The organism is Pseudomonas sp. S2_A10, assembly GCF_054668465.1.
Window position 1 is genome coordinate 5419712 of record NZ_CP162773.1, and the last position, 111814, is coordinate 5531525.

The following is a 111814-nucleotide window of genomic DNA, read 5'->3' on the forward strand; positions in this document are numbered from 1 at the left end:
ACGCGGGCGCTGATCTATTTCGGCGGCAATGCCGAGGACGTCTCGCGAAATCTGCCGGAATTCGCCGAGGCGTTTCCCGACTACGCGCTGTATTTCCTGCATTACCGGGGCTTTGGTGGCAGCACCGGCTCGCCATCGGAAGCCGCGATTGCCGAAGATGCGCTGGCGCTGTTCGATCAGGTGTATGCCAGCCACCCGCAGATTGCAGTCATCGGACGCAGCCTCGGTTCGGGGGTGGCGGTGCGCCTGGCCAGTCAGCGGCCGGTGCAGAATCTGATCCTGGTGACGCCGTTCAACAGCCTTGAGGAAATCGCCGAACGGCAATACCCGTGGGTGCCGGTGAAGTGGTTGCTCAAGGATCGTTTCGAATCAGGCAGATACGCGGCGCATATTCGCGCACCGACGTTGCTCTTGGCGGCCAGTGATGACGAAGTGATTGGGCGCAGCAGCACGCAGCGCTTGTTCGAGAGTTTTCCCGCGGGCGTGGCGACGCTGAAGGTGGTGCCGGACTCGGGGCATAACTCGATTTCCGAGCGCGAGCAATATTTGCAGTGGATTGTGGATGTGTTGAATCGCTGAAGGATGTAGCGATCAGACGGACGCCATCGCGAGCAGGCTCACTCCTACAGGGGGAACGCATTTTAAATGTAGGAGTGAGCCTGCTCGCGATGACGCCGGTACAGACAACACCATTTCCAGCTACTGTCCAAAGCTAAGGCTGACTGCCGCTCCGGGCATTTTCATCGCCAGAGGTGGCCGAGCGCGGCGTGACGTGCTGATGCCCGGTCGGGTCGTTGAGCTGCACGGCGTTGCCCTTCTGCCACGCATCAGCCCCCGTTGCGACAGGCGCCGGTTTGATCCCGGCACGAGCCTTTTTCTTTTCGGCACTGTCGATGCCCAGGCGCTGATCGCGCTGGCGGACCATTTGTGCATCGGCCTGACCGTCAGCGGTAAAGCCCATCATCAACTGCGGCACGCCCAGCGGCAGTTGCTTGTCCTGATCGGTGTGCCAAGTGTGCCAAGTCTTGCCATAAGTATTGGCGAGTTTTTCCATCAGTCGCTTTTCCGCCACTTGCGGGATGCCCGGCGCGACCAACTGGCCGGAAGTCACTTCGTGGGCATGGCTGTGCCACAAGGCTTTTTCTTTTGCCGGCAATTGCGTAAACAGACGCTGACTGATGATGTATTCCACGCCCATCAACTTCGCTTCAGCCGTGTTGCCGTCGTAGATCACGCACTGGAACACTTCCTCATTGAGCGCCGAGCAGTAATGGTGCGCTTCCATCTGCGCGCCGGGATGACCGTTGTAAAAATGAAAGCCATCAAGGTACATGTTCAACGCGCGGATCGGCGGTTTGTCCTGCAACCACTGCGCGCCGACTTCGAGCATTTCAGTATCGGAGGCCTTGGCCTGACCCGGTGTCTGCACCGGTGACTCGGTGTTGCTCATCGCGCAGCCAGTCAGCGCGGCGACCATCAAACCAATGGGAACCCAACGTCCCTGCGAGGTTGTCGTACGCATGTTTCACTCCTCGAACTGTCAGTGACGGGCGCGTGCTGGCCCTGTTCTGCAACTGAAAGCAGGAGATCGGCAGAGTTCGAAAAAGCTGCGTGCGGATCAGACTGGGGAGATCGTCGCCAGCACGCCGATCAGAATGGTCAAGGTCAGAAAACCGCCGAGAAAAATTGCCATCTTGTACATGTCGCGCTCCTTGATGCGGGTGTGCGGTGCACCGGACGCTTCGGAATGAGGTCGGAGGGTGATTGGCCGCACTGCTGGGGCATTCTGAGCCTGTGGCTGTACTGAATACAGAGGCAGATGAAACAGAAAAATACGGATCAGATGCGCATCTGATCCGCTTCGGGCATGAAGCGGTATTCAGGCTGAGACTTGGGGATTCACTTTCGGTCCGGTTGATCTACAGTCATTGCCGACCGACAACAATAAAAACCGGAGTGACCATGCCCGACCTTGCCTTGCAGCCCAACGTCGCCGCATCCCTCGCGCGCTGGCACGAGATGATCCGCAGCGGCAATCTCAAAGCCCTGCCTGAACTGCTCGATCCGCAAGCTGTGTTCCGCTCGCCCATGGCCCACACGCCCTACCCCGGCGCGCCGGTGGTGGCGATGATCCTCAACACCGTGTTTGAAGTCTTCGAAGATTTCGCCTATCACCGCGAGTTGGCGACGGCGGATGGCCTGAACGTGATTCTCGAATTCAGCGCCAGGGTCGGCAGCAAGGAACTCAAAGGCATCGACATGATTCGCTTCGATGAACACGGCAAGATTGTCGAGTTTGAAGTGATGGTGCGGCCGCTGAGCGGGTTGCAGGCACTGGGCGAAGAAATGGGTCGGCGCCTCGGTGCCTATCTCGCGTCCGCAAAAGCCTCAATCCACCCCGGACCGTAGGAGCGTAGGAGCTGACGAGTGCAACGAGGCTGCGATCTTTTGATCCTGATCTTGATCTTCAAACGTCAAAGTCAAAGTCAAAGTCAAAAGATCGCAGCCTCGGTGCACTCGTCAGCGCCTACAGGTCCGGCGTATAAAAAAACCCACTGACCGTCGCCGGTTCAGTGGGTTTTGTGTGTCAGGGTTCTGGTTACAGAGCCATGTCACGTGCAGCGTTTTCCTTCGGCGCTACGGCTTTGTCAGCCGCAGGTGCCGCCGGAGCAGCTACCTGACCGATCGCTGGAGGCGTCGGCAGTTCGAGGATTTTCGCGGTGTAAGCCCACTCAGCAGCCACTTTGGCCGGATCGCTGTTCAGCTGGGTGCCGTAGCTCGGCACGATCTGGTGCAGCTTGGTCTGCCACTCAGGGGTTGCGACTTTGTCTTTGAAGACTTTCTGCAGCACGCTCAGCATGATCGGTGCAGCAGTCGACGCGCCTGGCGATGCGCCCAGCAGGCCAGCGATCGAGCCGTCTTGCGAAGCAACGATCTCGGTGCCCAGTTTCAGCACGCCGCCAGCGGCTTCATCACGCTTGATGATTTGCACGCGCTGGCCGGCTTGCCACAGGCGCCAGTCTTCGGCCTTGGCGTTCGGGAAGTATTCCTTCAGCGCGTTCAGGCGGTCTTCATCCGACAGCATCAACTGCCCGGCAAGGTACTCGACCAGCGGGTATTCCTTGATGCCGACCTTGGTCATTGGCCAGATGTTGTGGGTGGTGGTACTGGTCAGCAGGTCGAAGTACGAACCTTCCTTGAGGAACTTGGTGCTGAAGGTCGCGAACGGGCCAAACAGAATGACGCGCTTGCCGTCCAGGACACGGGTGTCCAGGTGCGGAACGGACATCGGTGGCGCGCCAACCGAAGCTTTACCGTAGGCCTTGGCCAGGTGCTGCTCGGCAATCGTCGGGTTCTCGGTCACCAGGAACGAGCCGCCAACCGGGAAGCCTGCGTATTCCTTGGCTTCAGGAATGCCCGACTTCTGCAGCAGGTGCAGAGCACCGCCGCCAGCGCCGATGAACACGAACTTGGCGTCGGTTTCGGTCTTGGTACCGTCCTTGAGGTTTTTGTAGCTCACACGCCAGGTGCCATCGGCGTTCTTGGTGATGTCTTCAACTTCGCTCGACAGTTTCAGATCGAAGTTGGGTTTGGTTTGCAGGTGAGCGGCGAACTGGCGGGTGATTTCGCCGAAGTTCATGTCCGTACCCAGCGGGCTCCAGGTGGCCGCGATTTTCTGGTTCGGGTCACGCCCTTCCATCATCAGCGGTACCCACTTCTTGATCACAGCCGGATCTTCGGAATACTGCATGCCAGCGAACAGCGGGCTCGCCTGCAGCGCTTCGTAGCGCTTTTTCAGGAACTTGATGTTGTCATCGCCCCACACGAAGCTCATGTGCGGAGTGGTGTTGATGAACGAACGAGGGTTCTTCAGCACGCCCTGCTGAACCTGCCACGCCCAGAACTGACGGGAAACCTGAAACGCTTCGTTGATCTCGACAGCTTTCGGGATCGTCACGTTGCCCTTGTCGTCTTCCGGGGTGTAGTTCAGCTCGGCGAGGGCGGAGTGACCGGTACCGGCGTTGTTCCAGCCGTTGGAGCTTTCCAGGGCGACGCCATCGAGGCGCTCGACCATTTCCATCGACCAGGTCGGTTCCAGCTCATTGATCCACACACCCAGGGTGGTGCTCATGATGCCGCCGCCGATCAGCAGGACATCAACTTTCTTGGCTTCGGCAGCATTGGCAGACGACATCCCCATCGCCAAAGCCAGACCGAGCAAGGCTGTGTTCACTTTCTTAAACATCTGTTGCACCTATGATAAAACGCCTTCCGCCCGTCGTTGTTATCAGTCTGCGTTGCGCTTTGTTGACGCTCAGGCTGGCGTCGCGCAATCCGGCACACTTCAATATTGACGGGTGGGCACACAAGGCCGACATGTGGCATCGACCTCAGTTAATGTCCCTTCTGAACTGACTTCTTATCGTTATTGGCTTCAGCTGCTTGAGCGACAGGGATCCCGTCGGCCCGCCGAAAAGGCCAGCCAACCGAATTAAGTCAAAGCAAATTTGGCGCGGAGAATATCACGTCAGGGCGAACCCGCGCGTCTGTTCCCGACTTGAAAGTCTTTTTCCGCTCTGGGGCTTATCGGCCATGGGCCACCAAACATGACCGTGATCAGGCATTGGCCTGCAAAGTTTTTTGCGCGATACGCATCGCAACTTGATAAATCATTGCGAACGGCTCGTTGTTCAAGCAGAAAATAACCTGCTACGTTGTACGATGACTGACAAACTAAGCCAGTCATTCCGACCCAATAACAACAAGGAAACAACATGACCAAATCCCGCCTCCTCATCGGTTTGTTCTGCGCCTTCAGCGCCTGCGCCATGGCCGCCCCTGCCCCAGCGGAAAAGGAAGTGGCCCAAGCGGTGGATCACCTGACCCAGGCGATGCTGCACAAAGACATCGCCGAACTGAACGCTCTGACCGCGCCGAACCTGACCTACGGCCACTCCAGCGGCAAGATTCAGGACAAGCAGGAATTCATCGCCGACATCGAAACCGGCCGCAGCGCATTCAAGACCCTGGAGATGCAGAAGCAGACCATCACGATGTCCGGCGATACCGCATTGGTGCGCCACCACTTCTCCGCGCTGGCGTTGAAAGGGACTGAGGTGATTCCGACCGAGATCGAAAATTTCCAGATCTGGCAGAAACAGGGCGGGAAATGGTTGTTGGTGGGGCGGCAGGCGTTCAGGTTCTGATTAAGGGCACATTGGCTTGATTCAGTGTTGCCCGAGCTGGCCTAATCGCGGGCAAGCCCGCTCCCACAGTGGATAATGGTGTGCACACCGTTGCATTCACAACATCAGACCCTGTGGGAGCTGGCTTGCCAGCGATAAGGCCGTGATAGACACCAGAAATGTAATGGATCCTACCGCTATCACAACCGAAACCGATCCACCGACCGCGCCAGCTGCCCCGCCAGATTCGACAATTCATCGGTGGTCGTCGCCGTCTGCCCGATCACCCGACTGTTGCCTTCGCTCATCCCGGCAATCATCTCCACCTGATGGGCGATCTCGTTACTGGCCTGGCTCTGTTCGCCAATCGTGCGGGTGATGTCGTTGACCAGTTGCGTGGTGTTCAGCGTGGCGTCGAGGATCTCGCGAATCGCCCGCTCGACTTCCGCCGTCACTGCCATGCCCTTGTCGACCTGCGCCACGCCCGCCTCCATGCTGTTGACCGCCTCGCGCGTGCTGCTCTGGATGCGCGCGACCATTGCGGCAATTTCCTGGGTCGAGGCGCTGGTGCGTGCGGCCAGACTGCGCACTTCATCCGCGACCACGGCAAAGCCACGGCCCTGTTCACCTGCCCGCGCCGCCTCGATCGCGGCGTTGAGCGCCAGCAGGTTGGTCTGGTCGGCGATGCTCTTGATCACCTGAATGATGTTGAAGATCGCCTCGGATTCCTGATCCAGCGTGCGGATCACCTGCGCCGACTGCTGTGCCGAGCGGGCGATGTCGTCCATGTCGCTGACCACTTGATGAATCACCCCGCCGCCCTCCTTCGCTAGAGTTTCCGCCTGATTGGCCATGCTCAGGGCACGTTCGGCGTGGCGGGTGATTTCCTCGATGCTGGCGGTCATCTGACTGGCGGCGGCCGCCATGGTCCCGGCGGCAACGCTTTGCTGCTGGCTGCTGTCGGCGACCTGATGGCAGCCCTGACTGAGCTGCTCGCTCATGCCGCTGACACCGTGGGCGTTGCGCCGGACCACGTCGATCATGTTGCGCAAGTCACGTTGCATGGTCGCCAATGTGCGGATCAGCACACTGGCTTCGTCCTTGCCGGCGGGCTCGACAATCGGTTCGCTGAGATTGCCATGCGCAATGCTTTCAGCGATGCGGCTGGCAGATTTCAGCGGTCCCATGATACTCAGGATCACCCAGCGCCCCTGAATCAGCAGCAGCAACAGACTGGCGATCAGCACCACACCAAGGGCCAGATTGGCATTGCTAATGGCCGCTTCGGTGCCTTCGCTGGTTTGCCGAGTGTTGCTTTCAATCAATTCGCTGAGCGTCGCCATTTGCTCTTCGAGCTGGCTGAACGCGGCATTGAACGTGCCGAGCTGCTGCTGGGCGGCATCCGGATTGTCCAGCGCCACGCCGACGATCTGCTCGGCGGATTTGATGTAGGTGTCGAGGCTCGGCTTGATCTGCTCCAGCGCCGTGCGCAACTGCGGGTTGATCGGCAGCTTCAGGTTGTCATCCAGCACTTCACGAAAATGCCCTGCGTGCTCGGCCAGCGAATCGCGCACTTCTGTGGCGGTGGCGGTGCTTTTGCCCAGGCCGACCAGCATCGCCGAATAGACATCGGCGCGCAGGGCGTCGTGCATCATGTCCGCTTCCATGTGATTGCGCAGCGCGCTCATGCTCACCGTGTTATCGCCTACCGCCGTGGCCATCCGCAGATTGCCGACGTAACTGACCAGGCTCACGATCAGCGCCGTCAGCAGGCTGGTCGCAATCAGCAACACCAAACGCAGTTTGATCGACACCGTGGAATCTCCCGTGGGCACGCTGGATTGCGCTTGTCGGATTTCAGTTAAGCCTATGTGCAGGGAACTGCCGACACAGAGCGTATCGGCTGATGTCAGGGGCGACTTGAATCCGGCAAAACTTTTCAAGCGTGAACCCGGTCACACCTTGCAGCGCCGATGGATAACGCCTTCATCGCTGGTTAACCCCGGCAGGCTATCAATCCATGGCTTCGAACATTCATGCAGCTGAAGGAAACGCTTATGAAACGCGCACTGTGGTTTGGTCTGCTCGGCACGTTGGCAATCGGCACCGCACAGGCAGCAACGGAGAAAGTCGCAATCAATCTGGTCAGCGCCGACGGCGCGCCGCAGGCGATCGGCTCTGTCACTGTCAGCGAAACGCCGTACGGCCTGCTGTTCACACCCGAGCTGAAATCATTGCCGGCCGGCATCCACGGTTTTCATGTCCATGAAAACGGCAGCTGCGAAGCGGGCACGAAGGATGGCGTGAAAGGCGCGGCACTGGCCGCTGGCGGACACTTCGATCCGGCGAAAACCGGCAAGCATCTCGGCCCTTACGCCGATGGGCATCTGGGTGATCTGCCAGCGGTGTATGTGACGGCTGATGGTGTCGCCAACTACCCAGTGCTGGCGCCACGCCTGAAGAAGATTTCCGAGATCAAGGGCCACGCCCTGATGATTCACGCCGGCGGCGATAACCATTCCGACATGCCCAAGCCACTGGGCGGTGGCGGCGACCGCATGGCCTGCGGGGTGATCTGAACCGACTGAGCGGTGAAAACTCTGACTCACGGCTTTTCACCGCTCACGGAACTCCCGCGCGCCGTTCACCTCTGACGTTATGTAGTCCCTTCCCTTTTTGCTTAGCGCTTGTGGAGGAACACGTCATGCGCAAGTTAGTCCTGATTTCTTCTTTAATGCTTTGCCTGCCGGTCGGTTCGGCGCTGGCCCGCGTTGATGCGGGTGACGTCGCCACCTCGGCAGGTGTCTCCGCGTCGCTGTACTCGACCTTCAAGGACGACAAAATGGTCATTCCGGCCCGTGACGACGTGTCTGCGTTCGTTGCAAGCGGCGGGGCCATTCGTGGGGTTTATCTTGAGTCGGTACTGCAACAGGTGCGCCAGGCAAACCCTGGCTTGAACGCCAGTGATGAAGACCTGGCAAACGCCATTCTGGTGCAATACGAAGGCGTGCAGCAGTAGTCACGAGGGAAGCAGCGGCCGATGGACGGCCGCTGAGTGCGCATAGGCAAACATGTCCGACGGCCTCTATGATGGAGGCCATGACGACAAACGTGCCCTTGCGCTCACCCTGCCCGCCCGGCGCCTGCATTTGCGGGCGCGACCCGTTGCTGGAAACGCCCGGCGCCGATCTGCGCATCCTGCGCTTGACTCGCGCTGAAGAAAAAATTCTTCTGGCGCGCCTGGAACAACTCAAAGACCTCGCCGACCTCAAACGCCTGCAACAGCGTATGTACGAGCAACTCGGCATCCGTGTCGATGTCGCCCCCGGTTTCAACGAGGTACGCACCATGCGCGGCATCGCCATTCAGATCGACGAGCTGCCAGGCCTGTGTCGCAAGACTCGCGCGGCAATCCCGGCAGCGATTCGCAAGGGCCTGGAAAACCACCCGCAAATCGCCTTCGAACTGCTCAACGCCCACGACTTGCTGCGCGACACCTGATCACTTTTTCATGCCGACGCGCTTGCGCATCTCGGCGGTGATGGTCTGACGGGTTTTCTTCATGTCCGCCCAAGGCTCATCGCCGACTTCGGTCAGACGCTCGTGAACGTTGTAGATGTTCCAGTGATTCCCACCCTTGATTTCAGCGACTTCCTCTCGGTACAGCGGCACCGACACCGGCATGCCTTCCCGCGCGCGTGCGGCGTAGGCGCAAATGGTGGTGGCACCGAGGCCGTTGCGCAGGTAATCGATGAAGATCCGCCCGACGCGGTTTTTCGGCCCGGACACCGCTGAAATCCGGTCCGGCAGCAACTTGGCCATGTGGCTGACGATGGCGTGGCTGAAGTCCTTCACTTCGTCCCAGCCATGCTTGCGCGTCAATGGCACCACCAGGTGAATACCTTTGCCGCCGCTGGTTTTCAGGAAGGCTTTGAGGCCCAGCTCATCGAGCACAGTCAGGGTCAGCGCGGTGGCTTCAACCATGCTTTTCCATGGCAGCGCAGGATCCGGGTCGAGGTCGAGGACGAAGCGATCAGGCTTGTCCAGATCCACCTTCGTCGCGTTCCAGGTGTGCAGTTCGACTGTGCTCATCTGCACCGCGCCGACCAGCGCTTCGGGATTGTTGATCATCATCACTGGCTGGCCGGTGACGTCCTTGTCCAGGGCGGTGATGCCGGGAATGGCCAAGCGATCGGCGTTCTTCTGGAAGAACAATTCGCCGGCGATGCCGTCCGGTGCACGCACCAACGCCACGGGGCGATCCTTGAGTTGCGGCAGGATGTATTCGGCGACACTGGCGTAGTACTGCGCCAGTTGCATTTTGGTCGTGCCGCTGACGGCGTCGATCACCCGATCCGGGTGGGTGATGCGTACCTTGCCGCCGGCCAGTCCTGATTGCGACGGTGCGGTCTCGGCTTTTTTGCTGGCGGCGGTTTTCTTTGCCGGCTGCTTGTCGGCGGTTTTGGTCTTTTCGGTCTTTTCGGTCTTTTCGGACTTGGCAGCTTTCACAGGCTTCGCTCGCTCCTCGGTAATGTCCTTGGCCGGTTTGTCATCGCGCAAACCATGGAATACGGCGTGGCGCACCGAGCCGTCCTTGGTCATCTCGGCGAATGCCACTTCGGCCAGCAGTTTGGGTTTGAGCCAGTGCACACCTTTGGCCTCGAAACCGCTGGGCGGATTGACCAATGCGGCGGTTTTGGTCTGCAACGGCTTGAGTTGGGCGAGGATGCTTTTCAATGTGGTTTCGTTGAACCCGGTGCCGACCTTGCCGGCGTAGCGCAACTCGCCACTGTCAGCGTCGTGCAGGCCGAGCAGCAACGCGCCGAAAGCACTGCGCGCACCTTTCGGATCGGTGTAGCCGACGATGACGAATTCCTGGCGATGCTTGCACTTGAGCTTGATCCAGTCACCGCTGCGCCGCGATACATAAGGCGAGCCGAGCCGCTTGCCGATCAGGCCTTCCATCTGCATTTGGCAGGCACTGTTGAGCAGCGCGTCCGGGGTTTCTTCGAAGGCTTCGGAGAAGCGCAGCGTTGACGATTCTTTCTGCGCGCCGAGGATGGTGCTCAACGCGGCGCGGCGTTCTTCGACCGGCACGTCGCGCAGGTCGACGCCATTGAGATACGGCACGTCGAACAGGTAATAAACAATATTGCCGCTGCGCCCGGCATCGAAGGCATTCTGCAGCGCTTGAAAATCCGGCACCCCTTGCTCGTTGGCCACGACCATTTCGCCATCGAGCCAGGCCGATTCCAGACCCAGCGCCGCCAGCGCTTTGGCCTGCTGCGGCAGTTTGTGCGTCCAGTCATGGCCGTTGCGGGTGAACAGCTGCACCTCATCGTGATCGATCCGCGCCATGATCCGGTAGCCGTCGAACTTGATCTCGTAGCTCCACTGCCCTTCGGGCGCGCTGTCGACCAGCGTCGCCAGTTCCGGCTTGATCAGCGCTGGGAGCTTGGCCTTGCGTGCGCCGGTAAGCTGCCCGGACGCCTGCTTGCGCGGTTTGGCCGGGGCCTTCTTTACCGGTTTGGCCTTATCGGCGGCAGCCGCCGGTTTACCGACAATCGTGCGCTCGCTGAGCACGCTGTCGGGCTCGGCGACCAGCACGTCGAAATCATCCTGCGGGCGCGCGGCGTTGTCCTGATGCTTGATCAGGAACCATTGTTCCTTCTTGCCCGGCATGTGCGTGCGCACCAGATTCCACACGCCGCCGAGCTTCTCGCCTTGCAACTCAAACTTGAGCCGGCCCTTGGCATAGGCCTTGTGCGGATCTTCCAGCGGAATCCACACGCCGCGATCCCAGACGATCACATCACCGGCACCGTAATGCCCCTCGGGAATGCTGCCTTCGAACGTCGCGTAATCGAGCGGATGATCCTCGACATGAATCGCCAGACGCTTGACCGACGGGTCCAGCGACGGCCCCTTCGGCACCGCCCAACTCTTCAGGGCGCCGTCGAGTTCCAGGCGAAAGTCGTAATGCAGGTGCGAAGCGTCGTGCTTCTGGATGCAGAACTGCAAGGCATGATCCTTGGCCGACTTACGGCCCGAGCGCTTGACTGCGGCCGGTTCCGACGTCGCGGAAAAATCACGCATGCGGTTGTAATCGTCGAGGTTCCTGTTCATGAGCACACCGATGGCAGACGGGTTCTGTTATGCAGAAGAGCGACACGGCGGCGGAAAAATTCAATCGAGGTAAAAAAGCCCCGGACGGATGGAGCGGCCGGGGCTGGCAGTGTCAGGGATTTTTACAGCGGGTCAGGCTTGCCCTTTCGCCTGCTGTTCCAGATGCACCTGCAAGTCGGGATCGATGTTCAAGGCGGCGGCCAGCTCATCGAGATAGCTGCGTTCGGCGTCCTGTTGATCGTCTACCAGCATGACGCTGGCCAGGTACATTTCGGCGGCTACGGCCGGATCGCCGTTAGCGGATTGCGCCACTTCGCGGGCATCCAGCGGCTTGGCGACTTCGGCGTCGAGCCATTGCTGCAACTGCGGGTCGGCGGTGTGTTTGCCGATTTCGCTGCTGATGAGATGCTTTTCTGCGTCGTCGATGCGGCCGTCAGCCTTGGCGGCGGCGATAAGGGCGCGCAGTACCGCGTGGCTGTGGGTTTCGATTTGCGGGCCGGCGAGCAGGTCGGCGGTTTGTGGCAGCTCCTGCGGCGCGTTACTGGCCTGGCTGCGTTGCCAGGCTTGGTACGCTTGGTAAGCCATCATGCCCAGCGATGCGAGCGCCGCGTAACTGGTCCCGCCGGTACGGCTTCTGCTACCGCCACCGAGGGCGCTTCCCAAGCCACCGCCGCCGAGCAAGCCACCGAGCAAACCACCCAGGCCGCCGAGGCCACCCGAAGCAGCCGCGCCACCCGCTCCGGACTGACTGCCGCCGCCCAACAGTCCACCAAGTAAACCGCCCAGGCCGTCACCGGCCGAAGCTCCGCGTTGTTGTCCCGCCGAGGCCTGGCCTCGCAGCAGTTGTTCAAGCAAATCGCTGGTGTTCATGACGTTATCCTCCGAGGCCACGGCCCGATCGCGTCAGGCAACGATAGACCGACGCAGCCATAGCGCCAGCACCGTTGGGCTGACGCCGGCTCACCGATGAAATCGCACCCGAGAAATTTTCCGCGAGCCAGCTAAGATTCATGGGTGGTGAACCTTATCCCGGCCAAACCGGTCGATAGCTGCAACCCGACCCGGTTTGCCGACGCCCTTTCTGACGATGGGCGATACCCGGCTTGCTTCACTTTCTGGAGAACGCCCCCGTGATATCCACCGTACACATCGCCAGGCTCAAAGCATGGGGCGCCCATGGTTTTACCGCGACTGGCGTGGTCACCGCCTTCCTCGCCACCCTCGCCCTGCTGGAAAACCAGCCGATTCATTGCCTGATGTGGCTGGGCGTGGCGCTGATCGTCGACGGCCTCGATGGCGCACTGGCGCGCAAGGTCAATGTGCAATCGGTGCTGCCGAGTTTCGACGGTTCGATCCTTGATCTGGTCATCGATTACCTGACTTATGTATTCATCCCGGCACTGTTTATCTACCGCTACATTCCCCTGCCCGATTACACCCTGTTGCTGACGGTGTCGGTGATTCTGGTGTCGTCGCTGTTCTGTTTCTGCAACGTCAACATGAAGAGCAAGGACAACTATTTTGTCGGCTTCCCGGCGGCCTGGAACGTGGTTGCGCTGTGCCTGTACATCATCGGCCCGGGGCCGTGGATCACCTTTCTCACCGTGATCGGTCTGGCATTGCTGACGGTGACGCGGATGAAGTTCCTGCACCCGTTTCGCGTGCGGCGTTTCATGCCAATCAATATCGCGGTGACGGCGATCTGGCTGTTGTGCAGTCTGTCGCTGGTGCTCAATCACCCGGTGATCAATCCGCTGGTAATGGGCTTGTGGTTGCTGATGTCGGCTTATTTTCTGGGGATCTGCATCTGGCGCACGGCGCTGGAGTGGTTTGATCGCGGCCATTTGAAATAAGCACATTCCCTGTGGGAGCGAGCCTGCTCGCGAATGCGGTCGTTCCATCAACATCAAGGTTGGCTGGCACACCGCTTTCGCGAGCAGGCTCGCTCCCACAGAGATCTTCATCGATCAGGAGATCCGATGGGGACTAGCGCTTGGTAATCACCACCTCCAGATACTCGCTCGGCACCACCAGCGATGCCTCCCCCGCCCGATTCGAGCGATTGAGCAACTCGGTCAGATCATCCTCCAACGCCTGCCCGGCCTCCGCCGACAACACCGCAAAAGCCTTGTGCACCGGCCCATACCAGTGCCGAAAAATGTCAATGAAATGCGCCGCCGAGCGGTAGCGGAAATTGAAGTGGCTGCGGGTCACGCGCACGACAAAATCGCGGTCATCGAAATGCTTGTGCAGCCACGCATCCGAGCCCCAGTTCGATGGAGGCTGTGCAACCGCTGGCGGTGGCAGATGCTGGCCGAGAGTCTTGAACATCTGGCCGACGAAGCCCTCCGGCGTCCAGTTCGCCATACCGATCCGTCCGCCGCGACGACAGACCCGCCCCAGTTCAGCAGCGGCGGTGACCTGGTCAGGCGCGAACATCACGCCGAACGTCGACAACACGGCGTCGTAGCTTTCATCGGGAAAAGGCAAAGCCTCGGCATCGGCCACCTGAAAAATCACCTCCAGATGCTCGGCCCGGGCGCGATCCTGACCACGCTCCAGCAATGCCGCCACATAATCGGTCGAAGTCACTACACACCCGCGCCGCGCCGCTGCCAGGGTTGCATTGCCGTTGCCGGCAGCGACATCCAACACCTGTTCATCACAACGCAGATCGCAAGCCTCGGCGAGGTTTTCCCCAACAATTTGCAATGTGGTGCCGATCACGGCGTAGTCGCCACTGGCCCAAGCGACTTTCTGACGTTCCTTCAGGGCAGTGAGATCAATCGGGGTACTCATGACAGCGAGCTCCGTGGCAGAGAGAATGCACAGGCTACGACGCGGACCGTGCTTGCTCACTATCGCGCCGAGGCTGCCCGGCGTCCCTGCCAATCGTCCGCCAACCCCGTAAACCGGGCACTTTGCCGATGAGTGGTGAAGATCTGTCAAGCGCATGAAACACTCAGGCGGCCGGTGCCTTGGCCTCTTCCAGCAACTGCTTGATCATCTGCTCCTGCTCGGCATAGCGACCTTCACCGAAGTGGCTGTAACGCATCTGGCCCTTGGCGTCGATCAGGTAATGCGCCGGCCAGTATTGATTGTCGAAGTTGCGCCAGATCGCGTAGTCGTTGTCGATCGCCACCGGGTAGGTGATACCGAGTTTTTTCACCTGATCCTTGACGTTGTTGATGATGCGCTCGTAGCCATACTCGGGTGTGTGCACGCCGATCACCACCAGGCCGTCCTTCTCGTATTTCTTCGCCCAGTCTTTGACGTACGGCAGGGTGTGCTGGCAGTTGATGCAGTCGTAGGTCCAGAAGTCCACCAGCACCACTTTGCCGCGCAGGGATTCGGCGCTGAGCTCTGGTGAATTGAGCCACTGCACAGCGCCCGACAGCGACGGCATCGCGCCCCGCGCCTCGTCCATCATCGAATCGGCGCGGACCTTGCTGACAAAGTAGTCGACCACTTTCGGCACGTTTTCCAGGACGTTTTTCTCGACGCTGGCCACGCCTTCGGAAGAGGTATTGGCGAGCAGAGCCTTGTCGGCGCCCGTGGAAATCACCGCGACTGTCGCAAGCACCGCAACCCCGGCACCACGACGCAACCAGCCGCTGAACGGGATCGACGGTTTCAGCCGATTGACCAGACCGCGCCCGGCGAAGATCAACGTTCCCAGCGACAAGGCACTGCCGACGCCGTAAGCCAGCAGCAACAGGCTGGTCTGGGCATTGGCGCCTTGCAACATTGCGCCGGTCAGAATCACCCCAAGGATCGGCCCGGCACAGGGCGCCCACAACAGGCCGGTGGCGACGCCGAGCATGATCGAGCCCATCGGTCCGGCTCGTTTACGGGTGTCCTGATCGAGACGATTGCCCAGGGCGACGAAGGGCCTGGTCAGCCAGTCACCGACGCGGGCCGAGATCAGCGACAAGGCGAACAGCGCCATGACCAACAAGGCAACGTGACGGCCGGTGTTGCTGGCCTGAATCACCCACTCGCTGCTGACCACCGCGAGGCTTGAGATCAGCGCAAAGGTCAGCGCCATGCCGGCGAGGGTCAGCAAGATCGAGGAACGTGTACGGTTGGCGCCAGCGAACAGAAACGGCACCACCGGCAGGATGCACGGACTGAGGACGGTCAGCAGACCGCCGAGAAATGCGATGAGGTACATAACGGGGTCACCTTGAATGTGGGGGGCTGGGCACGCAACCGGGCAGCGAGGGAAACGCCCCTCGCTAGCCTGCTTTATCTACGCCGTGGCTCATGCGGTCTGGCCGTCCAGCAGCTGCCCTTGAGGCGTGCGACTGGCACCGTTTTCCGCGACCAGTTGGCCTTGCGGTGTGCGGCTGGAACCATCAGCGGCAACCATCTGCCCCTGCGGTGTGCGGCTGGAACCATCAGCGGCGATCAGTGCATCGCTGCCCTCCTTCGCGACCGTGGTCAGCTGGAAGCAGGTGCTGCTGGCGCAGCTGCTCTGCTCCAAGGCACTGTTGGCGTGGGCGGCGGCACCGGTGAAGGCGAAGGCTGCTGCGGTCAAAAAACGCGAGACGTTGTTCATGGCAAAACTCCTTGCAGAAAAAGTAGGGATGACTCAGTTCTGGTTGTTGCAGCCGTCAGCGAATTTGCTGTAATCCAGCTCGCGGGTTTTGCCGGCGGAATCGAGGTAGGTCATGCGCGCCTCGGTGATGCCGCAGGTCACCGAGGTGTCTTCGGTCATCGACAGCACTTTCTGGATATCCAGATGCGTGCCGTAGGTGTAGGTTTGCCGGCTGACGTCAGCTTCGGCGTGGGCCGACAGGGTGCAGATGTTCAGAGCGGCGAACAGGCAGGCGGCGAATACGGATTTATTGTTCATGGTGTAGTCCTCAAGGCTTCAGTGGGTTTGAGCCGAGGCGGTCTGTGTGTGTGCCTCGATGGAGCCTATTTGAGGCCTTCGAGGTATCGCGTCTGTGTCAGGAAAGGACGAGAATCACTCGTTGTGTATCCATGCAGTGTGTAGATACAGAGCGATACAAAACCCCGAAAAAATCGTGATTTTGCGTCGGTGTGTATCCGCCGTCGCGACAGATACACTGCAATACAAAGGCAGGCAGGCGTGCGGTCAGCGGCGCTATAGACTGCACGGCATTCCCCCCTTTGACAGAGGCTTGAACCGATGGAACATGTCGATCACATTCTCATCGTCGACGACGACCGCGAGATCCGTGAACTGGTAGGCAACTACCTGAAGAAGAACGGCCTGCGCACGACAGTGGTCGCCGATGGCCGACAGATGCGCAGCTTCCTTGATGCCAACACCGTCGACCTGATCGTGCTCGACATCATGATGCCCGGCGACGATGGCCTGCAGTTGTGCCGTGAATTGCGCGTGGGCAAACACAAGGCCACGCCGGTGCTGATGCTCACCGCGCGCAACGATGAGACCGACCGCATCATCGGTCTGGAAATGGGCGCCGACGATTACCTGAGCAAACCCTTCGCCGCCCGCGAACTGCTGGCGCGGATCAACGCTGTGTTGCGCCGTACCCGCATGTTGCCGCCGAACCTGGTGGTCACCGAAGCCGGTCGCCTGCTGGCCTTCGGTCGCTGGCAGCTGGACACCTCGGCCCGGCACCTGCTCGACAGCGACGGCACCATGGTTGCCCTCAGCGGTGCCGAATACCGCTTGCTGCGGGTGTTCCTCGACCACCCGCAACGGGTGCTCAGCCGCGATCAACTGCTCAATCTGACCCAGGGCCGCGAGGCCGATCTGTTCGACCGCTCCATCGATCTGCTGGTCAGTCGCCTGCGTCAACGCCTGCTGGACGATGCTCGCGAGCCGGCTTATATCAAGACCGTGCGCAGTGAAGGTTATGTGTTCTCGCTGCCGGTCGAACTGCTTGGGGCTTCGGCATGAAACTCAAGCTGCAATGGCCGCGCACTCTCGCCTCGCGCCTGTCGCTGATTTTCCTGATCGGGCTGATCCTGGCGCAGGGCCTGTCGTTCGGCGCGCAGTATTACGAGCGTTACCAGAGCGCGAAAAGCACCATGCTCGGCAACCTCGAAACCGACGTCTCGACGTCGATGGCCATCCTCGATCGCCTGCCCGCCGCAGAACGCGAGGCCTGGCTGCCGCGTCTGGCCCGGCGCAATTACGGCTACCTGCTCAACGAGGGCGAACCGGGCATGCCGGTGACCTCGGCTGAAAAGTCCGTCGCGATTGCCTCAATTACGGCGGCCATCGGCGACACTTATCCCATCGTGTTTACCGAAGTTCCCGGTGGTCCGAGACAACATTTCCAGGGCCACTTGCGGCTGAGCGACGGCAGCCCGGTGACCATCGATATCCGTCCGGCGATGGTGCCGCTGTCACCATGGTTGCCGGTAGTGCTGCTGGGCCAACTGGCATTGCTGATCCTCTGCACCTGGCTCGCCGTGCGCATCGCCATTCGCCCCCTCACCCGCCTCGCCAATGCGGTGGAAACCCTCGACCCCAACGCCCATCCGATCAAACTCGACGAGCAAGGGCCGACCGAAGTGGTCCACGCCGCGCGGGCGTTCAACGCCATGCAAACGCGCATCGCCGCCTACCTGAAAGAACGCATGCAACTGCTCGCGGCGATTTCCCACGACCTGCAAACGCCGATCACCCGGATGAAGTTGCGCGCGGAGTTCATGGACGACTCGGTCGAGAAGGACAAACTGAGCAGCGATCTTGGGGAGATCGAACATCTGGTGCGCGAAGGCGTGGCGTACGCCCGCAGCGTGCACGGGGCCACCGAAGAGAGCCGGCGTACCGATCTTGACTCGTTCCTCGACAGCCTGGTCTTCGACTACCAGGACATGGGCAAGGACGTACAGCTCGGCGGCAAAAGCAAAGCGGTAATCGAAACCCGTCCGCAGGCCCTGCGCCGGGTGCTGGTGAACCTGACCGACAACGCCCTGAAATTCGCCGGCGCCGCGCAATTGCAGGTCGAAGCGCAGGGCAACAGCCTGTCGGTGAAAGTCCTCGATCGCGGCCCGGGCATCGCCGAGGCCGAGTTGGCGCAGGTGCTGGAACCGTTCTATCGCGTGGAAAACTCGCGCAATCGTGACACCGGCGGCACCGGGCTCGGATTGGCGATCGCCCAGCAATTGGCGTTGGCGCTCGGTGGCTCGCTGCTGTTGAGCAATCGTGAAGGTGGCGGGTTGTGCGCTGAACTGAAGTTGCCGCTGCCACGCTGAGAAAAACACCGACTAGACTCATTCATTACCCAGTCGAGGGGGCCGCAGGACGTCTGCTGTGCCCTGCCCCAATCCGTGACCACCGCCCGGTGGCGCCTGCCTCGACATTCAACGCCGCCGGACGGTGATCCTGTTTCAGGAGCACACGTGATGAATGAGGCGAAGCTCAACGAATTCATGGGCAAACTGGTCAACGACATGGGCGGCGCGGCGATGCTGGCCAATGTCATTGTCGGCGAAGAACTCGGTCTGTACCGGGCAATGGCCGACAGCCAACCGATCAGCCCCGAAGCCCTCGCAGCAAAAACCACCTGCAATCCGCGCCTGGTACGCGAATGGCTCAGCGCCCATGCCGCGTCCGGTTACATGGAACACTCTGACGGTCAGTTTCGCTTGCCCGAAGAGCAGGCCTTGGCGCTGGCCGTGGAGGAATCCCCCGTGTACGTCGCTGGCGGTCTCGGCGTGGTGGCGTCGTTTTTCCATGACAAGGACAAACTGGTCAAGGCCATGCGCGGCAATGGCGCCTTGTCGTGGGGCGATCACCATCCGTGCATGTTCAGCGGCACCGAACGCTTCTTCCGCCCCGGCTACAAAGGTCACCTGATTGCCGAATGGCTTCCGGCTCTGGACGGCGTGGTGGCGAAGCTGGAACGCGGCGCCAAAGTTGCCGACATCGGCTGCGGCCACGGCGCCTCGACGGTGATCATGGCCCAGGCGTTTCCAAAATCGCAGTTTGTCGGCTTCGACTTCCACGAGCCGTCAGTCACCGTCGCCACGCAACGGGCCGAAGAAGGCGGCGTGGGCAACCGCGCCAGATTCTTCGAGGGCACGGCGAAAAACTATCCCGGCGGCGACTACGACCTGATCTGCTTTTTCGACTGCCTGCACGACATGGGCGACCCGGTCGGCGCCGCTCGCCACGCTTATGAGTCGCTGAAAGACGACGGCACGGTGTTGCTGGTCGAACCGTTCGCCAACGACAAACTGGACGACAATCTCAACGCGGTCGGGCGCCTGTTCTACGCCGCCTCGACGTTTATCTGCACGCCCAATTCGCTGTCACAGGAAGTCGGCCTCGGGCTCGGTGCGCAGGCCGGGGAAATGCGCCTGCGCAAAGTCTTTGTCGAGGCCGGGTTCAAACAGTTCCGCCGCGCCACGCAGACACCGTTCAACCTGATACTGGAGGCGCGCAAGTAACCCGAGCGGATCGCATGCTAACCTGCGGGCACTGCCCATTCTGGAGTGCTGAGCATGCTCGATAGCCCGATCCGCGAACATCTCGATACGCTGTTGCAGGCCATGGCCGACGATAAATTCCTGATATTGACCGGCGCCGGCATCAGCACGCCATCGGGCATTCCGGACTATCGCGACAGTGACGGCGTGCGTCGTGGGCGGCAGCCGATGATGTATCAGGAGTTTCTCGCCGCCCCAGAATCACGCCGGCGCTATTGGGCCCGAGCCATGCTCGGCTGGCCGCGCGTGGGAAAGGCCCGACCGAATGCCGCGCATGAGGCGCTGGCGACGTTGCAGCAGCGCGGCCGGATCAGCGATTTGATCACGCAGAATGTCGATACCTTGCACGATCAGGCCGGCAGCCACGATGTGATCGAACTGCACGGCAGCCTGCATCGAGTGCTGTGCCTGGATTGCGGGCAACGCAGCGAGCGCGATGCGATCCAGCAGCAGATGGAGGCACACAATCCCTACCTGAGTGGTGTTGATGCGGTGCAGGCGCCGGATGGCGATACCTTGCTCGACCCGGCATTTGAAGCGCGCTTCCGGGTACCGCAGTGCCCGCATTGCGCGGGTGAGCGGATGAAACCGGATGTGGTGTTCTTCGGCGAGAACGTGGCGCCGACGACAGCGGCACGCGCGCTGGCCGCCGCCGAGAATGCGGCGGGGTTGCTGGTGGTGGGATCTTCGTTGATGGCGTATTCGGCGTTTCGCTTGTGTCGGGTGATCGCCGAGCGTGGCAAACCGTTGATGGCGATCAATCTGGGCAAGACCCGGGCGGATGATCTGCTCGATTTGAAGATTGAAGGGTCGTGTGAGGAGCTTTTGCCGTGGTTGGTGGAGGAGCTGAGGCGGTGAGATTTTGAGTAATGGGTTCGACTTGAAATCGGCCCCTCACCCTAGCCCTCTCCCGAGGGAGAGGGGACTGACCGAGGTGTTTGTACGGGATTCGTCGACCTGAAATCACTCATCGAACTCAGATCTTTGACTGCCGTGCTGGTGCCGGACTCAATGCGCCCGATCCAGCCCCGCCAGCAATACGCTGTCGTGGCTGTAGATGTCCGGCGCATAACGCACCTGGCCGCTGCTGTCGACTTGCGCCGTCCAGTAGGTCATCAGGATCGGCACCGGCGCCGACAGGCGAAATTCATGGGTGCTACCGGTTGCCAGCAAAGTATCGGTGCGGGCTTTTTCTGCCGGGGACAGCAGCAGATCGCGCAGTTGCAGCGGGTGCTCGACGCGCACGCAACCGGAGCTGAACGCCCGTGGGCCTTTGTCGAACAGCGCCTTGCTCGGCGTGTCGTGCAGGTAGACCGAGAACGGGTTGGGGAAACGGATGACCATTTGCCCCAGCGGATTGCGCGGGCCGGCGTCCTGGCGCAGGAGGATGTTGCCGGGGTTGTCCCAGTCGATATCCGCCGCCGCCAGAGGCTGGCCGTTGGCGTCGAGCACTTGCAGATTCTGGCGGCTGAGGAAGGTCTGGTCCTTGCGGATTTCCGGCAGCTTGTCTTCCTTCCAGATAGTCGGCGGTACGGTCCAGGTCGGATTCAGCGTCAGGCGGGTGACGCGGGATTTGAGCAGCGGTGTCTGGCGTTCGGCGCGGCCGACCTGGGTGCGGGTCTGCCACACCGGTTGACCGCCCTGATACAGCGTCAGCTCAGCGGCGGCGACATTGACCACCAGACCACTGGGCTCCATGTCCTGGGCCATCCAGCGGAAACGTTCGAGATTGACGCGCAGCTGATCGCGGCGGGTCAGCGGGCTGATGTTCAGCTCGGCAATGGTGCCCGGCCCGACCACGCCGTCAGCTTGCAACGAATGGCTGGCCTGAAAGTGCTTCACTGCCTCCACCAGCACGTCATCGTAGGCGTTGTCCGGCGGCACCAGTGCGTGTGGCAGATAGCCTTCGCTGTACAGACGACGGGCCAGTTCCGGCACGCGCGGGTCTTCCATCGCCGGACGCAGCAACGGGCCGTTGCCCACCGGCTGCCATTGCGGCAAGGCTTGCAAGCGTTGCGCGGCATACAGCTGACGCAGGCTCTGATATTGCGGCAGATGCGGACGCGCCAGGTTGAACGCCGCAGCGATATCGTTCATGCCCGGCACGGCAATGCTGAGCAATTGCGCCTGACGATCGGTCGGCGGGCCGTCGACACGCCACAGCGGTTCGAAATGCGACTGCAACAGACGGCCGTAATGCAGATCCTGCAAGGCCTGCAAGTAGTTGCGGCTGATGTCGATGTCGGCACACAACTCGCCATCCTGCGGCGGTGTCGTCGCGACCGCATAGCGATTCGGATTTAGCCCGTCGTCGGCCAACAGCTGCAATTGCGCGCGCAATGCCGGCAAGCGTGCCGACTCACTCGCCCACACCGGCATCCAGTCCTGCTGTTCATAAAACGCCTGCAACTGGCTCAACGACGGGCCATTGAGACGCGGAGCGATGGCCGGGCACGACTGCGCCAGGCTGATCAAAACTGCCTGCAACGGGCTGCGCGGCTCGACCGGCAATTGCATTTCAGGCGTCGGCAGGGTTTCGAGCGGGGGCAGCGGCTCATCGGCGCAAGCGACAAACGGCGCAGCGAGCAAACAAATGCTCAAGTAGCATGCGTACTTTTTGAACAACTGCTTTACTCCAATCCATGGCCGTCCAGATGACGGTCAACCTTACATCAGGTGCGCTGAACAGTCAGGCTCGAACCGCGAGCCTGCGGGTATTGACTGGGAGTCAGGAGCCAAAGTGCCGTTTATGTAGCAAGTTGAGGACACTTTATAAAATGTTGACGTTTTTGCGCCGACTTCTGTTGAGCACCGCGACCCTTGTCGCCGTGACCAGCCCAGTATTTGCCGCCGGCAAGCCATCGCCGGTTCTCTACAACAGCCTCGCCCACGCCGCGCCGGAACTCAATCCCCAAGCGCTCAAAGGTGCATTGAACGCCATGCAATGCGCGGTCAACAACGGCGCGAAACCCTCGCGACATCTGGCGATCATCGATTATTCGCAACCGTCCACCGAACGCCGCCTGTGGATCTTCGACCTGAGCAAAAAGAAGCTGGTGCTGCGCGATCTGGTTGCCCACGGTTCGAACTCCGGGGAAAACTTCGCCACGCAGTTTTCCAACCGCGAAGGCAGTTACCAGTCCAGTCTCGGCCTGTTCCGGACCCAGGAAAGCTACGAAGGCACCCACGGCTACTCGCTGCGCATGGATGGTCTGGAACCCGGTTTCAATGATCTGGCCCGCGATCGCGCGATCGTGATTCATGCCGCCAGTTACGTGAACCCGCTGTGGAGCAAGCGTCAGGGGCGAATCGGCCGCAGTCAGGGTTGCCCCGCCGTGCGGCCGCAGATTGCCAAACAGGTGATCGATCGCCTGAAGAACGGCCAGTTCATGTTTTCCTGGTATCCGGATCAACGCTGGCTGCAAAAATCACCGTACCTGAACTGCCAGCCGCAGCAGGTGGCGAGCATTCTCAACACCCACGCCAGTTAACGCGCGTCGCCTCCGGCGGGTTTGTAGAACAGGAACCTGCCGGTCTGCGCCGTGTTGCGATAGGCCTTGGCCCAACTCGGGTGCACGCCGCGATCATGAAAATACAGGGCACCGCGCGTGCGGTCCTTGAGCTGACGGTTCAACGCCTTGCCGGCAATTTCCTTGGCCAACGCGTATTCGGCGTCTTCCTTGACCTGATCGGGCCTGCCATCGCACCACCAGGAAAACTGGCAATTGCCGCTTTCCGAACCTTGCTTGACCACCGCGCATACCGTGTCGGGGAAGCCGTCATGGCCGAGGCGATTCATCACCACGCTGGCGACGGCTTCCATTTCCGGGGTGTCCTTGCCCTTGGCTTCCCAGTAAATACTGCGCGCCAGACAGGTCAGCGGATCGTCCAGCGGCGCGGCACCGGCCGGGTCCACCGCCTGCGCTTCGGTGGGGGTGATGGCCTCGGATTTCGGCGCCGGAGCAGCGCTGACTTTATCCGCTGCTTTCTCTTCGAGCACCTCGGCTTTCTGTTCGGCCTTGGCCTCGATCGGCGCCTGCGCCCCGGCCCATGCTGCGCCGGTCAAAAAGATTCCCAACAAACCGCCCGCCAAGCCTTTCAATCCCATGTCGGTTCTTCCGTCAGCGCCCGCCCGGGGCAAGATGTTACGTCGGTGAGACGCCCGGTTTGCGGGGTCTTCGCAGAGTGTAGCGAGCAAATGCGCGGGCACACCAGCGCAGAAAAAAATCCGCCGCAAAGAAAAACACATTCACTCACCGGGGGCCTTTCGCGCATCATGGGCGCATTCAGCTCAAGGGAGATTTCCATGCGCTTCATGCCGTCCGTTTTGCGTTGTGCCGCACTGTCGCTGGGCGTGGTGTTCGCCACCTCGGCGCTGGCCGCCGATGAACTGCAATTGATCGAGTCGATCAACAGCTATCGCAGCCAGCCCCAGCGTTGCGGCACGCAGGCGTCAAACGAGTTGCCACCGCTGTCGGCCGATCCACGGCTGCGCCTGCCGGCCAGCGGCGCGGTTGATCTGCAGCAGGCCATGACCAGCGCCCACTACCCGATGGTCAACGTGCAGGCGATCACCCTCAACGGCCCCCGCGATGCGGCGTCAGCAATGAAGGCGATTCAGGAAAGCTTCTGTCAGGTGGTGCTCGATCCGCAGTTCGTCGATATCGGTGTCAACCGCGTTGACCGCGACTGGCGCATCGTCCTCGCGCGGCCGTTGCTGACGGCGAAACTCGGCGATGCACAAAGCGAAGGGCAAAAGCTGCTGGCGCAACTCAATACCGCGCGCAGCCAGGCGCGCCAGTGCGGCGGCCAGTCCTTCGCGGCGGCAGCACCGCTGGCGTGGAATGCCACGCTGGGCACTGTCGCTCAGGATCACAGCCGCGACATGGCCAACAACAATTACCTCGACCACAAGGACCGCGACGGCCGCACGCCGGGCGACCGCGCCGAACTGTCCGGTTACAGCGGACAACTGGTCGGTGAAAACATCGCCGCCGGGCAAGACACCGTCGGCAAGGTCGTTGACGGCTGGCTCGCCAGCCCAGGCCATTGCGCCAATCTGATGAATCCGCAATATCAGGAACTGGGCGCCGCTTACGCGACCGATCCGAAAAGCAACGCCGGCATTTACTGGACGGCAATGTTTGGCGCACCGTAAGGCATCATCGACGCCGTCAATCACTCGGTCAGCCAGAGTGATTGGACGGCGTGGCGAGCGCAGCCTACCCTGCGCGATCTGCGCCCGCTGACGGCGTTCCACATCCACGAGGCGAGCCCATGACACAGCGTGAATTGATCGATGGTCACAACCGCCGCGTGGATTATCTGCGCCTGTCGGTCACCGACCGCTGCGATTTTCGCTGCGTCTATTGCATGGCCGAGGACATGCAGTTCCTGCCGCGCCAGCAGATCCTCACCCTCGAAGAGCTGTTCCAGGTGGCGCAAAGCTTCGTCGCCCTCGGCACGCGCAAGATCCGCCTCACGGGTGGCGAGCCGCTGATCCGCCCCGGCGTCGTGCAACTCTGCGAACAGATCGCCGCCCTGCCCGGCCTGCGCGAACTGTGCCTGACCACCAACGGCTCACAATTGGGCCGACTGGCCCAGCCGCTGTTCGACGCAGGGGTCAAGCGCCTGAACATCAGCCTCGACAGTCTCGATCCGCAGCGCTTCAAAGAGCTGACCCGCACTGGCGATCTGGCGCAGGTCATCGACGGCATCGATGCCGCGCGTGCCGCCGGTTTCACCCGTACCAAGCTCAATTGCGTGGTGATGCAGGGCCGCAACGATCACGAGATCAACGATCTGGTCAGTTTCGCCATCGAGCGTGATCTGGATATTTCCTTCATCGAAGAGATGCCGCTGGGCGCGATCGCCGAACACAGCCGCGCCGAGTCCTTCTACTCCAGCGCGCAAGTACGCGAACGCATCGCCGAACGCTTTACCCTGATCGACTCGACCGAATCGACGCAAGGGCCGTCGCGCTACTGGCGCGTGGCCGAGGCGCCGAACATTCGCCTGGGCTTCATTTCGCCGCACAGCCACAACTTCTGCGGTACCTGCAACCGCGTGCGCCTGACCGTCGAAGGTCGCTTGCTGCTGTGCCTGGGCAACGAGCATTCGATGGACCTCAAAGCGGTGTTGCGCGCCCATCCCGGCCACCCGGAACGCCTGGAAAACGCGATCATCGAGGCGATGAAACTCAAACCGTATCGACACAATTTCGAAGTCAACGACGACGTGCAAGTGGTGCGTTTCATGAACATGACCGGCGGCTGATTCGCCGCGCAACCGGGACCGCGAGATGATCGTCAGACCGAGACCCAATCAGTTCGCCGTGCTGTTCACCCTCAGAGGCTCGATCGCCAAACGCATCGCCGTGCGCACTTTGATGCTGACACTGCTGGCGGCAGCGATTGTGCTGATCGAACTACTGGTGCCGAGCTACTTCGCCCAGATCAATTCGACACCGTTCACCCTGCTCGGCCTGTCGCTGTCGATTTTCCTGAGCTTTCGCAACAACGCTTGTTACGACCGTTGGTACGAGGGGCGCAAGGCCTGGGGCGAGGTGCTGTTGCGGGTGCGCGCGGTGATGCGCGAAACCCAAGGCCTCGATGACACCCGCCTGCGTGGGCAACTGTTGCGCAACCTGTGCGGTTTCGCCCACGCGTTGAATGCGCGGTTGCGTGGAGACAGTGAGGAGCAGGCCAGTGCCGACTGGGTCAGCCCACCGATCGATGGGGCTGCGCCGGATCACTGCGGACAGATCCTTCATCAGCTCGGGCGCCAGTGTTCCGAGCTGGAAACGGCCGGTGTGCTGTCGCCATGGCGTTATCAATTGCTGGCCAATCACCTGACCTGTCTGAGCCAGGCCCAAGCGGTGTGCGACCGGATCAAGAACACACCACTGCCCTTCCCTTACACCCTGCTGCTGCACCGCACCATCTACCTGTTCTGCCTGCTGCTGCCGTTCGCCATGGCGCAATCGCTGGGTTGGTTGACGCCGCTGTTCACGGCAATTGTCAGCTACACCTTTTTCGGCTTCGACGCGATTGCCGATGAACTCGAAGACCCGTTCGGGCGCGATGAAAACGATCTGCCGACCGATGCACTGGTGCGCACCCTGGAGCGCGATGTGCTGTACGAACTGGGCGTCTCGCCATTGCCCCCCGCGCCGGAGCCGGACGACTACGTGCTGCGCTGAATGGCTCAGCGGCAAACAACGAGATGGCCCGGCGCGTCCGCTCGGGACCGAGATGCGGCCATTCGCGAGCAGGCTCGCTCCCACAGTTGAAATGCATTCTCCTGTGGGAGCGAGCCTGCTCGCGAAAAAGGCAACTCGGTCAATTAGCCCAAACGGTGGAAAGCGCCACCGACGAATCTTCCGTTTACACGCGCGCGAATTCCCCCTTACTATCCGGGCACACCGGTCGCCGGGCCTGCCCTGCCGCCGACGCTTTCCGCCAACGGAAACACGCGTTATGAGTACGTCACCACAACAACCTCAAAGGTTGCACGTCTCTGCTGTACGCGCCCACTGCAACAGGGGCCGCGTATGAACCGCATCGTCAATCTGCCCATGGCCCTGCGCCGCTCCAAGCTGCGTCACTCCGCACGCCCGCCGGATATCGCCGTTCCTGCCTGATCGCGTGAGCTGAAACCGCGACAGTCAATTTCCCGATTTTCCTGATATCCCTGCCGGGACACTTACGCCTTTTTGTCGCGTCGTGTCCGGCCGAATCTGCGCGCCTGTGCGGCGCCACCGTGAGTGATTTGCCATGAAATTCGCAGCCATCGAAGACGCACGCCTGTTCCTCGAACAGAACCCCGATATCGACATGATCGAATTGTTCATCCTCGACGCCAACGGCGTGCCGCGCGGCAAGCTGTTGCATCGCGAAGAACTGCTCGCCGTGTACGAAAGCGGCCGACCGCTGCCGAGCACCATCCTTGGTCTGACTGTACAAGGCGAGGACGTCGAGAACTCCGGGCTGGTGTGGGACGTCGGCGACATCGACTGCCGCGCCTATCCGCTGCAAGGCAGTCTGGTGCGCCTGCCGTGGCGACAGATTCCGACCGCCGCCGTGCAGGTCAGCATGCACCCGAGCGAGGGCCTGCCGGCGAGCATCGCTGACCCTCGGCACCTGCTGATCAAAGTCATCGACGGGCTCAAGGCCGAGGGCTATCACCCGATCATGGCGTGCGAGCTGGAGTTCTATCTGCTCGATGCCAAACGCGACCACAACGGCCGCCCGCAACCGGCGCTGGACGCTGACGGCGGACGACCGCGACACACGCAAGTCTACGGTTTGCGCGAGCTGGAACAGATCGAGCCGTTCCTCGCCGACCTCTACAGCGCGTGCAAACTGCACGGCATTCCGGCGCGCACGGCGATCTCCGAATACGCGCCGGGTCAGGTCGAAATCACCCTCGAACATGGCGACGCACTGGAGGCGATGGATCAGGCGGTACGCTACAAACGTCTGGTCAAAGGCGTGGCGCACAAGCACGGCATGCAGGCGACGTTCATGGCCAAGCCGTTCGATGATCTGGCCGGCACCGGCATGCACATGCACGTCAGCCTCGCCGATGCCGAGGGGCGTAATCTGTTCGCCTCTGAAGACCCGGCCGGCACGCCGCTGTTGCGCACGGCGATCGGCGGCATGCTCGCCTCGCTGCTTGATTCGCTGCTGCTGTTCTGCCCCAACGCCAACTCTTACCGGCGTTTCCAGGCCAACAGCTATGCGCCACTGGCGCCGACCTGGGGCGTCGACAACCGCACGGTCAGCCTGCGCGTACCCGGTGGCCCGGCCCCTACGCGACACATCGAACACCGCATCTGCGGCGCCGACGCCAACCCGTATCTGGCAGCGGCGGCGATCCTCGCCGGCATTCATCGTGGCATTCGTGAAGAGCTGGATCCGGGGGCACCGGTCGAGGGCAATGGTTATGCCCAGGCGAAAGAACTGCTGCCGACCGATTGGCTGACGTCGTTGCAGGCGCTGGAAAATTCCACGTGGGCACGAGAGGCATTGGGGCAGGAATTTCTTGGTGTGTATCTGGCGGTGAAGCGTGCCGAGTATCGGCAGTTCATGGCTGAAGTGGGTGAGCAGGATTGGCGGTGGTACCTGACCGAGGCTTAACGATCCGACACCGAACCTGTGGGAGCGAGCCTGCTCGCGAAGGCGTCATCACATTCAACATTTTGGGTGACTGACACACCGCTTTCGCGAGCAGGCTCGCTCCCACATTGGATTTGTGCACGACACAACACCCTGTGGGAGCGAGCCTGCTCGCGAAGAGGCCCTCAAACCCCACACAAAATTCAATCCGGCAACTGCTCCACCACAATCCCCAACCGCCGATAATCCTCGACATTCCCCGACCCGGGATGCCGCTCGGTAATCATCGTATGCAGGCGCGTACACGGCGCCACCACAAACGGCTCCACCGCGCCCAATTTGTCCGCCGTGGTCACCGCAATCACCCGCGTCGCGCTGTCGAGCATCGCCTGTTTGATCGGCACTTCATCGAAATGCAGCGAGGTGATCCCGACCTCGGGATGAATCGCGCACACCCCGGTAATCGCCAGATCCGCCTTGATCCCCGCCAGCAGTCGCAGCGCTTCCTGACCACTGGCCGACATCGAATGCGGATTCAATTCACCGCCCGCCAGAATCACTTTCACGCACTTGTATTCGGACAAGGCAATCGCCGTCAGTGGGGAAGCGGTCACGGCGGTGATGCGGATATCGGACGGTAACGCGCGCGCCACCTGCAAGGTGGTCGAGCCGGAATCGAACAGCACAATCTGCCCATCCTCGATGTGCTGGGCCGCCAATTGCGCCAGGCGCACCTTGACCTCGTCGGTCTCATCCAGACGGGTGAAGTAATCCTTGCCCGAGTCCTTCGGTCGCGGCAACGCCCCGCCATGCACGCGCTGCACCAGCCCGGCGTTGTCCAGTTCGGCAAGGTCGCGGCGGATGGTGTCTTCGGACACTGCGAAATGCTGGCTCAGCTCGGAGGCCATGACCTTGCCGTCACGTTCGAGAAGCAAAAGAATTTTCTGCCGACGCAGGGACGGAAGTTCAGCGATGGAGTGATCGTGCATGGTTGTGCCTGTTTGTGCTTGTAGTTGCAGGTTTCAGCGACACTAGCGAAAGTCTCGGGCAAATACAAACGCAGCGGCTATCAATGCTTTCGATCATTGCAATCAACACGGCGAATTTTTTCTTTGCGTTGCGCCTGTTCACAATGGCCCCACTCTTAAAAGCTGAGGATGAACAGCCCATGAATCTCAATTTCGCCTTCGCATGCATGATTGTCGTCTCGTTCGCGGTTGCCTTGGGCCACGCCTGATAGCGCGGCAAACCGAGGTCAGCAACTGCTCACGAAGCCGTTTATGCGCAGCCGCCGCCCTGGGGGAAAGGGCTGGGCTGAGAGGGATGGATCTGAATGACACGCCGCATCGCCAGGCGGCACTGGCTTGCTTCAAGTTTCCTGGCGCACCCGCCTGACCTGCACCAACAACGCCGGGGCAAAATGCAGCAGCACCATCCGGCTCAGATGATGCGTCAGGATAAACACCACATTCAGCCCGCCGCCAAACGCGACAATCGCAATCGTCTCGATCGCGCCCGGCATGTACGCCAGCCAAAGGGACAGCGGATCACCGCCCAGCCAGCGCGCAGCCACCTCGGCAAACACCGCTGCAACGACGATCATCAAACCCACCGAGACCAACGCCGTGCGCCCATGCCGCGCCAGCTCTGCGATGCCGAGTCCCTGAAAACGTGAGCCGATGCGCACGCCGAGAATCAGTGCGGCCAGGTTCAGGCTCCACTCCGGCATGTGAAAACCGTGCAGCCATCCCGACTTCACAAATACAGCGGTGATGATGATCGCAGTGAGCATGAACGGCGCCGGGACGCCGATCAGCAACAACAGGCGGCCGAGCAATACGCTCAAAGCGATGACTGAGCATGCGGTCAGCGCCATGCCTGTGGTCAACGGATCGCTGGCGACTTCAGCCACCGCTGCTTGCCCGGGAATGAGCAAACTCACCAATACGGTGATCAACAGCAGCCGCATCAGATGCACGATGATGACTTTGCTCGAAGCCTTTTCCGACTCGAGCAAATCGAACACTGCGGCCAATGCGCCGGGATACACCGCCAGCAGTGCATCGGTGCGATTCCATCCGGCACCGCGTGTCAGCCACCATCCGGCGAGTGCAATTTGTACGGTCAGGCAGATCAGCAACACGCCAAGGCTGGGCAGCATCGTCGTCGCCGTTTCGCTGTCCCATGCTTCGAACATCAGCCCGGTGGCGATGCCCAGCGTGACCTGGATGTAGCCCAAGCCATAAGGAGTTGCCGGGGCGATGCCGGTTTTGCTGGCAAACAACGCGGTAACGACAATCGAGCCGAGCAGCAAGCCGTGAGGCACGCCTTCAAACTGCAACAACGCGCCGAAACCGGCAGCAAGCAACAAGCACACAATGGATTTCATGGTTCGCCTTCCTGGCTATTTATCTGACACACCACCAGTCCCTGGTAGGAGCTGCCGAAGGCTGCGATCTTTTGGGACGCAGAGCGTCCCCGGCTGCATTCCCACGCAGAGCGTGGGAACGATCGGATCGCAGCCTTCGGCAGCTCCTACAGGGGGATTTGCATTCCTATGCGCGAAGGCGTGCAATCGCCCGCCGGTATTTTTCGATCCGCTCCAGATCCTCCCAACTCGGCGAGGCGATCCGCGAGATATCGCTGTTCTCTTCCAGATCCGCCAGCTTCACCACCCGGCCGATCGGGTTTTGCGCGGCGCGGTCGACAAAATCCTCGTAGGACTCACCGGACACTTTGGTCACCGCCGCAATCGCCGCCAGCACCTCTTCGCTGAATCCTTCCCCGCGCAAATCATCCAGACTCACCCCACAATCCTCGACCACATCGTGCAGCACAGCGACGATCCGTTCTTCCAGCGTGTGCATGCGCAACATGACTTTCAGCGGATGCAGAATGTACGGCGCCCCGCCCTTGTCCACCTGCCCGGTGTGGGCAGTGGCGGCAATGGCGATAGCGCGTTCCAGAGTTTGGGCCATGGGAATCGAATCCTGCGCTGAATGTTTCTGATTGTTGCGCAGTGTACGCGAAGATGGCGCAGCGCAAAGCCGATTGAACCTTGCCCGCCCTCGCCACCTCGAAACCAGACAAGCGCCAAATCCGATCAGACGCGGCGCCATTGGAGAGGAATTGCCGATGAAAACCCGACTGCTGCTCCTGATCGCCACATTCGCCATCATCCCCACCTGCGTCATGGCCGAAGGCTGCGACGTCCAGACCCGCTCCTCCAGCGCCTCGGTGCCGGCGATGGAAACCCACAGCTGCTACGAGTACGACGGCATGCCCGTGGACTCCATCAACTGGTCCTGCAGCAACGAAAGCAAGGACACCCTCAACGCCACCAAGAAGAAAGTCCAACGCTGCGACGACCACTACCAAGCCACCTGCACCGCTCGCCTCACCCAGGAATCCCTCGCCAACCCGCACTCGACCAGCAAAGACAAAAGCGCCAAACCGCTGAACATGCCCGACAACGCCAAAGTCACCACGTATTACTACAACGGTGAGCACTTGGCGCAGGCGAAGATTGATTGCGAAAACAGTGGCGGGAACTGGAAGGCTAAATAGTCTCGGTTATCGAGGATTGCCTGACAGAGAGCCCGGCTTGATGCCGGGCTTGCTGCATCTGCAAACAGCTTCAACCTTCACCTGCACCGCTGCTCGTGCCGCTGTCGTTCGATTGCTTCGAACCACTGGGCTTGGAACCCGAAGGTGTAGAGCCGTCATTGTTGGTGGTGTTGCCCTGCGTGCCTTTGGGCACGGTGGCGCCATTGGAATGAATGTCTTCCGGCGCACTCGGGTTGGTCTGGCTATTGCCGTCGTTGGCCGTGGGTGCCGGGGTGTCGCTGGCGGCTGTTGCGTAGAGCGAGGTGGTGGATAACAGCGTGGCCAAGGTCAGTGCTGCGAGGTTGGATTTGCGCATGTTTGCGGCTCCTTTGCGGGGGTGAGTTATGCATTGGAAGCGCGTGCGCGGGGAAAATGCGGGAGGGCTGACGAATGGCAGGAACAAGCAACCCGACACCTCGTAAAAGATATCGGGTCAAAAAAACAACGCGTAATCCGATCAGAAATTCGCCGGCGTATTCGCACTAATAATCTCCGCCTCATCCGCCCCGATGTTGCGAAACTTATGCGGCAACGTCGTCGGAAAGTAATAACCATCCCCCGCACTCAACACACTCACCTGCCCGTCCACGGTCAGTTCTACCGTGCCGCGCGTGACCAGCCCGCACTCTTCGCCTTCGGCATGCACGATCGGCTCTTCGCCGGAGCTGGCGCCGGGGGCATATTGTTCGCGGAGCAGGCGCATCTGCCGGCTAGGGACGGAGGCGCCGATGAGCAGCAGACGCAGGCCGTGGCGGCCGAGGTCGGGTTGTTCGTTGGCGCGGAACACGTATTGGTGTTCGCGCGGGGGCTGGTCGAAGGTGAAGAAGTCGGCCAGGGACATCGGTATGCCTTCGAGCAGCTTTTTCAGCGAGCTGACGGAGGGGCTGACGCGGTTCTGTTCGATCAGCGAGATGGTCGCGTTGGTCACGCCGCTACGCCGGGCGAGCTCGCGCTGGGAGAGTTTGTAGCTTTCGCGTACTAGTTTGAGTCGAGAACCCGTATCCATGACAGCCTTATGTTGAGGTACTTAAGGGTAATGGGGGTGGGTGGCGGGTGACGCGCAGGTCGCGCGGATCACGTTGCTCCCGTGTCCCGGAACCGTGAAAGGCGGCTATTAAATCACGTTTGCCGGTGTTGCTCAGCAGGTTCGATGGATGGTGCGGCAAAAGTCCTGTTGGCCTTGGCAATACAGTCACTGTGGGAGCGAGCCTGCTCGCGAAAGCGTAGTGTCTGGCGAATCGATGTCGCCTGATATGGCCTCTTCGCGAGCAGGCTCGCTCCCACAGTGGACATCAGTGCTTTTGCATAAGTGAAAAACCGGCGAGGCCTTTCGGACCGCCGCCGGCAAGGTCAATCAGACGCCGAAGCGGTCGCGCAGGGAGTAGTAGACGGCACCCAGTGCGGTAAGCGGTGCGGAGAAGGTGCGGCCGCCGAGCATCGGCATGTGCGGCAGCGAGGCGAAGGCGTTGAAGCGTTCGGCGTCGCCGCGGATCATTTCCGAGATCAGTTTGCCGGCCAGGTGCGAGCAGGTGACGCCGTGGCCGCTGTAGCCCTGCATGTAGTAGGCATTCTTTTCGATGCGGCCGAATTGCGGCATGCGCGACATGGTCAGCAGGAAGTTGCCGGTCCAGCGGTAGTCGATCTTCACGTCCTTGAGCTGCGGGAAGGTCTTGAGGATCTTCGGCCGGATCAGTTGCTCGATATCGTCCGGCTCCCGCGCGCCATACACCACACCACCACCGTAAAGCAGGCGGTTGTCAGCGGTGAGGCGGTAGTAATCCAGCAGGTAGTTGCAGTCTTCGACGCAATAGTTGTTGGTGATCAGGCTGCGCGCCTGCTGCTCGGTCAGCGGTTCGGTGACGACGATCTGCGAACCACACGGCATGCTTTTCGCGGTGACGCGATTGTCGAGGCCTTGCGGCAGATAAGCGTTGCCGGCGATCAGCAAATATTTGGCGCGGACCAGACCTTTGGCGGTGCGCACGGTGATCGGCTCGCCGTAGGTGATTTCCACCGCCGCCGATTGCTCGTAGATCTTGCCGCCCAAACGCACGATGGCGGCGGCTTCGCCGAGGGCCAAGTTCAATGGATGAACGTGGCCACCCTGCATGTCCAGCAAGCCGCCAACGTAGGCGTCGGAGCCGACTTCGCGACGAATGTCCGCTGCATCGAGCATCTTCAGATTGCGGTTGCCGTAGCGTTCCCAGTTGCGCTTCTGCTCGGCCAGGCCATTGAGCTGTTTCTTGTTCATCGCCGCGAAAATACCGCCCGGGCGGTAGTCGCACTTGATGTCGTAATCCTTGATGCGCGAACGAATGATATCGGCGCCTTCAAAGATCATGCTGCCGAGGATTTCTGCAGTCTTGTCGCCGTAGCGCTCTTCGATGACATCGACGTCGCGGCTATAGGAATTGACCAGTTGCCCGCCGTTGCGCCCGCTGGCGCCGTAGCCGACTTTCGCCGCTTCCAGCACCGTGACTTTGTAGCCGGCTTCGCTGAGGAACAGCGCCGAGGACAGGCCGGTATAACCGGCGCCGATGATGCAGACGTCGCAGTCCAGCGCTTCTTCGAGAATCGGGAAGTCGATGACTTCGTTGCGGGTGGCGGCGTAGTAGCTGTTTACGTGTTGCTGTTTCATAGGTTTCTCCGAGGGCCGCCAACCAGGGGCGGCCGCCGCTGTAAAAGAGTCAGAGCTTGATCCAGGTCGCTTTCAGTTCGGTGTACTTGTCGAACGCATGCAGCGATTTGTCGCGACCGTTGCCCGATTGCTTGAAGCCACCGAATGGCGCGGTCATGTCGCCGCCGTCGTACTGGTTGACCCAGACGCTGCCGGCGCGCAGGCCGCGGGCGAAGGTGTGCGCCTTGCTCAGGTTGCTGGTCCACACCCCGGCGGCGAGGCCGAAGATGCTGTCGTTGGCGATCTGCAGGGCTTCTTCGGCAGTGTCGAAGGTGATCAGCGACAGCACCGGGCCGAAGATTTCTTCTTGGGCGATAGTCATCGCATTGGTCACGCCGTCGAAAATCGCTGGCTGCACGTAGAGGCCGCCGGTTTCTTCGAGGGTGCGTTGGCCGCCGGCAATCAACTCGGCGCCCTGCTCGCGGCCGATGCTGATGTAGCGCAGCACGTTGTCCAGTTGACGCTGGTCGACCACGGCGCCGACGGTGGTCGCCGGATCAAGCGCGTGCCCCGGTTTCCACGCTTGCAGCGCTTCCACCAGCAGCGGAATGAACTGCTCGCGAATCGAGCGCTCGACCAGCAGACGCGAGCCGGCAGTGCAGACTTCGCCCTGGTTGAAGGCGATGGCACTGGCTGCTGCCTGGGCTGCCGCGCGCAGGTCCGGTGCGTCGGCGAACACCACGTTCGGGCTCTTGCCGCCGGCCTCGAGCCAGACGCGTTTCATGTTGCTCTGGCCGGCATAGATCATCAGCTGCTTGGCGATCGCCGTGGAGCCGGTGAAGGCCAGCACGTCGACGTCCATGTGCAACGCCAGCGCCTTGCCGACGGTGTGGCCGTAGCCCGGCAGCACGTTGAACACGCCCTTCGGAATACCCGCCTCCAGCGCCAGTTGCGCGATGCGGATAGCGGTCAGCGGTGATTTTTCCGAAGGCTTGAGGATGAACGAATTACCCGCCGCCAGCGCCGGGGCGAACTTCCAGCTGGCCATGATCAGCGGAAAATTCCATGGCACGATGGCGGCGACCACACCCGAGGGCTCACGGGTGACGAGGCCAAGTTGGTCGTGCGGCGTGGCGGCGACTTCGTCGTAGATCTTGTCGATGGCCTCGGCGCTCCAGCGGATCGCGTTGGCGGTCGCCGGGATGTCGATGCTCATCGAATCGCTGATCGGTTTGCCCATGTCGAGGGTTTCCAGCAGTGCCAGTTCTTCCTGGTGCTGCAGGATCAGATCGGCGAAGCGGATCAGCACGCGCTTGCGCTCGGCCGGGGCTTTTTTCGCCCAGATGCCGGAGTTGAAGGACTGGCGCGCGACTTCGACGGCCAGGTTGGCGTCGGCTTCATCGGTGCTGGCGACGGCAGCAAGAAAGCGGCCGTCGACCGGGCTCAGACATTCGAAAGTGTCGCCGCTGATCGCCGGGCGGTATTCGCCGTTGATGAAGGCGCGGGATTCGATGGACAGAGACTGGAAGCGTTGTTCCCAGTCGTTGCGGGTTGTGGTCATTGTTTTGAGCTCGACAAGGGGGAATTTGGGGGTTGGTCTGGTTGCTTTGTCTGGCCGGGAATCGCTGCCCTCACCCTAGCCCTCTCCCAGAGGGAGAGGGGACCGATCGGGGGATGCCTGGTAACTGCGCCGACCTGAAAAATCTTTGCCGAATCCATCATCGACTGGATCGTTCAGGTCGCCGGATATCTCCAGACGACGCGGTCAGTCCCCTCTCCCTCCGGGAGAGGGTTAGGGTGAGGGGCTTTTGATCTTCAGACCGTATGCAGATACCAGTTGTACTCAAGGTCAGAAATCGAGTTCTCGAACTCGGCCAGCTCGCTTTCCTTGCACGCAACGAACACGTCGATGTACATCGGGTCGATGTAGCGCGCCATGACTTCGCTGTCGTCGAGCTCGCGCAAGGCGTCGCGCAGGTTGTTCGGCAGGCTCTGCTCGTTCTGCTCGTAGCTGTTGCCTTCGACCGGCGCGCCGGGCTCGATCTGGTTGGTAAGCCCGTGGTGGATACCGGCCAGCACCGACGCCATCAGCAGGTACGGGTTGGCATCGGCACCGGCGACGCGGTGCTCGATGCGCACGGCGTCCGCTGAACCGGTCGGCACGCGCACGGCCACGGTGCGGTTGTCGATGCCCCAGCTCGGCGAGTTCGGCACATAGAATTGCGCGCCGAAGCGGCGGTACGAGTTGACGTTCGGGCAGAGGAACGCCATTTGCGCCGGCAGGGTCTCGAGCACACCGCCGATCGCGTGACGCAGTGCGGCGTTCTGCTCGGGATCCTCGCTGGCGAAGATGTTGTTGCCTTCTTTGTCCAGAATCGAAATGTGCACGTGCAAACCATTGCCGGCCTGGCCCGGATACGGCTTGGCCATGAAAGTCGTGTCCATCTCGTGGTCGTAGGCGATGTTCTTCACCAGACGCTTGAGCAGGACCGCGTAATCGCACGCCTTGATCGGGTCGGAGACGTGATGCAGGTTGACTTCGAACTGCGCCGGGGCGCTCTCCTTGACGATGGCATCCGCCGGGATGCCCTGCTCTTTCGCACCTTCAAGGATGTCTTGCAGGCAATCGACGTATTCGTCGAGATCGTCGATCAGGTAAACCTGGGTCGACACCGGACGCTTACCGGATACCGGTGAACGTGGCGATTGCGGACGGCCATTCACGTTGTCCTGGTCGATCAGGTAGAACTCGAGTTCGAACGCCGCGCAGATGGTCAGGCCGAGGTCGTCGAATTTGCGCACAACGTTGGCCAGTACTTCACGCGGGTCGGCGAAGAACGGCTGACCTTCGATCTCGTGCATGGTCATCAGCAGTTGAGCGGTCGGGCGTTTTTGCCACGGCTCGATGCTCAGGGTGCCGGGGATCGGGTAGCAGATGCGATCGGCATCGCCGATATCCAGGCCCAGGCCGGTGCTTTCCACCGTCGAGCCGTTGATGTCCAGCGCAAAGAGCGACGCCGGCAGGTTGATGCCTTTTTCGTACACCTTATGAAGACTGGTGCGTTCGATGCGCTTGCCGCGCACCACACCGTTCATATCCGCAATCAGAAGGTCGACGTACAAAACCTCAGGATATTTCTTAAGGAATGCGTTGGCTTCGTTGAGTTGAACGGTACGCAGAGGGACCGACATGATGCACCTATTTAGCTGTTAATTATTATGTTCACCACCGTGTTGCGCAGCCAGTCAATCCGAAAGGCAAAGTGAAGTCAATAGCGAACACCCTGCCCTGCAGCCTTTATTTTTCGGGCTTTTCTTAACACTCTCGTGCCATATCCGCCGGAAAACCCCGGTAAACCTGAGCGATTTGATGAACGGCGTTTAGAATTTTTTACATGGCAGTTGTTAATTAAAATCAACGAGGCTAAGCTCCGGAAAAGCTCGTTCAAGTGACAGACTTCGAGGTGAATAAAAATGGCATTCAAGCCATTGATCGGCGTTACTGCGTGCGTCAAACAGATTGGCCTGCACCCCTATCACATCAGCGGCGACAAGTACCTACGTGCTGTCAGCGTTGGCGCTCAAGGGTTGCCAGTGGTCATCCCTTCCCTCGGCAATCTGACTGAGATCGAAGACCTGCTCGGTCAACTCGACGGTCTGTTGCTCACCGGCTCACCCTCGAACGTGGAGCCCTTCCACTATCAAGGCGCGGCCAGTGCGCCCGGCACGGATCACGATCCGGCCCGTGACGCCACCACCCTTCCTTTATTGCGTGCAGCCATCGCGGCGGGCGTTCCGGTGCTCGGCATCTGCCGTGGCTTCCAGGAAATGAACGTGGCCTTCGGCGGCAGCCTGCATCAGAAGGTGCACGAGTTGCCCGGCATGCTCGACCACCGTGAAGCCGACAGCCCGGATGTGGCCGTGCAATACGCACCGGCCCATGCGGTCAGTTTGATCGCTGGCGGTGTGTTCGAAGCGCTGGAGCTGCCCGACGAATTTCAGGTCAATTCGATTCACAGCCAAGGCATCGACCGCCTCGCCCCCGGTCTGCGTGCTGAAGCCGTGGCACCGGACGGTTTGATCGAAGCGATCTCGGTCGAGCACAGCCCGACTTTCGCCCTCGGCGTGCAATGGCACCCGGAATGGCAAGTGCTGGACAACCCGAACTACCTGAAGATTTTCCAGGCGTTCGGCGCAGCGTGCCGGCAACGGGCGGCGAAGCGCAGTCAGCGCTGACGCAATCCCAGACTCGATAACAATTTACTGCCCCCACGGCTGGCGGATGTGCATCTGCACATCCGCCAGCCGTGAACCGCAACACCCGTGATAACAACAAGTACGACCCAGGCAGCCAGGACGGCGGCGCCGAACAAGCCGGATCGGTAAGTGCAATACCTGTCAGAACAATGCAAAACCCTGTGGGAGCTGGCTTGCCAGCGATGAGGCCGTCACCTTCAACATTAATGGTGAGTGACCCACCGCCATCGCTGGCAAGCCAGCTCCCACAGGGTATTGCGGCGATTCGACCGGGGCAGCGCTTACAGGCTTGCAATCCACTTAAGCCCGGCCACATTGGCCAGGCACACGACACCTGTTGGGAGTTTCACATGGCAAACGCCTCCAGCACTTACCGCAAGGCACTCGAAGGTCATCAGCAACCGAAAAAGGTGTTGGTGAAAGTCGATCGTGTCACCAAGAAGTTCGACGAAACCGTGGCCGTGGACGATGTGTCCCTGGAGATCCATCAGGGCGAAATCTTCGCGCTGCTGGGCGGTTCCGGTTCGGGCAAATCGACTCTGCTGCGCATGCTCGCCGGTTTCGAGCGGCCGACCGAGGGGCGGATTCTGCTCGATGGCGTGGACATCACCGACATGCCGCCGTACGAGCGGCCGATCAACATGATGTTCCAGTCCTACGCGCTGTTCCCGCACATGACCGTGGCGCAGAACATCGCCTTCGGCCTCAAGCAGGACCGTTTGCCTGCCAGCGAAATCGATGCCCGCGTCGAAGAAATGCTGCGTCTGGTGCACATGACCCAATACGCCAAGCGCCGCCCGCACCAGTTGTCCGGCGGCCAGCGGCAGCGCGTCGCCCTCGCCCGCTCGTTGGCCAAACGGCCGAAACTGTTGCTGCTCGACGAGCCGATGGGCGCGCTGGATAAAAAGCTGCGTTCGCAGATGCAGCTTGAGCTGGTGGAGATCATCGAGCGCGTCGGCGTGACCTGCGTCATGGTCACCCACGACCAGGAAGAAGCCATGACCATGGCCCAGCGCATCGCGATCATGCACCTGGGCTGGATCGCGCAGATCGGCAGCCCGGTGGACATTTATGAAGCGCCGGTCAGCCGCATGGTCTGCGAATTCATCGGCAACGTGAACGCCTTCGACGGCACTGTGGTGGAAGATCTCGAAGGCCACGCCATCATTCACAGCCCCGACTTGCAGCAGAAGATCTATGTCGGTCACGGCGTCAGCACGTCGGTGCAGGACAAATCGATCACCTACGCCATCCGCCCGGAGAAAATGCTCGTCAGCACCTCCCAACCGGAGTTCCGCTACAACTGGTCCGAAGGCAAGGTCCACGACATCGCCTACCTCGGCGGCCATTCGGTGTTCTACGTCGAGCTGCCCGGCGGCAAGATCGTCCAGTCGTTCATGGCCAATGCCGAGCGGCGTGGCGCGCGGCCGACCTGGGACGACAAAGTCTACGTCTGGTGGGAAGACGACAGCGGCGTGGTGCTGCGCTCATGAGAACTTTCAATCAGCAATTCTTGCGCCTGGTGCCCAGCGGACGAAAACTGGTGATCGGCATTCCGTTCATCTGGCTGTTCCTGTTCTTCATGCTGCCGTTCTTTCTGGTGATGAAGATCAGCTTCTCGGAAGCCGCGCTGTCGATCCCGCCGTACTCGGAGATCTACACCTTCGCCGAACAGAAATTCCAGCTGCTGCTGAACATCGGCAACTACACCCTGCTCGGCGAAGACGAGCTGTACCTGTCGGCGTACCTCGGCTCGCTGAAGGTCGCGGCACTGAGCACGCTGATGTGCCTGGTGATCGGTTTCCCGATGGCTTACGCGATCACCAAGACCGGCAAGGAAACGCAAAACGTCCTGCTGCTGTTGATCATGATGCCGACCTGGACGGCGATCCTGATCCGCGTGTATGCGTGGATGGGCATCCTCAGCAACAACGGGTTGCTCAACGGATTTCTGATGTGGACCGGACTCACTGACCACCCGATCGAGATCCTCAACACCAACACTGCCGTCTATATCGGTGTGGTTTACGCCTATCTGCCGTTCATGGTTCTGCCGCTCTACGCCAACCTCGTCAAGCACGACAACAGCCTGCTGGAAGCCGCGCAGGATCTGGGCTCGAGTAACTTCAACAACTTCTGGAAGATCACCGTGCCGCTGGCCAAGAACGGCATCATCGCGGGCTGCATGTTGGTGTTCATTCCAGTGGTCGGCGAGTTCGTGATTCCGGAACTGCTGGGTGGCCCGGAGACGCTGATGATCGGTCGCGTGCTGTGGCAGGAGTTCTTCAATAACCGCGACTGGCCGGTGGCTTCCGCGCTGGCGGTGGTGATGCTGTTGATCCTGATTGTGCCGATTCTGCTGTTCAACCGCAGCCAGGCCAAAGAGATGGAGGCACGGGGATGAAACGCTTCAACTTTTCCAGGTTCATGCTGATCTTCGGCTTGATGTTCATTTATCTGCCGATGCTGATTCTGGTGATCTACTCGTTCAACGCCTCGAAGCTGGTGACGGTGTGGGGTGGCTGGTCAGTGAAGTGGTATGTCGGCCTGCTCGACAACACGCAACTGATGGGCTCGGTGCTGCGCTCGCTGGAGATCGCCTGCTACACCGCGATTGCCGCTGTGGCACTGGGGACGCTGGCGGCGTTCGTGCTGACGCGGGTGACGCGCTTCAAGGGCCGCACGCTGTTTGGTGGTCTGGTGACCGCGCCGTTGGTGATGCCGGAAGTGATCACCGGTCTGTCGCTGTTGCTGCTGTTCGTGGCGATGGCGCAACTGATCGGCTGGCCGCAGGAGCGCGGCATCGTCACCATCTGGATCGCCCACACCACGTTTTGTGCAGCCTATGTCGCGGTGGTAGTCTCCGCGCGCCTTCGCGAGCTGGATCTGTCGATCGAAGAAGCGGCGATGGACCTCGGCGCCAAACCATTCAAAGTGTTTTTCCTGATCACCATTCCCATGATCGCGCCGTCGCTGGCCGCCGGCGGAATGATGTCGTTTGCCTTGTCGCTGGACGATCTGGTGCTGGCGAGTTTCGTTTCCGGGCCGGGCTCGACGACGCTGCCGATGGAAGTGTTCTCGGCGGTGCGCCTGGGCGTTAAACCCGAGATCAACGCCGTGGCCAGCCTGATTCTACTGGCGGTATCGCTGGTGACTTTCCTGGTCTGGTACTTCGGCCGCAAGGCCGAAGCCAATCGCAAACGGGCGATCCAGGAAGCGATGGATCAGACCGCAAACGAGTCGTGGCAACAGCCGGCAACGGCGACTGCCTGAGCAACACCGATGAACAACTGTGGCGAGGGGATTTATCCCCGTTGGGCTGCGAAGCGGCCCCTGCAGTTCTACCTGAAGACTCCGTATTCAGGTTTTGCGACTGCTACGCAGCCGAGCGGGGATAAATCCCCTCGCCACAAGGTTCAAGTGCACCGAGCTTTTGTGTTTTTGAATAAGAAGAAGGGAGTTGTACCGATGAAAATGTTTGGCAGGACTCTGCTGACACTGTCCTTAATGGGCGCAATGGTCATGGGCGCCCAGGCCAACGACAAGGTGCTGCGTGTTTACAACTGGTCCGATTACATCGCGCCGGACACCGTGAAAAAGTTCGAAGACGAGACCGGCATTCGCGTGACCTACGACGTCTTCGACAGCAACGAAACTCTGGAAGCGCGCCTGCTCGCGGGCAAATCCGGCTATGACATCGTCGTGCCGTCGAACAGTTTTCTGGCCAAGCAGATCAAAGCCGGCGTCTACCAGCCGCTGGACAAATCGAAGCTGCCGAACTGGAAGAATCTCAACCCGGTGCTGCTGAAAAACGCCGCCGCCAGTGATCCGGACAATGCCCATGCCTTTCCGTACATGTGGGGCTCGATCGGCATCGGTTTCAACCCGGCGAAGGTCAAGGAAGTGCTCGGCGCCAACGCCCCGACCAACTCCTGGGACTTGCTGTTCAAACCGGAGAACGCGGAAAAACTCAAAGCCTGTGGCATCAGTTTCCTCGATTCGCCGACCGAAATGCTCCCGGCCGCCCTGCACTATCTGGGCTATCCGGTGAACGACAAGGACAAGGCGCACATCGCCGAAGCCGAAGCGCTGTTCATGAAAATCCGCCCGTACGTAGCGTATTTCCATTCCTCGAAATACATCTCCGATCTGGCCAACGGCAACATCTGCGTGGCGGTCGGTTACTCCGGCGATGTCCTGCAGGCCAAGGCCCGCGCGGTGGAATCGGGCAACAAGGTGGTGATCGACTACAGCATTCCCAAGGAAGGCGCCGGCAGTTTCTACGACATGGTCGCCATCCCCCGTGATGCGGCGAACGTCGACAACGCCTACCTGTTCATGGACTTCCTGATGCGCCCGGACATCATCGCCGAAGTCACCAACAGCATCGGCTACAGCAACGCCAACGCAGCGGCCACGCCACTGGTGGACGAAGCGATCCGCAACGAACCGGGCTCGTATCCTTCGCAAGCGGTGATGGCGACTTTGTATGCAGTGCCGGATCAGCCGATTGCCACACAGCGGATCATGACGCGCGGCTGGACGCGGGTGAAGCTCGGTAAATAAGCACACCAGTCAACACTGATAAACCCTGTGGGAGCTGGCTTGCCAGCGATGGCGGTGGGTCAGACAACGATGACGCTAGATGCGCTGGCCCCATCGCTGGCAAGCCAGCTCCCACAGGTTTTCGATCGAATTCGGACATTGCCAGATTTCCGTTCACGCAGCGCCTTACCACCGCTGCATCCTGCTCTGAACGGCCTCACCCGGCTCCCTCGGCTCGGGTGAATTTGCAGGCGCCTTCGGGCGCCTTTTTTTGTCCGTTCAGATCAGCGACCAGTCCTGCACAACTCGATAGCGGCCCTTGTGCGATTCGAATAAGCCGAAGCGTTCAGGGCGCAGGAAAAACTCCGGCGGCGTGCGCGCTTCCGGCTCCGGCGCGCGGTACTCGCGGGCCAGCGTCAAGTGCGGACGGAACTCGTGGGTGGGTTGTTCAAAACCGTACGGCAGCATCGCCTGCTCCAGCGCGTAGACCAGGCGCAACAGCGCCGGCGGTGCCTGCTCGGGCGCCAGCGACAGCACACCGGCGCGATGCCAGACCTGCAAGCGATCCAGCTCAATACGCAACGTTTCGCCCGGAATACGCACACTGCCCGCTGCTTCGCAGACGCCGTGAATCTGCGCCAACGGCACCGCACCGAGGAACAGCAGAGTCAGATGAAAGTTATCCGCCGGCACCGGTTTGCCGCTGCGCAGGCCCAGCTCCGCGCGCCACTGGGCGATTGCCTTGCGCTGCGCCGGCGGGCAATCCAGGGCAAAGAACAGCCGCTTTGCAGGTTCATCCTTGCGCACCCCATCAATCATTGCCCTGCCCCCTTGTTCGTCATGATCACGCCGATTCTACACAGCCTGTGCTGACGACTCGCGACAGGAAGCTATAGTTCAGGGATTGCCATCAACCGGAGGCTGCCATGCGCGAGATCCTCAGCAAAGAACCCTGGTGGGCCCGGCCACCACATCCCGGACAGGACGAAAGCGAACTGGAATGGGGCTGGCTGGTGCATTACAGCGAAGGCGAACCGCGCTTCGAATTCGTTCGCGAGAGGCCCAGCGACGAGCAGATCCGCAACCGCAAAAGTTGCCGGGTCACTCCCTCGCCCGAATGAATAGAGCCCGTGGGCACTAATCCTGTGGAAGCGAGCCTGCTCGCGAAAGCGGTGTGTCAGATAAAGAAATGTTACTGATACGACGCTTTCGCGAGCAGGCTCGCTCCCACAGGGTTAGGCATTGATCAGTGGGGTTGGGTGTCGCCGGCGGCGGTGTCGATGCTGACAACCACTGACATCCCCGGCCGCAAGCGTTCTTCTTCCTGCTGATCGGGATCGATGGTGATGCGCACCGGCACGCGCTGGGCGATCTTGACGAAGTTGCCGGTGGCGTTGTCGGCCTGCAGCAAGGCAAATTCCGAGCCGGTGCCCGGCGAAATATGCTGCACATGGCCGGTGAATCTGCGGTGGTTCAAGGCGTCGACGGTGAAGCGCACCGGTTGCCCGACACGTACGTTGGCCATCTGGGTTTCCTTCATGTTGGCGATCACCCATTTCTGGTCCGGGACCAACGCCATCAACTGCGCGCCGGAGTTGACGTAGGCGCCGAGGCGCACGCCGATCTGCCCGAGCTGGCCGTCGCGCGGGGCGACAATCCGCGTGTTCGACAGATCGATGCGTGCCAGTTGCACCGCCGCTTCGGCACTGGCCACGGCGGCCTCCAGCGAGCCGCGATTGACGATCACCGTTTGCAGATCCTGCCGGGCGATTTCCAGATTGGCCTTGGCCTGCGCCACAGAAGCCGTGCTCTGCGCGTTGGCAGCAAGGGTCACGTCGAACTCGCGCTTGGACACCGAGCCGTCGCGCACCAGTTCCTGATTACGCCGCAGATCGGCCTCGCTCTTGCGCAACTGCGCCTGGCTGTCGGCCAACACTGCCTGGCGCAATTTGATCGTCGCTTCAGCGCTGTTGCGTTGCTGCACGACGTTGGCCAGCCCGGCCTTCTGCACCGCCAGTTGTGCCAGGGACTGGTCGAGGCGTTGCTGATAAATGCGGTCGTCCAGACGCACCAGCAGATCCCCGGCCTTGACGTACTGGAAGTCCTGCACCGGCACCTCGAACACATAGCCGCTGAGCTGCGGGCCGATGATCGTCACCTGCCCGCGCACCAAGGCGTTTTCGGTGGTTTCGACCGCACTGCTGAACGGCGGCAGTTGCCACGCATACAGCACGATCAGGACACCCACGATGGCGATTGCGGCAAAGCCCAGCGAAGATATGATCCGCACCCGCAGCGAACGCGGCGCAGTGTTCGGCGACGATGGCGGCGCTTCCCCTTCAGGCGTGGCGGCGATGGCATTGGTGGTTGTGGTGGTCGGTTCGGTCATGAAGAAGTGGCACCGCTGGGTGGTACGGAAGGTGTCGGTTCAATGGCTTTGGTGGTGCTCATCAGCCACAACGCGCGAATCGAAAGCCAGATCATGGTCAGGACGGCAATGACCGCGATCAGCATGAAGACATCGTTATAGGCCAGCACGTTCGCTTCGCGTGTCGCCGCATTGGCGAGGCTGCGCATGCCGGCCAGATTGCGCAGGCTCGGGTCCGCCAGCAAACCGCCGTAGGCTGAGCCGCCGCTCTGCACCCGCGCCGCCACCAACGGATCGGACATCACCAGATGATCGACGATGTGGCTGGAATGGTACTTCTCCCGCACGATCTGAAAAGTGCCAAGCAACGCCGCGCCGAGCAGCCCGCCGAGGTTGTTGCAGATCCCGAACAGCACGGAAAAACTCACCAGGTTGCGCGGATTGGTCAGCACGTTGCGCGTGCCGAAGACCATGGTCGGGCCGAGAAAAAACGTACTGCCGAATGCCAGCAGGAACTGGCTGAAGTAGAGATTTTGCGGGCGGGTCAGGTTGTTGGAAAAACTGTCCATCACCGAACCGGTGGCCATCAGCGCCAGCGAGATGATCAACGGCATCAGCAAGTGTTTGGGGTCGATGGTCAACGCGCTGGTGGCAAGCCCGGCGATACTGCCGATCAGCATCACCACGTACAGACTGTGCAACTGCTCATAGCCCATGTTGAGGTTCTGCATGAACCCCACGGCGCCGGTGGATTGCTCCGAGGTGACCATGCGAATCAGGGTCACCGCCAGCGCCAGGCGAATCATCGTTCCGCTGCCCAGCCAGCGGGTCATCAGCATCGGGTTGCTGCGGTTGTGCTCGATGGCCAGGCCCATGATGATCAGCGCGATCGAACAGGCCAGCGCCACGCCGATCCAGTCCGCCTCCAGCCACCAGTCGATGCGCCCCAGCGACAGCACCGCGCACAACAACGCCACACCGGTAGCGAGGATGGCGAAGGTGAGGAAATCGAGTTTTTCAAAGGTCTTGAAGCGGTCACCGGGCGGCAACTTCAGCAGCAAGACACAGCCGAGTGACAGCAGGGCCATGCCCAATTCGAACAGGTACAGACCGCGCCATTCGGCGATCTGCAACAGGTCTTCGGAGAACAGCCGCGCCAGCGGCAACGCCAATTGCGACGTGCCGAGGCCGAGCACCAGCGCTTTGAGCCGCCACTTCGCCGGGAACGCCTGGACCATGTAATACAGACCCAGCGAGCTCAGCGCCGCACCGACCATGCCGTGGGCAGCCCGCACCGCCACTGCCGAGTTGAGATCGTTGACGAACAAATGGCCGAAGGTCACCAGCGCATACAGCACCAGAAACACTTCGGTGAACGCGCGCAAGCCGAATTGCTGGCGAAACTTCACCAGCAGCAGGTTCATCGACACGTTGGTCATCACATACGCCGCCGGCAACCAAGCCATTTCCGCCGTGGTCGCGCCGAGCGAGCCTTGCAGGTAAGGCAGGTTGGCAACCACCAGCGAGTTGCCTAATCCACCGGTCACCGCCACCAGCACGCCAACCGCCGCATAAGCCAAGCGCTTGGGCGTGGAGTGCAACGGGGTCGATGGGGAACCGGGCAGGCTGGGCTTTTCGTGGGGTTGCCAGTTGCGCGGGGCGTATTTATCCATGGATCGGCCTGGTGCTGGGGGTAGAGGAAGTTTGCCGCAATTTGACGGGCAATACACGACTCGACGGACACCAAGGAACCCGGTGGGAGCGAGCCTGCTCGCGAAAGCGCTGTGTCAGTCGACAACTCCATTGAAGGAAAGTCCGCATTCGCGAGCAGGCTCGCTCCCACATGGGTTCGGCGTCGCATGGGAGGTCATCGTATAACTTCCAGTTGACAATCCCCGAAAATCTGGGAAATATCCGCATCGATGTTGTACGACGACGTATGACAAATAATAAAAACAACAAACGATCCAGGGAGCGTCACAGTGAGCCCACTCGCCCGCAATTCCGTCCGCCCTTCACGTTTTGCTCATTTCAAACCGCGTTCGACCCTGAGCCTGATCGGTTGCAGCAGCCTCGCTCTGGCCCTGCCGATGAGCGCCGATGCCGAAGGCTTTCTCGACGACAGCAAAGCCACGCTGAACCTGCGCAACGCCTACTTCAACCGCAACTTCGTCAACCCGGCCTATCCGCAGGGCAAGGCTGAAGAGTGGACACAGAGCTTCATTCTCGACGCCAAATCCGGCTTCACCCAAGGCACCGTCGGCTTCGGCCTCGATGTGCTCGGGCTGTATTCGCAGAAGCTCGATGGCGGCAAAGGCACTGGCGGCACGCAACTGTTGCCGATCCATGATGACGGGCGCCCGGCCGACAATTTCGGTCGCCTCGGCGTGGCGCTGAAAGCCAAAGTCTCGAAGACCGAATTGAAGGTCGGCGAATGGATGCCGGTATTGCCGATCCTGCGTTCCGACGATGGCCGCTCCCTGCCGCAGACCTTTCGCGGCGGCCAGATCACGTCCACCGAGATCAACGGCCTGACCGTTTACGGCGGCCAGTTCCGTGGCAACAGCCCGCGCAATGACGCGAGCATGGAAGACATGTCGATGAACGGCCGCGGTGCTTTCACCTCCGATCGCTTCAACTTCGGCGGCGGCGAATACACCTTCAACGAAAAACGCACGATGGTCGGCGTGTGGTACGCCGAGCTCACCGACATCTATCAGCAGCAGTATTTCAACCTCAGCCACAGCCAGCCGATGGGCGACTGGACGCTGGGCGCCAACCTCGGTTTCTTCACCGGCAAGGAAGACGGCAGCGCTCAGGCCGGCGACCTCGACAACAAGACCGCGTTCGCCCTGCTCTCGGCGAAATATGGTGGCAACACCTTCTACGTCGGCCTGCAGAAACTCACCGGCGACGATGCCTGGATGCGCGTCAACGGCACCAGCGGCGGCACCCTGGCCAACGACAGTTACAACGCCAGTTATGACAACGCCAAAGAGCGCTCCTGGCAGGTGCGTCACGACTACAACTTCGTTGCGCTGGGCGTGCCTGGCCTGACCCTGATGAACCGCTATATCAGCGGCGATAACGTGCACACCGCCACCACCAACGACGGCAAGGAATGGGGCCGCGAATCGGAACTGGCCTACACCGTGCAGAGCGGCCCGCTGAAGAACCTCAACGTGAAATGGCGCAACGCGACCATTCGCCGGGACTTCAGCACCAACGAATTTGACGAGAACCGGATCTTTATCAGCTATCCGATTTCGTTGTTGTAACGGTTGGCGGTTTGCCCTGTGGGAGCGAGCCTGCTCGCGAAAGCGCCGGACCAGTCGACTTGTTCTGACTGGCACACCGCCTTCGCGAGCAGGCTCGCTCCCACAAGGGGATTGCATTGCAAGGCAGGTATCGGGTGTTGAAAAAATGAATCGCCCCTTCCGTCATCTACACCAAAAGTCGCGTTGACAAGATCCGGAAACCCTACCGATACTTCAGCGCAGTCATACGACAACCTACAACAAACCTAATAACAATGTGTTCAGGGATTGCCATGACGTCTATTTCTACCCCCCGCGCTCCTTTCAATCGCCTGCTGCTGACCGGTGCCGCCGGCGGCCTGGGCAAAGTGTTGCGCGAACGCCTGCGCCCTTACGCCAATGTGCTGCGCCTGTCCGACATTGCCGCCCTCGCCCCGGCCGTCGATGAACACGAAGAAGTCGTGCTCTGCGACCTCGCCGACAAGCAAGCCGTGCATCAACTGGTCGAAGGGGTCGATGCGATCCTGCATTTTGGCGGCGTCTCGGTCGAGCGGCCGTTCGAAGAAATCCTCGGCGCCAACATCTGTGGCGTGTTCCACATTTACGAAGCGGCGCGCAAACACGGTGTGAAGCGGGTGATCTTCGCCAGCTCCAACCACGTCATCGGTTTCTACAAACAGGACCAACAGCTCGACGCCACTTCGGCGCGTCGTCCCGACGGTTACTACGGCTTGTCCAAGTCCTACGGCGAAGACATGGCCAGTTTCTATTTTGATCGCTACGGCATCGAAACCGTCAGCATCCGCATCGGTTCCTCGTTCCCCGAGCCGCAGAACCGCCGGATGATGCACACCTGGCTGAGCTTCGACGACCTCACGCAACTGCTCGAACGCTCGCTGTACACACCAAACGTCGGCCACACCGTGGTCTACGGCATGTCCGCCAACAAAGACGTCTGGTGGGACAACCGCTACGCCAGCCACCTCGGTTTCGAAGCCAAGGACACCTCGGAAATCTTCCGCGACAAGGTCGAAGCACAACCGATGCCAGCCGACGATGATCCGGCGCGGATCTATCAGGGCGGCGCCTTCGTCGCAGCAGGCCCGTTTGGCGATTGATCGCTCGACTTGATCCCCCTCCAATAAAAACCAAGGGAATGAGTATGCAAGCCGAATTGATCGTCGACGCCCGCAACGCGGTCGGTGAAAGCCCGGTCTGGGTGCCGCAGGAAAACGCTCTGTACTGGGTCGATATTCCCAACGGCGGGCTGCAACGCTGGAGCGCTGACAGCGGGCATGTTGCCTCGTGGAAGGCCCCGGAAATGCTCGCCTGCATCACCCGCCACCGCAGTGGCGGCTGGGTCGCCGGCATGGAAAGCGGCTTCTTTCGCCTGCACCCGCACAGCGACGGCAGCCTCGACAGCGAATTGCTCGCGACTGTCGAGCACAGCCGCGCGGACATGCGCCTCAACGACGGTCGCTGTGATCGCCAAGGTCGTTTCTGGGCGGGCAGCATGGTGCTGAATATGGGCCAGAACGCGCCTGAAGGCCGGCTCTATCGCTACGGCGCCGGGCAGACTGGCGTGATCGAAGCGCAGCTGGATGGCTTCATCGTACCCAACGGCCTCGCCTTCAGCCCCGACGGCAAAACCATGTACCTGTCGGATTCGCACCCCAACGTGCAACTGATCTGGGCCTTCGATTACGACACCGAGACCGGCACGCCATCGAATCGCCGAATCTTCGTCGACATGAATCATTTCCCCGGCCGCCCCGATGGCGCTGCCGTGGATGCCGAAGGCTGTTACTGGATCTGCGCCAACGACGCCGGCCTGATCCACCGCTTCGCCCCGGATGGCCGACTGGATTTCTCGCTGGAAGTACCGGTGAAGAAACCGACCATGTGCGCTTTCGGCGGCAGCAACCTGGATACCTTGTTTGTCGCCTCGATTCGCCCCGGCGATGACCACGACCCGCAATCCCTGGCCGGCGGCGTGTTCGCCCTGAAGCCAGGCGTCAAGGGCCTCGCCGAACCGCAATTCAACGATTTGCTTTAGACCCTCTGCTGCACCGCTGCGCCTTGAACACAAAAATAACAAGACTGGAGACTCACCCCTCATGAACTTCAAACGCACCTTGCTCGCCGCTGCACTTCCGCTGATGTTTACCTTTGCAGGTGGCGCTCAGGCAGATATGAAACTCAAATTCGCTGATATTCATCCAGACGGTTACCCAACTGTGGTGGCCGAAAAGAGCATGGGCAAAACGCTTGAAAAGGAAACCAACGGCGAGCTGACGTTCCAGTACTTCCCGGGCGGAGTGCTCGGTTCCGAGAAGGAAGTCATCGAGCAGATGCAAGTCGGCGCGATACAGATGTCCCGGGTCAGCCTGGGTATCGTCGGCCCCGTGGTGCCGGATGTGAACGTGTTCAACATGCCGTTCATTTTCCGGGACCAGCAACACATGCGTAACGTCATCGATGGCCCGGTGGGCGATGAGATTCTCGACAAGATCACCAACTCCGAATTCAAATTGGTGGCCCTGGCGTGGATGGACGGCGGCACGCGCAACATCTACACCAAGAAACCGGTGCGCAAGCTCGAAGACCTCAAGGGCATGAAAATCCGCGTACAAGGCAACCCGATGTTCATCGACATGATGAACGCCATGGGCGGTAACGGCATCGCCATGGACACCGGCGAAATCTTCAGCGCCCTGCAAACCGGCGTGATCGACGGCGCGGAAAACAACCCGCCGACCCTGCTCGAACACAACCACTTCCAGAACGCCAAGTTCTACAGCCTGACCGGTCACCTGATCCTGCCAGAGCCGATCGTGATGTCGAAAATCACCTGGGAAAGACTCACTCCGGATCAACAGAAGATGGTGAAAACGGCGGCCAAAGCTGCCCAGGCTGAAGAACGCGTGTTGTGGGACAAGAAGTCCGCCGCCAGTGAAGAAAAACTCAAGGCCGCCGGCGTCGAGTTCATCACCGTTGACAAGAAACCCTTCTACGACGCCACCGCTCCGGTACGTGAAAAGTACGGTGCGAAGTACGCAGATCTGATCAAAAAGATCGAAGCCGTTCAGTAACACCTCCCGCTCCGTACTCATGAAAAAGGCCCGGCGCGCCAGCGGTTCAGGCGCGCCCGGTTACGGTGGAACCCGATGAAGAATCTGCTGCTGCGTATCAACGACAAGATCTACATGACATGCATCTGGGTCGCCGGCCTTTCCGTCCTGGCGATTTCCCTGATGATTCCCTGGGGCGTCTTCGCCCGCTACGTGCTCGGCACCGGCTCCAGCTGGCCAGAGCCGACGGCGATCCTGCTGATGATGGTGTTCACCTTCATCGGCGCCGCCGCCAGTTACCGCGCCGGTGCGCACATGGCCGTGGCCATGCTCACCGACCGCATGCCACCGCAGCTGAAATCCGCAGCAGCGATTTTTTCGCAACTGCTGATGGCGGCAATCTGCATCTTCATGACCATCTGGGGCACCAAGCTGTGCATCTCCACCTGGAACCAGTTCATGGCCGCCCTGCCCGATCTGCGCGTTGGCGTAACGTATTTGCCGATCCCCGTGGGCGGCCTGCTGACGCTGATTTTTGTTCTGGAAAAACTCTTGCTCGGTGACCAGAGCAAACGGCGGGTCGTGCAGTTCGACCTGGTTGAAGAAAGTGAAGGTGCCGCTTAATGGACGCTCTGATTCTGCTGGGCAGTTTTATCGTATTGATCCTGATCGGCATGCCGGTCGCCTACGCGTTGGGCGCCGCCGCGCTGATCGGCGCGTGGTGGATCGACATTCCCTTCCAGGCGGTGATGATCCAGGTCGCCTCGGGGGTGAACAAATTCTCGCTGCTGGCCATTCCGTTCTTCGTCCTGGCCGGCGCGATCATGGCCGAGGGCGGTATGTCCCGGCGGCTGGTGGCATGTGCGGGGGTGCTGGTGGGTTTCGTCCGCGGTGGCCTGTCGCTGGTCAACATTGTTGCCTCGACTTTCTTCGGCGCGATCTCCGGTTCGTCGGTGGCTGACACGGCGTCGGTGGGTTCGGTGCTGATTCCGGAAATGGAACGCAAGGGCTATCCACGGGACTTCTCCACCGCCGTGACCGTCAGCGGCTCGGTGCAAGCCCTGCTGACTCCGCCAAGCCATAACTCGGTGCTCTACTCGCTGGCCGCTGGCGGTACGGTGTCGATCGCTTCGCTGTTCATGGCCGGCATCGTCCCGGGCCTGCTGATGAGCGCCTGCCTGATGGTGCTGTGCCTGATCTTCGCGAAAAAGCGCAACTACCCCAAGGGCGAAGTGATTCCGATGCGCCAGGCGCTGAAGATCGTCGGCGAAGCCCTGTGGGGCATGATGGCGATGGTGATCATCCTCGGCGGCATTCTCTCGGGTATTTTCACCGCCACTGAATCGGCGGCCATCGCGGTGCTGTGGTCATTCTTCGTGACCATGTTCATCTACCGCGACTACAAATGGAGCGAGCTGCCCAAGCTGATGCACCGCACGGTGCGCACCATCTCCATTGTGATGATCCTGATCGGTTTCGCCGCCAGCTTCGGCTACATCATGACCCTGATGCAGATCCCGGCGAAGATCACCACGCTGTTCCTGACCCTGTCGGACAACCGCTACGTGATCCTGATGTGCATCAACGTGATGTTGCTGCTGTTGGGCACGGTGATGGACATGGCGCCGCTGATCCTGATCCTCACGCCGATCCTGATGCCAGTGATCATGGGCATCGGTGTCGATCCGGTGCAGTTCGGCATGATCATGCTGGTGAACCTGGGGATCGGATTGATAACACCGCCGGTGGGCGCGGTGCTCTTCGTCGGCTCGGCGGTGGGCAAGGTCAGTATCGAAAGCACCGTAAAAGCGCTGCTGCCGTTCTATGGCGTGCTGTTCCTGGTGCTGCTGCTGGTGACCTACGTTCCAGCGATTTCGCTGTGGCTGCCGCACCTGGTGTTGTAACCCGCTGAAAAGATCGCAGCTCCTGCAGGAATCGCATACCCCTGTAGGAGCTGTCGAGTGCAACGAGGCTGTGATCTGTTGATCTTCACGCCCGCACCAGCATGTACCCCGCCACCACCAGACAGACACTGGCAAACCCCACCTGCAACGCCCGCGCCGGCACCTGCGCGCACAGCCTGCGACCGACGATCATGCCAACGATGCTGGCGACAATGAACGCCGCACCCTGACTGTCGATACGCACCCCCGCATGAAACGCGCCGATCACCCCGATCGCGGAAATCAGACTGATCACCATCAACGACGTCGCAACGATGCCGCGCATCTGCACATCGGTCAGTTGCTTGAACGCCGGCACGATCAGAAAGCCGCCGCCGACGCCGAGCAAGCCCGAAACCACGCCGGTAATCGCGCCCAGTGCAGCCAGAGTGGCGGTGCATTTGACGGTCCAGTCGAAGCGCCCGGTCTGCTCGTTGAGCATGCAGTTTTTCTGGCCCCAACTGGCGTGGCCGTGATCGCTCGGCCCCGCTTGCTGACGGTCCTTTCTGAACATTCGCCAGGCGACCAGGACCATCAGCAGGCTGAACAGAATCATCAGAATCTTTTCCGGCAACTGATGCGCGAAGTAGATCCCCAGCGGCGAAAACACCGCGCCCAGTGCCGCAATCAACAGCGCCGCGCGGTAACGCACCAGGCCATGGCGCAAACCGTCGATAGCACCGACCGCTGCCGCGCTGCCGACCGCAAACAAGGCCACCGGCGCCGCTTGCGTCATCGTCCAGCCGAGCCCGAGCACCAGCGCCGGCACCGCGAGAATCCCGCCGCCCGCGCCGGTCAGGCCGAGGACCAAACCCATCACCACGCCAAACAGACTTGCCAGCAACATAGGAGTTTTCTCAGTCGACCCTGGACAGACGCGTCAGCCACTCGCGGCCCTTGAGCATGCCGTGCCAGTAGAACCACGGCAGCAGCGTCGCCTTCAGCCACCATGCCGAACGGCGGGCCACGGTCGGGTTCAGCGGGAAAGTCGGCAGCAGTTTGCCGCCATAGCCGAACTCGGCGAGGATCACCTTGCCCTTCTCCACCGTCAGCGGGCACGAGCCGTAGCCGTCGTACTTGAGCGGCAGCGGCTGTTGTTTGCGCGCGGCCAGCAGGTTTTGCGCAACGACGACAACCTGCTTGCGCACCGCTGCGGCAGTTTTCGCATTGCTGGTGCCGCAGATATCGCCCAGTGCGAACACCTCGGGATAACGCGGATGCTGCAGGCTGTGTGGATCGACTTCGCACCAACCGCCGGCATCGGCCAGCGGACTCTGTGCGATGAAATCCGGCGCGACTTGTGGCGGCACGACGTGCAGCAGGTCGAAGGTTTTCGCGACCCGGCTGACATTGCCGTCGGCGTCCTTGACGTCAAACCAGGCGGTTTTCGCCGGGCCGTCGACCTTGACCAGATTCGAGTTGAACGCCAGTTGCGCGTCGTACTGTTCGATGTACTTCATCAACGGCGGCACGAAGGTCGGCACGCCAAACAGCGCAGCGCCAGCGAGATTGAATTCAACGTTGATGTCTTTCAGCACGGCGGATTTGCGCCAGTGATCGCAAGACAGGTACAGGGCTTTTTGCGGCGCGCCGGCGCATTTGATCGGCATCGCCGGCTGGGTGAACAGCGCCCGGCCATCGCGCAGTTTCTGCACTTGATCCCAGGTGTACTGGGCGTGTTGATAGCTGTAGTTGGAGGTGACGCCGTGCTGACCGAGGCTTTCCTGCAAGCCTTCGACTTTTTCCCAGGCCAGGCGCAGGCCGGGGCAGACGATCAGGTTCTGATAGCTGACGGTGCGCTGGTCGTCGAGGGTGAGTTGGCGGCTTTGCGGGTCGATGGCGCTGACACTGGCCTGAATCCACGTCGCCTGACGCGGCATGACTTTGCTCATCGGCCTGACGGTGTCTTTCACATCAAACGCACCACCGCCGACCAGCGTCCACGCCGGTTGATAGTAGTGCTGTGAACTCGGTTCGATCACGGTGACTTTGAGCTGCGGGTCACGCTTGAGCAGGCTGGCGACAAAACCGATGCCGGCCGTGCCACCGCCGATGACCACGATGTCCGCACTGATGGATAGGCCCCAGTGTTGATCGTTCATTGCTTGTTCCTTTTGCTGCACGCAAGGATTTTTTGGCTCACCACAACAACCAATGTGGGAGCGAGCCTGCTCGCGAAAGCGGTGGCTCAGTCAACTATTCGTCGGCTGACACGCCGCCTTCGCGAGCAGGCTCGCTCCCACAGGAGATGTTTGTGAGGGCTGGCATTTATGGCTGTTCCCAGCTCTTGAGTACCGCTCCGCAATACAGCCCCGAGAGGGTTTTCATCACCTGAATCACTTCGTGACTGGCCAGGCCGTAGAAAATGTATTTGCCTTCTCGGCGGGTCGCGACCAGCCCTTCGTCGCGCAAGATGCCCAGTTGTTGGGACAGCGTCGGCTGGCGTACGCCGGTCATTTTTTCCAGTTCGCCGACGTTGCGTTCGCCCTGGGTCAGTTGACAGAGGATCAACAGGCGATCCTCATTGGCCAGGGCTTTGAGCAAGGCGCAGGCTTTGGACGCCGAGGCGCGCAGTTGGGCGACTTCACATTCGGTCAGACTGGATTGCATTTGCACGAGGCCTTGAAGGTCACTTAAGCTGCGAACATTATGTTTTTACATAAAGTGTTGCAACCCGAAATTACCCAGCACAGGTTTTCGCCATGCCCGCCCTGATTGAAGCGTTCCTCGACCCCGCCTCCTCGACCTACAGCTACGTGGTCTACGAAGCCGACGGCGGCCAGTGCGCGATCGTCGACCCGGTGCTCGATTACGATGGCGCCGCCGGGCGCACCGGCACGGCGCAGGCGGACAAGATCATCGCTTTCGTGCGTGTGCACCGGCTGCAAGTGCAATGGCTACTGGAAACCCACGCCCACGCCGATCACCTCTCCGCCGCGCCGTACCTGCGTCGAGAACTGGGCGGCAAGATCGCCATCGGTGAATCGATCAGCAAAGTGCAGAATGTGTTCAAGGCGCTGTTCAATCTGGAGCCGGAATTTTGCGTCGATGGCTCGCAGTTCGATCACCTGTTCGCGCCGAACGAATCGTTCCTGATCGGCAACCTCAAGGCCACCGCCCTGCACGTCCCCGGCCATACACCAGCGGACATGGCCTACCTGGTCGACGGCGAACAGATCCTCGTCGGCGACACGCTGTTCATGCCCGATGTCGGCACCGCGCGCTGTGATTTCCCCGGTGGCAATGCGCAGCACTTGTTCAAGTCGATCCAGAAGCTGTTGGCTTTTCCGGCGAGCGTGAAGCTTTACGTTTGCCACGATTACCCGCCCGAGGGCCGCGCCTCGCAGTGCCAGACCACTGTCGGCGAACAGCGCAAAAGCAATATTCATGTGCATGACGGGATCGATGAAGCGGCGTTCGTCGAGATGCGCACGACACGTGACGCTGGGTTAGGCATGCCGACGTTGCTGCTGCCGGCGATTCAGGTGAACGTACGGGCGGGGAATCTGCCGGCGCCTGAGGACAACGGCGTGGTTTACCTGAAGATTCCGCTCAACAAACTCTGACCGCGCTGATTCACGCGCGGAGCCAACTGATCGTTCCCAAGCGCAGCAAAGGAATGCCGCCAGGGACGCTCCGCGTTCCGCCTCAAGAAGTGACGCAGAGCGTCACGGGATGCATTCCCACGCGGAGCGTGGGAACGATCGGCGAATGGAGCTGCCGTGGCTGCGATGTTTTGATCTTCACGTCCCCAACGTCAAACCGTTCGCAGGCAATGGCAACGCGGTCTTGTAGCGCACCTGCTTGAGCGCAAAGCTGGAGCGGATGTTCGCCACCCCCGGCACCTTGGTCAGAAAATCCATCATGAAGCGTTCCAGCGACTGAATGCTCGGCACCAGCACACGGATCAGATAATCCGGGTCGCCGGCCATCAGATAGCACTCCATCACCTCCGGCCGATCAGAAATCGCCTCCTCGAAGTGCTGCAGCGCTTCCTCCACCTGCTTTTCCAGGCTGACGTGAATGAACACATTCACATGCAGCCCCAGCAGATCGGCATCCAGCAACGTGACCTGCTCGCGAATCAGACCCAATTCTTCCATGGCCTTGACCCGGTTGAAGCATGGCGTCGGCGACAGGTTCACCGAACGGGCGAGGTCGGCATTGGTGATCCGCGCGTTCTCCTGAAGGCTGTTGAGAATGCCGATGTCGGTACGGTCCAGTTTGCGCATGAGACAAAACCACCTGTTTTTTATGTTTATGCAGAATTTCTATCTGCAAATGGTCGCCAGCGCAACGAAACACAGAGAAATATTCTTCTTGGCCGCGCCTATGATTGTTGTAGGACAAGATTTCCCCTACCCGGGAATGACTGCCAGCTCACTACAAGAAATTCACAAGATCGAGCGTAGAAGCCATGACCCAAGCGTATGAACCGCTGCGCCTGCACGTCCCTGAACCCTCGGGCCGTCCCGGCTGCAAAACCGATTTTTCCTACCTGCATTTGACCGATGCCGGTACGGTGCGCAAACCTCCTGTCGATGTAGAACCTGCCGATACCGCCGACCTCGCCCGTGGCCTGATTCGCGTGCTCGACGATCAGGGCAACGCCCTCGGCCCGTGGGCCGAAAACGTGCCGGTCGAGATCCTGCGCAAAGGCATGCGCGCGATGCTCAAGACGCGCATCTACGACAACCGCATGGTCGTCGCCCAGCGGCAGAAAAAGATGTCGTTCTACATGCAGAGCCTTGGCGAAGAAGCCATCGGCAGCGCCCAGGCATTGGCGCTGAACATCGATGACATGTGCTTCCCGACCTATCGCCAGCAAAGCATCCTCATGGCCCGCGATGTACCGCTGGTCGACCTGATCTGCCAGTTGCTGTCCAACGAGCGCGATCCGCTCAAGGGCCGCCAGTTGCCGATCATGTACTCGGTCAAGGACGCTGGCTTCTTCACCATTTCCGGCAACCTCGCCACCCAATTCATTCAGGGCGTCGGCTGGGGCATGGCCTCGGCGATCAAGGGCGATACGAAAATCGCCTCGGCGTGGATCGGTGACGGCGCCACCGCCGAATCGGACTTCCACACCGCCCTCACCTTCGCCCACGTTTATCGCGCGCCGGTGATCCTCAACGTGGTCAACAACCAGTGGGCGATTTCCACCTTCCAGGCCATCGCCGGCGGTGAAGCCACGACTTTCGCCGGACGCGGCGTCGGTTGCGGCATCGCCTCGCTGCGTGTCGACGGCAACGATTTCTATGCGGTCTACGCCGCTTCCGCCTGGGCTGCCGAACGCGCCCGCCGCAACCTCGGCCCGACCATGATCGAATGGGTCACTTACCGCGCCGGCCCGCACTCGACCTCCGACGACCCATCGAAATACCGCCCTGCCGATGACTGGAGCCACTTCCCGCTCGGCGATCCGATCGCGCGTCTGAAACAGCACCTGATCAAGGTCGGTCACTGGTCGGAGGAAGAGCACACCGCCGTCAGCGCTGAACTCGAGGCCGAAGTGATTGCTGCGCAGAAACAGGCCGAACAGTACGGCACCCTCGCCGGCGGTCAGATTCCAAGCGCCGCGACCATGTTCGAAGACGTCTACAAAGAGATGCCGGAGCACTTGAAGCGCCAGCGTCAGCAGTTGGGGATCTGACATGAACGATCACAACAACAATATTCAGTTGGAAACCGCCATGACCACGACCACCATGACCATGATCCAGGCCCTGCGCTCGGCCATGGATGTGATGCTTGAGCGTGATGACAACGTCGTCGTCTTCGGTCAGGACGTCGGCTACTTCGGCGGCGTGTTCCGCTGCACCGAAGGCCTGCAGACCAAGTACGGCACCTCGCGGGTGTTCGACGCACCGATCTCGGAAAGCGGCATTGTCGGCGTCGCCGTCGGCATGGGCGCCTACGGTTTGCGTCCGGTCGCCGAAATCCAGTTCGCCGACTACGTCTACCCCGCCTCCGACCAGATCATTTCCGAAGCGGCGCGTCTGCGTTATCGCTCGGCCGGCGAGTTCACCGCACCGATGACCCTGCGCATGCCTTGCGGCGGCGGCATCTACGGCGGCCAGACCCACAGCCAGAGCATCGAGGCGATGTTCACTCAGGTCTGCGGTCTGCGTACGGTGATGCCGTCCAACCCGTACGACGCCAAAGGCTTGCTGATCGCCTCCATCGAAAACGATGACCCGGTGATCTTCCTCGAGCCGAAACGCCTGTACAACGGCCCGTTCGATGGCCATCACGACCGCCCGGTAACCCCGTGGTCGAAACATCCGCAAGCCCAGGTGCCGGACGGTTACTACACCGTGCCGCTGGACGTTGCCGCGATCACTCGCCCGGGCAAGGACGTGACCGTGCTGACCTACGGCACCACCGTCTACGTCTCGCAAGTCGCTGCCGAAGAATCCGGCGTCGATGCCGAAGTCATCGACCTGCGCAGCCTGTGGCCGCTGGACCTGGAAACCATCGTCAAGTCGGTGAAGAAAACCGGCCGCTGCGTGGTGGTACACGAAGCCACCCGCACCTGCGGTTTCGGCGCCGAGCTGGTATCGCTGGTGCAAGAGCACTGCTTCCATCACCTGGAAGCGCCGATCGAACGCGTCACCGGTTGGGACACTCCCTACCCGCACGCGCAGGAGTGGGCGTATTTCCCAGGGCCGTCCCGCGTGGGCGCGGCGTTGAAACGGGTCATGGAGGTCTGAATGGGCACGCACGTTATCAAGATGCCGGACATCGGCGAAGGCATCGCAGAAGTAGAACTGTCGCAGTGGCACGTCAAGGTTGGCGATCTGGTGGTTGAAGACCAGGTGCTGGCGGATGTCATGACCGACAAGGCGATGGTCGATATTCCGTCGCCGGTACACGGGAAAGTGATTGCCCTTGGTGGTCAGCCGGGTGAAGTGATGGCGGTCGGCAGTGTGCTGATCAGCATTGAAGTTGAAGGTGCCGGCAACCTTAAAGAGTCCGCCGCACCCGCGCATGTCAAAGAAGCACCGGTTGCGCCGAACGTTGAGACTGCTGTCGAAAGCAAGCCCGCCGCAGCCGCCGCACCACGTCCGGCTGCCGTTTGCCAGGGTCCGATGGTCGCTCGCGAAGCGGATGAACGCCCGCTAGCCTCGCCAGCCGTGCGCAAACATGCGCTGGATCTGGGCATTCAATTGCGCTTGGTGCGCGGCTCCGGCCCGGCCGGTCGCGTGTTGCACGAAGACCTTGAAGCCTATCTGGCGCAAGGTCAGTCGAACGCTTCGGCGCCGGCCGCTGCCGCTTATGCCCAGCGCCACGACGAAGAACAGATTCAAGTGATCGGCATGCGCCGCAAGATCGCCCAGCGCATGCAGGATGCCACTCAGCGTGCCGCGCACTTCAGTTATGTCGAGGAAATCGACGTCACCGCAATCGAAGAACTGCGCGCGCATCTGAATGAAAAACATGGCGCCAGCCGTGGCAAGTTGACCTTGTTGCCGTTCCTTGTTCGCGCGCTGGTCGTCGCCCTGCGCGACTTCCCGCAGATGAACGCCCGTTACGATGACGAAGCGCAAGTCATCACCCGCCTCGGTGCGGTGCATGTCGGCGTCGCCACGCAAAGCGATGTAGGCCTGATGGTGCCCGTGGTGCGTCACGCCGAAGCGCGCAGCCTGTGGGACAGCGCCGCCGAAATTTCGCGTTTGGCCAACGCCGCGCGCAATGGCAAGGCCAGCCGTGATGAGCTGTCCGGCTCGACCATCACCCTGACCAGCCTCGGCGCATTGGGCGGCATTGTCAGCACGCCGGTGCTGAACCTGCCGGAAGTGGCCATTGTCGGCGTGAACAAAATCGTCGAACGGCCAATGGTGGTCAAAGGCCAAGTGGTGATCCGCAAGATGATGAACCTCTCCAGCTCCTTCGATCACCGCGTGGTCGACGGCATGGACGCGGCGCTCTTCATTCAGGCCATTCGTGGCTTGCTCGAACAACCCGCTACCTTGTTTGTGGAGTAAGCCCGAATGCAATCTCTGAACACCACGCTGCTGATTATCGGCGGCGGCCCCGGCGGTTACGTCACGGCGATCCGCGCCGGGCAATTGGGTATTCCGACCATTCTGGTCGAAGGCCAGTCGTTGGGCGGCACCTGCTTGAATATCGGCTGCATTCCGTCGAAAGCGCTGATTCATGTGGCTGAGCAGTTTCATCAGACGCAGCATCACAGCCAGCATTCGGCGCTCGGCATCAGCGTTGCCGCGCCGACCCTGGATATCAGCAAAAGCGTCGAGTGGAAGGACGGCATCGTTGATCGCCTGACCACTGGCGTCGCCGCGCTGCTGAAGAAAAACAAGGTCCAGGTCATCAATGGCTGGGCGAAAATCATCGACGGCAAAACCGTGGAAGTCGCCGATACGCGCATCCAGTGCGAACATCTGGTGCTGGCCACCGGTTCGACCAGCGTCAACCTGCCGATCCTGCCGATTGGCGGGCCGATCATTTCCTCCACCGAAGCGCTGGCACCGACGTCTGTGCCGAAACGTCTGGTGGTGGTCGGCGGTGGTTACATCGGCCTGGAGCTGGGCATCGCTTATCGCAAGCTCGGCGCCGAGGTCAGCGTGGTCGAAGCACAGGACCGCATCCTGCCGGCCTATGACGCGGAGCTGACACAACCGGTCCACGACGCGCTGAAGCAGTTGGGCGTGAAGCTGTACCTCAAGCACAGCGTGCTCGGTTTCGACGGCACGTTGCAGGTGCGCGATCCCGAAGGCGAAACCCTCAATCTGGAAACCGATCAGGTACTGGTTGCCGTCGGCCGCAAACCCAATACGCAGGGATTTAATCTCGAAGCGCTGAATCTGGACATGAACGGTTCGGCGATCAGGATCGACAGCCGTTGCCAGACCAGCATGCGCAACGTCTACGCCATTGGCGATGTGAGCGGCGAACCGATGCTGGCCCACCGCGCCATGGCCCAGGGCGAGATGGTTGCCGAGCTGATCAGTGGCAAGAGCCGTGAGTTCAACCCGACCGCCATCGCCGCCGTGTGCTTTACCGACCCGGAACTGGTGGTGGTCGGCACAACCCCGGACGAGGCCAAGGCTGCGGGGCTGGACTGCATCGTTTCCAGCTTCCCGTTCGCCGCCAACGGCCGGGCGATGACCCTGGAATCGAAAAGCGGCTTCGTCCGCGTGGTCGCACGTCGCGACAATCATCTGATTGTCGGCTGGCAAGCGGTGGGCGTTGGGGTTTCCGAACTGTCGACGGCGTTTGCGCAAAGCCTGGAAATGGGCGCGCGACTGGAAGACATCGGCGGCACCATCCATGCCCACCCGACCTTGGGTGAGGCGGTGCAGGAAGCGGCGTTGCGGGCGCTGGGGCATGCGCTGCATATGTGATGTGCGGTGGCAGTGATGGCCCCTTCGCGAGCAGGCTCGCTCCCACAATGGGAATGCATTTCAAATGTGGGAGCGAGCCTGCTCGCGAATTCTGGAGGGCAACACGATTTATCTGTGTGTCATCCGATAGTCCGGGCTGCGAAACCGCTCAAGAATGAAGTATTGTTGTGCCCATCCAAAAAAACGTCAGAAGCCTTGAACCGTTTCGGCGGTTGTTCAGTGATAGAGGGTGTCATGGGTAACGAAAGCATCAATTGGGACAAGCTGGGTTTTGACTACATCAAGACCGACAAGCGCTATCTGTCGTACTTTCGCGATGGCGAGTGGGACAAAGGCACCCTGACCGAAGATAACGTCCTGCACATCAGCGAAGGCTCCACCGCCCTTCACTATGGTCAGCAGTGCTTCGAAGGCATGAAGGCCTATCGCTGCAAGGACGGCTCGATCAACCTGTTCCGCCCGGACCAGAACGCCCTGCGCATGCAACGCAGCTGCGCGCGTCTGCTGATGCCGACGGTCGACACCGAGCAGTTCATCGAAGCCTGCAAAGCCGTGGTCCGCGCCAACGAGCGTTTCATCCCGCCTTACGGCACTGGCGGCGCGCTGTACCTGCGTCCGTTCGTGATCGGCGTCGGTGACAACATCGGCGTACGCACCGCGCCCGAATTCATTTTCTCGATTTTCTGCATCCCGGTCGGCGCCTACTTCAAGGGCGGCCTGACCCCGCACAACTTCCAGATCTCCAGCTACGACCGCGCGGCCCCGCAAGGCACCGGTGCGGCCAAGGTCGGTGGCAACTACGCCGCCAGCCTGATGCCGGGCTCGAAAGCCAAGAAAGCCAACTTCGCCGATGCGATCTACCTCGATCCGATGACCCACACCAAGATCGAGGAAGTCGGTTCGGCCAACTTCTTCGGGATCACCCACGACAACAAGTTCGTCACCCCGAACTCGCCGTCGGTCCTGCCAGGCATCACCCGCCTGTCGCTGATCGAACTGGCCAAATCGCGTCTGGGCCTGGAAGTGGTTGAAGGCGACGTGCTGATCGACAAGCTGTCGGACTTCAAGGAAGCCGGTGCCTGCGGTACCGCTGCGGTGATCACGCCGATTGGCGGCATCAGCTACAACGACCACCTGCATGTGTTCCATAGCGAAACCGAGGTAGGCCCGGTAACCCAGCAGCTCTACAAAGAGCTGACTGGCGTGCAGACCGGCGACATCGAAGCGCCAGCGGGCTGGATCGTCAAGGTTTGATCTGACGACTGCTGATGCTCAAAAGCCCTCCACCGAGTGATTGGTGGGGGGCTTTTTTGTAGGGCTGGGCTCTGGTGTCGTATTGAAGAACGTCACCCCCTCACCCCAGCCCTCTCCCCCAAGGGGGCGAGGGGGAAAGGGAGCCGACTTGTGTGCTTTTCAAAAATCGCGTTCACCTCGGCCATTCAGGTCGATGGAGTTCGCAAGAACACCTCGGTCGGCTCCCTCTCCCTCCGGGAGAGGGCTGGGGTGAGGGTTTGCTTTTGATTTTTGGAGGCAATGCGCTTGCCCGTCCGATCCGAAATTCCGCTCGCCTGCCCATTCTGCTGCTTGCCCATCCGCGCCTGGGTGATCAATCCCGGTATCAACTCACCCTCCGGCAGATTCTTCCAGAACCGCACCGGCAGATGTCCTTGCATGACCTTCGGGTTCAACCGCGCCGGGTTGAAGATGTGGCTGTAGTAGGTCAACCACAAATCGCCGTGGGGATCGTCGACGTTCTGCGCCAGTTGCTGCCACTCAATCGGGCACTGCCGCTCGTGAATCAATTGCTCACCGTCGTAATAAACGCCGTCACGCGGAGTGGCGATCAACCAGCGATGCTGGCCCATGCGCCCGATAAAGTGCTCGCTGGCGCTGTGCAGAATGTCATGCGCCGGCTCATGCCACGCCACGTATTGTGGACCGGGCAGATCCTTCGACCGCTCGATGAAACGCACGAATGCATGCAGATGATGGGCCTCGCGGCTGACCTGCTTGATGCGCCGCTGCAACTCGCTGCCGAGCTTGTCGCCCGCCATCATCGCCGTGCGGTCGCCGTGACTGACGCGCCAGAGCACTTCATACAACAGGCTCCAGCGTTGCTCGCCGCGATAGCGCGCCGCTTGTTCGAGGGTGTCGAGCAGCGCTCGGGGAATACGCGCCTGAAACGGCCCCTGCCCCTCGGGCACGTGCTCATCACTGGCAAACAGATCGCCCACCCCTTCCGCCGCCCAGCTCACCAGGCTCGGATCGATTTCATGGCTGAGCAACCAGCGCGCCTGCTGACGCCATGTGTCGAACAGGTCATCGCAATCAAGACTGATCATCCCCACAACCCCATCTGCTGCGGCATCGGTCGGTCGCGCAATTGCTGATAGAGCATGTGGCTGGTGACTTCCGCCTGTTGCGGGTGGTAATCGCTGGTGATGATGAAAGGCTTCGCCTTGGCCAGCACGCAGCGCATCCGCGCCACGTCTTCGTAACGGATTCGCCGCTGACGGCGCAACTCGACCAGGCGCTCGGTGGTGCGCAAGCCAATGCCCGGGATGCGCGCGATCAACGTCGCGTCGGCACGGTTCAGGTCCAGCGGAAACACTTCGCGATTTTCCAGCGCCCAGGCCAGCTTCGGGTCGATATCAAGCGCCAGATTGCCCGGGCCTTTAAGCAATTCGTCAGCGCTGTAGCCGTAGCTGCGCAGGAGGAAATCAGCCTGATACAAACGGTGCTCGCGCATCAGCGGCGGCGCGGCGAGCGGTACGCTTTTCGGGCTGTCGGGGATCGGGCTGAACGCCGAGTAATAGACCCGGCGCAAACGGAAGTTGCCGTACAAGGATTGGGCGCTGTGGAGGATGGTGCTGTCGTCGGTGTCATCGGCACCGACGATCAATTGCGTGCTCTGCCCGGCCGGGGCGAATTTCGCCGAGCGCGGCTCGTTCAACACTGTTTGCACGCCGGTGTAGATGGTGTTCATCGCTTGCTTGATCGAGGTGATGTCCTTCTCCGGCGCCAGCGTCTGCAGGCTGGCGTCGGTGGGCAATTCTATGTTGACGCTGAGGCGGTCGGCGTAACGCCCAGCCTCCTCGATCAAGGCCGGATCGGCTTCCGGAATGGTCTTCAAATGGATGTAGCCGCGAAATTCGTGCTCTTCTCGGAGCAACTTCGCCACCCGCACCAGTTGCTCCATGGTGTAGTCCGCCGAGCGAATGATCCCGGAGCTGAGAAACAGGCCGCTGACGCAGTTGCGGCGGTAGAAATCCATGGTCAGCGTCACGACTTCTTCCGGGGTGAAGCGCGCACGCGGCACATCGCTGGAACGGCGGTTGACGCAGTACTGGCAATCGTAAAGGCAGAAGTTAGTCAGCAGGATTTTCAGCAACGACACACAGCGCCCGTCCGGCGTGTAGCTGTGACAGATGCCCATGCCATCCGTCGAACCAAGCCCGCTCTTGCCCTCGGAGCTGCGCTTGGGCGCACCGCTGCTGGCGCAGGAGGCGTCATATTTGGCGGCGTCGGCGAGGATGCTCAGCTTGTCGATGATTTGCATGGCGCGGGCTCTTTACTGTGTGCATATACAGTATAGGCTCGCCCACCGGGAAACAAGTTGATGGATGACCCCTCGTCGGCTGGCCAGCTGAATTGTGGCCGCCCGCGAAAACCTGTGGGAGCGAGCCTGCTCGCGAAGAGGCCCTGCCAGTCACCTCAACTCAGTGATCAAGCCGCCCACTGCAATATCAACCAACTGTTCGCCCCGCTGATCAACACAAACAGCCCCCAGGCCAGCACCCGCGTGGGCCAGCGATTGACGAACGGCCCCATCAACTGCCGGTCGTTGGTCATGCGAATCAGCGGGTACAAGGCAAACGGCAGTTGCAGGCTGAGCACGACCTGGCTCAACACCAGCAGCTTGCCGATAGCGCCATCGCCGAGCAGCCAGACGCCGATGAACGCCGGAATCAGCGCCAGCCCGCGGGTGATCAAACGCCGCTGCCAGCACGGGATGCGCAGGTTCAGATAGCCCTCCATGATGACCTGCCCGGCGATGGTCCCGGTGAAGGTCGAACTTTGCCCCGACGCGAGCAGCGCCACGCCGAACAGCACACTGGCCAGCGCACCGCCAACCAGCGGGTCGAGCAGGTGATAGGCGTCCTGAATGTCGACCACATCGGTGTGTCCGGACTGGTGAAACGCCGCCGCCGCGAGAATCAGGATCGCCGCGTTGACCAGCAGCGCCAGGGCCAGCGAACCGATGGTGTCGATACGTGCCAGTTTCACCGCGTCCTGCTTGCTCGCCAGATCCTTGCCGATCATCCGCGTCTGCACGATCGAGGTGTGCAAGTAAAGGTTATGCGGCATTACTGTGGCGCCGAGGATGCCAATGGCCAGATACAGCGGCGCGGCATCGCCGATGGCCGCCAGCGAAGGTTTGAAGCCCAGCGCGACGTCTGGCCAGTAGGGTTTGATCAGTAACAGCTCAACGAAAAAACACACGCCGATGGTCGCGACCAGCACCAGCATGATTGCTTCGAGACGGCGGAAACCCCGGTTCTGCAAGGCCAGCACCAGCAACGTGTCGAACGCTGTCAGGGCGATGCCGAAGGTCAGCGAGCAACCGAGCAGCAAGTGAAACGCGAGAGCGCAGCCAAGCACTTCGGCGAGGTCGGTGGCGATGATCGAGATCTCCGCCAGTATCCATTGCAGGCGCGCTGTCGGGGTGCTGTAGCGCTCGCGGGACAACTGCGCCAGATCGCGCCCGGTGGCGATGCCCAGCCGCGAGCACAGACATTGCACGACCATGCCGGCCAGACTCGCCAGCAACACCACGAACAACAGGCTGTAGCCAAAACGCGAACCGGCCTCGATCGCGGTCGCCCAGTTGCCCGGATCCATGTAGCCGATCGACACCAGCAAACCGGGACCGGCGAAACGCAGCACACGTTTGAAGAACGAGGCAGTCGGATCGACCGCAACACTGCCGGCCACTTCCGGCGGGCAAAACGGCGCGGTGGCGATTTTGGGCAGACTGAATTTCACGCACACATCCAGAAACAAAACGGGAGCCCGGCAGCTTAGTCGTTTCGCCTGGTGCCTTGAAGCGCAAAGATCACTGAACCTATGGGTTCACCCCCAACAACTGCTCGCGCAACTCGGGACTGCGTGTTCGCGGATCCAGCCAGATATCGAAAAACGCCTTGGCAAACTGTGGATCCTCAATCTCATGCTGGAGCTTCTGGCCGACAAAAAACCGCGCGCCCTGCCCCGGCAGATACACGCCGGTAATCCGCGTGCCGGCCTGAACGTCGACAAACGATTGCTGCATCTGCGTCTGCCAGCCGGCCAATTGCGCTGAAGTGACCCGGGGACCGGCAAGGCGTTTGATCTCATCGACGCTGGTGCTGACCAGATCGTCTCGCGAGATGTTGCGCCGGTAGATCAGCTCCAGGGCAAACGGCTGGCCGTCCGCCAGAGGCCGCGCGGCACTCCACAAGCGCGCGCTGTAAACATCGAAGCCGAACACGCTGAAATCGCCACTGCCGATGATTTGCGCCCCTGGCACTGCGTCCTGCCAATTGGCCCACGTCGGCGTCAGCAACAGTGCCCATAAACCGATGCCACAACAGCCACGAACGAGCTTGGGTGTTCTGTTCATCGCCGTATCGTCTCCGCTGCATTCTGATGATCAAAGCATAGCCGGATTCGCGCCTGAATTTTTGTATACAAAAATTGCGAACATAGGCAGCAATCTTTAATCGGCAGTGCTAACGTGGCTCATCCTGACCCGACGGAGACACCCGCGTGCTGATCCTCAAACTGCTGCTGATTCCCGGTTTTCTCCTGCTGATTTCCCTGGCGGGCAAACGTTGGGGGCCGAGCGTGGCCGGGTGGCTGTCAGGATTGCCGGTAGTGGTCGGGCCGATTCTGTTCTTTCTGGCGATCGAACAAGGGCCGCAGTTTGCCGCGCAATCGGCGGTCGCGGCGCTGTCGGCAATGTTCGCGATGATCGCTTTCTGCATCACCTATGCGCAGGTGGCGCAGCGGGCGAACTGGCCGTGGGCGTTGAACATTTCACTGGCGGTTTGGGCCGCGCTGGCGGCGGTCTTGTCGGTGATCCCGGCGTCCTTGCCGTTCTCGGTGATTGCGGCAGCGGTGGCACTGCTCGCTTCGCCTTATCTGTTCCCCGAGGTGGAGCCGGTGTTGAACGGGCCAGCACCGAAGTCGGACAAACTGATCTGGCGGATGATCGCCGGTGCGGCGCTGACGCTGGTGGTGACGATGCTCGCCAGCACCGTCGGCGAACGCTGGAGCGGCCTGCTCGCGGTGTTCCCGGTGCTCGGCAGCGTCATGGCAGTGTTCTCGCAACAAACCCGCGGCCCGGCGTTTACCGCTGCGTTATTGCGCGCAACGGCAACCGGCATGTATTCGTTCTCGGCGTTCTGCCTGGTGTCGGCCTTGACGCTGCCGACCATGGGCCTCAGCGGCTTCGCAGTGGGAGTGGCAGTGTCGGTGGCGATGCTCGGGGTGACCCGGCGTCTGCTGGCGCGGCCAGTGGCCAAGGCGCAAGCGCAATAACCCCCCGGACGAATCGCGCTGGAACGCCCGGCACGCTCCGTGGGATGATCGCCCGCCTCGCGCGACCATTCACCGGAGATTCACATGTCATTGTTGAGCAAAAAAGCCGTCGTCCTGATGCTGGCGGCCATCGCTGGTTTCGCCGCGATCAACGCGCACGCCGCCAAGGAAAAAGTCAAAACCGAGAAGGTCTCGCTGCTCGACGGCAAGTTTGCCTTTGTCCTGCCCAAAGGCTTTGTCGCCGACCCGCTGCCCGCCAGCCCGAGCGGGGCCAAGGGCACGATGTACACCAACCAGACCACCAAGACCGTGGTCATCGCCGCCGAAAACCAGATCCCGGCTGGGCAGAACGTCAAGGACAACGACGGTGAGTTTCTCGACGGCAGCGTGTCGAGTTTCATCGACGATCAGCGCAAAGCCCTGCCGGACTTCAATAAGCTCAGCGAGAAAAGCCTGACCCAGAAAGGCACCGGCCTGGGGCTGCGTCAGGTTGACAGCACCGCCACTCAGGGCGGTGGCCAAACCCTGAACACCACGCTGCTGGCCGGCTCGGGGACGAAGATGGCGCTGGTGCAGGTGATTTCCCGCGTCAGCGACAAAAAAGCTCACGATGCCTTGATCAAAGCCATCGTCAAGGATTGAGCCGCTGCAACCAGCCATTCAGATCGCGCAACTCGGCCGCACTGATGCTGTGCCCGACGCCCGGATACGCGTGAAACTCGGGCTGGTAATCGAGCTTGTGCAATAGCGTGTTGGCCTCGGTGCCGTGACGGTAAGGCACCGGATCATCAGCGGTGCCGTGGCCGATAAAAATGCTCAGCGGCAGTGGCGCTTGCCCGGGCTTGAGTTCGGCTTTGAGCACCGGCAACAAGCGCCCGCTCAACGCGGCAAACCCGCCCACGACCGCTGGCGCGCGCAGGCCCACTTCGTAGCTCATCATCGCGCCCTGGCTGAAGCCGATCAGGTACACCTTGTCCGGCGCGGCGTGATATTTCTTCGCCGCCTGGGCGATAAAGTCGCGCAGCTTCTGGCCGCTGACCTTCAGATCATCGGTCTCGCCGTTGTAGGCGCCTTCACCTTTCTTGCGAAACCACTGGAAACGTCCTTCACCCAACGTCATCGGCGCGCGCACGGAAAGGTAGTTGTACTGCGCCGGCAGCTGAAATTTCATGCCGATCAGATCGGCCTCGTTACTGCCGTAACCGTGCAGGAAAATCACCAGCGGACGTGGTTCAGAGTCGGCGTGGACCTGTTCGAGGTATTTGAGCGGCAAGTCGGATTGCAGGGTGGTTTGCGCGTGGACGGCGGTGGAAGCGAGCAGGGTCAGCAGGGCGAACAATTTCAGCATTGCAGCGTTCCTTCACAGAGTGTCGGGTTCGCGGGGGAGCCTAACATTCTCGGCTGAGGATCCAAATTTTGTGGAGTGGCTGATGCCGCTATCGCTGGCAAGCCAGCTCCCACAAGAATTACGGCGTCTACAAAATCTGGGATCAACCGCAACCCTGTGGGAGCTGGCTTGCCAGCGATGGGGTCAGCAAATTCAGCGAAGAGCCATCAGTCGTTGGTGAGCTTCCCGGTTCTAAAAGGCACCCGCCCCGCCACTTTCGCCTGCCAGATCCCCGGCTCGGTATAACGCCCGCGATCAATCGCAAACAGCACCCCGCTGGTGCCGGTGCGCACGGTGGTCACGCGATCCTGCAACGGGTCAACGACCTCGAACAGCGCATCGCCCTGCTCTACCCACTCGCCGGCATTGCGCAAGAAACTGACCACGCCGTGGTGCGGGGCGAACAGGTATTCGGTGCCTTCGAACGGCAGACCTTCACAACATTCGCTCGGCGCCGCCGGCCATTCGCCGCTGATGAAACCCTGCTCGGCGAGAAAGCCCAGAATCGCTTCGCAATTGGCCTGAGCCTGATCGACGCGGGTGTCGCCCATGCTGCCCAGCTCCAGAGTCGTCGCCAGATTCGCCGCCGGAATCGCCGCGTTCGGGAATGCTTTGGCCAGACGCAACCATGGCGTCGAGCAGGACTCATCGAACGAGCTGCCACCGGAGTCTTCGCAGAGCAATGCCACGCCCGCCTTCAGCCGCGCCGCCAGCGATTGCCACTGCGGCCAGTGTTGCGGCAGCGCATAGAGGTGAATCGCAGCGTCGAAGTCGCAATGCAGATCGAGGGTGATGTCGGCGTCGCAGGCGTGGCGCAGCAACAAGCGGTGCAAGGCCTCCAGTTGCGAGGCCGGTGCCGGCAATTCTTCGAAGACTTGAGCCATGGCCTGGCGAATCAGCGCGACGTTGGCCTCGGCATCCGCGCCCAGACACTCGCCAACCAGCGCCGCGACCGGGGCGCTGAGTTCGACGAATGCGCGGTTGAAGTTCTTGCCACTGCCCAATTCGAAGCGGCCCATGTGATTGCCTTGCAGATGTTGATCAAGGCCGATCGGATTGGCCACCGGCACCAGTTCGATAACGCCTTGCAAACGGCCCTGCCGTTCCAGTTCGTTCAGGCGCAGCTTGAGTTCCCACGCGGTACGCATGCCCGGCAGTTCATCGGCGTGCAGGCTGGCCTGGATATACACCTTGCGGCTGCCGGCGCCGAAGCGGAACACGCTGAGAGAGCGCTCGCTGCCCAAATGGCTCCAGGGCAGAACGTGGTCGATGCGTTGCATGAAAAACTCCTGAATAGCTGGGTTACGTAAAACCCTGTGGGAGCGAGCCTGCTCGCGAATGCGTCAGGTCAGACGATGACGATGTCGAATGTCAGACAGCATTCGCGAGCAGGCTCGCTCCCACAGAGAATTTCCATAAATAAAAAAGCATAAAAAAAGTGGCCACCGCGCAAACGGGGCCACTTTTTTTCACGGCGTATTAATGGCCGTACACGTCAAAGTCGAAGTACTTGTCCTGGACTTTCTTGTACTCGCCATTGGCGCGGATTTCGGTGATGGCTTTGTTGAATTGCTCAGCCAGTGCGGTATCGCCCTTGCGCACGGCAATGCCAGCGCCGCCGCCGAAGTATTTGGCGTCTTCGTAGGTCGGACCGACGAATTCGAAACCTTTGCCGGCATCGGTTTTCAGGAAACCGTCGCTGAGGTTGACCGAGTCAGCGAGCATCGCGTCGATACGCCCGGACACCATGTCGAGGTTGGCTTCCTGCTGCGAGCCGTAGCGCACCAGTTCGATCCCGGCCGGAACCAGCACTTCGGTCGCGTAGCGGTCATGGGTACTGGCGCGCAGCACGCCGACTTTCTTGCCCTTGAGTTCGGTCAGCGGGTCTTTGACGCCGGAGCCTTCCTTCATCACGAAGCGTGCCGGGGTGTGGTAGTACTTGATGGTGAAGTCGACGTTCTTCTTGCGATCGTCAGTGATGGTCATCGACGACAGGATCGCGTCGATTTTTTTCACTTTGAGTGCCGGGATCAGGCCATCGAACTCTTGCTCGACCCACGTGCATTTAACTTTCATCTGCGTGCACAGTGCGTCACCGATGTCCACGTCAAAACCAGTGAGTTTGCCGTCAGGGGTTTTCATCGAGAATGGCGGGTACCCGGCTTCGATACCGATGCGGATCGGCTTGTCGTCTTTGGCCACAGCGGTCAGGGACAACATCGACAGTGCCAGGGCACCGAACATCACTAGCTTTTTCATTTATTACTCCCGTGCGGAGGCTTTTATTGGCAGCTTTCGAGTCAGCGTTCGGTCATGGCGTTCTAACGGCAAAAACCGAAGTGGCCGGCAGTCTATGGCGGCGCGCACGGAGGCAATTGTTTTTAAGCGACAAATACTTACAGAACATCGGCGATCACTTTGACGAGAGTAAACGCGTGCGCCGTGTTGGTGCGAAGGATGTAGGACAAGACTGTTTTCAGAGCAAGAAACGCCGATCCTCCCGTAGAGTTGCCGGAGGCTGCAATCTTTTGATCTTGTTTTTTTGAGATCAAGATCAAAAGATCGCAGCCTCCGGCGGCTCCTACAGAAACGTCAGCATTCGCAGGCGACAGGAGTATTGGCGACTGACGCCGCGCTCAGTTCGAAACCTTCATCGAGCCATCCGGTGACGCCGCCGATCATCTCTTTCACCGGATAACCCAACGCCGCGAGCTTCACCGCAGCCTTGTTCGCCCCATTGCAATGCGGCCCGGCGCAATAGACTACGAACAAAGTGTGTTTCGGGTAATCGGCCAAGCGCTCCGCCGTGAGCAAGCGTGTCGGGATATTGATCGCGCCGGGCACATGGCCGCGCTCGAACGCCAATGGGCCGCGCACATCCACCAGAACAAAATCGACCTCCCCGGCCTCGTGGCTACTGAATACATCGGAACAATCGGTTTCGAAGGTCAGACGATTGCTGAAATGCATCAGGGCAATCGCCGAAGGTGCGACGGGGATTTCGCGAACCAGGCTGGTCATGTTGTGTTGCTCCTTTGTCTGTGGGGGATGAACAGACTTTATCGAGACGGCGCTTGCCGCTACAGTGGCGCGCAAGACACCGACCGGGAGTTTTCCGCCAAATGCTCACTCAGCCCAATCTGGTTGCCATTCTGGCCTACGATGGCCTCTGCACATTCGAGTTCGGCATTGCCGTGGAGATCTTCGGCCTGGCCCGACCAGAGTTCGATTTCCCTTGGTACGAGCATGCGATTGCCGCAGTCGATCCAGGCCCGATGCGCGCCATGGGTGGCATTCAGGTGCTGGCCGATGGCGGCCTGGAATTGCTCGCCGCAGCGCGCACCATCGTCATTCCGGGCTGGCGCGACCGCAACGCCCCGGTACCGCCTGCGCTGATCGACGCGTTGCGTCAGGCCCATGACCGAGGCGCGCGGTTGCTGTCGATCTGCTCGGGCGTGTTCGTGCTCGCCGCCAGCGGCCTGCTCGACGGCCACCGCGCCACCACGCACTGGCGCTACACCGGTGAACTGGCGCAACGCTTCCCGGCGATCGAGGTCGATCCGGACGTGCTCTATGTCGACGCCGGTCAGCTGATCACCTCCGCCGGCAGCGCCGCCGGCATCGACGCCTGCCTGCATCTGGTAACCCGCGACTTCGGCACGCAGGTCGCCAACGCCGTCGCGCGGCGCTTGGTCATGTCGCCACAGCGCACCGGCGGCCAGGCCCAATTCATCCCCACCCCGGTCAGCCCGACACCCCGCAGCGACCTGTCGCGCGTCATGCAATGGGCCCGCGAACGCCTGCACGAACCACTGGAAGTCCGCGACCTGGCCAGCGAAGCGGCGATGAGCGAGCGCACGTTTTTGCGGCGCTTCACCGAAGCCAGCGGGCAATCGCCGAAAGCCTGGCTGCAACATGAACGCCTGGCGCGAGCGCGGGAGCTGCTTGAGAGCACCCATCAACACACCGAGCAGATCGCCCAGCGCTGCGGCTATCGCTCGGTGGAAAGTTTTCGTGTGGCGTTCCGCAGCGTGGTGGGCGTACCGCCGTCGGTTTATCGGGAGCGGTTTGGGCGAAGCAACAAGCTTTCGCTCCATCCCGCAGCGTTTTAAGCGCTGACGTTGACGGCGAGGCCGGCAGAAACGCTCGCGGTGAAAATTGTGAAACGGAAAATGCGGCTTGCTTTATATTGATTCTGATATAACCTGAAAATCAAACGGGCACTGGCATTTCTTGCAATAAAACTCACCGTCGCCGCTCACGTTCAGCTATTACGCTTTTCCTTTTGACACAGGACAAGCCGATGCCGAAACACAAGGATGTGGTGTTCGTGGGAAGCGCGTTGAAAGATCTCAAAGCGTTCCCGGTTGATGCCCGAAGAGCGGCGGGGTTTCAGCTGGACCTGTTGCAACAGGGTGATGCCCCACTCGATTGGCCCCCTATGAAAACCGTAGGACGCGGTGTTAACGAAATCAGGATCACCGAGGACTCAGGGGCGTTTCGCGTGTTTTATGTAGTCAATCGACCTGAAGCAATCTATGTGCTTCACGCCATGCACAAAACCACACGTAAAACGGAAATTAGAGACATCGAACTGGCCCGGGCCAGATATCAGGAAATAGGTTAAGCCATGAAGGAACATCAAGACTCATCCCAACGATTTTCCAGTGTATGGGATGCATTGGAGGACACGCCTCAGGAAGCTGCCAACATGCGTCTGCGAGCCAAGCTCATGCGTTCGCTTTGCGAGACCATTCGAGCGTGGGAGCTCCCTCAAAAGGACGCGGCACAGAGATTGGGAATCTCGCAGCCACGCCTCAATGATGTACTCAACGGGAAAATCGACAAATTCTCGCTCGATGCATTGGTCAACCTGTCAGCTGCTGCAAGGCTGGAGGTGGACATTTGCTTTCCGTCAGGCCCGTTGCAATGGGCCTGACACTGGCTCTGCGTGGCAATGTCCACCCTGCATTCCGAGTTTTGAAATCGAGGGAGTTGAATAGCATGCAACTTCGCAGCTAACCATCGACATCATCCAGCTGCACAGGAGTTCCGCTGGATGATTCCTCCCCTTCAATCCTCCCGCGTCAAAACCTCCAGCAACTCAATCTCAAACACCAGATTCGAATTCGGCGGAATCTTGCCCATGGTCCGCTCGCCGTAGCCCAGATGCGCCGGCACCCGCAATTTGCGTTTGCCGCCGACCTGCATGCCCATCAGCCCCTGATCCCAGCCTTTGATCACGCGGCCAGTGCCGATCACGCACTGAAACGGTTTGCCCCGGCTCCAGGACGAGTCGAATTCAGTGCCGTCTTCCAGCCAGCCGGTGTATTGGGTGGTGATCAGCGCGCCTTTCACCGCGGCTTTGCCGTCGCCCGGTTGCAGGTCGATGATTTGCAGTTCGTCTGTCATGTCGTTGGCTCTCGAGATGTTCGCAGGCGGCGTTTTTCGCAGAATCCGGCGTCGATGGCAATCCATGGAACCGAAAACACGCATAGCCGCTCACATGTGTATCGACATCGTATGACGACAAGGATGCTTAGATGACCGACTCTCGATTGCTGCGCAGTTTCATCCCGCCCTACATCCTCAACCGCATCATTGCCCACGGTTCCGAGCCGCAGCGCAACGCCGCGATGCAGACGCTCAATCATGTACGCAGTCTACTGCCCAACCCCGGACGCCCTTCGCAGCCGCCAGCGCGCGCGATTCTGCCGGAAGCGAGCAAGCCGGGCGTGGCGCGGCGCAGTGTGCATGATGCGCAGAACAAAATGCTCTTGCCGGGCATGCCGGTGCGCCTCGAGGGCCAGCCGGCGTCGGGGGATCCGGCGGTCGATGAGGCTTACGATGCGCTGGGCGCCAGCTATGATTTCTTTTGGAAGGTGCTTGGTCGCGACTCGATCGACAATCAGGGATTCGCGCTGATCGGCAGCGTGCATTACGGGCAAGCCTACGAAAACGCGTTCTGGAATGGCGCGCAGATGGTTTTCGGTGACGGCGATGGCGAGATCTTCCAGCGCTTCACCCGCTCGCTCGACGTCATCGGCCATGAACTGGCCCACGGCGTCACCGAAAGCGAAGCCGGGCTGATTTATGCCAACCAGTCCGGCGCGCTGAACGAGTCGCTCTCGGATGTATTCGGCGTGTTGATCAAGCAATACATCCTCGGCCAAACCTCCGAGCAGGCAGACTGGCTGATCGGCGCCGACCTGCTGATGCCACAGATCCAAGGCAAGGGCCTGCGCTCGATGTCGCACCCCGGCACGGCATACGACGACCCGATGCTGGGCAAGGATCCGCAACCGGATCACATGCGCAAGTTCGTCATCACCAGCGAAGACAATGGCGGCGTGCACATCAACTCCGGCATTCCCAACCGCGCGTTTTACCTGGCAGCGCGAGCGTTTGGCGGCTTCGCTTGGGAAAAGGCCGGACGCATCTGGTACGACACGCTGTGTGATGACCGTTTGAAACAGGACGCAACGTTCGACGCGTTCGCGAAACTGACGATCGACCATGCTGGCCAGCGCTTCGGCGCCGAAGCAGCCGACACGGTGCAGCAAGCCTGGGCACAGGTCGGTATCGAATAATCTGAGGAGACCGTATGAAAACGCTACCCGAGCTGGATAAAGATTCCGTTTTGCGTGTATCTCGCCAGGGTGGCGTTGCAGCGATTCACAGCCTGAGCCGCCCACGGGAAATCGAATTCGCGCAATGCGACATCAGTCAGCGTTCGAGAATATGCTCGGTGCTCGAAGGTTGCCTGCCACTGGACAGCAGCGAATCCGGCCGTGGGGATCAGCGCTTCTACCAGATTGAGGTGCGCTACCCGTCAGGGGAAATGGTGTTGAAGGTGCCAGAGGATCGGGCGCCTGGGGAGCTGGTGCAGCTTTGGGACAAGGGGGAGCTTCTGTAAACGCTCCCCCCGATGTTCAGGCTATTTCTCGACGGGATGCATCTCGACAATCGTGCCGTTGGTGATCATCACCATCACGTACTTGTCATTGATCTGCACCCACTGCGCCTGCTCGATCGGCGCTTTCAGACCTTTGGCTTTCCAGTTTTTCAGCGCCTTGTCTTCGCGCTGGTACATTTCTGGAGCGCGGTCGTTGACCTTCAGTTGGCGATCGCTGGTCGGCGATTGCACGGCGGGTTCGCTGGAGGTTTGCGCCGCTTGAACAACGGGCGTGATCCCGGCAATACCGGCAACAAGGGCCAGGCTGGCGATTAGGGTTTTGCTGTTCATCGGTGAACCTCTTTCAGATGGGTAGTACCTGAACTCCGACTGCGTGGCGCGGGAAACATTCCTTGTTTTTTGCCGGATGCGGCCGTTAGAAGGCTTTGTCCATCAGACCGCCATCGCTGGCAAGCCAGCTCCCACAGGGATTGGTATTACAGCGCAATTATTGTCCAGAGCTCCGGTCCTCTCCTACAAAACCAAGCAAAGCAAAGCAAGATCAAAAGATCGCAGCCTTCGGCAGCTCCTACAGTTGGATCGCGTGAATTCGATGGAAACGGGTTCACCTGCAGGCCGTCGTCGCGATCAGGCTCGCCCCCACCAGAAAAGCAAAGCAGCGCAGCTGCCCGCGGCGAAGCCGCCCCACTCAACAATGAGCGCAAGCTCGAGTACCGCTCTTGATCTTGATCCACCGGCGACGTCGGAAGGCTGAGTGGAGGGATTGATCCGGGCGTGGGAGCGCAGCGACCGTTCGACGAAGTCGAACACAGCGGAAGGAGGTGCAGCGAAGCAAACCGTAGCCGCTGCGCCCGGATCGATCCCGCAGCGAAGGAACCCGAGCCTGCGAGGGCCGAACGCAGGAGCAAGCGTTTTTTTGCTTACTTTTTTTAGGCGTTTGTAAAAAAAGTGAGTCGCCGTAAGGGCGAAACCCTAAGCGGCCATGACCGCAGCAACGGATATGTACCCGGTCAGCCAGAACAAATCATCGCCCGACGCGACGCAGGCTTGCTCCCACAAATGCGCCAGGCACTGAAGCCATTGATCCGCCCCACGCATCAATCCATGCCAACAATGCAATTAACAGATTGTTACATCTGCGCCACCATCCACCTCAATAAAAACCGTGCGCCGCCTCTCCGTAGCGCACGTCATAAAAGCGGTGGAGTACTTTTCAATGACAGCCTCAATCCCAACCAACGGCTCGCGGGCCGGTGCCATCTTCCGGGTGACCTCGGGCAACTTCCTCGAACAGTTCGACTTCTTTCTGTTCGGCTTCTACGCCACGCAGATCGCGGCGGTGTTCTTCCCGGCGAGCAGCGAGTTCGCCTCGCTGATGATGACTTTCGCAGTATTCGGCGCCGGTTTCCTGATGCGGCCGCTGGGCGCCATCGTGCTCGGCGCATACATCGATGACGTCGGCCGGCGCAAAGGTCTGATCGTCACCCTGTCGATCATGGCCAGCGGCACGATATTGATTGTGCTGGTGCCCGGATACGAAACCATTGGCCTGTTCGCCCCGGCGCTGGTGTTGATCGGGCGGCTGCTGCAAGGCTTCTCGGCCGGTGCGGAATTGGGCGGTGTCTCGGTGTATCTGTCCGAAATCGCTACGCCGGGCCGCAAAGGGTTTTTCACCGCTTGGCAGTCGGCCAGCCAGCAAGTGGCGATCATCGTAGCGGCTGCGCTGGGCTACGGTCTGAACCAGTGGATGGAGCCGCAAGCCGTGGCCGCCTGGGGCTGGCGCATTCCGTTTTTCGTCGGCTGCATGATCGTCCCGTTCATCTTCTTCCTGCGCCGCAACCTGGCGGAAACCGAAGAGTTCGCCGCGCGCAAACACCGTCCAAGCATGCGCGAAGTGTTCCGCACCCTCGGCCAGAACTGGGGCGTGGTACTCGGCGGAATGTTGATGGTCGCGCTGACCACCACCGCGTTCTACCTGATCACCGTGTACGCACCGACCTTCGGTAAGACCGTGCTGCACCTGAGCACTTCCGACGCGTTGCTGGTAACGCTGTTGGTGGGCGTGTCGAACTTCTTCTGGCTGCCGATTGGCGGCGCGTTGTCCGACCGTATCGGCCGTCGTCCGGTGCTGATCGGCATGGCCGTGCTGGCACTGGCCACGACTTATCCGGCGCTGTCGTTCCTGGTGCAGGCGCCGAGCTTCACCAACATGCTGCTGTCGCTGCTGTGGTTGTCCTTCATTTACGGCTTGTACAACGGCGCGATGATTCCGGCGCTGACCGAAATCATGCCGGTTGAAGTGCGCGTCGCCGGTTTCTCCCTGGCTTACAGCCTGGCCACGGCGATCTTCGGCGGTTTCACCCCGGCGATGTCGACCTTTCTGATCCAGTACACCGGCGACAAAGCCGCGCCAGGCTACTGGATGAGCATCGGTGCCCTGTGCGCGCTGTGCGCCACTCTTTACTTGTACCGCCGTGCCGGTGGTCGTCTGCAACCTGTCGCGGCCTGAGGAATACTCGCCATGAAAAAACTCTTTACTGTCACCGCCCTGCTCGCCGGTCTCGCCTTCAACTTCGCGGCCCAAGCCGAAGAATTGAGCGTGATGACCTCCGGTGGCTTCACTGCCGCCTACAAGATCCTCGGGCCGAAATTCGCCGCCGCAACGGGCAACACGCTCACCACCAGCCTCGGCCCGTCGATGGGCAAGGCGCCGGAAGCGATTCCCAATCGTCTGGCACGCGGTGAGCACGCCGACGTGGTGATCATGGTCGGTTACGCCCTCGATGAGCTGATCAAACAAGGCAAGGTCGACCCGGCCTCCCGCGTTGAACTGGCGGATTCGCGGATCGGCATGGTAGTGCGTGAAGGCGCGGCGAAACCGGACATCAGCAGCGTCGATGGCCTGAAGAAAACCCTGCTTGATGCGCGTTCGGTGGCCTACTCCGACAGCGCCAGCGGCGTGTACATCGAGCAGCAGCTGTTCAAGAAACTCGGCATCGAAGACCAGTTGAAACCGAAGGCGAAAATGATTGCCAGGATCCCGGTCGGTTCGGTGGTTGCCACTGGCGACTATCAGTTGGGCTTCCAGCAGGTCAGCGAATTGCTGCCGGTGCCGGGCGTAAGCTTCGTCGCGAAGATTCCGGAGTCGGTGCAGTCGGTGACGCGTTTTGCCGCTGGCATTCCGGTCAAGGCCGAGCATCCGCAAGAAGCCAAAGCCCTGCTCGCCTACCTCGCTGCACCGGCCGCTCAGGCTGACGTACAGGCCACCGGGCTGGATTCGGTCAAGCGTTGATCGTTGGCGGCTGGACGCGCATCTCCACGACCAGCCGCTCCAGTTCCAGTGCCGCCGGGGTCAACGTGCGATCCCGGCGCTTGATGATGCCGACACTGCGCATCACCTGCGGCTCAATCAGCGGCACCCGCGTCAGGATCGGATGATCCGGCCCGGGCATCGCCATCAACGGCACCGCTGCCACGCCCAGACCCGCCTCTACCAGACCGATCATCGTCGTCACATGCCGCGTCTCGCAGATGCTCTGACGCTGCGGCACCACCCCGCCCAAGGCCTGATCGAGCAGAAAGCGATTACCCGAGGTCTTGTCCAGCGCGATGTAATCCTGCTGATAGAACTCGTCCCAACTGACGCTGCTGCGCCCGGCCAGCGGATGATCGCGACGACAGGCGACAACGTAGCACTCCTGCACAAGCGGTTCGAACTCGACTTTGGCATCCTGCGTGCCGAGAAAACTCAAACCGAAATCCGCCTCGCCATTGACCACCGCACTCAACACATCGTGAGCGCTGGAATCGAGGACTTTGACCTTGATCCGCGGAAACTGCTGGTGATAGCGCGCGACCACGCGGGGCATGAAGTAGTAGGCCGCCGAGGGCACGCAGGCGACGGTGACATGGCCCAGACGGGTCGAGGCGACTTCGCTGATGCCGAGCAAGGCAATGTCGAGATCATCCAGCAAGCGCTCGACGCTGGGCATGAAACCGCGCCCGGCCTGGGTCAGGCTGACCTTGCGCGTGGTGCGCTCGAACAGTTTCACGCCGAGGGCATCTTCGAGCTTTTCGATGCGCCGACTCAGCGCCGGTTGCGACAGGCGCACGGTGTCGGCAGCCTTGCGAAAACTGCCCTGCTCGACCACCGCGCGAAAGGCTTGCAAGTCGTTGAGGTCGAAGTTGATGGCCATGGCGTTTCCGGAAATTGATGCGCAGGGGTTATAAATGTAACCAGTTGATGCAAATTATTACAGACCTGATGGAAGCTGCCCTTGTGGGAGCGAGCCTGCTCGCGAACGCGGGGCATCAGTCAATGGATAGGTGGCTGACCCAGCGCATTCGCGAGCAGGCTCGCTCCCACATTGGTTCTCGAATGGTCTGGAGACCGCGTAACCTTTATCCTCGTCACCCCCGCCGTAGCCGTAGTCAGGAGTCGTTCCATGCCCCATGAAGGCAATCTGTTGCAAGCCGCCGTCGTGTTTCTGTTCGCGGCCGTGCTCACCGTGCCTTTGGCCAAACGTCTGCAACTGGGCGCGGTGCTCGGTTATCTGTTTGCCGGGGTGATCATCGGCCCGTCGGTGCTCGGTCTGATCGGCAACCCGCAAAGCGTTGCGCATATTTCCGAGCTGGGCGTGGTGTTGCTGCTGTTCATCATCGGCCTCGAATTGTCGCCGCGGCGCTTGTGGGTGATGCGCAAATCGGTGTTCGGCGTCGGTCTGGCGCAGGTGCTGTTGACCGCTTCGGTGATCGGCGTGCTGGCACTGTCGGTGTTCGGCCAGCCGCTGAACAGCGCGATTGTGCTGGGCCTCGGTCTGGCGCTGTCCTCCACTGCCTTTGGCTTGCAAAGCCTTGCCGAACGCAAAGAACTGACCAGCCCCCACGGGCGTCTCGCGTTTGCGATTCTGCTGTTCCAGGACATCGCCGCGATTCCATTGATCGCCCTGGTGCCGATGCTCGCCGGTGTCGATCATCACACCAGCACCGCCGACGATATTCGTCACAGCTTGCAGGTGCTCGGCGGCATTGCCGTGGTGGTGATCGGCGGACGGTATCTGCTGCGTCCGGTGTTCCGCGTGGTGGCAAAAACCGGTCTGCCGGAAGTGTCCACCGCCACCGCGTTGCTGGTGGTGATCGGCACAGCATGGCTGATGGATCTGGTCGGTGTGTCGATGGCGCTGGGGGCGTTTCTCGCTGGTCTGCTGCTGGCGGATTCGGAATACCGGCATGAGCTGGAAGCGCAGATCGAACCGTTCAAGGGCCTGCTGCTCGGGCTGTTTTTCATCAGCGTCGGCATGGGCGCCAATCTCAGCCTGTTGTTGAGCGCGCCGATCACCGTATTGGGCCTGACCTTGTTGCTGATCGGTCTGAAATTGCCGCTGCTGTTCGTGGTTGGGCGCTTGGCAGGAGGATTGAACAAGATCAGCGCAATCCGCCTCGGCATCGTCCTCGCTGCCGGCGGTGAGTTCGCCTTCGTGGTGTTCAAGATCGGTCGCGATCAGGGCCTGTTCGAGCCGCGTCTGTACGACCTGCTGGTGCTGACCATCACTCTGTCGATGGCGCTGACGCCGTTGTTGCTGTTGATCTGCGCGCGTCTGGTCAGCCCGAAAGTGCAGCCGGTGGAAGTGCCGGAGAAATTCCGCGAAATCGACACCGAAGCGCCGCGCGTGGTGATTGCCGGCATGGGCCGGATGGGCCAGATCGTGGCGCGGATTCTGCGCGCGCAGAACATCAAGTTCGTCGCGCTGGACACCTCGGTGGAAACCATCGAACTGTCACGCAGCTTCGGCGGTGTGCCGGTGTTCTATGGCGACCCGATGCGCCCGGAAATTCTGCATGCGGCGAAGGTTGGCGAGGCGGAATATTTCGTCATCGCCACGGACGATCCGGAGACCAACATCAAGACTGCCGAAGTGGTGCACAAGCTATATCCGCACATGAAAATCATCGCCCGCGCGCGTAATCGTCAGCACGTGCATCGCCTGGTGGATGTCGGCGCGGAAGCGATTCGTGAGACCTATTATTCGAGCCTGGAAATGAGCCGGCGCACGCTGGTCGGCCTCGGTCTGACGCAAGCCCAGGCCGATGCGCGGATCAAGCGTTTCAAGCATCACGACGAACAGGTGCTGGAGGCGCAACACGCCGTCTACGACGACGCCGCCAAAGTCCTGCAGACCGCCCAGGAAGCCCGGGCGGAACTGGCCAAATTGTTTGAATCGGATCAGCTCGAAGAGGAAGCCCGAAAATCCTGATCGTGCCTTGCCCAGAACCAACTGTGGGAGCGAGCCTGCTCGCGAAAGCGTCGAATCAGTCACCCAATACTTCACTGACAGATTGCATTCGCGAGCAGGCTCGCTCCCACAGGGGATTGGGTCAGACCAGTTCCAGCGCGGGTGCTGGCTCGACGGCTGCCACCGCAAACCGATCCGCCAGAAACGGCGTGATATCCAGCGGCAAGGGCTCGTCATTCACCAGTTTATCCAGCAGCACACCGGTAATCGCCGAGGTCAGAATGCCGGTGCGGAAGTGCCCGCAAGCATTCAGATAACCCTCGACCCCACGCATCGGGCCGAGGATCGGCAACTCATCCGGCGAGCCCGGGCGCAATCCCGCCCAGGTGCGCTTGAGGTTGACGTCCGCCAGCTCCGGCAGACAGCGCACCGCGCCCTGCACCAGCCCGGCGATTTCCGGGTAGGTGGTGGTGACGTCGAAGCCTTTGTCTTCGGTGGTGCTGCCGATAAGGATTTCGCCGTTGTCCTTTTGCGCCACGTAGCAATCGCTGGTGGTCAGGCAGCCGTTGAGGATTTTCGGCATGCGTTCGGTCAGCAGAATCTGTCCTTTCACCGGTTTCACCGGAATGCGAATCCCCGTGGCCCACTCACTCAGATCCGCCGCCCAGGCACCGGCGGCGTTGATCAGCGTCTTGCAGTGGAACACCCCCGCCTCCGCCGTCTGCACGCCGGTCACGCGAGTGCCGTGATGCAGCACGCCGGTGACGTTGGTGTTGACGAAGATATCGACGCCGTTCTGCCGCGCGCCTTCCATATAGGCATCAGCGAGGCGGAACGGGCTGACCTGATGGTCGCAGAGAAACTCCAGCGCCCCGCGCGCCTCATGGCTGACGCTCGGCTCCGCCGCGCGCAACGCCGCCTGATCGAGCCAGCGCACTTGATCAGCCAGATGCGGAATGCAGCCGACGATGTGCTCGGCGTAGAGCCGGTCTTCATCGTCATAGATCACGAATTTCAGCCCGGTCTTCTCGAACTTGCAATCCATGCCGTGATTGTCTTTCAACTCGCGGTGCAACGCCGGATAGAGCGCGTTGGACTGCAAGGCAAAATCGAAAAACGACGCCGGCAAGATATGCGGCGTACTGGCGTCGACCGCCACCGCTGCGCCCTGGGTTTCGCGCTTGCGGTTGGCCGACATCATGCGAAAGAAAATCACCCCGCAGCCGAGGCCGACCGACTCGCCGATCGCCCACAAACCGCCAGCCGAAGCGCGGGTCGCGTTGCCGGGGCGCTTGGCGTCGATCAGCGCAACTTTCAGATTTTTGCGCTTGGACAATTGGTAGGCGCAGGAGGCGCCGATCACTCCGCCACCGGCAATGACCACGTCGTAGAACTTACTCATGGCAAGCGCCCTCCTTGCCGAGGGACTGGAACGCGGAAAACGGCACCGGATCAATCGGGAAGCGCGGGCGCAACCAACCGACATCCTGACGTCCGGTGGCCTGGCGCAGGCGATCGCTGCAATAGCCGACGCACATCCGCCCCTGGCAATCGCCCATGCTCACGCGGGTGCGCATTTTCAGACTGGCGATGTCTTGCACACCCTGCTCCAGCGCCAGATCGATGTCGGCGCGGGTCGCATGTTCGCAGCGGCAGATCACTGTGTCGGCCGCAGGCAAAGCAATCTGCCCGACACCGCGCTCGGTGTAGCGATCCACCGCCGCACGAAAGCGCACGATGGCTCTGAGCTTGCTCGCGTAACGATCGCGGCGCACCCGGGCCAGCTCGGTGTCGAGCACACCGCGTTGCAGCAGGATCGAAGTGGCGGCGATCTTGCCGGCGAGCATCGCCGCTTCGCCGCCGCGGATCCCGCCCATGTCGCCGGCCAGATGCACATGCGCCACGCTGCTTTGCTGCCAGACATTGGCATTGGCACGCAGGTAGCCATCGGCGCTGAAGCCGTGATCAAGGCCCATCTGCTGGCTCAATTGCGTGCGCGGAATAAAACCGTAACCCACCGCCAGCGTCTGCACTTCGAAACGCTCGACCCGCGACAGATCCGCCTCCCACGTCGACGAATACGGCGCGACGCTGACGCTTTTCAGCTCGCCGTCGCCATGGGCTTCAACCACGCCCCAGCCATAGTTCATGGGGATGCCGTGCAGCTTGAGGTAAGCGAGCATGCTCAAGCCGTCGAGGAACAGCTGCGGTTTGTTCAGCAGCGCCAGACTCTCGCGGGCGATCTTGCCGAACGCACACGCCTCGTAGACGCCAGCGACACGCACGCCGGAGGCATGCAACTGGGTCGCAACCAGCGGCAGCAACGGCCCGGTGCCGGCGATGATCACCGGCCCCCGCGGCTTGACCACACCACTCTTGATCTGCAATTGAAGACCACCGAGCAGAATCACTCCCGACAACGTCCAGCCGGGGAACGGCACACTGCGTTCGTGACATCCAGCGGCTAACAGCAGTTGCGGATAAGCGATCTCGTGCAGTTGCTCATCACCGTCGAGCACCACCACTGCGCGGGTGCCTTCGGCGCCGACCACGCGATGGTTGAGGCGCACGTCAATCAGCCCCGATTGCTGCTGAAATTCGCCGTGCAGTTTGTCCAGTGCTTCGGAATAACGCGGGCCGAGATAATCCAGTTGCACACCATCACGCAGCGGCCCGCGATAGACCACGCCGCCGAGGCGCGAAGCCTCTTCGAGCAAGGTGCAGCGCACGCCGTGGCGCGCCAGTTCGATGGCCGCCGCCATTCCCGCCGGCCCGCCGCCGACAATCAACGGTTGCAGGCTCATACAACCTCCTGCCCGACGACGCGGTTGACTTGGGTTTCAATCAGCATGCCGTCGCGCACCACGGTCTGGCAGGCGCGGCGCTTGTGCCGACCGTTGATTTTCACCAGACAGCACTGGCACACGCCCATGCCGCAATAGGCGCCGCTGATCTGATCGTGATCGTTGCGTGCGATCTGGCGCACGCCGAGGGACTGGATGACGCTCAGAACGGTTTCACCGATGGCGGCGCTGACCGCTTGGCCATTGATGTGCACGGTCATGTCCGCCTGCACCAAGGGCTGGATATCGAAGGTTCTTTCTAGGCAGTTCATTACGGTATTCGTCCGTGAAGATTCAGTTGAGGTTGTGACAGCTCCTTGCTGCACTACGCCTCGTCGACGCTTTTTTATTGCTGTGTTTTCAACGTCGACGCGGATACTTCGTCAGCGCAACAAGGTGCGCGACAAGCACTGTAGCTCATACCTCAGCAAAGGCCTGGATCATTTACGGTAGGCGATATCGCCAGACGAAATATTGATCCAGGCCAGTGAAAATGGCGGGATGGAAACGGTTAGTTGGAGAAGACGACCTGGCCCCGCAGAATGCAAAAAGCCGCTTTCACCCGAAGATGAAAGCGGCAGAGGCATCCTGCCTCAGAGGGATCAGTGTACGAACAGGGCGATCAGGATGATGATCGGGATCGGTACGCCGAGGAAAAACAGCAGTAATGAGCGCATGGTGACTCTCCTTTTTAACGGACCGGAGTGGTAGTGGTGTAGGTGTCGACTTCAACGTACTCGACTGCATCGCGACGACGACCGCCGAAGGTGGCTGCCAGGCTGGCGAAGAACGCACCGGCCAGCAGCGCGACGAACATCCACAGCGAGGTGTAGGCCGCGACTTTGGCGGCGGTATCGGCCGCTTGCTGAGCTTTCAGTTTGGCGTCAGCGATGGCTTTCTGTGTGTTGGCGTAGATTTCGTCGACACGACGTTCAGCATCGGCCTGGCTCAGGTTGGTACGTTGCGATACCAGTTGTGCGAGGTAGGTGCGATCTTCGGCGCTGAGCTGACCGTTGGCCAGGCTTTGGGCGAAGATGCGGGTCACAGTGCCGCGTGCAGCGTCATCGCTGACGGCAGCAGGACGATCATCGCGGAACAGGCTGTCGACGAAGTAGCCGTACTGATCGCTGTCAGTATTGGCTGCGGCAGAGCCGGCGGCCTGGCTCATCGCACCGGCAGCACCGCCGACGACGTTGGCACCCGCCTGCACACCGCCACTGACGACGCTGCTGACCGAACCGACCACCAGCACAGCGGTCACCAAAGTAGCGACGCACCAAGCGAGGAAACCATGTGCGGTGTCGCGGAAGTAGACTTCGTCACCGTGCATGTTGGCCCACTTAACGCGCAGACGGCCGGCAATGTAGCCGCCCATGCCGGAAGCGATGATCTGCGTCACCGCCAGCCAGACGATCGTTGAAATGCCCAGGCCCTTGGCGCTGACGCCTTCTCCGGCCCACGGTGATACAGCCGAAAAGCCCAGGCCAAACCCGAGCAGCACCAGAATCATCGACAGCGCGGCGGCAGCCGCAGCACCGGCGAAGATCGCGCCCCAGGACACGCCTGACACGCTGCTCGACTCTTCCAAGGCAGGATAATAGCCATCAGGGGATCTATTCATTGTTGTAGTGCTCCAGGCATGAAAAATGGTGTTACAAGTCGTCGTGTGAGGAATTGCAGTGACCGTGCCAGCCGCACACTTTTAATAAATCCTTTTCTTTCAATGAGTTACAAAACTTGAACTTCCTCGGACCGTGCAAGTTGCAATAAAGCGCATCCGATTGCGGGTTTTCTGCATTAACCAAAGCGTGGCAAATCCGATCAGTTCCGATTCACCTTCGCGACGAAGATGAAAGTTAATTTAAAGCGTCACGGTAAATTCTTGGCAAAATGCTGCCATTCCGTTTGAACCGATCAGCAGGCCTGCCTATGACTCGTATCTTGACCATCGAAGACGACGCCGTGACCGCGCGGGAAATCGTTGCCGAACTGAGCAGCCACGGGCTGGATGTCGACTGGGTCGACAATGGCCGCGAAGGCCTCGACCGCGCCGTGAGCGGCAACTACGACCTGATCACCCTCGACCGCATGCTGCCCGAGCTGGATGGTCTGGCCATCGTCACCACCCTGCGCACCATGGGCGTGGCGACGCCGATTCTGATGATCAGCGCCCTCTCCGACGTCGATGAGCGCGTACGCGGCTTGCGCGCGGGTGGCGATGACTACCTGACCAAGCCGTTCGCCACCGATGAAATGGCCGCGCGGGTCGAAGTGTTGCTGCGCCGGCAGAACAGCGTCGCCACCCAGGCCACCACGCTGAAAGTCGCCGACCTCGAGCTCGACCTGATCAGCCACGAAGCCCGCCGCGCCGAGCAGGTGCTGACGCTGTTGCCCACCGAATACAAACTGCTCGAGTTTCTGATGCGCAACAGCGGCCAGATTCTCTCGCGGATGATGATTTTCGAAGAGGTCTGGGGTTATCACTTCGACCCGGGCACCAACCTCATCGACGTGCATATCGGCCGGCTACGCAAGAAGATCGACGCAGCCGGCAACGTTCCGCTGATCCGCACGGTACGGGGCTCGGGCTATGTCATTGCCGAACCCGTCTGACGGCTGGCGCTCCTCCAGCAGCCGCTTGCTGGCGCTGTACAGCTCGCTGTTCGTGGCGTGGAGCGCGATCCTCATGGGGGTCATGTATTACGAGGTGTCCGGCTACCTCGACAAACTGGCCAAACATTCGTTGATGCAACGCCAGCACCTGTTCTCGCATTTTCGCGGCGAGCAACTCGAAGACGCGCTCGCGGCCAGCATGACCTTCGATATTCGCGGTATCGACGCCTATGGTCTGTTCAGCGCTGACGGTGTTTACCTGGGCGGCGCACTCCAGCAAATTCCCGAAGGACTGCCGCTGGATGGCAAGATCCATATGCTCGCCGAGTGCGCCGATTCCGATGACCCGACCCTGCCGAGCGACAGCTGCGATGCCGTAGCCACGCAAACCCGTGACGGGCGCTGGCTGGTGCTGCTGCGTGACAATGGCTCGCTGTTCGCGGTGACGCGGATCATTTTGCACGCGCTGTTCTGGGGGGTGTCGCTGACGATTATTCCCGGGGTCGCCGGTTGGCATCTGCTGCGGCGTCGACCGTTGCAGCGCATCCGCGCGATCCAGAATAGCGCGCAGGCCATCGTTGCCGGCGACCTGACGCACCGCTTGCCGCTGTCCAATCGCCGCGATGAACTGGACATGCTCGCCGCCATCGTCAACGCCATGCTCGAGCGCATCGAGCGCTTGATGAACGAGGTCAAGGGCGTCTGCGACAACATCGCCCACGACTTGCGCACGCCGCTGACCCGTTTGCGCGCGCAGTTGTATCGCATGCAGCAACAGGCGGGTGAAGGTTCGCAAGAAGCGGCGCAACTGGACTTGGTACTGGCTGAAGCGGATACACTGATGGCGCGCTTTCGCGGTTTGCTGCGGATTTCCGAACTGGAAGATCGCCAGCGTCGTTCAGGTTTCGTCGAACTTGATCCGGTGCGTTTGCTGGAGGAGTTGCACGAGTTCTATCTGCCGCTGGCCGAGGAAGGCGATCTGCGCTTTCAGTTGAACATGCCGGAGACGCTGCCGCCGCTCAATGGCGACCGCGCGTTGCTGTTCGAAGCGTTGGCGAACCTGCTGAGCAACTCGATCAAATTCACCCCGCCCGGCGGCACGGTGATGTTGCGTGGGGTCAATGCCGGTGGGCAGACGCGGATCGAGGTGCACGATTCAGGGCCGGGGATTCCCGAGGCGGAACGTGAGGCGGTGTTCCAGCGGTTTTACCGCACCGAGGGTGGCCAGCCGCAGAGTGGTTTTGGTCTGGGGTTGTCGATCGTTGCGGCAATAGTCAGCCTGCACGGCTTCAGTCTTGAAGTCGGCAGCAGCGATCTGGGCGGGGCGAAACTGGTGCTGGATTGTCGGCAGAGTTTGATCAGTCAGGCCTGAGGGAATGCAATCCACCCGGTGGGAGCGAGCCTGCTCGCGAATGCGGTGGTTCAGTCACAACAATGTTGACTGAACTGACGCCTTCGCGAGCAGGCTCGCTCCCACAGGAAGTCCCATGCTTCATAGGCGCTGTGTGAATCAATCAGGTCGGGTAGTTCGCCCGCAAGGCCTCGAGCCCGCCCTGGTAGATGCCGTTGAACAGCGCCACCACCTCTTCATCGCTCACGCCGACCGCATTAAATCGCCCCGACCACGTCACCCGCGCCCCCTGCCCCTGGGCTTCAACCTTGATCGTCGCCAGGTAATCGCTGGCCGGAAACGGTGCCTGCTCAATCGAATAGCTGTAGGTTTTTGCGGCGTTATCGAATGTCTGCAGACGTTCGACCACTACACCCCCGTCAGCAGTTTTCAGCGTGCGCACTCGCCCGCCTTCGCTCAGTTCACTGTTGGTGATCAACGGCAGCCAGTCCGGCAGCGTGTTGAAGCCGCCGATCAATTGCCAGACCTGATCGGCCGAGGCCGGGATGTCGATGGTTGCGGATGCAGTTGGCATAAAACCTCTCTTTTGGAAAATTCAGATAGTCAGGCTGTCGACCACGCCGCCATCAACGCGCAAGGCTGCGCCCGTGGTGGCCGAGGACAGCGGTGAAGCAATGTACGTGACCAGATGCGCCACTTCCGAAACATCCGCCACGCGCTGGATGATCGAGGTCGGACGGGCCTTGCGCACAAAGGCGTCGGCTTCGTCGCGCAGCTCCCGCCCGGACTCGGCGGCCGCGTCTCTGAGCATGTCCTGCAGACCATCCGTGAAAGTCGGCCCCGGCAGGATTGCATTGACCGTGACACCGGTACCAGCCAGACGTTTGGCCAGGCCGTGGGACACCGCCAGGTTGGCGCTTTTGGTCACGCCGTAATTGAGCATGTCCGCCGGCGTCGCCACCCCGGATTCCGATGACAGGAAGATCACCCGGCCCCAGCCCTGCTCAACCATCGCCGGCACATAATGCCGCGCCAGGCGCACGCCGGAAATCACGTTGACCTCGTAGAAGCGCGTCCACTCACTGTCGGGAGTCTCGAAGAAATCGACGTCGTTGAAGATGCCGAGGTTGTTCACCAGAATGTCCGCGCGCGGTTCGGCGGCGAACAGCTTTTCCGCACCCTCGGCCGTGCCCAGATCAGCGGTCAGCCCGCGCAACTGCGCGCTGGGCACGGCTTGGCGTATGCTCGCCAGCGCCTGCTCGACCTTGGCCGTGTCACGACCGATCACCACCACCGTCGCCCCGGCTTCGGCCAGCGACTGGCTGATGCCCAGACCGATGCCGCCGGTACTGCCGCTGACGATGGCCAGTTTTCCACTCAGATCGATCTTCATGCGTTTACCTCATTAGCAAGGAGTTCCACCGCGCTCGACTTTGGCGACGATTTCACAAGCATGGATCAGCGTAGTTGCGATATTGCCGGCATGGTTGAGCTGCCGACCGGTGACGGGGATGTTGTTTGATCGACGATCCCCTGTGTCTGGCAGACCGTAGCCCCTCACCCTAGCCCTCTCCCGGGGGAGAGGGAACCGATCGAGTTGTGCTGAGTTTGCCCTCGACCTGAAAGACCATAGCGATTATGGATTCAGAGAAGACCTTTCACGTCGGCGTATTACCTGAATATCCCCCAATCAGTCCCCTCTCCTTCCGGGAGAGGGCTAGGGTGAGGGGCATTTCGGAACAGATCAGATTTCCGTCAGACGAAGCAGACCATCGGCGCCGACGCTGACGCTGATCGCATCGTAACTGGCCAACGTCGCATGCGCCGTTTCGATCGGATGCTGGTGCGTGGTGGTGATGATCATCAACGCGGCGCCCGCCGCTTCCGCAGCCTGAATACCAACCGTGGCGTCTTCAAAAATGAGGCAATCCGCTGGCTCGACACCGAGCTTTTTCGCCGCCAGCAGATAACCCGCAGGATCAGGCTTGCCAGCTTTTACATCTTCCGCCGTGATCATGACCGCCGGCTCGGGGATACCCGCCGCCGCCATCCGCCGCAACGCCAGATCGCGAGGCGCAGACGTCACCATTGCCCAGCGATCTTTCGGCAGAGCGTTGAGAAATGCCGCCGCCGCAGGAATCTCGACAATGCCTTCAACGTCATTGATTTCCGCTGCGGTGATGAACGCCGCTTGTTCCTCGACATCCACGCCCGGTAGATTCAGCCGGGTGATGGTGTCGATCGCCCGCGCGCCATGGATGGTCGGCAAAAACGTCTCGACATCAACACCGTGGCGCACCGCCCACGCTGACCAGATGCGCTCGGCGGCGGCGATGGAATTGAGGACGGTCCCGTCCATGTCGAACAGGAACGCGCCGAATGCGCGATCAAAAACCGATGCTTGTGCAGACAAAAGAACAAATCCTCTGACAGTTGGCCGGGCAGCCTGGCCCGGCAATGTAGCACTTGTCAGTGCAACTGCGGGGCCTTGGATTTGAACGCACTTTCCACACAGTCGAGCAATTGACCGATCGCCCACGGCTTCTTGATGAACGCCACCGAATGCTTGACCCCGGAGGTCTCGGGCGTCTCGTAGCCGGACATGACCATCACCGGTTTTTCCGGCCAGCGATCGCCGACCAGATTCGCCAGGTCGGCGCCGTTAAGCGTGCCGGGCATGGTGATGTCGGTCAGCAATAGCGCGACGTTCGCCGCGTGTTCTTCCAGATACAGTGAGGCGGCGTCGGCGCTGGTTTGCGGTTCGACCTTGAACCCTTCCTCCTGAAGAATTTCGCAAAGAAACTCCAGAATCAACGGATCGTCCTCAACAACCAGAATCAACCCGCCAGGAAGGTGCGCGCTCGACGTAGGTGTAGGGCACATGAACAGCACTCCCCCGAATTACATTTTTGATAAGCGGTTTTGAATCCGCTGCTTATCTGGTATGAGCAGCGCGCCCTGTAGAAATTCATTTTTGATACAGAGGATTTCGCCAAGGTGTTGTTTTTCGAAGCGCAGCGCCCATCGAATCCCCTCATTTGTGGTTAAAATGCCGGCCCTTTGCCTGGCCGATCCTGATCCATGAACCCTGAAGCCCTCGCTACCCTCCACGCTCATTTGCTGCCCGCACTGGCGGCGGCGCCCAGCGAAACCCGCCGTTTGTTTCACGGGCGCGGGCGCTGCTGGCCGGGGTTGGAGCAGTTGACCGTGGACTGGTTGCAGGGCGTGGTGCTGGTGTCGCTGTTCAAGGAACCGGCGCCTGAGCAACTGCAGGATCTGCGGGATTCGCTGCTGCAACTCGCCGCCTCGCCCCAATGGCAGCAATCCGGCGCGCACACTTTGCTGATCCAGCATCGTTATCTGCCGCAGAGCACGGCCGAATGGCTGATCGGCGAGGAAATCGAAGAAATGACCATTGTCGAGGGCGGCTTGCAGTACCGCGTCGACCTGGGGCGCAAGCAGAACACCGGACTGTTTCTCGACATGCGTTACGGCCGCAACTGGGTGCGCGAACAGGCAGCGGGCAAGCGGGTGTTGAACCTGTTCGCTTACACCTGCGGCTTTTCCGTAGCGGCAATCGAGGGTGGCGCCAGCCATGTGGTGAATCTCGACATGTCCCGTGCGGCCCTGAGCCGAGGGCGTGACAATCACCGCCTGAACGGCCACGACCTGAGCAAGGTCAGTTTTCTCGGCCACGACCTGTTCAAATCCTGGGGCAAAGTGATCAACAGCGGCCCGTACGATCTGGTGATCATCGACCCGCCGTCGTTTCAGAAAGGCAGCTTTTTGCTGACCAAGGACTATCAACGGGTGCTGCGCCGCTTGCCGGAACTGTTGACTGAGCAAGGCACAGTGCTGGCGTGCATGAACGATCCGTCGTTCGGTTCCGACTTTCTGATTGATGGCGTGACCCAGGAAGCGCCGAGCCTGCGCTTCGATCATCGGCTGGACAATCCGCCGGAGTTTCCCGATATCGATCCAGAGAGCGGCCTGAAAGCCCTGGTCTTCCAGCGCAGCCACTAACACAGCGTAAGTTCACCTGTGGGAGCGAGCCTGCTCGCGAAAGCGCAGTGTCAGATAACAATTTTGTTGACTGATACACCGCTTTCGCGAGCAGGCTCGCTCCCACACAAGTTCTGCGTTGATCAAAAAGCCGTCGGCCGCAGCACCAGTGCAAACAACTCACCATGCCCGGTGACGTTGAGCTTGTGATAGAGATTGCGTCGATGCACTTTCACGGTCTCCGGCGAAATCCCCATCTGCTGGGCCATCGCCTTGCTGGAAAAGCCCTGCAGGATCAGACGCGCCGTGTCGATCTCGCGCGCGGTCAGCCGGGCATCGAAACGGTCCAGCAGCGTCGCCAGATCGCCTACCACCGCGTCAGCCACCGGCCCTTGCGGCGGCAGCAACTGCATGTGGCGATGCATCGCCGCCAATACCCAGTCACGAATGCACAACAGTCGGCCCTGCTCGGCCATGCCAAACGCGGTCGAGCGGCCCAGGGACAAGCCGAGTACCGCGCCTTCGACGTTGATCAGAAACTGCAATTCATCCTCGCCCACCACGGCACGAAAGTAGCTCTGGTAATACTCGCTGTGCAGAAACTGATCCGGCGCAACGGACGCCAGGCTGTGCAGGCCGTCGCTGATCCCGCTGACGGCGGCTTGATAGAACGGATCGAGCAGGTACATGCCGGCGGTATAACCGGCCAGCTCCTGCTGGTCGTCCACGCCCCCCTTGCTGTCGAAGTCGATCAGCAAACGCGGCGGCTGGCCGGGCTGCATCAGGGCGACGAGGGCATTGTCCAGCGGCACCAGCAGGCGCAGGGTGTCGACCAGCGCGCGCCAGAAACCGTCCTGCCCGAGGTGGGAAAATACCCGCGCCAGACTCTGATGCACCGGCAATTCCTGCAACAACGCGTCCACGCACTACCCCTTTCGAGTAACCCATGATGGGAATGGGGCTGGTGTGACCGGCCCGTTAGCCTGACCACTCCAGTTCCTCACCGGCCTGCGACAGGCCAGGAGTGCCGCATCATGCGTCGTCACCGTGGATCTATCAACCCGGGCCTGCTGGCCTGTTTTTGTCTCTCCTCGTTCGCCATGGCGGCAGACGTACCGAGCGTGCATGTCTACAACTGGTACGACTACATCGGGCCGAACACGCTGCACGATTTCCAGCGCGACAGCGGCATCCGGCCGGTGTACGACACCTTCGACAGCGCCGAAGTGCTCGAAGGCAAACTGATGACCAGCCGCAGCGGCTACGACGTTGTCGTGGCGAGCAACTTCAGCCTGCCGACCCTGATCAAGGCCGGAGCCCTCGCTCCATTGCCTCGCGATCAACTGCCAGGCTGGCAAAACCTCGACCCAGAGCTGTTGAAGAAACTCGCGGTCAACGATCCGGGCAATCAGTACGCCGTGCCTTACCTGTGGGGTACCAACGGCATCGGCTACAACGTCGAAAAAGTCCGCGCCGCGTTGGGTGACAAAGCGCCGGTGGATTCCTGGGAGTTGCTGTTCGACGAAGCCAATCTTGCCAAACTGAGCGAGTGCGGCGTGGCGATGCTCGATTCGCCGTCGGAGATGCTGCCGGTCGCCCTGCATTACCTGGGTTTGCCGCCCAATAGCACCGATCCCGAGGACTACAAAAAAGCCGAAGCACTGCTGCTCAGGCTGCGCCCGCACATCGCCTACTTCAACTCTTCGAAGTTCATCAGCGATCTGTCCAACGGCAATATCTGCGTGGCGGTTGGCTGGTCCGGGGCGATGCTCGAAGCCAAGACCAACGCCGAGCAGGCCAATAACGGCGTAAAGATCGCCTACAGCCTGCCAAAGGAAGGCGCGCCGGTGTGGTTCGACACTCTGGTACTGCTCAAGGACGCGCCCAATCGCGCCCAGGGCTTGGCGTTTATCGATTACCTGCTGCGACCGGAGGTGATCGCGCCGGTCAGTGATCACTTGTCGTACCCGAATGGCAATCGGGCCGCGACAAAGCTGGTGGCAGCAGCAACTCGCGACAACCCGGCGGTCTACCCGTCCCCCGCCGCCATGGCCACCCTCTACACCCTCGAACCCTTGCCCAAAGCCGCCGAACGCGTGCGTACACGGGTGTGGAGCAAGGTCAAGAACGGCCAGTAACCCGCGCAAGAAATCTGCCTGCCTCATCCGAGCGGTAAGCCGCCCGACCTTTTGAATCAAGAGACTGAATCCTATGAATCCGCGTGCCCGTGATCTCGATATCCTGATTGGCCAGATGCAACCCGGCCCGCTCAACGCCATTACCGATGTGCCGGGGGTGCGCGTCGGTCACAGCAATGTACGTGGTCGCAGCAGCAGCGGCCGTGACATCTGCACCGGCGTCACGCTGATCGAGCCGCGCCCCGGCTCGACCTGCCAGCAACCGTGCTTTGCCGGCGTGCATGTACTCAATGGCAACGGTGATGCGACCGGCCTGGAATGGATTCGCGAGGCCGGTCTGCTGACCAGTCCGATTGCCTTTACCAACACCCACAGCCTGGGTGTGGTGCGGGATGCGCTGATTGTGCTGGACCGTGAACAACAGCCGGATGACGGGCGGCTTTACTGGAATATGCCGGTGGTGCTGGAGACCTTCGATGGACTGCTCAATGACATCAACGGCTTTCACGTCAAGCCCGAGCATGTCGCCGAGGCACTGAACGGCGCCGTGGACGGCCCGGTGCGCGAAGGTGCGGTGGGTGGTGGCAGCGGCATGATCTGCCACGAATTCAAGGGTGGCATCGGCACCGCATCGCGCCGTTTGAGTGCTGCCCAAGGTGGCTGGACCGTTGGCGCGATCGTGCAGGCCAACCACGGCATTCGCAGTGAACTACGCGTCGATGGTTACCCGGTCGGGCGCTATATGGAACAGAAGGACTCACCGTTTCTGCGGGCAGCGTTGCCGCACCCGGGCATGGGCTCGATCGTCGTTTGCCTGGCGACTGATGCGCCGCTGCTGCCCCATCAATGCACGCGCCTGGCACAGCGTGCCAGCCTGGGCCTGGCGCGTACCGGCGGCGGTAACGAAGACCACAGCGGCGACATCTTCATTGCCTTCGCCACCGGCAATGATCACGTCCCGCCTGCCGCTTACGAGGCTAAACGCGCAGCCACCTGCGACGGCTTGCGCATGGTCAACAACGACCACATCAGCGAGCTGTTTCTGGCCGCGACCGAAGCCGTTGAAGAAGCGATCATCAATGCCCTGCTCGCCAGCGACAGCAGCGAGGGCAACGGTCATTCGGTGCCGGGCCTGGATGCGCAGACGCTTCTGGCGGCGCTGAAAAAATCCGGTTGGCCGGGATCGCGCCCGGCATGAACCGGCATTGTGCAGGGACGACTGGCGGTACTTGAGTCGTCCATTGCACGCTCCCAGGATGAAGCTACGCGGTGCCTGGATTGATCCGGCGCTGCGTAGGCGTGGGTGTACTGACTCCCAATCAAGCCCAAGTTCTGCTTCACACGCCTCTTGAGCCTCACGGGCTCTACTTCCTCCCCATCAAAGAGCTTGGAGGCTCTTTTTTTGTCTGCGTTTTCAGTTCTCGGCGAGACCTTCGGCGCGAATCGACCGCCATGCCGCCTGCGCAAGCACTTCGCGATAAGCCATCGGACTGCCCTTAACTCGCCCTGCCAGCCAGGCCCGGCAGTAACTGTCCGCCTGGCCGATGATCAGCGATGGCAGCAACTCCGCAGGCAAATCCTTAAGCTCAGCGGCGCGACCCGATTCGGCCAACCACTGGCCCAAGCGCAGGTTGCGCGTCTTGTTGCGCTCGGCCAGCTCTTCCTTGAACGGGCCTTTGGTCACTGCGAATCGTGCGTGGTACTGAAAACGCGCCCACTGCGGCTGCTGCTCGACCCAGTCGACATAGCTGAAGACCAGCGCCTGCACGCCTTCTTCAGTGGTATTGGCCGCGTCCAGATACGCATCACGCAAACGCGCCTGATCCTCCAGCGCGGTGAAAAACAGCGCCGCGACCAGCCCTTCCTTGTTGCCGAAATGGTGATAGATCGCGCCGACGCTGGTGTCGCACTCGGCACGGATCATTTCGATGGTGGTCGCCTCGATTCCCTGTTCGTTGAACAGGTTCAAGGCCTTGCGAAAGATATCGCGTTTGAGTTCGGCGCGGCGGCCGGGGTAGCTGCGCTCCAGTAGATCGGCGGTGTCCATGCTGCTCGGGTCCAAAAACGGAGGTTGAAAAAAGCATCAAGTGCCCGTGAACAAATCGCGCCTAGGTTGACAGATTTGCCGCGAACAGAATACCGTTCCGTTACAGAACATTATTCTGTAACGGAACATAATTCTGCAAACCACCCAGTGAGGCTTCCATGAGTCAATCTCTCAGCATGTTCAACAGCGTCGGCGCGGATGCATTCAGCAAAATGGCCTGTCAGTTCGCCCCGTACTTCAGCACCATCAATCCGCTGATCAGCGAATTGCGCCCGAACGCCGCCACCGTACAAGTGCCGTTTCGCAAGGAAATTACCAATCACCTTGGCACGGTGCATGCGATCGCCCTGTGCAACGCGGCGGAACTGGCCGGCGGAATGATGACCGACGTCTCGATCCCGCCCGGCGCGCGCTGGATTCCAAAGGGCATGACCGTGGAATACCTGGCCAAGGCGAAAACCGACGTCACCGCCGTGGCCAGCGCCGAAGGTGTGGATTGGCAAAGCGATGGCGACAAGGTGGTCAACGTCGACATTCACGATGCCGAGGGCAAAAAAGTCTTCACCGCGCGCATCACCATGAACGTCAAGATCGGTTGAGATTGCAGGCACAAAAAAGCCCTTGCTGCGCAATGCGCAGCAAGGGCTTTTTTATTGGCCGGGTCAGTGCAGAGTCAGGCGCTGACGGACAAATTCTTCTACGTGGTGGCTGGTCTGATCCAGATGGCGATCGCGTTGTTTCTCCGCATCGAGCATCGCGCGCTTGCCGTTTTTCTGCAGCAAGTAAGTATGAATCTGCTGCACTTCCAGCGAGCGGTAGATCGGCGTGGTGTCGATGAACCCGCGCAAGCCGTTGCTGCGGTAATGCCGCGTGCTCATCAGCACCTGCGTTTCGCGCTGGCCGATCACTTCAAAACCCAGCGCCTCGAAATACGGCACCTTGCCAATGCTGCAGGCCAGTTCCGCATGCGGATAGCGCCCGACCATGTCCGCGAGCATCGTCCGCGCCACACCTTGGCGCCGATGACCTTCACGCACCGCCATGTACGCGACGCTGCACGCCTCCCAATCGCCCTGCACTGGCAGACAGATGAGAAATCCGATGACTTGCTCTGGATCCTCATCGTCAGTGGCCACCAGCAATTCCACCTCGGTGCCCTTCTGGCCGTTCAACGCCTCGAGGTACAGATGCACCTCATAACCCACCGCGTACTGATAAACGTTGTACAGCAGATTGCTCGGGCCGAGGCCGACAGCACTGATGTCGGTCAGGTAATCGACGACCATTTGCAGGATCTGGCTGTTGACGCTTTCCGGGCATGGGGAGGTGTAGTGGGTGATGCGTGGCATGGGCAAACTCCGGCGATAAAAAACGTTGCCGATGATCAGAGCCGTCGACGAACCGCGACATCATACCGCGCCGAATCTATCGAACCGTCACTGTTGTGGCGCCACCACCCTGAATTTGATGTAGATGTCCTTCGACACCACGCTGTCCGCCCACTCCCCTGCGCCGAGGCCGAACTCCTCACGGTTGAGCACCAGCTCGCCGTCGAAAATGCCAATGGCGTTGTCCGGTTTCAGCTCCACCGGCACCTCGACATCGCGAGTGATGCCCTTGAGCGTGAGCTGACCGGCGACCTGGTAACGATGCTCGGCCACCTGGGTGAAACGACGGGACTCGAATACCGCGAGCGGGAATTTTTCAGTATCGAACCAGGCGGGTTTCACCAGCTCGGTATTGGCGTCTTCGCTGCCGGCGTCAATGCTGCTCAGGTCGATATGCAAGGTGGTGCGGGCGTTGGCAAGGTTTTCGGTATCTAAATCCAGAGCCGCCTCGAACTTGCCGAAGGTGCCGTACATTCGCGAGCCCATCTGGTTGTAGGTGAAACTGATCTGGCTGGCGCTGGTGTTGACCCGGTTATATTCAGCGGCCTGCGCACAGGCCATGACAAAGGATGTAAACGCGGCAACCAGCAGCAATCGCGACGTCATGGAATTCTCCGGGCGGCGTGTGTCGTCGAGGGCCTTGGTTGACTTAAGCAAACAGCCGAGCGTTATGCCAGTTCACGCTCTCCCACAAGGGATACAATTTTCTCGGCGCTACCCGGTTGAACCGGCCTTTCCTTCGCCCTGCCGCGCAGGTGGTGACGCAACTTCAGCGCCGGTCGCTCGACGCAGTAATACGTCAGGCCACTGCAGAAAAATGACAACGCCAGCACCGCTCCGACAACGTAGGCGTCATACGCGACGGGCCAAAAACCCCGCAGTAGATACATCACCACAAAGTGGTTAAGAAACACGCCATAACTGATATTGCCCAGGAACTCGTCCATCCGGTGGAATTTCAGTTTGGTCAACAGGTAGACCAAGGGAATGCCCACGGCGATACCCAGAGTGACTTCGGCATTGAACGGACGACGCTCAATCCATCCGACCATGATCGCTACAAACAGCAGTCCCGCCGCAACGGCTGTGCCGGTGACAACGACCATTGCTCTGATATTGCGTTGGTATAGATAACAGCCGCACAGGAAGATGAACAACACACCCGGCAACAGACGATATCCATAGACATCGGTATTGATGAAGCCCAGGCAGGCCAGCAGAAAAACCCCGACCGAGACAGCAAAGGCGACACCCTGCGCCTTGCAAATCAGCAGAAATGGAATCAGCAGGTAGAAACTCATTTCCAGCCCCAGCGACCAGCCCGGTGGCAGGATCTCGGTCCCGCCGACGCCGAACATGTAATAGCCAAGCGGTAGCATGAGCAAACTGGTGGACAGGGTCTTCCATGTCAGCTCAGCCGCTTGGGGCGTACCGGGCAACAGAAAATGAATAACCAGACACGAGGCGACGAAGTAGACCAGAAATTGCGGATACAACCTCAGAGCCCTGTCGATATAGAACAGACCGATCTTCCTCGGCTCACGGTAGTTTCGCTCGATGAGCGAAGCCATGACGAATCCACTGATGATCAGGAACGAGATGACGGCGATCACACCAGGATTCAGTCCGGCGAACTTTTTGCCCATATGAGATACAGCGACCAACACCGCCAACAGCAGTCGAAAAGCTCCCACTTGAACCCTCGTCATTCCCTTATTGTTGTGGGCGCATACGCTACGATGCTTTCGTCTCGGGGGACAGACAAATGTTTGTCCACCGTGCCTAAATCAACCGCTCGATCTTCTGGTGTTTCCAGACCAGTTTGTAATAGAGCGTCTGCAGTATCAGCATCCCCAGATAGGCAACCGGAAAAGCCATCCACACACCCTGCAAACCGAACTGCCCATCGAGCCAGTACGCCGCCGGCAACTGCACGCCGACCACGCAGACAATCGAAATGACCACCGGCACCAGGACGGTGCCGCTGGCGCGCATGATCCCGCCGATGATGGCCTGGAAGCCGAACACCAACAGGCTCCAGAGCATGATGTGCAGCAGATGCTCGGCCATCGCCCGGGTCGAGTCCTCGGTCAGGAACAGGCCCAGCAACCAGTGCGATAGCAGATAACCCAGCACAATCAGGCCACCGGTCAGGCACACATTGATCAACAGCCCGGTGCGCAGGATCGGCCCCATGCGTTGCAAATGCCCGGCGCCGATTGCCTGGGCACCGAGAATCGATGCGGTGATCGCAATCGACAGCGCCGGAAACTGCACATAGTTGACGATCTGCGTTACTGCGCCATACGCCGCCGTCGCTTGCGAGCCGTGCTGGTTGACCAGTGCCAGGATCACCAGCTCCGATAACGACAGCACGATCATCTGTACGCCGGTGGGCAGGCCGATGCGCAGGACCTTGCCGAGAATGACCCGATCCAGTCGCAATGCGGCAAAGAACTCTCGATCCGGCGCCAGCGGATGGCCCTTGCGGATCAGCCGCCAGGCCAGCCACGCCATTGCTGAGAGATTCCCCGCCAGCCCGGCATACGCCGCGCTCTGAATGCCCAACGGTGGCAAGCCCAGCCAGCCGCGAATCAATGCCGGCGTCAGCGCCAGCCCCACGGTGGTGGAGACGATCAGCGCGAGTAATGGCGACAGCGTATCGCTGACACCACGCAGCAATTGGGTGAACAGCACGAATACCAGTAGCGATGGCAGAATCCACAACATGACGTGGGCATAGTCCACCGCGTCGTCGAGCACATCCGCCGGCGTGCCCAACCCCGTCAGTGCCTGTCGCGCAAACACCGTGCCCAGCACCGCCGCGACCAAACCGATCAACACACCCAGTAGCAACGTCGCTCCGGCAATCGCCTTGACCATGTGCGTTTCGCGCGCGCCCCACGCCTGACCGATCAACACGCCCGCGCCAGCTCCAAGGCCGATGACCAGGGCGATGAAAAAGAACACGACGGGAAACATGCCGGATACCGCCGCCAGCGCCTGGGTGCCGAGCATCTGGCCGATGTAGATGCTGTTGACCGTCCCGGACATCGATTGCAGGAAGTTCGACAGCACCATCGGCGCGAGAAACAGCAGATAGGTTTGCCAGAGCGGCTTGGCGAAGGTGGCGCTTTGCATTGAATGGAGGTCCATCTCGACGGCGGCAGGCCTGATTGACGATAGCTTCGGTGAGTTGCGTGCAGCGTGCAATCAACATTTCCCATCGGCGTTGATTGCCTGTTTTGCATTTGTGTAAATGCCAGGCATCGCTTTGTGTCAGTGTGCGGCTGTGGTAAATCAGCGATTCTGTCGACACGTACTATTGAGGCTCGGTTCATGCGTAACGTTGCAAATTTTCTGCTTGGCTCCCTCCTCGCTCTGTCGGCCGCCTACGCTCAAGCGGCCGCACCCGCAGCGGCGCCTGCTTCATTGAAACCGCTACTGGCCACTTTGAATGAACGCCTGAGCATCGGCGATCTGGTTGCGTTGACCAAGTGGGACAGCGGCAAGCCGATCCAGGACAGCCCGAGAGAGGCGCAGGTCATCGCCAATGCCCGAACTCTGGCCGCCGAACATCAACTCGACGCAGACGATGTCGCGCAACTGATCGCCGCACAGATGGAAGCGAACAAACTGGTGCAATACGGCCTGCTCGCGCAATGGCAAGCGGCAGGTGCTGCACCGGACACACCGCGTCCGGATCTGGGCAAACAGATCCGCCCGCGCCTGGATGAACTGCAAAAGCGCTTGTTGCAGCAGTACGCCGCCTTCGCGCCCTATCGCCAGGATCCGAATTGCCCGGCATGGCTGGCCAATGTCCGCAACGGTCTGGCCGCCGATTCGCTGCATGACATGGCGCTGATTCGTGCCAGCGGCGAGTTGTGCATTCGGGCAAAAGCCCTCTGAATCGCCGCTCATGGCAAACATCATCGGCGTCGATGTTCACCATCACGTCAATGAAGTTCTCATAAAAACTGCGCGGCGTAACATCGGCTCCAGACAAACAAACAACTTCCTGGAGCACACGATCATGAAACGCCAAACCCTTCTCGGCATCGCTTTCTCGGTTTTCGCAGTTAACGCTTTTGCAGCAACACCTGCTCACACCCTGGTCGCTGAAGGCGGCTCGGACAAGTTGATCGAAAGCCGCGTCGCTGAGGGTGGCTCTGATCGTCTGATCGAACGCCGCGTCGCTGAGGGTGGTTCGGATCGTCTGATCGAACGCCGTGTTGCCGAGGGTGGCTCCGATCGCTTGATCGATCGCCGCGTTGCTGAAGGTGGCTCTGATCGTCTGCTCGAACGCCGTGTTGCCGAAGGTGGTTCTGATCGTCTGCTCGAACGCCGTGTTGCTGAAGGCGGTTCGGATCGTCTGATCGAGCGCCGCGTTGCTGAAGGTGGCTCTGATCGTCTGATCGAGCGCCGCGTTGCCGAAGGTGGTTCGGATCGTCTGCTCGAACGCCGTGTTGCCGAAGGTGGTTCTGATCGTCTGATCGAACGCCGTGTCGCCTGAATCATCTGCATGACCGCAACACCCATGAAAAAGCCCGGCCTGATCAGCCGGGCTTTTTTGCATTCAGCCGTCGCTTATTGCGCGGTTTTCAGCTTGACCACGTCACCGGAGATGGTGGTGGTGTAGCCGGTCAGAACCCAGGCCCAGAACCAGTTTTCCTGAACCTGCGTGTTGATCATTGCATCGCCGCCCTTGGCTTGGATGGCCGCGTTTTGCGCGCGCACAAATCGGCTGTTCTGGCGGATCGGGATGATGCCAAACAGCAGCAGGCCGGTGGCCGATGCTTCGCTGTGGCCAACCACGGTGTATTGGTTGCTGTCGTAATGGGCGGTTTTCATCGGGGCGCCGGTGCAACCTGCCAGAACCACACCGAACAGTGTGGCGGCGACTACTTTGCTGAGGTATTTCACGGTAAAACTCCATGGGAAAACGCCCGGGATCCGTCTCTCGGGCGGCGCGCATTCTAACCAAAATGATGGCTCATTGGCATCAATCTTCTTTGTATTTACATGAACCCGTTCGCTGGCCGCCCATCGGCGATGTCGCATACCATGGCGCCACTTCAATAAAGACAGACACCCGCCTCCATGTTCAAAGCCAGTCTGCGTAGCCATCTCACCCTGTGGTTCGGCGGTTTGTCCCTGCTGACGTTATTGAGCGTCGGCTTTTATGTCGGTCATATCGCCACCGAACAAATGAAGCAGGCCAGCGGCAACGCCTTGCTGAACACCGCGCGTGCAGCGGCGACGCTGTTGGGCGAACAACTGCGCGAACGGCAACTGGAGGTCTACCTGCTCAGTCGCGCACCGCATCTGGAGCGCGGAGATCTGGACAACCCAGCCATCCTCAAGTCGATGCAGTTGCGCACCCAGGCGCGCGCCGAATATGCGTGGATGGGCGTCACCGACGCCGAGGGCAAAGTCCGCCAGGCCGTCAATGATCTGCTGGTCGGTCAATCGGTGCAGAAACGCCCGTGGTTCCAGATCGGCTTGCGCCGGCAATACACCGGCGATCCCCACGAAGCGGTGTTGCTGGCCAAGTTGTTGCCGGGCCTGGCCAATGGCGAGCCGTTGCGCTTCATCGATTTTGCCGCGCCAATCCACAATGCCGAAGGACAGGTGATTGGCGTGCTGGGCGCACATGCACACTGGAGTTGGGTAACGCGCATCGTCGAATCGGCGGCGTTTTCCCACAAAAACTCGGCGCCGGATGTCCAGGCGCTGATCGTCGACCACGACGGCAAGGTGCTCTACCCCGAAGCCCTGATGGGCCAACAGCTGGCGACCAACGATCCGGTATTGTCGGGCTGGACGGCGGCCAACGGTTACCTGACCAGCATGGTCACTGTGCCGACGCCATCGGGCACGGCGCTGTCGTGGTCGATCGCCATTCGCCAGCCACTGGAGACTGCGCTGCAACCGGCGCGGACGCTGCAATACGAATTGCTGATACTCGGCGTTTTCGCCGCCATCGTTTTCGGTCTGGTGGCTTATTACCTGGCGCTGTACCTGAGCCGCCCGATCGAACAACTCGCGCACTCGGCCAAACAGGTGCAGAACAACCAGTCCGGCGCGCAGTTCCAGCTGCAGCATCCGGTACTGGAAATCGCCCAGCTCGGCCAGTCCATCGACGCAATGACGCAGTCGCTACTAGGCAAGGAGCGCGAACTGCAAGAAGCCAACGCCTCGCTGGAAGCCACCGTGGCGCAACGCACCGCCGCACTCACCGAGGCCAACGCCGAGCTGCTGAGCTTGGCCACTCACGACGGCCTGACCGGCGTTTACAACCGCCGCCGTTTTGACGAAAAAATCACTGAGTATTCGCTGCTGTCCCGACGCACCGGACGCCCGTTCGCCCTGCTGCTGATCGATGCCGACCACTTCAAACGCATCAATGACAGCCACGGCCACGCGGTCGGTGATGAGGTCCTGCAACAACTGGCGACCTTGATCCAGAACAGCGTACGCAGTACCGATTTCGTCGCCCGCTACGGCGGCGAAGAGTTCGCCGTACTGCTGCCGGAAGTCGCGCAACCCGACACCCCGGAAGTCGTCGCCGAAAAGATTCGCACGGCAGTCGCCGAAGCGCAGTTTCCGGGCGTCGGCAACGTCACGGTGAGTATTGGCCTTGGCCTGGCAGATCCGGCAGACAACAACCACACGGCCCTGATCAAACGCGCCGATCAGCAGCTGTATCAGGCGAAAGCTGCGGGGCGCAATCAGGTGGCGTTCCATGCTCACTGACACCGCGTATATCAACCTGAGACAGGTCGGCCCGCCGGCCTCGCTGGCCAGCCAGCTCCTCCAGGGATGGGGGAAAACCGCAAATATGGGTCGGCAGGAGAACCGCTTTCGCGAGCAGGCTCGCTCCCACAGAAAAGCAAAGCAGCGCAGCTGCCCGCGGCGAAGCCGCCCCACTCAACAATGAGCGTTAGCTCGAGTGCTTTTGATCTTGCTTTTGATCCACCGGCGACGTCGGAAGGCTGAGCGGAGGGATTGATCCGGGGGTGGGAGCGCAGCGACCGTCTGGCGCAGCCAGACACAGCGAGTGTAGGTGCAGCGAAGCAAACCGGAGCCGCTGCGCCCGGATCGATCCCGCAGCGAAGGGACCCGAGCCTGCGAGGGCCGAACGCAGGAGCAAGCCTTTTGGGTTACCTTTTTGGCGTTTGAAAAAGGTGACCCGCCGTAAGGGCGGAACCCTAAGCAGCCGTTACCGCAGCAATGGATATGTACTCAATCAGCCAGGAAACCATCGCCCGACTAGGGCTCAGCACTGAACTTCTGCAGATAAGCCAACAAATTATTCAACTTCTCCTCATCACTCAGCCCCCAGAAAATCATCCGCGTCCCCGGCACCACCCCTTTCGGATCCTTCAGATAAGCCTTCAACGTCGCCCGATCCCAAGTAATCCCCGAGTTCTTCATCGCAGCGGAATAAACATAATTGGCCGAAGTCCCCGCAGCCCGGCCAACGATGCCGTTCAACTGCGGACCAAACCCCGAACGAGCCGACTCGCCAACCTGATGGCAACCGCCGCACAGACGCGGAAAGATTTTCGCCCCGGCTTCAGGATCGCCCTCAGCCTGAGCGCTGGTGCTGAAGATCAAGGCGAGAAGCAGTGCTGTGGTGAATTTCATTAAACAGTCCAAACCTGGCTTTTCATGGCGTGAACGCAGTTTACAGATAAGCGCCGACAATCGTTCTGACAGTGATCAACGCCTGACGCAACACGTGCATGTCCACCGACCCGAGAGCCAGACGAATCGCATGGGGCGTATTGGCCGACAGCGAAAACGGCTCGGCGGTGGTGACCGAAATCTGCTGCTGCATCAACTCGACCACGATCTGATCGGCACGCACATCTTCGGGCAACGGCAACCACAGAAAATACGAGGCCGGATGAGCAATGTAGCGCAGCCCCTTCAGCACCTCGGCGGCCAAGGCCTGTCGTGCCATCGCATCACTACGCTTCTGCTCCTCAAGCACGGTGACGGTGCCGTCGTCGAGCCAGCCGCACGCAATGGCGGTCATCACCCCGGGCGTGTTCCACGTTGTCGCGCGAATGATTCGTTCCAGTGCGGGCACTTGAGGCAGCGGCGCCGCGATGAAGCCGACCCGCAATCCGGTGGCGATGTTTTTCGACAGGCCCGATACGTAAAACGTCCGTTCCGGTGCCAGATCGATCAAGGTTCGCGGCGGATTTTCCACCAGAAACGCGTAGGCCGCATCTTCGATAAGTGTCAGATCATAGCGCCGGGCAATCGCCACCAATTGCTCGCGCTGTTCCAGTGGCATGACCCAGCCCAGCGGATTGTGCAGCGTCGGCATGCTGTACACGGCGCGCACCGCACGCTGGCGGCAGAGCCTGTCCAGTGCCGGCAAATCCGGGCCGTGCTCTGTCATCGGGATCGCCAGCACTTCCAGATGCAACGCGTCGGCCAGCACCTTGAACCCGGAATACGTCAGCGCATCGGCGGCGATCACATCACCGGGTTTGAGCAGGGCCATCAGCGTCACCGCCAAACCTTGCTGAGCGCCATTGACGATCAGCACTTGGTCGGCTTCAACGGTCACGCCGCGTGTCGACAAATGTCGCGCCACCGAGGCGCGTTCGTGGGCACGTCCGGCGTGGGGTTGATAACGCAGCAACGCTTCGAGATCGCCGGACAACGCCAGTTGCCGCAACGCCGTGCGCAACAGCTCAGCCTGACCGGGCAACGACGGATAGTTGAAATTCAGGTCGATCATGCCGACCGCTACGTCTTTCTGATCGATGCCCTGCCCCGGCGCCAGCGACGTTTCCCGCACAAAAGTGCCGCGCCCGGCTTCGCCACTGACCAGGCCCATCGCCTCAAGTTCGGCATAAACCCGTGAAGCGGTAACCAGCGCCAGTCCTTCCTGCGCCGCCAGTTGCCGATGCGTAGGCAATCGCGTGCCCGGCGGCAGTCGTCCGCCACGAATATCCGCCGCATAACGGTCAACCAAGGTCTTGTAACGGGATCGGGGCATGCCGGCTGTATCCATGACAATTTTTTGATTGTGCTGATTCTCAGCCCTAGGATCGCCGCAATACAACCCACTATTTGAGCGCAACCGACATGCACACAACATCGACTGCGGCCCACCCGGCGCTGGAAAAAACCAGTGGCTGGATCAACGGTTTTATCGGCGTGCTGATTTTCAGCGGTTCGCTGCCGGCCACACGTTTGGCGGTGCTGGAATTCGATCCGGTGTTTCTGACCGTGGTGCGAGCAGCGATTGCCGGCGCACTGGCGGTCGGACTTCTGCTGTTGTTCAAGCAACCGCGACCGTCGCGCCATCAGTGGCTGTCGCTGGTGATTGTGGCGCTGGGCGTGGTGTTGGGTTTTCCGCTGCTGACCGCGTTGGCATTGCAGCACGTAACGTCAGCGCATTCGATCGTGTTTGTAGGATTGCTGCCGCTGGCCACGGCAATGTTTGGTGTCTTGCGTGGCGGTGAGCGGCCACGGCCGGTGTTCTGGATCTTTTCGGTGCTGGGCAGCGCATTGGTGGTGGGCTTCGCCCTGTCCCAGGGACTGAGCGCCTCGCCGACTGGGGATCTACTGATGCTCGCGGCGATTCTCGCCTGCGGCCTCGGTTACGCCGAAGGCGCGAAACTGTCACGCAGCCTCGGCGGCTGGCAGGTGATCTGCTGGGCGCTGGTAATGTCGTTCCCGCTGATGGCAGTGCTGAGCCTGTGGCTGGCGCCCGCCTCGTTCGGCAACATCAGCTTGCCTGCGTGGATGTGCCTGGGCTACGTGTCGCTGTTCAGCATGCTGATCGGCTTTGTGTTCTGGTATCGCGGCCTGGCCCAGGGCGGGATTGCGGCGGTCGGGCAGTTGCAGTTGCTGCAGCCGTTTTTTGGTCTGGCACTGGCGGCGACGTTGCTGCACGAGCAGGTCAGCGTCGGCATGCTCGGCGTAACGCTTGGGGTGATTCTCTGCGTGGCCGGGGCGAAGAAATTTGCCAAGTAATGTTCAGTGTTCGGCTTTCCATCGCCGAGGACTCAGCCCGGTCTTGCGCCGAAACGCCCGGGCCAGCGCCGACGGACTTTCGTAACCGACCTCTTCGGCAATCAACGCAATCGGCCGGCCTTCGCGCAGGCGTTTCTGCGCAAGACTGACGCGCCAGCTCAGCAGATAATCGGCCGGCGTCTGCCCGACCACGCGGCGAAACTGCTCGGCGAAACCGGCGCGGGACTGGTTCGCCGCCGCCGCGAGATCGGCCACACTCCAAGGCTTGTGCGGCTGCTCATGGATCAGGTTCAAAGCGCGAGACAAGCGCGGGTCAGCCAGCCCGGCCATCATGCCCGGTTGCTGATCTCGACTGCCGATGAGATGGCGCAGCAACAGAATCACCAGCAATTCGAACAGGCGAT

General features: G+C 60.8%; 111 protein-coding genes and 1 pseudogene (2 of these 112 cut by a window edge). 55 read left to right on the forward strand and 57 right to left on the reverse strand.

Features of this window, described 5'->3' with window-relative positions; translation table 11 throughout:
* Nucleotides 1–579, forward strand: the 3' portion of a protein-coding gene (locus AB4N41_RS24205; RefSeq protein ID WP_252876502.1) for an alpha/beta hydrolase. Its footprint begins 192 nt before the window's first position; 579 of the gene's 771 nt are visible here — the last part of the coding sequence; its start codon lies beyond the left edge, outside the window; its stop codon occupies nt 577–579.
* A gap of 133 nt (nt 580–712) precedes the next feature.
* Here AB4N41_RS24205 and AB4N41_RS24210 read toward each other — a convergent pair whose 3' ends face one another.
* Both AB4N41_RS24210 and AB4N41_RS24215 read right to left on the reverse strand, forming a co-directional pair.
* Complete coding sequence (locus tag AB4N41_RS24210) at nt 713–1522, reverse strand: OBAP family protein (RefSeq protein ID WP_056789164.1); 810 nt, start codon at nt 1520–1522, stop codon at nt 713–715.
* A gap of 96 nt (nt 1523–1618) precedes the next feature.
* Nucleotides 1619–1774, reverse strand: a complete 156-nt coding sequence (locus tag AB4N41_RS24215) for a hypothetical protein (protein WP_172833990.1) — start codon at nt 1772–1774, stop codon at nt 1619–1621.
* Nucleotides 1775–1962: 188 nt separating this feature from the next.
* On the opposite strand from AB4N41_RS24215, the gene AB4N41_RS24220 reads away from it, so the two are divergent.
* Nucleotides 1963–2409, forward strand: a complete 447-nt coding sequence (locus tag AB4N41_RS24220) for a nuclear transport factor 2 family protein (protein ID WP_252876503.1) — start codon at nt 1963–1965, stop codon at nt 2407–2409.
* A 190-nt stretch (nt 2410–2599) separates the two neighbouring features.
* On the opposite strand, the gene mqo is transcribed toward AB4N41_RS24220, so the two are convergent.
* A complete protein-coding gene (gene mqo / locus AB4N41_RS24225) occupies nt 2600–4246 on the reverse strand; it encodes a malate dehydrogenase (quinone) (protein WP_041480875.1) in 1647 nt (548 codons plus the stop codon).
* Between the two features lie 529 nt (nt 4247–4775).
* On the opposite strand from mqo, the gene AB4N41_RS24230 reads away from it, so the two are divergent.
* Nucleotides 4776–5207 carry a nuclear transport factor 2 family protein gene (locus AB4N41_RS24230; protein ID WP_252876504.1) on the forward strand — a complete coding sequence of 144 codons (432 nt, stop codon included), beginning with the start codon at nt 4776–4778 and terminating at the stop codon, nt 5205–5207.
* 179 nt (nt 5208–5386) lie between these two features.
* On the opposite strand, the gene AB4N41_RS24235 is transcribed toward AB4N41_RS24230, so the two are convergent.
* Nucleotides 5387–6250 (reverse strand): methyl-accepting chemotaxis protein, encoded by an 864-nt coding sequence (locus AB4N41_RS24235; protein ID WP_374046354.1) that lies wholly within the window; start codon nt 6248–6250, stop codon nt 5387–5389.
* A gap of 42 nt (nt 6251–6292) precedes the next feature.
* Nucleotides 6293–7021, reverse strand: a pseudogene (locus AB4N41_RS24240) (MCP four helix bundle domain-containing protein); the annotation flags it as partial.
* A gap of 222 nt (nt 7022–7243) precedes the next feature.
* Here AB4N41_RS24240 and sodC point away from each other — a divergent pair.
* From sodC to AB4N41_RS24255, 3 genes are all read left to right on the forward strand, one after another.
* Nucleotides 7244–7765 carry a superoxide dismutase family protein gene (gene sodC / locus AB4N41_RS24245; RefSeq protein ID WP_042609346.1) on the forward strand — a complete coding sequence of 174 codons (522 nt, stop codon included), beginning with the start codon at nt 7244–7246 and terminating at the stop codon, nt 7763–7765.
* 125 nt (nt 7766–7890) lie between these two features.
* A complete protein-coding gene (locus tag AB4N41_RS24250) occupies nt 7891–8205 on the forward strand; it encodes a DUF2388 domain-containing protein (RefSeq protein ID WP_016775151.1) in 315 nt (104 codons plus the stop codon).
* Between the two features lie 80 nt (nt 8206–8285).
* Nucleotides 8286–8687, forward strand: a complete 402-nt coding sequence (locus tag AB4N41_RS24255) for a hypothetical protein (protein WP_252876506.1) — start codon at nt 8286–8288, stop codon at nt 8685–8687.
* On the opposite strand, the gene ligD is transcribed toward AB4N41_RS24255, so the two are convergent.
* Nucleotides 8688–11312: a DNA ligase D gene (gene ligD / locus AB4N41_RS24260; protein ID WP_252876507.1), complete on the reverse strand. Its 2625-nt coding sequence runs from the start codon at nt 11310–11312 to the stop codon at nt 8688–8690.
* Between the two features lie 132 nt (nt 11313–11444).
* A complete protein-coding gene (locus AB4N41_RS24265; protein WP_252876508.1) occupies nt 11445–12182 on the reverse strand; it encodes a tellurite resistance TerB family protein in 738 nt (245 codons plus the stop codon).
* 260 nt (nt 12183–12442) lie between these two features.
* On the opposite strand from AB4N41_RS24265, the gene pcsA reads away from it, so the two are divergent.
* Nucleotides 12443–13165, forward strand: a complete 723-nt coding sequence (pcsA, locus tag AB4N41_RS24270; RefSeq protein WP_039762346.1) for a phosphatidylcholine synthase — start codon at nt 12443–12445, stop codon at nt 13163–13165.
* A gap of 133 nt (nt 13166–13298) precedes the next feature.
* Here pcsA and AB4N41_RS24275 read toward each other — a convergent pair whose 3' ends face one another.
* The 4 genes from AB4N41_RS24275 to AB4N41_RS24290 all read right to left on the reverse strand — a co-directional run bounded on the left by AB4N41_RS24275 (nt 13299) and on the right by AB4N41_RS24290 (nt 16170).
* Complete coding sequence (locus tag AB4N41_RS24275) at nt 13299–14111, reverse strand: class I SAM-dependent methyltransferase (protein WP_252876509.1); 813 nt, start codon at nt 14109–14111, stop codon at nt 13299–13301.
* Between the two features lie 163 nt (nt 14112–14274).
* Nucleotides 14275–15486 carry a cytochrome c biogenesis protein DipZ gene (locus AB4N41_RS24280; protein ID WP_252876510.1) on the reverse strand — a complete coding sequence of 404 codons (1212 nt, stop codon included), beginning with the start codon at nt 15484–15486 and terminating at the stop codon, nt 14275–14277.
* 90 nt (nt 15487–15576) lie between these two features.
* A complete protein-coding gene (locus tag AB4N41_RS24285) occupies nt 15577–15873 on the reverse strand; it encodes a hypothetical protein (protein WP_252867816.1) in 297 nt (98 codons plus the stop codon).
* Between the two features lie 33 nt (nt 15874–15906).
* Nucleotides 15907–16170 (reverse strand): DUF2790 domain-containing protein, encoded by a 264-nt coding sequence (locus AB4N41_RS24290; protein ID WP_016775158.1) that lies wholly within the window; start codon nt 16168–16170, stop codon nt 15907–15909.
* A gap of 300 nt (nt 16171–16470) precedes the next feature.
* Here AB4N41_RS24290 and AB4N41_RS24295 point away from each other — a divergent pair, with 300 nt between their 5' ends.
* The 4 genes from AB4N41_RS24295 (at nt 16471) to AB4N41_RS24310 (ending at nt 20612) form a co-directional block, all read left to right on the forward strand.
* Nucleotides 16471–17211 carry a response regulator gene (locus tag AB4N41_RS24295; protein WP_024013314.1) on the forward strand — a complete coding sequence of 247 codons (741 nt, stop codon included), beginning with the start codon at nt 16471–16473 and terminating at the stop codon, nt 17209–17211.
* A complete protein-coding gene (locus AB4N41_RS24300; protein ID WP_071172820.1) occupies nt 17208–18518 on the forward strand; it encodes an ATP-binding protein in 1311 nt (436 codons plus the stop codon). Before AB4N41_RS24295 ends, AB4N41_RS24300 begins: the two co-directional genes overlap by 4 nt.
* Nucleotides 18519–18668: 150 nt before the next feature.
* Complete coding sequence (locus AB4N41_RS24305) at nt 18669–19715, forward strand: class I SAM-dependent methyltransferase (protein ID WP_252876511.1); 1047 nt, start codon at nt 18669–18671, stop codon at nt 19713–19715.
* A gap of 54 nt (nt 19716–19769) precedes the next feature.
* Nucleotides 19770–20612, forward strand: coding sequence for an NAD-dependent protein deacetylase (locus AB4N41_RS24310; RefSeq protein WP_252876512.1), 843 nt, complete (start codon nt 19770–19772; stop codon nt 20610–20612).
* 150 nt (nt 20613–20762) lie between these two features.
* Here the strand turns inward: AB4N41_RS24310 and AB4N41_RS24315 are convergent, their stop codons facing one another.
* Nucleotides 20763–22379, reverse strand: coding sequence for a L,D-transpeptidase family protein (locus AB4N41_RS24315; RefSeq protein WP_252876513.1), 1617 nt, complete (start codon nt 22377–22379; stop codon nt 20763–20765).
* Nucleotides 22380–22531: 152 nt separating this feature from the next.
* On the opposite strand from AB4N41_RS24315, the gene AB4N41_RS24320 reads away from it, so the two are divergent.
* The gene (locus tag AB4N41_RS24320; protein WP_016775166.1) at nt 22532–23245 is read left to right on the forward strand and encodes a murein L,D-transpeptidase catalytic domain family protein; all 714 of its coding nucleotides are present in this window, start codon (nt 22532–22534) and stop codon (nt 23243–23245) included.
* On the opposite strand, the gene AB4N41_RS24325 is transcribed toward AB4N41_RS24320, so the two are convergent.
* Nucleotides 23242–23862: a cell wall hydrolase gene (locus AB4N41_RS24325; protein ID WP_252876514.1), complete on the reverse strand. Its 621-nt coding sequence runs from the start codon at nt 23860–23862 to the stop codon at nt 23242–23244. The genes AB4N41_RS24320 and AB4N41_RS24325 overlap by 4 nt on opposite strands.
* 198 nt (nt 23863–24060) lie before the next feature.
* Between AB4N41_RS24325 and AB4N41_RS24330 the strand changes: the two genes are divergently transcribed.
* The 4 genes from AB4N41_RS24330 (at nt 24061) to AB4N41_RS24345 (ending at nt 28894) form a co-directional block, all read left to right on the forward strand.
* A complete protein-coding gene (locus AB4N41_RS24330) occupies nt 24061–24912 on the forward strand; it encodes a CAP domain-containing protein (protein WP_056789114.1) in 852 nt (283 codons plus the stop codon).
* Between the two features lie 119 nt (nt 24913–25031).
* Nucleotides 25032–26030, forward strand: coding sequence for a GTP 3',8-cyclase MoaA (moaA, locus tag AB4N41_RS24335; RefSeq protein ID WP_016775169.1), 999 nt, complete (start codon nt 25032–25034; stop codon nt 26028–26030).
* A gap of 25 nt (nt 26031–26055) precedes the next feature.
* Complete coding sequence (locus tag AB4N41_RS24340; RefSeq protein WP_150741085.1) at nt 26056–26955, forward strand: bestrophin family protein; 900 nt, start codon at nt 26056–26058, stop codon at nt 26953–26955.
* Nucleotides 26956–27529: 574 nt separating this feature from the next.
* Nucleotides 27530–28894 carry a glutamine synthetase family protein gene (locus AB4N41_RS24345; RefSeq protein ID WP_252876515.1) on the forward strand — a complete coding sequence of 455 codons (1365 nt, stop codon included), beginning with the start codon at nt 27530–27532 and terminating at the stop codon, nt 28892–28894.
* 182 nt (nt 28895–29076) lie between these two features.
* Here AB4N41_RS24345 and AB4N41_RS24350 read toward each other — a convergent pair whose 3' ends face one another.
* The 3 genes from AB4N41_RS24350 to AB4N41_RS24360 form a co-directional block, all read right to left on the reverse strand.
* Nucleotides 29077–29862, reverse strand: a complete 786-nt coding sequence (locus AB4N41_RS24350) for a DeoR/GlpR family DNA-binding transcription regulator (protein WP_252876516.1) — start codon at nt 29860–29862, stop codon at nt 29077–29079.
* 380 nt (nt 29863–30242) lie between these two features.
* Nucleotides 30243–31262: an AbrB family transcriptional regulator gene (locus AB4N41_RS24355; protein ID WP_252876517.1), complete on the reverse strand. Its 1020-nt coding sequence runs from the start codon at nt 31260–31262 to the stop codon at nt 30243–30245.
* Between the two features lie 166 nt (nt 31263–31428).
* Nucleotides 31429–31851 (reverse strand): HD domain-containing protein, encoded by a 423-nt coding sequence (locus tag AB4N41_RS24360; protein WP_252876518.1) that lies wholly within the window; start codon nt 31849–31851, stop codon nt 31429–31431.
* A 157-nt stretch (nt 31852–32008) separates the two neighbouring features.
* On the opposite strand from AB4N41_RS24360, the gene AB4N41_RS24365 reads away from it, so the two are divergent.
* A complete protein-coding gene (locus AB4N41_RS24365; protein ID WP_252876519.1) occupies nt 32009–32440 on the forward strand; it encodes a hypothetical protein in 432 nt (143 codons plus the stop codon).
* Between the two features lie 70 nt (nt 32441–32510).
* On the opposite strand, the gene AB4N41_RS24370 is transcribed toward AB4N41_RS24365, so the two are convergent.
* From AB4N41_RS24370 to AB4N41_RS24390, 5 genes are all read right to left on the reverse strand, one after another.
* Nucleotides 32511–32795, reverse strand: coding sequence for a hypothetical protein (locus AB4N41_RS24370; RefSeq protein ID WP_252876520.1), 285 nt, complete (start codon nt 32793–32795; stop codon nt 32511–32513).
* 141 nt (nt 32796–32936) lie between these two features.
* Nucleotides 32937–33485 carry a cupin domain-containing protein gene (locus AB4N41_RS24375; RefSeq protein ID WP_011333561.1) on the reverse strand — a complete coding sequence of 183 codons (549 nt, stop codon included), beginning with the start codon at nt 33483–33485 and terminating at the stop codon, nt 32937–32939.
* A gap of 348 nt (nt 33486–33833) precedes the next feature.
* Nucleotides 33834–35117, reverse strand: a complete 1284-nt coding sequence (locus AB4N41_RS24380; RefSeq protein ID WP_024013330.1) for an NAD(P)/FAD-dependent oxidoreductase — start codon at nt 35115–35117, stop codon at nt 33834–33836.
* 49 nt (nt 35118–35166) lie between these two features.
* Nucleotides 35167–36657: an aldehyde dehydrogenase gene (locus AB4N41_RS24385; protein ID WP_150634997.1), complete on the reverse strand. Its 1491-nt coding sequence runs from the start codon at nt 36655–36657 to the stop codon at nt 35167–35169.
* Nucleotides 36658–36911: 254 nt separating this feature from the next.
* Complete coding sequence (locus tag AB4N41_RS24390; RefSeq protein WP_007918694.1) at nt 36912–38288, reverse strand: glutamine synthetase family protein; 1377 nt, start codon at nt 38286–38288, stop codon at nt 36912–36914.
* Between the two features lie 282 nt (nt 38289–38570).
* Here AB4N41_RS24390 and AB4N41_RS24395 point away from each other — a divergent pair, with 282 nt between their 5' ends.
* From AB4N41_RS24395 to AB4N41_RS24415, 5 genes are all read left to right on the forward strand, one after another.
* Nucleotides 38571–39332 carry a gamma-glutamyl-gamma-aminobutyrate hydrolase family protein gene (locus AB4N41_RS24395; RefSeq protein WP_252876521.1) on the forward strand — a complete coding sequence of 254 codons (762 nt, stop codon included), beginning with the start codon at nt 38571–38573 and terminating at the stop codon, nt 39330–39332.
* A 371-nt stretch (nt 39333–39703) separates the two neighbouring features.
* Nucleotides 39704–40846: a polyamine ABC transporter ATP-binding protein gene (gene potA / locus AB4N41_RS24400; protein ID WP_042609314.1), complete on the forward strand. Its 1143-nt coding sequence runs from the start codon at nt 39704–39706 to the stop codon at nt 40844–40846.
* Nucleotides 40843–41757, forward strand: coding sequence for an ABC transporter permease subunit (locus AB4N41_RS24405; RefSeq protein ID WP_024013334.1), 915 nt, complete (start codon nt 40843–40845; stop codon nt 41755–41757). The genes potA and AB4N41_RS24405 overlap by 4 nt, the downstream gene beginning before the upstream one ends.
* Entirely contained in the window at nt 41754–42626 is an 873-nt protein-coding gene (locus AB4N41_RS24410) for an ABC transporter permease subunit (RefSeq protein ID WP_252876523.1), read from the forward strand. The genes AB4N41_RS24405 and AB4N41_RS24410 overlap by 4 nt, the downstream gene beginning before the upstream one ends.
* Before the next feature lie 195 nt (nt 42627–42821).
* Nucleotides 42822–43919: a polyamine ABC transporter substrate-binding protein gene (locus tag AB4N41_RS24415; protein ID WP_016775183.1), complete on the forward strand. Its 1098-nt coding sequence runs from the start codon at nt 42822–42824 to the stop codon at nt 43917–43919.
* Between the two features lie 258 nt (nt 43920–44177).
* Here the strand turns inward: AB4N41_RS24415 and thpR are convergent, their stop codons facing one another.
* On the reverse strand, nt 44178–44717 hold the full coding sequence (gene thpR, locus AB4N41_RS24420) for an RNA 2',3'-cyclic phosphodiesterase (protein ID WP_252876524.1): 540 nt from the start codon (nt 44715–44717) through the stop codon (nt 44178–44180).
* Between the two features lie 107 nt (nt 44718–44824).
* Between thpR and AB4N41_RS24425 the strand changes: the two genes are divergently transcribed.
* Entirely contained in the window at nt 44825–45019 is a 195-nt protein-coding gene (locus AB4N41_RS24425; protein WP_024013337.1) for a hypothetical protein, read from the forward strand.
* A 125-nt stretch (nt 45020–45144) separates the two neighbouring features.
* Here AB4N41_RS24425 and AB4N41_RS24430 read toward each other — a convergent pair whose 3' ends face one another.
* Nucleotides 45145–46287, reverse strand: coding sequence for an HlyD family secretion protein (locus tag AB4N41_RS24430; RefSeq protein WP_071172839.1), 1143 nt, complete (start codon nt 46285–46287; stop codon nt 45145–45147).
* The gene (locus AB4N41_RS24435; RefSeq protein ID WP_056789076.1) at nt 46284–47939 is read right to left on the reverse strand and encodes an MFS transporter; all 1656 of its coding nucleotides are present in this window, start codon (nt 47937–47939) and stop codon (nt 46284–46286) included. Before AB4N41_RS24435 ends, AB4N41_RS24430 begins: the two co-directional genes overlap by 4 nt.
* Before the next feature lie 309 nt (nt 47940–48248).
* Here AB4N41_RS24435 and AB4N41_RS24440 point away from each other — a divergent pair, with 309 nt between their 5' ends.
* From AB4N41_RS24440 to AB4N41_RS24465, 6 genes are all read left to right on the forward strand, one after another.
* Nucleotides 48249–49544 (forward strand): OprD family porin, encoded by a 1296-nt coding sequence (locus tag AB4N41_RS24440; RefSeq protein ID WP_130899229.1) that lies wholly within the window; start codon nt 48249–48251, stop codon nt 49542–49544.
* A gap of 272 nt (nt 49545–49816) precedes the next feature.
* Complete coding sequence (locus tag AB4N41_RS24445) at nt 49817–50641, forward strand: NAD-dependent epimerase/dehydratase family protein (protein WP_252876525.1); 825 nt, start codon at nt 49817–49819, stop codon at nt 50639–50641.
* Between the two features lie 44 nt (nt 50642–50685).
* Nucleotides 50686–51579, forward strand: coding sequence for an SMP-30/gluconolactonase/LRE family protein (locus AB4N41_RS24450; protein WP_252876526.1), 894 nt, complete (start codon nt 50686–50688; stop codon nt 51577–51579).
* A gap of 61 nt (nt 51580–51640) precedes the next feature.
* A complete protein-coding gene (locus AB4N41_RS24455; protein ID WP_150634991.1) occupies nt 51641–52615 on the forward strand; it encodes a TRAP transporter substrate-binding protein in 975 nt (324 codons plus the stop codon).
* A 75-nt stretch (nt 52616–52690) separates the two neighbouring features.
* A complete protein-coding gene (locus tag AB4N41_RS24460; RefSeq protein WP_056789065.1) occupies nt 52691–53218 on the forward strand; it encodes a TRAP transporter small permease in 528 nt (175 codons plus the stop codon).
* Nucleotides 53218–54498: a TRAP transporter large permease gene (locus tag AB4N41_RS24465; protein WP_016775191.1), complete on the forward strand. Its 1281-nt coding sequence runs from the start codon at nt 53218–53220 to the stop codon at nt 54496–54498. The genes AB4N41_RS24460 and AB4N41_RS24465 overlap by 1 nt, the downstream gene beginning before the upstream one ends.
* An 85-nt stretch (nt 54499–54583) precedes the next feature.
* Here the strand turns inward: AB4N41_RS24465 and AB4N41_RS24470 are convergent, their stop codons facing one another.
* The 3 genes from AB4N41_RS24470 to AB4N41_RS24480 all read right to left on the reverse strand — a co-directional run bounded on the left by AB4N41_RS24470 (nt 54584) and on the right by AB4N41_RS24480 (nt 57147).
* Nucleotides 54584–55384: a sulfite exporter TauE/SafE family protein gene (locus AB4N41_RS24470; protein ID WP_460138128.1), complete on the reverse strand. Its 801-nt coding sequence runs from the start codon at nt 55382–55384 to the stop codon at nt 54584–54586.
* Nucleotides 55385–55394: 10 nt separating this feature from the next.
* Complete coding sequence (locus AB4N41_RS24475; RefSeq protein ID WP_252876528.1) at nt 55395–56639, reverse strand: NAD(P)/FAD-dependent oxidoreductase; 1245 nt, start codon at nt 56637–56639, stop codon at nt 55395–55397.
* Between the two features lie 166 nt (nt 56640–56805).
* On the reverse strand, nt 56806–57147 hold the full coding sequence (locus tag AB4N41_RS24480; protein ID WP_016775194.1) for an ArsR/SmtB family transcription factor: 342 nt from the start codon (nt 57145–57147) through the stop codon (nt 56806–56808).
* Nucleotides 57148–57239: 92 nt separating this feature from the next.
* Between AB4N41_RS24480 and AB4N41_RS24485 the strand changes: the two genes are divergently transcribed.
* Nucleotides 57240–58103, forward strand: coding sequence for an MBL fold metallo-hydrolase (locus tag AB4N41_RS24485; protein ID WP_252876530.1), 864 nt, complete (start codon nt 57240–57242; stop codon nt 58101–58103).
* 177 nt (nt 58104–58280) lie between these two features.
* Here the strand turns inward: AB4N41_RS24485 and bkdR are convergent, their stop codons facing one another.
* The gene (gene bkdR / locus AB4N41_RS24490; RefSeq protein WP_039762201.1) at nt 58281–58769 is read right to left on the reverse strand and encodes a Bkd operon transcriptional regulator BkdR; all 489 of its coding nucleotides are present in this window, start codon (nt 58767–58769) and stop codon (nt 58281–58283) included.
* Nucleotides 58770–58954: 185 nt separating this feature from the next.
* On the opposite strand from bkdR, the gene AB4N41_RS24495 reads away from it, so the two are divergent.
* The 5 genes from AB4N41_RS24495 (at nt 58955) to AB4N41_RS24515 (ending at nt 65159) form a co-directional block, all read left to right on the forward strand.
* Entirely contained in the window at nt 58955–60190 is a 1236-nt protein-coding gene (locus AB4N41_RS24495; RefSeq protein ID WP_095182010.1) for a 3-methyl-2-oxobutanoate dehydrogenase (2-methylpropanoyl-transferring) subunit alpha, read from the forward strand.
* Nucleotide 60191: 1 nt separating this feature from the next.
* Nucleotides 60192–61250 carry an alpha-ketoacid dehydrogenase subunit beta gene (locus AB4N41_RS24500; protein WP_003224000.1) on the forward strand — a complete coding sequence of 353 codons (1059 nt, stop codon included), beginning with the start codon at nt 60192–60194 and terminating at the stop codon, nt 61248–61250.
* Nucleotides 61251–62525 (forward strand): dihydrolipoamide acetyltransferase family protein, encoded by a 1275-nt coding sequence (locus AB4N41_RS24505; protein ID WP_252876531.1) that lies wholly within the window; start codon nt 61251–61253, stop codon nt 62523–62525.
* 6 nt (nt 62526–62531) lie between these two features.
* Nucleotides 62532–63905 carry a dihydrolipoyl dehydrogenase gene (gene lpdA, locus AB4N41_RS24510; protein WP_252876532.1) on the forward strand — a complete coding sequence of 458 codons (1374 nt, stop codon included), beginning with the start codon at nt 62532–62534 and terminating at the stop codon, nt 63903–63905.
* Between the two features lie 234 nt (nt 63906–64139).
* Nucleotides 64140–65159, forward strand: coding sequence for a branched-chain amino acid aminotransferase (locus AB4N41_RS24515; RefSeq protein WP_016775201.1), 1020 nt, complete (start codon nt 64140–64142; stop codon nt 65157–65159).
* A 185-nt stretch (nt 65160–65344) separates the two neighbouring features.
* Here the strand turns inward: AB4N41_RS24515 and AB4N41_RS24520 are convergent, their stop codons facing one another.
* The 4 genes from AB4N41_RS24520 to AB4N41_RS24535 all read right to left on the reverse strand — a co-directional run bounded on the left by AB4N41_RS24520 (nt 65345) and on the right by AB4N41_RS24535 (nt 69567).
* The gene (locus tag AB4N41_RS24520) at nt 65345–66247 is read right to left on the reverse strand and encodes a TIGR03915 family putative DNA repair protein (RefSeq protein WP_236168606.1); all 903 of its coding nucleotides are present in this window, start codon (nt 66245–66247) and stop codon (nt 65345–65347) included.
* On the reverse strand, nt 66244–67464 hold the full coding sequence (locus AB4N41_RS24525; protein WP_024013352.1) for a putative DNA modification/repair radical SAM protein: 1221 nt from the start codon (nt 67462–67464) through the stop codon (nt 66244–66246). The genes AB4N41_RS24520 and AB4N41_RS24525 overlap by 4 nt, the downstream gene beginning before the upstream one ends.
* A 167-nt stretch (nt 67465–67631) precedes the next feature.
* Nucleotides 67632–68951: an Nramp family divalent metal transporter gene (locus tag AB4N41_RS24530; RefSeq protein WP_252876533.1), complete on the reverse strand. Its 1320-nt coding sequence runs from the start codon at nt 68949–68951 to the stop codon at nt 67632–67634.
* Nucleotides 68952–69030: 79 nt separating this feature from the next.
* Nucleotides 69031–69567, reverse strand: coding sequence for a chalcone isomerase family protein (locus AB4N41_RS24535; protein WP_095182013.1), 537 nt, complete (start codon nt 69565–69567; stop codon nt 69031–69033).
* Nucleotides 69568–69713: 146 nt separating this feature from the next.
* Between AB4N41_RS24535 and AB4N41_RS24540 the strand changes: the two genes are divergently transcribed.
* Both AB4N41_RS24540 and AB4N41_RS24545 read left to right on the forward strand, forming a co-directional pair.
* Nucleotides 69714–70487 carry a hypothetical protein gene (locus tag AB4N41_RS24540; RefSeq protein WP_252876534.1) on the forward strand — a complete coding sequence of 258 codons (774 nt, stop codon included), beginning with the start codon at nt 69714–69716 and terminating at the stop codon, nt 70485–70487.
* Between the two features lie 84 nt (nt 70488–70571).
* The gene (locus AB4N41_RS24545) at nt 70572–71129 is read left to right on the forward strand and encodes a DcrB/PsbP domain-containing protein (RefSeq protein ID WP_252876535.1); all 558 of its coding nucleotides are present in this window, start codon (nt 70572–70574) and stop codon (nt 71127–71129) included.
* Here AB4N41_RS24545 and AB4N41_RS24550 read toward each other — a convergent pair.
* From AB4N41_RS24550 to AB4N41_RS24565, 4 genes are all read right to left on the reverse strand, one after another.
* The gene (locus AB4N41_RS24550) at nt 71119–71835 is read right to left on the reverse strand and encodes an alpha/beta hydrolase (RefSeq protein ID WP_460138132.1); all 717 of its coding nucleotides are present in this window, start codon (nt 71833–71835) and stop codon (nt 71119–71121) included. The genes AB4N41_RS24545 and AB4N41_RS24550 overlap by 11 nt on opposite strands.
* Before the next feature lie 206 nt (nt 71836–72041).
* On the reverse strand, nt 72042–73154 hold the full coding sequence (locus tag AB4N41_RS24555) for a succinylglutamate desuccinylase/aspartoacylase family protein (RefSeq protein ID WP_252876537.1): 1113 nt from the start codon (nt 73152–73154) through the stop codon (nt 72042–72044).
* 199 nt (nt 73155–73353) lie between these two features.
* Nucleotides 73354–74133 carry an ABC transporter substrate-binding protein gene (locus tag AB4N41_RS24560; RefSeq protein ID WP_056789026.1) on the reverse strand — a complete coding sequence of 260 codons (780 nt, stop codon included), beginning with the start codon at nt 74131–74133 and terminating at the stop codon, nt 73354–73356.
* Between the two features lie 333 nt (nt 74134–74466).
* The gene (locus AB4N41_RS24565) at nt 74467–74895 is read right to left on the reverse strand and encodes a rhodanese-like domain-containing protein (RefSeq protein ID WP_236168602.1); all 429 of its coding nucleotides are present in this window, start codon (nt 74893–74895) and stop codon (nt 74467–74469) included.
* A 101-nt stretch (nt 74896–74996) separates the two neighbouring features.
* On the opposite strand from AB4N41_RS24565, the gene ftrA reads away from it, so the two are divergent.
* The 3 genes from ftrA to AB4N41_RS24580 all read left to right on the forward strand — a co-directional run bounded on the left by ftrA (nt 74997) and on the right by AB4N41_RS24580 (nt 76813).
* Nucleotides 74997–75986: a transcriptional regulator FtrA gene (gene ftrA / locus AB4N41_RS24570; protein WP_056789022.1), complete on the forward strand. Its 990-nt coding sequence runs from the start codon at nt 74997–74999 to the stop codon at nt 75984–75986.
* Nucleotides 75987–76177: 191 nt separating this feature from the next.
* Nucleotides 76178–76501, forward strand: coding sequence for a type II toxin-antitoxin system RelE/ParE family toxin (locus tag AB4N41_RS24575; RefSeq protein ID WP_252876538.1), 324 nt, complete (start codon nt 76178–76180; stop codon nt 76499–76501).
* A gap of 3 nt (nt 76502–76504) precedes the next feature.
* The gene (locus AB4N41_RS24580; protein WP_016775213.1) at nt 76505–76813 is read left to right on the forward strand and encodes a helix-turn-helix domain-containing protein; all 309 of its coding nucleotides are present in this window, start codon (nt 76505–76507) and stop codon (nt 76811–76813) included.
* A 134-nt stretch (nt 76814–76947) separates the two neighbouring features.
* On the opposite strand, the gene AB4N41_RS24585 is transcribed toward AB4N41_RS24580, so the two are convergent.
* Nucleotides 76948–77286 (reverse strand): FKBP-type peptidyl-prolyl cis-trans isomerase, encoded by a 339-nt coding sequence (locus tag AB4N41_RS24585; RefSeq protein ID WP_065616063.1) that lies wholly within the window; start codon nt 77284–77286, stop codon nt 76948–76950.
* Between the two features lie 131 nt (nt 77287–77417).
* Here AB4N41_RS24585 and AB4N41_RS24590 point away from each other — a divergent pair, with 131 nt between their 5' ends.
* Both AB4N41_RS24590 and AB4N41_RS24595 read left to right on the forward strand, forming a co-directional pair.
* Nucleotides 77418–78464: a M4 family metallopeptidase gene (locus tag AB4N41_RS24590; RefSeq protein WP_252876539.1), complete on the forward strand. Its 1047-nt coding sequence runs from the start codon at nt 77418–77420 to the stop codon at nt 78462–78464.
* A gap of 14 nt (nt 78465–78478) precedes the next feature.
* Nucleotides 78479–78790 carry a protealysin inhibitor emfourin gene (locus AB4N41_RS24595; protein ID WP_041477010.1) on the forward strand — a complete coding sequence of 104 codons (312 nt, stop codon included), beginning with the start codon at nt 78479–78481 and terminating at the stop codon, nt 78788–78790.
* Between the two features lie 21 nt (nt 78791–78811).
* Here the strand turns inward: AB4N41_RS24595 and AB4N41_RS24600 are convergent, their stop codons facing one another.
* Nucleotides 78812–79120, reverse strand: coding sequence for an RcnB family protein (locus AB4N41_RS24600; RefSeq protein WP_056789015.1), 309 nt, complete (start codon nt 79118–79120; stop codon nt 78812–78814).
* Between the two features lie 886 nt (nt 79121–80006).
* On the opposite strand from AB4N41_RS24600, the gene tcuC reads away from it, so the two are divergent.
* Nucleotides 80007–81299: an MFS transporter gene (gene tcuC / locus AB4N41_RS24605; RefSeq protein ID WP_041477012.1), complete on the forward strand. Its 1293-nt coding sequence runs from the start codon at nt 80007–80009 to the stop codon at nt 81297–81299.
* Between the two features lie 12 nt (nt 81300–81311).
* A complete protein-coding gene (locus AB4N41_RS24610; RefSeq protein ID WP_041477014.1) occupies nt 81312–82082 on the forward strand; it encodes a substrate-binding domain-containing protein in 771 nt (256 codons plus the stop codon).
* Here the strand turns inward: AB4N41_RS24610 and AB4N41_RS24615 are convergent.
* Nucleotides 82072–82986, reverse strand: coding sequence for a LysR family transcriptional regulator (locus tag AB4N41_RS24615; protein ID WP_016775221.1), 915 nt, complete (start codon nt 82984–82986; stop codon nt 82072–82074). The genes AB4N41_RS24610 and AB4N41_RS24615 overlap by 11 nt on opposite strands.
* Before the next feature lie 249 nt (nt 82987–83235).
* Here AB4N41_RS24615 and AB4N41_RS24620 point away from each other — a divergent pair, with 249 nt between their 5' ends.
* Nucleotides 83236–85044 carry a monovalent cation:proton antiporter-2 (CPA2) family protein gene (locus AB4N41_RS24620; RefSeq protein ID WP_024013370.1) on the forward strand — a complete coding sequence of 603 codons (1809 nt, stop codon included), beginning with the start codon at nt 83236–83238 and terminating at the stop codon, nt 85042–85044.
* Between the two features lie 121 nt (nt 85045–85165).
* Here AB4N41_RS24620 and hcnC read toward each other — a convergent pair whose 3' ends face one another.
* The 4 genes from hcnC to AB4N41_RS24640 form a co-directional block, all read right to left on the reverse strand.
* Nucleotides 85166–86425, reverse strand: a complete 1260-nt coding sequence (hcnC, locus tag AB4N41_RS24625; protein ID WP_056789007.1) for a cyanide-forming glycine dehydrogenase subunit HcnC — start codon at nt 86423–86425, stop codon at nt 85166–85168.
* Entirely contained in the window at nt 86418–87827 is a 1410-nt protein-coding gene (gene hcnB / locus AB4N41_RS24630) for a cyanide-forming glycine dehydrogenase subunit HcnB (protein ID WP_375122360.1), read from the reverse strand. The genes hcnC and hcnB overlap by 8 nt, the downstream gene beginning before the upstream one ends.
* The gene (locus AB4N41_RS24635; RefSeq protein ID WP_056789002.1) at nt 87824–88138 is read right to left on the reverse strand and encodes a (2Fe-2S)-binding protein; all 315 of its coding nucleotides are present in this window, start codon (nt 88136–88138) and stop codon (nt 87824–87826) included. Before AB4N41_RS24635 ends, hcnB begins: the two co-directional genes overlap by 4 nt.
* Nucleotides 88139–88557: 419 nt before the next feature.
* Nucleotides 88558–89487, reverse strand: a complete 930-nt coding sequence (locus AB4N41_RS24640; RefSeq protein WP_041477022.1) for a hypothetical protein — start codon at nt 89485–89487, stop codon at nt 88558–88560.
* Nucleotides 89488–89795: 308 nt separating this feature from the next.
* Between AB4N41_RS24640 and AB4N41_RS24645 the strand changes: the two genes are divergently transcribed.
* Nucleotides 89796–90479: a response regulator transcription factor gene (locus AB4N41_RS24645; RefSeq protein ID WP_056788996.1), complete on the forward strand. Its 684-nt coding sequence runs from the start codon at nt 89796–89798 to the stop codon at nt 90477–90479.
* Entirely contained in the window at nt 90457–91851 is a 1395-nt protein-coding gene (locus AB4N41_RS24650; RefSeq protein ID WP_041477024.1) for a sensor histidine kinase, read from the forward strand. The genes AB4N41_RS24645 and AB4N41_RS24650 overlap by 23 nt, the downstream gene beginning before the upstream one ends.
* Nucleotides 91852–91993: 142 nt before the next feature.
* On the opposite strand, the gene AB4N41_RS24655 is transcribed toward AB4N41_RS24650, so the two are convergent.
* The 4 genes from AB4N41_RS24655 to AB4N41_RS24670 all read right to left on the reverse strand — a co-directional run bounded on the left by AB4N41_RS24655 (nt 91994) and on the right by AB4N41_RS24670 (nt 94713).
* Nucleotides 91994–92404, reverse strand: coding sequence for an SRPBCC family protein (locus AB4N41_RS24655; RefSeq protein WP_095182031.1), 411 nt, complete (start codon nt 92402–92404; stop codon nt 91994–91996).
* A 21-nt stretch (nt 92405–92425) separates the two neighbouring features.
* A complete protein-coding gene (locus AB4N41_RS24660) occupies nt 92426–93223 on the reverse strand; it encodes an SDR family NAD(P)-dependent oxidoreductase (RefSeq protein ID WP_095182032.1) in 798 nt (265 codons plus the stop codon).
* Between the two features lie 351 nt (nt 93224–93574).
* A complete protein-coding gene (locus tag AB4N41_RS24665; protein WP_460138138.1) occupies nt 93575–94243 on the reverse strand; it encodes an HAD-IA family hydrolase in 669 nt (222 codons plus the stop codon).
* A gap of 56 nt (nt 94244–94299) precedes the next feature.
* Complete coding sequence (locus AB4N41_RS24670; protein ID WP_056788985.1) at nt 94300–94713, reverse strand: response regulator; 414 nt, start codon at nt 94711–94713, stop codon at nt 94300–94302.
* Nucleotides 94714–94911: 198 nt separating this feature from the next.
* Between AB4N41_RS24670 and AB4N41_RS24675 the strand changes: the two genes are divergently transcribed.
* Nucleotides 94912–95853, forward strand: coding sequence for a class I SAM-dependent methyltransferase (locus AB4N41_RS24675; RefSeq protein WP_460138140.1), 942 nt, complete (start codon nt 94912–94914; stop codon nt 95851–95853).
* 122 nt (nt 95854–95975) lie between these two features.
* Here the strand turns inward: AB4N41_RS24675 and AB4N41_RS24680 are convergent, their stop codons facing one another.
* Nucleotides 95976–96755 carry a helix-turn-helix transcriptional regulator gene (locus tag AB4N41_RS24680; RefSeq protein ID WP_056788979.1) on the reverse strand — a complete coding sequence of 260 codons (780 nt, stop codon included), beginning with the start codon at nt 96753–96755 and terminating at the stop codon, nt 95976–95978.
* Between the two features lie 111 nt (nt 96756–96866).
* Between AB4N41_RS24680 and AB4N41_RS24685 the strand changes: the two genes are divergently transcribed.
* Nucleotides 96867–97970, forward strand: a complete 1104-nt coding sequence (locus AB4N41_RS24685; RefSeq protein WP_431078065.1) for a polyamine ABC transporter substrate-binding protein — start codon at nt 96867–96869, stop codon at nt 97968–97970.
* A gap of 73 nt (nt 97971–98043) precedes the next feature.
* Nucleotides 98044–99168 (forward strand): DmpA family aminopeptidase, encoded by a 1125-nt coding sequence (locus AB4N41_RS24690; protein WP_353187563.1) that lies wholly within the window; start codon nt 98044–98046, stop codon nt 99166–99168.
* A gap of 216 nt (nt 99169–99384) precedes the next feature.
* Here AB4N41_RS24690 and AB4N41_RS24695 read toward each other — a convergent pair whose 3' ends face one another.
* A complete protein-coding gene (locus tag AB4N41_RS24695) occupies nt 99385–100017 on the reverse strand; it encodes a TetR/AcrR family transcriptional regulator (protein WP_460138141.1) in 633 nt (210 codons plus the stop codon).
* Nucleotides 100018–100175: 158 nt separating this feature from the next.
* On the opposite strand from AB4N41_RS24695, the gene AB4N41_RS24700 reads away from it, so the two are divergent.
* Entirely contained in the window at nt 100176–100616 is a 441-nt protein-coding gene (locus tag AB4N41_RS24700; RefSeq protein WP_056788967.1) for a hotdog fold domain-containing protein, read from the forward strand.
* 63 nt (nt 100617–100679) lie between these two features.
* Here AB4N41_RS24700 and AB4N41_RS24705 read toward each other — a convergent pair whose 3' ends face one another.
* The 4 genes from AB4N41_RS24705 to AB4N41_RS24720 form a co-directional block, all read right to left on the reverse strand.
* Nucleotides 100680–101366, reverse strand: a complete 687-nt coding sequence (locus tag AB4N41_RS24705; protein WP_460138143.1) for a GNAT family N-acetyltransferase — start codon at nt 101364–101366, stop codon at nt 100680–100682.
* Nucleotides 101367–101453: 87 nt separating this feature from the next.
* Nucleotides 101454–102011 carry a YceI family protein gene (locus AB4N41_RS24710; protein WP_305381059.1) on the reverse strand — a complete coding sequence of 186 codons (558 nt, stop codon included), beginning with the start codon at nt 102009–102011 and terminating at the stop codon, nt 101454–101456.
* 62 nt (nt 102012–102073) lie between these two features.
* Nucleotides 102074–103099 (reverse strand): acyltransferase family protein, encoded by a 1026-nt coding sequence (locus tag AB4N41_RS24715; RefSeq protein WP_460095109.1) that lies wholly within the window; start codon nt 103097–103099, stop codon nt 102074–102076.
* Nucleotides 103100–103187: 88 nt separating this feature from the next.
* A complete protein-coding gene (locus AB4N41_RS24720; RefSeq protein WP_095182040.1) occupies nt 103188–104546 on the reverse strand; it encodes an MATE family efflux transporter in 1359 nt (452 codons plus the stop codon).
* Between the two features lie 198 nt (nt 104547–104744).
* Between AB4N41_RS24720 and AB4N41_RS24725 the strand changes: the two genes are divergently transcribed.
* Both AB4N41_RS24725 and AB4N41_RS24730 read left to right on the forward strand, forming a co-directional pair.
* Nucleotides 104745–105314, forward strand: coding sequence for a chorismate mutase (locus tag AB4N41_RS24725; RefSeq protein ID WP_236168587.1), 570 nt, complete (start codon nt 104745–104747; stop codon nt 105312–105314).
* A 124-nt stretch (nt 105315–105438) separates the two neighbouring features.
* A complete protein-coding gene (locus tag AB4N41_RS24730; protein ID WP_431078071.1) occupies nt 105439–105918 on the forward strand; it encodes a phage infection protein in 480 nt (159 codons plus the stop codon).
* Nucleotides 105919–105992: 74 nt separating this feature from the next.
* Here AB4N41_RS24730 and AB4N41_RS24735 read toward each other — a convergent pair whose 3' ends face one another.
* Nucleotides 105993–106328 (reverse strand): hypothetical protein, encoded by a 336-nt coding sequence (locus tag AB4N41_RS24735; protein ID WP_095182042.1) that lies wholly within the window; start codon nt 106326–106328, stop codon nt 105993–105995.
* Nucleotides 106329–106505: 177 nt separating this feature from the next.
* On the opposite strand from AB4N41_RS24735, the gene AB4N41_RS24740 reads away from it, so the two are divergent.
* Complete coding sequence (locus tag AB4N41_RS24740; protein ID WP_431078072.1) at nt 106506–108161, forward strand: sensor domain-containing diguanylate cyclase; 1656 nt, start codon at nt 106506–106508, stop codon at nt 108159–108161.
* A gap of 516 nt (nt 108162–108677) precedes the next feature.
* On the opposite strand, the gene AB4N41_RS24745 is transcribed toward AB4N41_RS24740, so the two are convergent.
* Both AB4N41_RS24745 and AB4N41_RS24750 read right to left on the reverse strand, forming a co-directional pair.
* On the reverse strand, nt 108678–109055 hold the full coding sequence (locus AB4N41_RS24745; protein ID WP_252876551.1) for a c-type cytochrome: 378 nt from the start codon (nt 109053–109055) through the stop codon (nt 108678–108680).
* A gap of 40 nt (nt 109056–109095) precedes the next feature.
* On the reverse strand, nt 109096–110427 hold the full coding sequence (locus tag AB4N41_RS24750; RefSeq protein ID WP_431078073.1) for an aminotransferase-like domain-containing protein: 1332 nt from the start codon (nt 110425–110427) through the stop codon (nt 109096–109098).
* Nucleotides 110428–110516: 89 nt separating this feature from the next.
* Between AB4N41_RS24750 and AB4N41_RS24755 the strand changes: the two genes are divergently transcribed.
* Nucleotides 110517–111410: a DMT family transporter gene (locus AB4N41_RS24755; RefSeq protein ID WP_460138146.1), complete on the forward strand. Its 894-nt coding sequence runs from the start codon at nt 110517–110519 to the stop codon at nt 111408–111410.
* Nucleotides 111411–111413: 3 nt separating this feature from the next.
* Here AB4N41_RS24755 and AB4N41_RS24760 read toward each other — a convergent pair whose 3' ends face one another.
* Nucleotides 111414–111814, reverse strand: partial view of an AraC family transcriptional regulator gene (locus tag AB4N41_RS24760; RefSeq protein ID WP_423663296.1) — the 3' end only. It continues 415 nt past the right edge of the window; only the last 401 of its 816 coding nucleotides appear in the window; the start codon falls outside the window, past its right edge; its stop codon occupies nt 111414–111416.

Coding starts and splice junctions, on each gene's coding strand:
- AB4N41_RS24660 (WP_095182032.1), bottom strand. CDS start 93,223: ATGAAGATCGATCTGAGTGGAAAACTGGCCATCGTCAGCGGCAGTACC.
- AB4N41_RS24285 (WP_252867816.1), bottom strand. CDS start 15,873: ATGAACAACGTCTCGCGTTTTTTGACCGCAGCAGCCTTCGCCTTCACC.
- AB4N41_RS24385 (WP_150634997.1), bottom strand. CDS start 36,657: ATGACCACAACCCGCAACGACTGGGAACAACGCTTCCAGTCTCTGTCC.
- tcuC (WP_041477012.1), top strand. CDS start 80,007: ATGACAGCCTCAATCCCAACCAACGGCTCGCGGGCCGGTGCCATCTTC.
- AB4N41_RS24365 (WP_252876519.1), top strand. CDS start 32,009: ATGAAAACCCGACTGCTGCTCCTGATCGCCACATTCGCCATCATCCCC.
- AB4N41_RS24425 (WP_024013337.1), top strand. CDS start 44,825: ATGCGCGAGATCCTCAGCAAAGAACCCTGGTGGGCCCGGCCACCACAT.
- AB4N41_RS24730 (WP_431078071.1), top strand. CDS start 105,439: ATGAAACGCCAAACCCTTCTCGGCATCGCTTTCTCGGTTTTCGCAGTT.
- AB4N41_RS24655 (WP_095182031.1), bottom strand. CDS start 92,404: ATGCCAACTGCATCCGCAACCATCGACATCCCGGCCTCGGCCGATCAG.
- AB4N41_RS24340 (WP_150741085.1), top strand. CDS start 26,056: ATGATCGTCAGACCGAGACCCAATCAGTTCGCCGTGCTGTTCACCCTC.
- AB4N41_RS24705 (WP_460138143.1), bottom strand. CDS start 101,366: ATGCCACGCATCACCCACTACACCTCCCCATGCCCGGAAAGCGTCAAC.
- AB4N41_RS24430 (WP_071172839.1), bottom strand. CDS start 46,287: ATGACCGAACCGACCACCACAACCACCAATGCCATCGCCGCCACGCCT.
- AB4N41_RS24545 (WP_252876535.1), top strand. CDS start 70,572: ATGTCATTGTTGAGCAAAAAAGCCGTCGTCCTGATGCTGGCGGCCATC.
- AB4N41_RS24380 (WP_024013330.1), bottom strand. CDS start 35,117: ATGAAACAGCAACACGTAAACAGCTACTACGCCGCCACCCGCAACGAA.
- AB4N41_RS24230 (WP_252876504.1), top strand. CDS start 4,776: ATGACCAAATCCCGCCTCCTCATCGGTTTGTTCTGCGCCTTCAGCGCC.
- AB4N41_RS24725 (WP_236168587.1), top strand. CDS start 104,745: ATGCGTAACGTTGCAAATTTTCTGCTTGGCTCCCTCCTCGCTCTGTCG.
- AB4N41_RS24350 (WP_252876516.1), bottom strand. CDS start 29,862: ATGCACGATCACTCCATCGCTGAACTTCCGTCCCTGCGTCGGCAGAAA.
- AB4N41_RS24465 (WP_016775191.1), top strand. CDS start 53,218: ATGGACGCTCTGATTCTGCTGGGCAGTTTTATCGTATTGATCCTGATC.
- AB4N41_RS24265 (WP_252876508.1), bottom strand. CDS start 12,182: ATGAACACCAGCGATTTGCTTGAACAACTGCTGCGAGGCCAGGCCTCG.
- AB4N41_RS24600 (WP_056789015.1), bottom strand. CDS start 79,120: ATGAACAGCAAAACCCTAATCGCCAGCCTGGCCCTTGTTGCCGGTATT.
- AB4N41_RS24500 (WP_003224000.1), top strand. CDS start 60,192: ATGAACGATCACAACAACAATATTCAGTTGGAAACCGCCATGACCACG.
- AB4N41_RS24590 (WP_252876539.1), top strand. CDS start 77,418: ATGACCGACTCTCGATTGCTGCGCAGTTTCATCCCGCCCTACATCCTC.
- potA (WP_042609314.1), top strand. CDS start 39,704: ATGGCAAACGCCTCCAGCACTTACCGCAAGGCACTCGAAGGTCATCAG.
- AB4N41_RS24695 (WP_460138141.1), bottom strand. CDS start 100,017: ATGGACACCGCCGATCTACTGGAGCGCAGCTACCCCGGCCGCCGCGCC.
- AB4N41_RS24620 (WP_024013370.1), top strand. CDS start 83,236: ATGCCCCATGAAGGCAATCTGTTGCAAGCCGCCGTCGTGTTTCTGTTC.
- AB4N41_RS24410 (WP_252876523.1), top strand. CDS start 41,754: ATGAAACGCTTCAACTTTTCCAGGTTCATGCTGATCTTCGGCTTGATG.
- AB4N41_RS24525 (WP_024013352.1), bottom strand. CDS start 67,464: ATGCAAATCATCGACAAGCTGAGCATCCTCGCCGACGCCGCCAAATAT.
- AB4N41_RS24450 (WP_252876526.1), top strand. CDS start 50,686: ATGCAAGCCGAATTGATCGTCGACGCCCGCAACGCGGTCGGTGAAAGC.
- AB4N41_RS24690 (WP_353187563.1), top strand. CDS start 98,044: ATGAATCCGCGTGCCCGTGATCTCGATATCCTGATTGGCCAGATGCAA.
- AB4N41_RS24755 (WP_460138146.1), top strand. CDS start 110,517: ATGCACACAACATCGACTGCGGCCCACCCGGCGCTGGAAAAAACCAGT.
- AB4N41_RS24210 (WP_056789164.1), bottom strand. CDS start 1,522: ATGCGTACGACAACCTCGCAGGGACGTTGGGTTCCCATTGGTTTGATG.
- AB4N41_RS24565 (WP_236168602.1), bottom strand. CDS start 74,895: ATGACCAGCCTGGTTCGCGAAATCCCCGTCGCACCTTCGGCGATTGCC.
- sodC (WP_042609346.1), top strand. CDS start 7,244: ATGAAACGCGCACTGTGGTTTGGTCTGCTCGGCACGTTGGCAATCGGC.
- AB4N41_RS24345 (WP_252876515.1), top strand. CDS start 27,530: ATGAAATTCGCAGCCATCGAAGACGCACGCCTGTTCCTCGAACAGAAC.
- AB4N41_RS24635 (WP_056789002.1), bottom strand. CDS start 88,138: ATGAACTGCCTAGAAAGAACCTTCGATATCCAGCCCTTGGTGCAGGCG.
- AB4N41_RS24295 (WP_024013314.1), top strand. CDS start 16,471: ATGGAACATGTCGATCACATTCTCATCGTCGACGACGACCGCGAGATC.
- AB4N41_RS24580 (WP_016775213.1), top strand. CDS start 76,505: ATGAAGGAACATCAAGACTCATCCCAACGATTTTCCAGTGTATGGGAT.
- AB4N41_RS24700 (WP_056788967.1), top strand. CDS start 100,176: ATGAGTCAATCTCTCAGCATGTTCAACAGCGTCGGCGCGGATGCATTC.
- AB4N41_RS24550 (WP_460138132.1), bottom strand. CDS start 71,835: ATGCTGAAATTGTTCGCCCTGCTGACCCTGCTCGCTTCCACCGCCGTC.
- ligD (WP_252876507.1), bottom strand. CDS start 11,312: ATGAACAGGAACCTCGACGATTACAACCGCATGCGTGATTTTTCCGCG.
- AB4N41_RS24670 (WP_056788985.1), bottom strand. CDS start 94,713: ATGTGCCCTACACCTACGTCGAGCGCGCACCTTCCTGGCGGGTTGATT.
- AB4N41_RS24650 (WP_041477024.1), top strand. CDS start 90,457: ATGTCATTGCCGAACCCGTCTGACGGCTGGCGCTCCTCCAGCAGCCGC.
- AB4N41_RS24395 (WP_252876521.1), top strand. CDS start 38,571: ATGGCATTCAAGCCATTGATCGGCGTTACTGCGTGCGTCAAACAGATT.
- AB4N41_RS24235 (WP_374046354.1), bottom strand. CDS start 6,250: ATGCAACGTGACTTGCGCAACATGATCGACGTGGTCCGGCGCAACGCC.
- AB4N41_RS24555 (WP_252876537.1), bottom strand. CDS start 73,154: ATGCAACGCATCGACCACGTTCTGCCCTGGAGCCATTTGGGCAGCGAG.
- AB4N41_RS24355 (WP_252876517.1), bottom strand. CDS start 31,262: ATGAAATCCATTGTGTGCTTGTTGCTTGCTGCCGGTTTCGGCGCGTTG.
- AB4N41_RS24405 (WP_024013334.1), top strand. CDS start 40,843: ATGAGAACTTTCAATCAGCAATTCTTGCGCCTGGTGCCCAGCGGACGA.
- AB4N41_RS24560 (WP_056789026.1), bottom strand. CDS start 74,133: ATGAAAAAGCTAGTGATGTTCGGTGCCCTGGCACTGTCGATGTTGTCC.
- AB4N41_RS24375 (WP_011333561.1), bottom strand. CDS start 33,485: ATGGATACGGGTTCTCGACTCAAACTAGTACGCGAAAGCTACAAACTC.
- AB4N41_RS24520 (WP_236168606.1), bottom strand. CDS start 66,247: ATGATCAGTCTTGATTGCGATGACCTGTTCGACACATGGCGTCAGCAG.
- AB4N41_RS24325 (WP_252876514.1), bottom strand. CDS start 23,862: ATGGGATTGAAAGGCTTGGCGGGCGGTTTGTTGGGAATCTTTTTGACC.
- AB4N41_RS24720 (WP_095182040.1), bottom strand. CDS start 104,546: ATGCAAAGCGCCACCTTCGCCAAGCCGCTCTGGCAAACCTATCTGCTG.
- AB4N41_RS24305 (WP_252876511.1), top strand. CDS start 18,669: ATGAATGAGGCGAAGCTCAACGAATTCATGGGCAAACTGGTCAACGAC.
- AB4N41_RS24445 (WP_252876525.1), top strand. CDS start 49,817: ATGACGTCTATTTCTACCCCCCGCGCTCCTTTCAATCGCCTGCTGCTG.
- lpdA (WP_252876532.1), top strand. CDS start 62,532: ATGCAATCTCTGAACACCACGCTGCTGATTATCGGCGGCGGCCCCGGC.
- AB4N41_RS24505 (WP_252876531.1), top strand. CDS start 61,251: ATGGGCACGCACGTTATCAAGATGCCGGACATCGGCGAAGGCATCGCA.
- AB4N41_RS24610 (WP_041477014.1), top strand. CDS start 81,312: ATGAAAAAACTCTTTACTGTCACCGCCCTGCTCGCCGGTCTCGCCTTC.
- bkdR (WP_039762201.1), bottom strand. CDS start 58,769: ATGCGCAAACTGGACCGTACCGACATCGGCATTCTCAACAGCCTTCAG.
- AB4N41_RS24390 (WP_007918694.1), bottom strand. CDS start 38,288: ATGTCGGTCCCTCTGCGTACCGTTCAACTCAACGAAGCCAACGCATTC.
- AB4N41_RS24575 (WP_252876538.1), top strand. CDS start 76,178: ATGCCGAAACACAAGGATGTGGTGTTCGTGGGAAGCGCGTTGAAAGAT.
- AB4N41_RS24710 (WP_305381059.1), bottom strand. CDS start 102,011: ATGACGTCGCGATTGCTGCTGGTTGCCGCGTTTACATCCTTTGTCATG.
- AB4N41_RS24300 (WP_071172820.1), top strand. CDS start 17,208: ATGAAACTCAAGCTGCAATGGCCGCGCACTCTCGCCTCGCGCCTGTCG.
- AB4N41_RS24275 (WP_252876509.1), bottom strand. CDS start 14,111: ATGAGTACCCCGATTGATCTCACTGCCCTGAAGGAACGTCAGAAAGTC.
- AB4N41_RS24320 (WP_016775166.1), top strand. CDS start 22,532: ATGTTGACGTTTTTGCGCCGACTTCTGTTGAGCACCGCGACCCTTGTC.
- AB4N41_RS24280 (WP_252876510.1), bottom strand. CDS start 15,486: ATGTACCTCATCGCATTTCTCGGCGGTCTGCTGACCGTCCTCAGTCCG.
- AB4N41_RS24495 (WP_095182010.1), top strand. CDS start 58,955: ATGACCCAAGCGTATGAACCGCTGCGCCTGCACGTCCCTGAACCCTCG.
- AB4N41_RS24435 (WP_056789076.1), bottom strand. CDS start 47,939: ATGGATAAATACGCCCCGCGCAACTGGCAACCCCACGAAAAGCCCAGC.
- AB4N41_RS24310 (WP_252876512.1), top strand. CDS start 19,770: ATGCTCGATAGCCCGATCCGCGAACATCTCGATACGCTGTTGCAGGCC.
- AB4N41_RS24675 (WP_460138140.1), top strand. CDS start 94,912: ATGAACCCTGAAGCCCTCGCTACCCTCCACGCTCATTTGCTGCCCGCA.
- AB4N41_RS24515 (WP_016775201.1), top strand. CDS start 64,140: ATGGGTAACGAAAGCATCAATTGGGACAAGCTGGGTTTTGACTACATC.
- ftrA (WP_056789022.1), top strand. CDS start 74,997: ATGCTCACTCAGCCCAATCTGGTTGCCATTCTGGCCTACGATGGCCTC.
- AB4N41_RS24745 (WP_252876551.1), bottom strand. CDS start 109,055: ATGAAATTCACCACAGCACTGCTTCTCGCCTTGATCTTCAGCACCAGC.
- AB4N41_RS24470 (WP_460138128.1), bottom strand. CDS start 55,384: ATGTTGCTGGCAAGTCTGTTTGGCGTGGTGATGGGTTTGGTCCTCGGC.
- AB4N41_RS24685 (WP_431078065.1), top strand. CDS start 96,867: ATGCGTCGTCACCGTGGATCTATCAACCCGGGCCTGCTGGCCTGTTTT.
- AB4N41_RS24290 (WP_016775158.1), bottom strand. CDS start 16,170: ATGAACAATAAATCCGTATTCGCCGCCTGCCTGTTCGCCGCTCTGAAC.
- AB4N41_RS24645 (WP_056788996.1), top strand. CDS start 89,796: ATGACTCGTATCTTGACCATCGAAGACGACGCCGTGACCGCGCGGGAA.
- AB4N41_RS24255 (WP_252876506.1), top strand. CDS start 8,286: ATGACGACAAACGTGCCCTTGCGCTCACCCTGCCCGCCCGGCGCCTGC.
- AB4N41_RS24250 (WP_016775151.1), top strand. CDS start 7,891: ATGCGCAAGTTAGTCCTGATTTCTTCTTTAATGCTTTGCCTGCCGGTC.
- AB4N41_RS24595 (WP_041477010.1), top strand. CDS start 78,479: ATGAAAACGCTACCCGAGCTGGATAAAGATTCCGTTTTGCGTGTATCT.
- AB4N41_RS24535 (WP_095182013.1), bottom strand. CDS start 69,567: ATGAACAGAACACCCAAGCTCGTTCGTGGCTGTTGTGGCATCGGTTTA.
- AB4N41_RS24485 (WP_252876530.1), top strand. CDS start 57,240: ATGCCCGCCCTGATTGAAGCGTTCCTCGACCCCGCCTCCTCGACCTAC.
- AB4N41_RS24615 (WP_016775221.1), bottom strand. CDS start 82,986: ATGGCCATCAACTTCGACCTCAACGACTTGCAAGCCTTTCGCGCGGTG.
- thpR (WP_252876524.1), bottom strand. CDS start 44,717: ATGATTGATGGGGTGCGCAAGGATGAACCTGCAAAGCGGCTGTTCTTT.
- AB4N41_RS24415 (WP_016775183.1), top strand. CDS start 42,822: ATGAAAATGTTTGGCAGGACTCTGCTGACACTGTCCTTAATGGGCGCA.
- hcnB (WP_375122360.1), bottom strand. CDS start 87,827: ATGAGCCTGCAACCGTTGATTGTCGGCGGCGGGCCGGCGGGAATGGCG.
- AB4N41_RS24330 (WP_056789114.1), top strand. CDS start 24,061: ATGCGCTTCATGCCGTCCGTTTTGCGTTGTGCCGCACTGTCGCTGGGC.
- hcnC (WP_056789007.1), bottom strand. CDS start 86,425: ATGAGTAAGTTCTACGACGTGGTCATTGCCGGTGGCGGAGTGATCGGC.
- AB4N41_RS24370 (WP_252876520.1), bottom strand. CDS start 32,795: ATGCGCAAATCCAACCTCGCAGCACTGACCTTGGCCACGCTGTTATCC.
- AB4N41_RS24220 (WP_252876503.1), top strand. CDS start 1,963: ATGCCCGACCTTGCCTTGCAGCCCAACGTCGCCGCATCCCTCGCGCGC.
- AB4N41_RS24480 (WP_016775194.1), bottom strand. CDS start 57,147: ATGCAATCCAGTCTGACCGAATGTGAAGTCGCCCAACTGCGCGCCTCG.
- AB4N41_RS24360 (WP_252876518.1), bottom strand. CDS start 31,851: ATGGCCCAAACTCTGGAACGCGCTATCGCCATTGCCGCCACTGCCCAC.
- AB4N41_RS24475 (WP_252876528.1), bottom strand. CDS start 56,639: ATGAACGATCAACACTGGGGCCTATCCATCAGTGCGGACATCGTGGTC.
- AB4N41_RS24740 (WP_431078072.1), top strand. CDS start 106,506: ATGTTCAAAGCCAGTCTGCGTAGCCATCTCACCCTGTGGTTCGGCGGT.
- moaA (WP_016775169.1), top strand. CDS start 25,032: ATGACACAGCGTGAATTGATCGATGGTCACAACCGCCGCGTGGATTAT.
- AB4N41_RS24640 (WP_041477022.1), bottom strand. CDS start 89,487: ATGAATAGATCCCCTGATGGCTATTATCCTGCCTTGGAAGAGTCGAGC.
- mqo (WP_041480875.1), bottom strand. CDS start 4,246: ATGTTTAAGAAAGTGAACACAGCCTTGCTCGGTCTGGCTTTGGCGATG.
- AB4N41_RS24750 (WP_431078073.1), bottom strand. CDS start 110,427: ATGCCCCGATCCCGTTACAAGACCTTGGTTGACCGTTATGCGGCGGAT.
- AB4N41_RS24455 (WP_150634991.1), top strand. CDS start 51,641: ATGAACTTCAAACGCACCTTGCTCGCCGCTGCACTTCCGCTGATGTTT.
- AB4N41_RS24585 (WP_065616063.1), bottom strand. CDS start 77,286: ATGACAGACGAACTGCAAATCATCGACCTGCAACCGGGCGACGGCAAA.
- AB4N41_RS24460 (WP_056789065.1), top strand. CDS start 52,691: ATGAAGAATCTGCTGCTGCGTATCAACGACAAGATCTACATGACATGC.